Raw genomic sequence first — 113,042 nt, 5'->3', positions numbered from 1 at the left:
CCACGGCGTTGGCGGTGTGGCCCGAGGGAAATATATCGCCGCCGCGCCACATCTCGTTCGAGCCGATCACGGTCGCGTAGTGCGGTCCGAGACGGCCCATGCCGAGCTTGGCGGCGCCGACGGTGACGTTGAGCAGGAGCAGTGACGTACCGAGCGTCAGCAGCGGGCGGAGCGTGTGCTGCCGCCAGGAGCGCCAGCCCAGCCAGGCCGCGATCATCACGGCGGTCGGGCCGCGCTGGCCCAGAACCACGTAGTAGTCGAGGAACGCGTGAATCTCCGGCCACTGCTGATAAGGCCGGAAGAACATGACCTGCCAGTCGAAGCGGACCAGCCATGACGTCGTCCAGACCGCGACGACAATCGTCAGATAGAAGGCCAGAGTCGCGCCCAGGAGGACGACTCTGTGCCGGCTCATCCTCGGGACATCGAGGTGGGCCGGTCGTTCCGGCTCACGGTCCAGCCGGGCGAAGACCCGGTCCAGACGGGTCAGGTTTGGTTCGGTACGCACGCAATCGACGTTACAGCGAGTGAGCTGCGGGCCAGGCCGAATCCGTCGCTTTGTGATGACGATGTGATGTGGCATTGCTCTCAAGAGTGGCTCTAATACCCCGGATTCAGTAATCCAGTGACGCGCGCCGGGTAATTCGGCTGATCGTTTCCGATGACTGCTTATTGCCCCGGTCGAATTCCGTTCACCAGAAGCTGGTGCGCAATTTCCCGGACGCTCACCAATGATCTTGCGGCGGACGGGAGTTGATCACGCCTCCGTCGCGCCCCGTTCATGTCCCTGACCGGTCCCGGGCGCCTACGCAGAGGCAGCGGACGGTGACGTAGGGCCGACCGGCGTGGCGCACGCCACACCGGACGGGACGCCCCGTGAGAGGTCCGCCACCCACCACGGTCGGGGCGTCGCGTACGCTGGCCGCTCACTCGCCTAACGCTGCCGGGCCCGGAAGCCGTCCCCACTTCCGCGCCGAAGCCGCGGGAAGCCCCTCCCGCAGGACCGTCGCGTGCGAGCGACCAGCCGGGAGGTACCGCATGCCAGGGACGCCCACGGCCGCAGCGCGCCGACATCCGAGCGCCCCCCTCGCCGGACTCCTCGGCAAGTACCTGCCCGGCCGTTTCGGCACCGGCGCCGAACCCAGCCGCTGGCTCGTCCTCGTCGTCCTCTGCGTCAGCCTGCTGCTCGTCGCCGTCGACGCGACCGTGCTGCACGTCGCCGTCCCCGCCGTCACCGAGGACCTGCGGCCCAGCGGGATGGAACTCCTCTGGATCGTCGACGTCTACCCGCTGGTCTGCGCCTCGCTGCTGATCCTCTTCGGCACCCTCGGCGACCGCGTCGGCCGCCGCCGCGTCCTGCTCATCGGCTACGCCCTCTTCGGCGTCGCGTCCGCCGTGGCCGCCCTCGCCGACAACGCCCAGGTCCTGATCGCCGCCCGCGCCCTGCTCGGCGTCGGCGGCGCGATGATCATGCCCGCGACGCTGTCGATCCTGCGCCAGGTCTTCCCCGACCGGCGCGAACGCGCCCTCGCCATCGGCCTGTGGAGCGCCGTCGCCGCGGTCGGCGCGGCAGCGGGGCCACTGCTCGGCGGGTTCCTCCTGGAGCACTTCTGGTGGGGCTCCGTCTTCCTCGTCAACATCCCGCTGATGCTCGTCAGCCTCCCGGTCGGACGGCTGCTGCTGCCCGAGTCGACGGGGGACCGCGACGGCCCCTGGGACGTCGTCGGCGCGCTGATGGCCGCCGCCGGGCTCTTCGGCCTGGTCCTCGGCGTCAAACGGCTCGGCGGCGGCGAGACCGTCCTCGGCCCCCTGACCCTGCTGCCACTGTTCGGCGGCGCGGCCCTGCTGATCGCCTTCGTCCGCCGGCAGCGCGGACGCGCACGTCCACTCGTCGATCTGAAGATGTTCGCCCGGCCCGCGTTCAGCACCTCGGTCGGCTGCATCGTCCTCGCCATGCTCGCGCTGGTCGGCCTGGAGCTGATCGCCGCGCAGTACCTGCAACTGGTCCTCGGCCTCACCCCGCTGGAGACCGGCCTGCGGCTGCTGCCGCTCACCGTCGCCGCGATGGCCGCCGGGCTGCTCGGGGCGCGGATGCTGCAACGCTTCGGCCCGCGCACCATGGTCTCCCTCGGCTTCGTCCTCACCGCGATCGCCGTCCTGATGCTCACGCCGATGGGCGGCAGCGACAACACCGGGCTGCTCCTCGGGGGCTTCCTGCTTCTCGGCTTCGGCCTGGAGACCACCCTCTTCGGCGCGTACGAGTCGATGCTCAGCGAGGCCCCGCAGGACCAGGCGGGCGGCGCCGCCGCGATCGGCGAGACCTCCTACCAACTCGGCGCCGGTATCGGGATCGCCCTGCTCGGCAGCGTGATGAACGCCGCGTACACGCCCGGCGTCGCGTCCGTGCCCGGGGTCTCCCCGGGGGCGCGGGCGGCGGCCGGGCACTCGCTCGGTGAGGCGTACGAGGTGTCCGACCGGCTCGGGGGGCCGACCGGGGCGGCGCTCCGGCACGCGGCGCGCACGTCGTTCGTGCACGGGCTGCATGTGACCCTGCTCGTCAGTGCCGGGTTGCTGCTGCTCGGGGCTCTCGCCGCGCTGCGGCTGCCCCGGGTGATGGACTGCGCGGCGACCGACGCGGCCGACGCGAACCGTGGCTCGGGTGCCAAGGGCGCCAAGGGTGCCGAGGTGCCGCTGCCGCGAGGGGCTGCGGAGGCGCGAACCTCGGCCGTGGCCTCGCGGCCAGCTTGACCGGGGTTCGCTGCGCGGGGGCGGGGGGCGGTTTGGCACCGCCGGGCCAGGTCGTGGTGGTTGAGCGTCGTTGCGGCGGGGAGAAACAGGGGCCGGTTGTCGCGAGGGTGGGGGAATGTCGCTACCGTCGGGGTGCAAGCGTTGACTATCGCTGCTAGTTAAAGCTGGAGGCATCCGTGTCCGCGCCCCGTAAGTTGCCGTCCTTCGACGGTGCCGATCTGCTCGGGATCGATGATCTGCTCTCCGCCGAGGACCTCGCCGTGCGGGCCACCGTGCGGGACTGGGGCGCCGATCGTGTGCTGCCGTACATCGCCGAGTGGTACGAGTCGGGGGAACTGCCCGTCGTACGGGAGCTGGCGCGGGAGTTGGGTGCTCTCGGTGCGCTCGGGATGCCGCTCACCGGCTACGGCTGCGCGGGCGCCAGCGCGGTCCAGTACGGGCTCGCCTGTCTGGAGCTGGAGGCCGCCGACTCCGGTATCCGTTCGCTTGTCTCGGTCCAGGGTTCGCTCGCCATGTATGCCATCCATCGCTTCGGCTCCGAGGAACAGAAGGAGTGGTGGCTGCCGGGGATGGCCGCCGGCGAGATCATCGGCTGCTTCGGTCTTACCGAGCCCGACCACGGCTCCGATCCGGCGTCGATGCGTACGTACGCCAAGCGGGACGGCGGCGACTGGGTGCTGACCGGGCGCAAGATGTGGATCACCAACGGGTCCGTGGCCGGGATCGCCGTGGTGTGGGCGCAGACCGACGACGGGATCCGCGGCTTCCTGGTGCCCACCGACAGCGCGGGGTTCTCGGCGCCGGAGATCAAGCACAAGTGGTCACTGCGGGCGAGTGTCACCAGCGAACTCGTCCTGGACGAGGTGCGGCTGCCCGCCGATGCCGTGCTGCCGGAGGTGACCGGGCTGCGCGGGCCGCTGAGCTGTCTGTCGCACGCGCGCTACGGCATCGTCTGGGGCGCGATGGGCGCGGCCCGCGCCAGCTTCGACGCGGCCGTCACCTACGCGCGCACCAGGGAGCAGTTCGGTCGGCCCATCGGCGGCTTCCAGCTCACCCAGGCCAAGCTCGCCGACATGGCGGTCGAGCTGCACAAGGGAATCCTGCTCGCCCACCATCTCGGCCGCCGGATGGACGCGGGACGGCTCAGGCCCGAGCAGATCAGCTTCGGCAAGCTCAACAACGTCCGCGAGGCGATCGAGATCTGCCGCACCGCACGGACGATCCTGGGCGCCAACGGGATCTCACTGGAGTACCCCGTGATGCGGCATGCGACGAATCTCGAATCGGTGCTGACCTACGAGGGCACCGTCGAGATGCATCAGCTGGTGCTGGGCAAGGCGCTCACCGGTCTCGACGCCTTCCGGTGACGCCGGTGAGCGGCCTTGCTCAGCTCTGGTTGAAGAAACCGTCGGCGGGACGGCTCGCGGCCTCACCGCTGACGATCTCCGTGTGAGCGGGTGTCAGCAGGAAGACACGGGTGGCCACGCGCTCGATCGAGCCGCGCAGACCGAAGGTCAGGCCGGCCGCGAAGTCGACGACGCGCTTGGCGTCGGCGGCATCCATGGCCGTGAGGTTCACGATGACGGGAACACCGTCACGGAAGAGTTCACCGATCCCGCGGGCGTCCCGGAAGCTGTCCGGCGTGATCGTGCCGATCCGTCGGCCGGTCTCCACGGCGGACTCCGCCGCCACCTTCACGCGCGGGTCGGTCACCCAGGCTTCACCGGGGTTCTCGGCAGCGTCGTCTTCGTAACCGTCGTAGTAACGCTCGTCATCGTTGTTGTCGTCGACGAGGCCAAGCCAGGCACTCGCCTTGCGCACCGATCCCATGGACGCCTCCTCTCACAGCGGTCTTTTTGCTGGTTCCGCATCCCTATCGTCGTCCATGATGCTGATGACGCGCCAAGGGGATAGCCGCCGCGCGGGGTTTTCGTGACGGTACTGGTGCAGAGCAAAAGTGTTGAGGCTCCTTGTCTCCCAAGGGTCGTACCGGGCAACGCTGCTGACTGAGAGTGAAATATGATTTGTGGCGGCGTTCGGGTGACGACCGGGGCGTCAGGGTGAACGACGGGGTGGTCAGCATGCCCCGCACAACGGCTTTCGACGCACGGGGGACGTGGTCATGTTCGGAATCGTCAGGCCCTGTCGGCACCGGCTCGGCGAGCGGTTGGGCGCGGAATGGCTCGCCCACCTGTGCGGCCTGTGTCTCGCGCTGCGCGGCGACCACGGCCAGTTCGCGCGGCTCGTCACGAACTACGACGGGCTGCTCGTCTCGGTTCTGACGGAGGCTCAGGCGGATCGGGACGGCGCGGGACGGCGCACCGCGGGGCCCTGTCCGCTGCGCGGCATGCGCGGCGCTTCGGTCGCGCAGGGTGAGGGAGCGCGGCTCGCGGCGGCCGTCTCGCTCGTTCTGGCGTCGGCGAAGATGCGCGATCACATGCTGGACGGAGACGGGCTGTTGGCGCGCCGCCCGGTCGCGGTCGCGGCGCGCCGGGTGGCCGCGGCATGGGACAAAGCGGGCCACCGGACCGGCGCCGCCGTCGGATTCGACACCGCCGTGCTCGTCCACGCCGTCGACCGGCAGTCGGGGATCGAGACCCTCGCGGAGCCCGGCACACCCCTGTTGACGGTCACCGAGCCCACCGAGACGGCCACCGCCGCGGCCTTCGCGCACACCGCCGTGCTGGCCGGCCGACCGGGCAACCGTGGACCGCTCGCCGAGGCCGGACGGCTCTTCGGACGGCTCGCGCATCTCCTGGACGCCGTCGAGGACCAGGCCGCCGACGCCGCGTCGGGCGCCTGGAACCCGCTCACCGCCACCGGCACCGACCGCGTCGAGGCCCGTCGCCTCGCCGACGACGCGCTGCACGGGATACGGCTCGCGCTGCGCGACGCCGAGTTCACCGACGGGCGGCTCGCGCATGTCCTGCTCGCCCACGAGCTGCGCACCTCCGTGGACCGCGCCTTCGGTACGAGCACCTGCTCGCACCGGGCGCCCGAGGCGTACGGCCCGGCGCCCGGCGGACCGTACGCGCCCGGCGGTCCCACCGGTCCGCCGCCCTTCCCGCCCGAGCCGCCGCGCCGCGACCGGCGGGGACTGCTCGCGGGCTGCCTGGTGTGGGCGGGCCTCGCCTGTACGTGCCAGATGTGCTGCGGCACGTTCGAGGATCCGTGGAGCCGGGAGCGCAGGGAGGGGCTGTGCGGGCAGTGCGATTGCAGTGGGTGCGACGGTTGCTGCGACTGCTGTTCCTGCTGCGACGGGTGCGATGGATGTGACGGCTGCGACTGCGGGTGCAGTTGCTGACCCACCGTCAAGGTGCCTACGCCCAGCGGGAGTAGTGGGGGTTCAGGGGGTTGGTGCGGGGGGCTCAGAGGGGAGGGGAAAGCGGGGGTACGTGTGAAGGCTTGGGGAGAGAATCGGCGTCCGGAGAATGCGCGGCGCCCGGGGAATGCACGGCGAATCCCGTCACGGTCACGACGGGTTCGGGCAGTGCGGTGGGGTCAGTTCAACAGGACGCCGACCACACTCGACCGAAGTCGATGTGGGAGCGCCTGACCAGCCACTGCTGCGGATGCATGGGCCAAGTGGAACAGGCATCCCGTTCGGCGTCAACTGCCGTGAGACGCATCGCCCACAGTGTGGACAACCTTGACAGCGGGCGCGAAGGCCCCCTTAGTCTCACGTCACGGACCCGCTGCTGAGGGGCTCGGATCCGTGTTCGACGTGTGAAGGCAAGACCGTGCCGTTTCCCGTGCCCACGGAGCCTTCGCATGTCCTTGCAGCCACTCGCCTCTTGGCGTCCACTCACGTCTTGGCGTCCACCCGTCACGCGGCACCCGCTCACCGGGAGACCGTCCGGTGACGCGACCCCCGTATCCCGGTGCTCGGGGCGTGTCCGATGAGGCCCGTGCTGGTGATCGTGGGTGCCGGGCCGCGGGGGACCGGACTCCTGGAGCGGATCGCGGCCAACGCGCCCGCGCTGTACGCCGGTTCGGGCCTCGACATCCATCTGGTCGACCCGCACCCGCCCGGCGGCGGCCGGATCTGGCGGCAGGACCAGTCGCCGCTGCTGTGGATGAACTCCATGGCCGAGGACGTCACCATGTTCACCGACGACACCGTGCGGCTCGAAGGACCCGTCCGGCCGGGACCGACCCTGCACGAGTGGGCGGGCCTCGACGGGCAGACCTTCCCCGACCGGCGGCTCGGCGGCTCCTATCTGCGCTGGGTGTACGAGCGCGCGGTGGCCGCGCTGCCGCCCGGCGTCACCGTCCACCACCACGCCCGGCGCGCCCTCCGGGTCAGCGGACCCCGCGCGGGCCGTCAGCGGGTCTGGCTCGAAGGGCGCCCCGCACCGCTCCTCGCCGACCTCGTCGTCCTCGCCCTCGGCCATCTCGACGCCGAACCCGACACGGAACAGCGCCGGCTGACCGCGTACGCCGATCGGCACGGGCTCGTCCATCAGCCGCCCGGCTTCACCGCCGACACCGACCTGTCCTCGCTCGCCCCCGGGCAACCCGTTCTCGTCCGCGGCTTCGGCCTCGCCTTCGTCGACCTGATGGTTCTGCTCACCGAAGGCCGCGGCGGACACTACGAACAGGGACCAGGCGGCGCGCTGACCTACCACCCGTCCGGCCATGAACCCGTACTGCACGTCGGCTCGCGGCGCGGTGTGCCCTACCGCTCCAAGATCGGCTACGGCTTGGACGGTGAACGGCCGCCGCTGCCCCGGTTCTTCGGGCCCGCGGAGGTCGACGCGCTGCTCGCCCGGGACGGCGGCGTCGACTTCCGAAAGGACATCTGGCCACTCGTCGACAAAGAACTGGGCTTCGCGCACTACCACCGCCTCTTCGCCGCTCACCCCGAACGCACCACGGCCGCCTGGACCGAGTTCGAGGCGCGATACGCCGCCGCCCCACCCCTCGGCGCCGAACTCCGCGCCCTGGTCGCGTTCGCCGTTCCCGACCCCGCCGACCGGCTCGACCTCGCCGCGCTCGACCGGCCGCTCGACGGCATACGGTTCGCGCACCACGACGCGCTCCAGGACGGGCTGCGCGCCCATATCGCCCGGGACCTGACGCGCCGTCACGATCCCGCGTACAGCCCGGACCTGGGCGTCTTCCTCGGCCTGCTCTCCGTGTACGGGCAACTCGTCCGGCTCGGCGACATCGGCCCCTGGTGGCACGGTTTCTTCAGCTACCTCGCGTCCGGGCCGCCCGGACCCCGGCTGCGTCAACTCCTCGCCCTCTCCCGGGCGGGCGTCGTCCGCTTCCTCGGCGCCGATGTGACCGTCAGCGCCGAAGACGGCGTGTTCCGGGCCGCCGGGCCGTCCGTGCCCGGCGCCCAAGTCGAGGCCCGCGCGCTGGTCGAGGCACGGCTGCCGCACCCCACCGTCGAACACACCGGCGACCCGCTGCTGCGGGAGCTGTACGCCGAAGGGGCCGCCGCGACCCCCGAGGGACTGCTCGCCGTCGACCCCGGGGACGGCCGCGTCCTGGACCACACCGGGGCGCCGCATCCCCGCCGGTTCGCGCTCGGCCCGCACACCGACGCGCGCGGCTCGGGCGCCTTCACCCGGCCCCGTACCAACGGTCCCGCCTTCCGGCAGAACGACGCCACCGCGCGCGCGGTGCTCGCCTTTCTGCGCGACGTGTCCTGTCGCGCCGCCGCCTGACCGACGGCACACGCCGGCCCCCTTCCGATGCGGCCGGAGGACACCCGCCTTCCCCGCAGAGAGGTTTGTCGATATGAACGCATGCCGGCCCCGGGGGCTGGTGCACATCGCCGCCGGGGTGGACCTCGGCGGGGTGTACGACGCCGGTCCCTATGTCGATTTGACGCGGCTCGCCGAGCGGGGGGCGCTGGACTTCGTGACGCTCGGCGACTCCCTCGGCCGACCGGGGCCCGACGCGCTCGCCGTGCTGTCCCGGGCCGCCCCGGCGACCGCGCGGATCGGACTCGTACCGACCGTGACCACCACCCACGCCGATCCGCTCCATGTGCGGGCCGCCGTCGCCACCCTCGACCGGGTGAGCCGGGGCCGCGCGGGCTGGCGTATCGATGTGTCGACCGGTACGGGCGACGCCCGGCTGCTCGGGCACGGGTCCGCCGTACCGCTGGACCGGCTGTGGCGCGATGCCGGTGAAGTCGCCGACGCCTGCGCCCGGTTGTGGGACGGCGGGGATGGCAGGGACGGTGGGGACGGTGGAGGTGGCGGGGAGGATGCAGCCGGGATGCGCGATACGGCGACAGGTCGCTTCGTCGCTCCTGGCGAACCTCGCCTTGTCGACTTCGACGGCGGCGACTTCGACGGCGGCGACTTCGACGGTGACGTCTTCGCGGGTGACGCCTTCTCCGTGCCGGGCCCTTCGATCGTGCCCCGGCGCCCGCAGGGTCACCCGGTCACGGTGGTCGACGCCACCGACCCGCACGCCCGGGACACCGCAGCCCGGTACGCGGACGTGGCGCTGGTCGCCGCCCCGGGCCCGGACCGTGCCGCCGCCGTACGCGCCGAACTGCGCGCGGCGGCCGGCGCGTACGGGCGGGACCCCGACACGCTGCGGGTCTTCGCCGCCCTCGCCGTCGACCTCGGCGGCGGCGAGTACGCGGCCGAACCGGGCCACGGCGGTGGGGGACCGCGGCCGAGCCCGCGCGGGCCGCTCTACCGGGGCGGTCCCGTCGATCTCGCCGAACTGATCGCCGCCTGGCACGAGACCGGCGCCGCCGACGGCTTCCACCTCACGCCCGTCGAGCCGCGCCGGGACCTGGAACGGCTGGTCAACGGCACCGTGCCGCTGCTCCAGCACCGCGCCCTGTTCCGCTCGTTCTATCCGGGCGACACGCTCCGGGAACACCTGGGACTCGCGCGGCCCGCCCCCCGCTACACCCCGACGAGGGGTCACTGACGACCGTTGAACACCACCACCCTCCGGTCCGGTCCCCGGTCCCGTCCCATGTTCCGGACTGTCTAATTCCGGCCAAGCGCGGCCGGGGGGATGCCCTGTGGCGGTGGCCGGGTCCGTGGCGAGTGGGGGCGCGGGCGGCGTCTGTGTCCTTCGCGGGAGCCCTGGTCGGGGGCGGACCGTGCCACGTAAGCGGGGTAAACGGAACGTCAACCGGCCCGCTTTCGGAACCTCTTGGGCCGTCCGTGCGTCTTAGCCCCCCAGTGACGAGACAAGCCCCGGTGGTCCACGCAAAAGCGCAGGAAACCCCCCGGGGCTGCTCGGTGTACACGCGTAGACGGCCGAAAGGCGCCCTTGTGCCCGGTACCCGCGTCCCCGAATACTCCCGAGCAGCGCTTGTCAGGGACACGGCGTACCGGAATCCGGTGACACCAACTCCTGACTGCGCCTCACGGGCCCCGACCCCACGCGGGCCCCCGACTTCCCCATAGGAGGGAACGAGCAGTGAGGATCAAGCGCACCACCCCCCGCAACGGCATGTCGAGGCGGAACCGGCTGATCGCCGTCACCACCGGACTCGTGGCCGCCGCCGCGTTCGCCGTACCCTCGGCCAACGCGGAGACCGCGCGCACCTACGACGCCGTGACGCTCGCCAAGGCGAGCAACTCGGTGCTCGACTCGGATGTGGCGGGCACCGCCTGGACCGTCGACCCGGCCACGAACAGAGTCGTCGTCACCGCGGACAGCACTGTCTCGCAGGCGGAGATCAACAAGATCAAGAAGGCGGCCGGCAACAGTGCCGAAGCCATCACGATCAAGCACGTCAAGGGCGCCTTCAAACCGCTGATCTCCGGCGGTGACGCGATCTACGCGAGTAGCTGGCGTTGTTCGCTGGGCTTCAACGCCCACAGCGGCAGCACCTACTACTTCGTGACGGCCGGTCACTGCACCAACGGCGCGGGCACCTGGTGGTCGAACTCGGCGCACACCACCACCCTCGGCACCACGGCCGGATCCAGCTTCCCCACCAACGACTACGGTCTGGTGCGCTACACCAACACCGGGGTGAGCCACCCGAGCACGGTGGGCAGCCAGACCATCACGAGCGCGGCCACGCCGTCCGTGGGCACCACGGTCTACCGCCGCGGTTCCACCACCGGCACCCACAGCGGCCGGGTCACCGCCCTCAACGCCACCGTCAACTACGGCGGCGGCGACATCGTCTACGGCATGATCCAGACCACGGTCTGCGCCGAGCCCGGTGACTCCGGCGGTTCGCTCTACGCCGGCACCACGGCGTACGGTCTGACCTCCGGCGGCAGCGGCAACTGCACCTCCGGCGGCACGACCTTCTTCCAGCCGGTCACCGAGGCGCTGAACGCCTACGGCCTGACCATCGGCTGACCCTCGGCACCACCACCGCGAGCCCCCGCCCGGGTCAACCGGGCGGGGGTTCGTCATGCGTCCTGGGCAGATTCCGACGGAGACCCGAGGGGGGCCACATGGAGAACGACGCCCAACGCAGGGTGCGCCGCAGCCCGTTGCTGTTCACCGCACCGCTGGTTCTGCTTGTCGTGCTGACGCTGATACTGGTGTGGGAGACCGTCCGGTCCAATGTCACCGGCGACCTCGCGGACCACTGGCCCTGGCGGTTGCGGCTGATGGACATGGGCCCGCTGGGCAGCCTGATCGCGGTGGCCGCGGCGGCGGTCCTGGCCCGCGCGCAGTACGCGCGGACCGTACGACCCGCACTGGGCTGGCGGGCCTCCTGGGCGCTCGGTCCGCTCACCCCGCACAGCGCCGCCTGGACGGTGGGCATCCTCAACGGCGGGCAGCAGCACGCCGTGATCGAGCGGGTGGACTATCAGCTGGTCCTCGCGGGCGGTGACATCGGACCGTGGTACGAACATGCCCGGACGCTGGGGGAGTTGCGCGCGGTGGGCCTGGAGTTCGGCACCGACTTCCTCCTTGAGCTGTACGCCCCCGGATTCCCGCTCGCCGGCGGCAGCGGCAGCGTGCAGACCGGGCTGTTCACGCGCCGGTTCGTCGAGCGGGTCGACGCGCTGCGGATGCGGGTGCGTGTGGTGGACTCGGTGGGCGACAGTCATGAGCGCGTGATGGACCTCATGCGCGGGGCGAAGTAGGGCATTCCGGGCTCCCGTTGTTTCGGTTGTGACCGGTCCCTCCCTCTTCGGGTGGTACGGAGTTACCTTCGATGTACACGCCTGAAGCGTCGACTTGGGACCCTGGGGGCCGTCATGGTCGAGGAGTTGGTGACGGCGGGAATCGCCGTCCTGTCCGCCGGAACCGTTTACGCGATGTCGGCGGCCCATGTCGTCAAACAGTACGAGCGCGGGGTCGTCTTCCGGCTCGGCCGGCTCAAGTCCCAGGTGCGCGGCCCGGGGTTCACCATGGTCGTCCCTTTTGTCGACCGGCTGCGTAAGGTCAACATGCAGATCGTGACGATGCCGGTGCCCGCGCAGGAGGGCATCACGCGGGACAACGTGACGGTACGGGTCGACGCCGTCGTGTACTTCAAGGTGGTCGACGCGGCCGAGGCGATCGTACGGGTCGAGGACTACCGTTTCGCGGTCTCGCAGATGGCGCAGACCTCGCTGCGGTCGATCATCGGCAAGAGCGACCTGGACGATCTGCTGTCCAATCGGGAAAAGCTCAACCAGGGGCTGGAGTTGATGATCGACAGTCCGGCCATCGGCTGGGGTGTCCAGATCGACCGTGTCGAGATCAAGGACGTGTCCCTGCCGGAGACGATGAAGCGGTCGATGGCCCGGCAGGCCGAGGCCGACCGTGAGCGCCGGGCCCGGGTCATCAACGCCGACGCCGAACTCCAGGCGTCCAAGAAACTCGCCGAGGCCGCCGCCCAGATGTCCGAACAGCCCGCGGCACTCCAACTCCGGCTCCTCCAGACCGTCGTCGCGGTCGCCGCCGAGAAGAACTCGACACTGGTGCTGCCCTTCCCGGTCGAACTGCTGCGGTTCCTTGAGCGGGCGGCGCCGGCGGGTCCCCCTCAGGCGGTGGCGCCGGTGGCGCCGGTAGCTCCGGTGGCGGAGGCGCGTGGGGAGGGCGCACGGGAGGAGTCCGCGCCGTCGTCCCAGGAGACCGTCGAGACCCTGGCCCGTGCGGTCATGGAAGTCCTTGCCCGAGGAGCCGGTGGAGCCACGGAGGCCCGGGGGATCGAGGCGGGCGCGGCGGGCGACGTGGGCGAGGTGGCCTCCGAATCCGGTCCCGTAGAGGCGAAAACAAGACAGGACTAGTCCTCACAGACCGCCGACGAGCCGATTGCGGGCGGTGTTTGCAACGGGAACCGGTGGGGCGTGACCGGGGGCGCCCGTGGTGCGGGGAGCGCACGTCCGCGTTCGCGGGCGCGTCCTGAAGTCGACCTTGTGTGCTACCGGCCGGTATCGGAATAGTGGGCGCCGTCCACGGGTGTGGACGCCGATTTCGACTTTCTCGTAAGCATTATGACGGTCTGTCGGGTCCGTGCCCTACGCCTTCTGGTCCCGGTGACCCCCACACGAACCGGGACCGGCCCCCCACAGGAGGACGTGAATTGAAGCACCGACGTATACCCAGACGGCGGGCAGCCCTGGCAGGTGCGGGTATCGCCGCACTGGTCGCCGCGGGCGTCACCTTCCAGACTGCGAACGCGAGCACCGAGACCCCCGCGCCCACCCCCGAGATCCTCTCGGTGATGAAGGCCGGAAAGCTCGCATCGACCCTCGTCAAGGACCTCGGTACGGACGCCGCCGGCTCGTACTACGACGCCCAGGCCAAGAACCTGGTCGTCAACGTCCTCGACGAGACGTCCGCGAAGGCGGTCGAGGCGGTCGGCGCGCGGGCCAGGATCGTCGAGAACTCCCTCGCCGAACTGAAGAGCGCCCGCACCACGCTCAAGGACGAGGCGACCATCCCGGGTACCTCCTGGGCGGTCGACCCGGCCACCAACAAGGTCGTCGTCACGGCGGACCGTACGGTCAAGGACGCTCAGCTGAAGAAGCTGACGAGTGTCGTCAAGGACCTCGGCGGCACCGCCGAACTCAAGCGCAGCAAGGGGGAGTTCCAGCCCTACATCGCGGGCGGTGACGCCATCACCGGTGGCGGCGGGCGCTGCTCGCTCGGCTTCAACGTGGTCAAGGACGGTCAGCCGTTCTTCCTCACGGCCGGGCACTGCACCGAGTCGATCTCGACCTGGTCGGACTCCTCGGGGCAGCAGATCGGGCAGAACGCCGGCTCCAGCTTCCCGGACAACGACTACGGGATCGTCCAGTACACCGCGGACGTGGCGCACCCGAGCGAGGTCAACCTCTACAACGGCAGCACGCAGCAGATCACCCAGGCCGGCGACGCCACCGTCGGTATGCGGGTGACGCGCAGCGGCTCCACCACGCAGGTGCACGACGGGTCGGTCACCGGCCTGGACGCCACCGTCAACTACGGCAACGGCGACATCGTCAACGGGCTCATCCAGACCGATGTGTGCGCCGAGCCCGGCGACAGCGGTGGCTCGCTGTTCTCGGGCAGCACCGCGATTGGACTCACGTCCGGCGGCAGCGGTGACTGTACGTCGGGTGGGGAGACGTTCTTCCAGCCGGTACCGGAAGCGCTGGCCGCTTATGGAGCGGAGATCGGCTGACGGTTTGACCGGTTTCAACGGAAGGCCCGCCCCACGCTTCGCGCGGGGGGCGGGCCTTCCGCCGTCCGCTGCGCGGGGCTTGGCGAGGCTTGGCGTTTCGCCTGCCGACGGGGGTGTTCCGCTCGCGCGGGGCGTGCATGCGGCTGCCGCCGAGGCTTGGCGTTCCGCCTCGCCGGCGTGGGGGTCTCGTTCCGCTGCGCGGGGCGGTCGCTTCGCGGGGGCGGGGGCGGATTGGCACCGCCGGGATGCGCCGTGGGGGTTGAGCGCCGTTGCGGCGGATAGAGAATTTGGCGGTGTCGTGGTGGGCGGGGGGCAGGGCTTGGCGGCGTTGCGGCGGGCTGAAGAGGGTGGCGGAGTGGTGGGGGAGTGTCGTCGTCGTGGGCTGAGAGCGCGGTGGTGTCGGGGAAGACTCCTGGTGCTGGGGCTACGCGGGGAGTGGCTGCTCGGGGTGGGGTTCGGGGTCGTTGCGGTGGGATGTCAGGAGGGTCAGGGCTGTGCCTCCTAGTGCCCAGGCCGACAGGGTCAGGAGGGACGTGGTCAGGGCGTTGCCGTGGAAGTAGGCGATCGAGCGGGCCGACCAGGTGCCCGCGCCCGGGGGGAGTGCCGGGCCGATCGCGTGCCAGAACGGCGGCAGCATCGGCAGCGGGAAGGCGCCGCCCGCGCTCGGGTTGCCCGCGATCACCACGATCAGGATGGCCAGGCCGATCCCCACGATCCCGATGAGCCCCTGAAGGGCGAGCGTCGTCGCGCCCACCGCGAAGGTGATCAGGGCCCCGAGTCCCCACAGCGCCAGGACACTGCCGGGCAGCGCCCCGAGGATCGGCCCGACGATCACCGCGCCGCCGATCCCGCCGGCGACCGAGGCGAGCGCCATCGCCCCCAGCCGGATCACCGCGCGCTGCGGATTCGCCGGCCGCGCGCCCGCACTGATCGCCAGGATCGACGCGCACAGATAGCCGCCGACGCACCAGCCGACCACCAGATAGAAGGAGGTGAGGCCGTTGAAGTCCTGCGGCGACGCGGGTGCCACGTCCTCGGTCCGTACGGTACGGCCCTGCGCCGTCTCCACCTCCGTGGTCAGCCTGGTCAGCGTCGCGGAGAGTACGGTCCCACCGCCGGAGGCGACCAGCAGGGTGTCGGCGGACGCGGCCGGATCGACCACCAGGACGCCGTCGAGTTCGCGGTTCAGGATCTTCTGCCGCGCCTCTGCCGGATCCTTCACCGCGCGCGGGGCCAGCGGCATCCCGGCCAGCGCCCCCAACTGGTCGATCGTCTGCCCGAGCGCCTGCGGCGGCGCCACGACGCCGAACGGGATGTCCTTCGGCTTCGGGTGATGCAGGGCCCCGACGTAGGAGGCGATGAAGAGGAGTTGCAGGGCGACCGCACCCACGACCAGCAGAGCCGCCCGCGGCGTCACCGCGCTCTTCACCTCGTCCAGGAAACGCATGCCCTCACCGTCCGGCGTGTGCGGTGTTCACGCAGGCGGACTGGGCCGAACAGCGTACCCCTCGACGCCCGACCATCGACCCTCCGCCATCCCTCCGCTGCCCCTCCACCGACCCAGCCGCACTCGTACGAGTGTTCGAAAGTGGTCTATGGTGGAGAAGGGGAGGTCGAGAGCGGATCACTTCAGGAGCCAGGGAGGTGCGTGTGCCGGGGTTCACGCATCTGCGTACCGTTTCCGGATTCTCCCTGCGCTACGGCGCCTCGCACCCGGAGCGGCTGGCCGAGCGCGCCGCCGAGCGGGGTATGGACGCCCTCGCCCTCACCGACCGGAACACCCTCGCGGGCGCCGTCCGCTTCGCCAAGGCATGCGAGAAGGCGGGGATCCGCCCCCTGTTCGGCACGGAACTCGCGGTCGCCGAGCAGGAGCGCCCCCGCCCCGGGGCATCCGGTGTGCGGCGGCGCACACCGGTGCGGGGCGGCGCCTTCCTCGACGAGTCCACGCCCCGTGTCACCTTCCTCGCCCGCGCGGGCGCCACCGGCTGGGCCGAGCTGTGCCGTCTGGTCACCGCCGCGCACACCGCCGATGGCGACCCCCGGCTCTCCTGGTCCGCGCTCCCCGCCGAAGGGCTGACCGTCCTGCTCGGACCCGAGTCCGATGTGGGCCGCGCGCTCGCCGCGGGCCGCCCCGACCGCGCCGCGCGGCTCCTCGCGCCCTGGCGGGACGTCTACGGGGACGACCTGCGCCTCGAAGCCCTCTGGCACGGCCGCGCGGGCACCGGCCCCGGCTCCCTGCGCCTTGCCGCCCGTACCGTCGGCTTCGCCGCCGAACAGGGGGTGCGCCCGGTCCTCAGCAACGCCGTCCGGTACGCCGACCCGGGCATGGGCCCGATCGCGGACGTACTCGACGCGGCCCGCCGGCTGATACCGGTCGGCGCCCGGGGTGAGCTGGACAGCGGGGAGCGCTGGCTCAAGGACGCGGACCTGATGCTGCGCGGCGCCGAACGGATCGTGGAGGCCGCGGGCTTCCGCCGGGACACCGCGTACCGCCTGCTCGAACAGACCCGGGCCGTCGCCGCGGAGTGCCTGGTCGACCCCGAGGACGACCTCGGCATGAACATGCTGCACTTCCCCGAGCCGCATCTCGTCGGCGCCGGGCGCCGCACCGCGTCCCGGGTCCTCGCGTCCCGCGCGGCGGCGGGCATGGTGCTGCGCGGCTACGACCGCCGGCCCGACGCGCGTACGTACTGGGAACGGGTCCACCACGAGCTGGACATCATCGACCACCAGGGCTTCGCCTCGTACTTCCTCACCGTCGCCCAGGTCGTCGACGACGTACGCGCCATGGGCGTCCGGGTCGCCGCGCGCGGCTCCGGCGCGGGCTCGCTCGTCACCCATCTGCTCGGTATCGCCCATGCCGACCCGGTCGAGCAGAACCTCCTGATGGAACGTTTCCTCTCCAAGCGGCGGTTCGTGCTGCCCGATATCGACATCGATGTGGAGTCGGCCCGCCGGCACGATGTCTACCGCGCGATCATCGGCCGCTTCGGCACCGAGCGGGTCGCGACGGTCGCGATGCCCGAGACCTACCGGGTGCGGCACGCGATCCGGGACGTGGGCGCCGCGCTCTCGTTCGACCCGGCCGAGACCGACCGGATCGCCAAGTCCTTCCCGCACATCCGCGCCCGGGACGCCCGCGCCGCCCTGGACGAACTGCCGGAGCTGCGCGAACTGGCGAAGGAGCAGCGCAGACTCGCCGAACAGGGCCGGGCGGGCGGACGGTACGGGCGGTTCTGGGAGCTGGTCGAAGGGCTGGACGCACTGCCGCGCGGAGTCGCCATGCACCCGTGCGGGGTGCTGCTCTCGGACGCCTCGCTGCTCGCCCGTACCCCGGTCGTGCCGACCAGCGGCGAGGGGTTCCCGATGTCCCAGTTCGACAAGGACGACGTCGAGGACCTCGGGCTGCTCAAACTCGATGTGCTGGGTGTGCGGATGCAGTCGGCGATGGCGCACGCGGTCGCCGAGATCGAACGGGCCACGGGCGACCGCGTCGACCTGGACGACCCGGCGCGGGTACCGCCGGGCGACCCGGCGACGTACCGGATGATCCAGGAGGCGGACACGCTCGGGTGCTTCCAGATCGAGTCGCCGGGGCAGCGCGATCTTGTCGGGCGGCTTCAGCCCGCGACCTTCCAGGACCTGGTGGTCGACATCTCGCTGTTCCGGCCGGGGCCTGTCGCCGCCGACATGGTGCGGCCGTTCATCGAGGCACGGCACGGCCGGGCACCGGTCCGCTATCCGCACCCGGACCTGGAGGAACCGCTCAGGGAGACCTACGGTGTCGTGGTCTTCCACGAGCAGATCATCGACATCGTGGACATCATGACCGGCTGCGGACGCGGTGAGGCGGACCGGGTGCGCCGGGGTCTGTCCCACCCGGACGAACAGGGACGCATCCGCGTCTGGTTCGCCCAGAACGCCGCCGCGCGCGGGTACGACGCCGAGACGATCACCCGGACCTGGAAGATCGTCGAGGCGTTCGGCTCCTACGGCTTCTGCAAGGCGCACGCGGTGGCCTTCGCCGTGCCGACGTACCAGTCCGCGTGGCTGAAGGCCCATCATCCGGCCGCCTTCTACGCCGGGTTGCTCACGCACGACCCCGGGATGTACCCGAAGCGGCTGCTGCTCGCGGACGCCCGGCGGCACGGGGTGCCGATCCTGCCGCTGGACGTGAACCGGTCCGCGGTCGCTCACCGTATCGAACTGGTGTCCGAGAATGAGAGGGAATCGTGGGGGCTGCGGCTCGCGCTCAGTGATGTGCACGGCATCAGTGAGGCCGAGGCGGCGCGGATCGCCGACGGGCAGCCGTATGCCTCGCTCCTCGACTTCTGGGAGCGGGGGCGGCCGAGCAAACCGCTCGCGCAGCGGCTCGCGCAGGTCGGCGGGCTCGACGCGTTCGGCGGCAACCGCCGGGACCTCCAACTGCACCTCGCCGAACTGCGCCGGGGCGCGCGCGGCTCGTACGGGGCGCAGCTCCCGCTCGCCGACGGGCGGCGGACCGCGTCGGCCGGGCTGCCCGACCTGGACGACACCGAACGGCTCAGCGCCGAGCTGGGCGTTCTGTCCATGGACGCGTCCCGCCATCTGATGGACGATCACCGCGCCTTCCTGGACGAGCTGGGCGTGGTGTCCGCGCGGCGGCTGCGTGCGGCACGGCACGGCGACACGGTGTTGGTCGCGGGCGCCAAGGCGGCCACCCAGACCCCGCCGATCCGCTCCGGCAAGCGGGTCATCTTCACCACCCTGGACGACGGTACGGGCCTGGTCGACCTGGCCTTCTTCGACGACTCCCACGAGGCGTGCGCGCACACCGTCTTCCACGGCTGGCTGCTGCTGGTGCGCGGGGTGGTCCAGCGCCGGGGGCCGCGCAGCCTCAGCGTGGTCGGCTCCGCGGCCTGGAATCTCGCCGAGCTGATGGAGCTGCGGGCCGACGGCGGCCTCGACGCGGTGGCCCGACGGCTGGCGGAACCCGACGCCGCCTCCGATGAGCCCGCCTCCGACGAGCCCGGTTCCGGCGATTCCGGTTCCGGTGGTTCGGCCGGTGACCGGCGGATCCGGATGTCGACGGGGTACGAGATGCACCCGTGGGCGGATCTGCGCCCGGCGGGCGAGGGCGCCGAGGGCGGTCCGCGCGGGGAGAACCCGCTCGGCACCACCAGGAAACTGTGGCACCAGAGTCCGGGGAGCGCGGGATGACCATTCTCTTCGTACGGTTCCGGTTGTCCCCGGCGCGCGAGGCGCGGCTGCCGGAACTCCTCGCGCTGCTCGGGGAGTTCACCCCTGTTGTCGAGGCGGTGCCGCCCGATGCCGCGTTCGCCGATCTGCGGGGCGCGGAGCGGTACTTCGGGCGCGACCCCGTCGAACTGGCCCGGGTGATCCGGGTCCGGGCGCTGGCGCTGCACGGCGTCGAGTGCGTGATCGGGGCGGGCCCCGGTCCGATGCTGGCGCGGATGGCCGCGCGCGGCGGTGGGCCCGGGGTGACCCGGGTGGTGCCCGAAGAACCGGACGCCGTCACGGAGTTCCTCGCGGACCGTCCGGTCGGCGACCTCCCCGGGGTCGGCCCGGCGACCGCCCGCACCCTCTGCTCGTACGGCCTGGACACCGTCGGTCTGGTCGCCGCCGCGCCGCCGGCCACCCTGTACCGGCTGATCGGCGCCCGTGCGGGGCGGGAGTTGCGGGAGAAGGCGCGCGGTGTCGACCGCACCCAGGTGGTGCCGAACGCGGCGTCCCGGTCCCTGGCCGCCGACCGCTCCTTCGCCCAGGACGAGTTGGACCCCTTCCGGCACCGGCGCGCCCTGCTCTCGATCACCGAGGAGCTGGGGGTCCGGCTGCGGGCCGAGAAGCAGGTGTGCCGCTCGCTGACCCTCACCGTGCGGTACGCGGACCGGTCCACGACCCTGCGGACCCGGACACTGCCCGAGCCCACCGCCCATTCGGCGGCGCTCACCGACGCCGCGTACCGGATGTACCGGGCGCTCGGTCTGCAACGGGCCCGGGTACGCGGGGTCGCCCTGCGGGCCGAGGGGCTGGGGCCCGCCGAGCACGCGTCCCGGCAGCTCAGCTTCGACCCGGTGGACGAGAAGGCCCACCGGATCGAGGAGGCGGCGGACCGGATACGGGCGAAGTTCGGCCCGCACGCGGTGAAACCGGGTTCCCTCGCGGCCTAACGCGCCCACGGCGGGCTGATCACCGTGCCGCCCGCGAGGCGGGCGGTCAGGCCGTGGGACGTGGTGACCCAGGTAGTGGCCGGTTCGGGGGTCGGGTTCTCGACCGTGAGGGTGGCGCCCGGCGGGACGATCGCCGTGTCGCCCGCCGTGAGCGATTCGGTGTGGCCGTCGAGGGTGATCAGCAGGGAGCCGGTGAGCAGATGGAAGATCTCCTCCTTGCTGACGGTGTGCGCCGGCGCCTTCGTGCCGGCGGGGATCTCGCCCCGCCACGCGCACAACTCGGCACTGCCCGAAGCGGACGAGGCGTACGAGACGAAACGGGCGCCGTGCATCTCGTGGACGACGGCATCGGAGGAACGGACGACGGGCATGGTGGTCTCCCGACTGAGATGGCCAGGGTGAGATGGCCAGGGTGGGATAGCGAAGATGAGATGGTCAAGCTACTTGACTTTTCTGCTCCGATTTATAGTCAAGCAGCTTGACCGAAACGTCAAGGGTGTTCAATGCTCCCGTGCCCCACGACTCGCGGAACCCCGACGCCATGGCCCTGTCCGCCGCGCTGCTCGCCGCCGCCGGTGAGTTGACGCGCCGTATCCATGAGGGTGTTGTCGCGCGCGGCTTCGAGGGGCTGCGTCCGGTGCACGGGTTCGCCTTCGCGCGGCTCGCGCCCGAGGGTGCGACGGTCACCCAGCTCGCCGTTCACCTGGGGGTGACCAAGCAGGCCGCGAGCCAACTGGTCGACGAGATCGTGCGCAAGGGGTACGCGGAGCGCCGACCGCATCCCGATGACGCCCGTGCCCGGCTGATCGTGCTCACCGCCACCGGGTGGGCCTGCACCCGTGCCGCCGACGAGGCCGCCGCCGATGCGGTCGCGCCCTGGGTCGAACTGCTGGGGGAGCGTCAAGTGCGGGCGCTGCGTGACGGGTTGCTGCGTATCGCTCCGGACGGTCCCCTGCGACCCGTTTGGTGATGGTTCGTCACCTCGCCGGTGAGGGGCGCGAGTGCTGTCAATGGGTGCCGGAACTTTTTACTGACGCGTAACTTCACTCTTTTACTACTCGCCCGTAGCTTTGGCATGAGCACCCCCACTCCCGTGATCCGGATCACAGGGCCCCCCATCGCAACTCCCTTGAGCCGCAAGGAGATCGCTCGATGCTGCCCTGGAAGAAACGCCTGCTCAGATCGTTCGCCGCCGCCCTGATGCTGGGCGCGACGCTCACCGTCTCCGCCCACGCGGACGCGTCATCGGCCCCCAGCCGAGGCTGGAACGATTACACGTGCAAGCCGTCTGCCGCACACCCCCGCCCGGTCGTGCTCGTCCATGGAACGTTCGGCAACTCGCTCGACAACTGGCTGTCCCTCGCGCCCTATCTGGAGAAGCGCGGCTACTGCGTCTACTCGCTCGACTACGGCCAACTGCCCGGCGTGCCCTTCTTCCACGGCCTTGGTCCCATCGACAAGTCGGCCGAGCAGCTCAGTACCTTCGTCGACAAGGTGCTCTCCTCGACCGGCGCCGCGAAGGCGGACGTCGTCGGGCACTCGCAGGGCGGGATGATGCCGCGCCACTACCTCAAGTTCCTCGGCGGAGCCGCCAAGGTGAACGCGCTGGTCGGTCTCGCGCCCGACAACCACGGCACCACCCTGTCGGGGCTCACCGCGCTCCTGCCGTACTTCCCGGGGGTGAAGGACCTGCTCACCACGGCGACTCCGGGGCTCGCCGACCAGATCGCCGGCTCCGCCTTCCTGACCAAGCTGAACGCGGGCGGCGACACCGTCCCGGGCGTGCGCTACACCGTCATCGCGACCAAGTACGACGAGGTCGTCACGCCCTACCGCTCGCAGTTCCTCAGCGGGCCCGACGTACGCAACGTCCTGCTCCAGGACCTGTGCGCCGTCGACCTGTCCGAGCATGTGGCGATCGGCGTCCTCGACCGGATCGCCTTCCACGAGGTGGCGAACGCCCTTGACCCGGCGAACGCCACCCCGACGAACTGCGCCTCCGTGTTCAGCTAGCTCATGCGTCGGTACGCGCCCGGCGGCGTACCGAGGCGAACAGCGCCGCCGCGCCCAGCGCCAGTGCGGCGGCGCCGCCGACCGCGATCGATGTGGTGGCGCCGTCGCCACCGGTCTCCGCGAGGTTCTCGGTGGCGGCGGCGGGCCGCACGGCCGTGCCGTTCGCCTGAGGAGCGTTCGCCTCGGGAGCTTTCGCCTCCGAAGCGTTCGCATCGGACACCTTTGCCTCGGACACCTTTGCCTTGGACGCGTCCGCCGGGGCGCTCTCGTGGTCGCCGCCGTGGCCGTTGTGGTCCACCGTCGACTGCTCCGCGCCCTTCTCGATCTCCTGGTCGGTCGGCGCGGACGCGGCCGGGGCGGAACCCGATCCCGCGCCCCCGGTGTCCTGGCCGAAGACGACGTCCGAGCAGGTGTAGAACGCCTCGGGGGAGTCCGAGCGCTGCCAGATCGAGAAGATCAGATGCCGGCCCGAACGCGCGGGCACGTTCCCGTCGAAGACATAGGAGCCGCTCACCAGGCTCGGGTCGGTCACCTTCGTGAACGGCTGCGCCTCCAGGTCCGACCACTTCAGCGGCTTCGTCGGGTCGTAGCCCTGCTTGGTGATGTACAGCTCCCAGGTGCCGCGGTGCGGTGCCGTCGCCCGGTACCGGAAGGTGTGCGGGCCCGCCGTCAGCGCGGACGAGGGCCAGTCGGCGCGCGCCGCGTCCAGGCCCGCGTACTTCGACCGGTTCGCGCTGCACAGCTTGCCGTCCGGGATGATCTGCCGGTGCTGACCGGCCGCGCCCGCGATGTTCACCTCGTTCCAGTCGTACAGCGGCTGCGTGCCGCCCGCCGCGACCAGGGCCTTGCAGGCGGCCGAGTCGGGGCTCTCCGGACCCTCGGCGAAACACGCCGAGATCCGGCTCACCGGGTCCGTCATCGAACCGTGCGCCGCCGCGGGCGAGGCGGTCAGCGCGGTGAGGGCGAGCGGCGCGGCGGCGAAGGCGGCGACCACGGCCACCGCCTTGCGGAGCGGCGAGGCGGCGGTACGGGGGGTCCGTGCGGTCGGGTCGGTCGTGGCCGTCATCAGGGGGTCTCCTCAACCTGCGTGCGGGGGGACCCGGGAGGGGTGCGGACGTCCCGGGCGAGCAGCAAACTAGCCCGCCAGGAAGGCGATTTCGCCTGCTCGGAGCCGCTGGGGAAGATCCTTATGGCGCCGTTAAGGGAGACATCGGACTGCCCTCAGGTCCGCGCCCGCGACACTCCCGGGCGCCCTCAGGTCCGGCCCTGCACCCCGTGGTCGATCAGGTCCGGCCCCGCACCCCGTGGTCGATCCACCGGTACCGCCGCTCCGGGCGGCCCGTGCCCCCGTAGCGCAGGGTGACCTGCGCGCGGCCCGTCTCCGTGAAGTACTCCAGATAGCGCCGGGCGCTGACCCGGGACAGCGAACCGGCGCGTGCGCACTCCGTCGCGGACAGGCCCTCCGGGTGGGCGCGCAGGGTGCGTTCGACCAGGTCGGCGGTGGGCACGGCGAGTCCCTTGGGCAGATCGCGCGACCCGGCGGGGCGGCTGCCGAAGAGCTGGTCGACGTCCTCCTGCCGGGCCTCGCCCAGATCGTCGAGGCGGGCCCGCACCGCCGCCACATGCCGCAACTGCTCCTGGAGCGCGGCCCGTTCGAACGGCTTCATCAGATAGTGCAGCGCCCCCGCCCGCAGCGCGGCCCGCACCAGCTCCGCGTCCCGTGCCGCCGTGACGAACAGGACATCCACCGGCGCCCGCGCCGGATCCCGCTCCTCGGCCGCCCGCAACTCCCGCAGCACACCGATGCCGTCCATATCCGGCAGATACACATCGAGCAGCACCACATCGGGGCGGAGCCGTGCCACCGCGTTCAGCGCCTGAGCGCCACTGTGCGCCACGCCCACCACCGTGAACCCGTCCATCGCGGACACATACCGGCTGTGCAGCTTGGCGACCATGAAGTCGTCGTCCACGACCAGCACCTTCGTCACCGCCGCAGGCTAAGCGCGCGACCACAAGGACCACAACGTCCGTTGATTGCGGAAGCGAGACAGGTCGTTAACACCCGGGCAACATGTGGGCCACCTCACAGCTTGCACAACTCTTGATCTCTCCATTGGCTCCCCTTGACCGAACAGGTGGTGGCACACGTGCGCCTGCGCACTCCCCTCGCCCTGCTCGGGGCCGCCGTACTCGTCCTCGCGGGACCGCCGCTGCTCACCACGGGCAGCGGCGCCGAGACGGGCACGCAGATCCCCGGGCTGCGCATCATGGTCCCCAACTCCCCGGGCGGCGGATACGACATCACGGCCCGCACCGCCGCCAAGAACGCCGAGGACGCCGGACTCACCCACAACATCGAGGTGTTCAACCTGCCCGGAGCCGGCGGCACCGTCGGCCTGACCCGGCTCGTCGGCGAACACGGCAACGGCAAACTCGCGATGTCCATGGGCCTCGGTGTGGTCGGCGCCGTCCGCTCCAACCACGCGCCCAAGACCCTCGCCGACACCACCCCCATCGCCCGCCTCACCGAGGAACCCGATGTGGTCGTGGTCAGCAAGGACTCCCCGTACAAGGACATCCGGCAACTCGTCGACGCCTGGAAGGCGAACCCGGGCAAGCTGCCCGTCGGCGGCGGCTCCTCGCCCGGCGGCCCCGACCATCTCGCGCCGATGCTGATGGCGCGCGCCGCCGGGATCGCCCCGAAGGACGTCAACTACGTGCCGTTCGACGGCGGCGGTGAACTGCTCGCCTCGATCCTCGGCAACAAGATCGCCTTCGGGGTCTCCGGCGTCGGCGAGTACCTCGACCAGATCAAGTCGGGCGAACTGCGGCTGCTCGCCGTGACCGGGCCCGAACGCGTCGCAGGACTCGACGGGCCCACGCTCAAGGAGTCCGGCTACGACGTGGACTTCACCAACTGGCGCGGCATCGTCGCCCCGCCGGGACTCTCCGACGCCGAGCGCGCCAAACTCACCCGCCTTGTCGAGGAGTTGCACGACTCCGACGAGTGGCGGAAGTCCCTGGAGAAGAACGGCTGGCACGACGCCTTCCTCACCGGCGACGCCTTCGGGTCCTTCCTCGAAGCCCAGGACAAGCGCGTCGTCTCCGTACTGAAGGAGCTGGGACTTTGACCGCCCCCGAACCGGCCGCATCCGCCGAACCCCCCGAGCCTGCCGGATCCGCCGAACCGGCCGCATCCCCCGAGCCCGCCGGATCCGCCGGAGTCTCCGAATCCGCCGGCCCCTCCGCACCCGCCGAGGGAAAATCGCGCGTCGTCTGGCTGCGCGAGCACTCCGAACTCGGTGTCTGCGCCCTGCTCCTCGCGCTCGGCGTGCTCGTCCTCACCGACGCGCTCACCATGGACGTCGACCTCACCCAGCGCGGACCCGTCGGCCCCCGCACCGTCCCGCTCTTCGTCGGCGGCGCCCTGCTGGTCGTCGCCGTGCTGCTCGCCGTCGATGTGCTGCGCGGCGGACACGGCGAGGCCGAGGGCGGCGAGGACATCGACCTCGCCGAACCCGCCGACTGGCGTACCGTCCTGCTGCTCACCGGTGTCTTCCTCGCGACCGCCGTCCTCATCGACCCGCTCGGCTTCCCCATAGCGGGCGCCCTCCTCTTCTGGGGCGCGGCCTTCGCACTCGGCAGCCGCCGACTCGACCGCGACCCCCTGATCGCCGCCGTCCTCGCGCTCGTCACCTTCGTCGTCTTCGACCGACTGCTCGGCGTACCCCTGCCGGGCGGCCCGCTGATGGGAGTGCTGTAAATGAACTCCTTCTCCTCCCTCATCGACGGGTTCGGTACCGCGCTCACCCCGGTCAACCTGCTCTGGGCCGCCCTGGGCGTGCTGCTCGGTACCGCCATCGGGGTGCTGCCGGGCATCGGCCCCGCCATGGCCGTCGCACTGCTGCTGCCGGTGACCTACGGGCTCGACCCCACGGGCGCGTTCATCATGTTCGCCGGGATCTACTACGGCGCGATGTTCGGTGGATCCACCACCTCGATCCTGCTCAACACCCCCGGCGAGAGCGCCGCCGTCGTCGCCGCCATGGAGGGCAACCCCATGGCCAAGGCGGGGCGCGGCGCGCAGGCGCTCGCGGCAGCCGCCATCGGCCACTTCGCGGGGGGCATGATCGGCACGATCCTGCTCGTCGCGCTCGCCCCCACGGTCGCCGACCTCGCCGTCGACATCGGCGCGCCCGACTATCTCGCCATCATGGTGCTCGCCTTCATCGCGGTCACCTCCGTCCTCGGCTCATCCCGGATCCGCGGCGTCGCGTCGCTGCTCATCGGACTCACCATCGGGCTCGTCGGCCTCGACCAGATGACCGGCCAGCAGCGCCTCACCTTCGGCTCCCTCCAACTCGCCGACGGCATCGACGTGGTGATCGTCGCCGTCGGGCTCTTCGCGATCGGCGAGGCCCTGTGGGTCGCGGCGCATCTGCGGCGCACCACCGGCGAGGCCATCCCCGTCGGCGTGCCGTGGCTCGGCCGCGACGATGTGAAGCGCACCTGGAAGTCCTGGCTGCGTGGCCCGTTCATCGGCTTCCCGTTCGGCGCGATCCCCGCGGGTGGCGCCGAGATCCCGACCTTCCTGTCCTACGTCACCGAGAAGCGCCTCTCGAAGCACAAGGACCAGTGGGGCAAGGGCGCCATCGAGGGTGTCGCGGGCCCCGAGTCGGCGGCCTCCGCCTCCGCCGCCGGCACGCTCGTCTCGATGCTCACCCTCGGTCTGCCCACGACCGCCGTCGCCGCGGTGATGCTCGCCGCCTTCCAGCAGTACGGCATCCAGCCGGGACCGCTCCTCTTCGAACGGGAACCCGAGCTGGTGTGGGGCCTGATCGCCTCGCTGTTCGTCGGCATGGTGCTGCTGCTCGCCCTGAACCTGCCGCTGGCCCCGCTGTGGGCGAAGCTCCTGCGGATCCCGAGGCCGTATCTCTACGCGGGCATCCTGTTCTTCGCCGCGGTCGGCGCCTACGCGGTCGGCGGTGAGACGTTCGACCTGGTGATCCTGCTGGTCATCGGCCTGATCGGCTTCGGTATGCGCCGGTACGGGCTGCCCGTGCTGCCCGCCGTGATCGGGGTCATCCTCGGCCCGAGCGCCGAACAACAACTGCGGCGCGCCCTCCAGATCAGCGACGGCAGCGTGACGGGCCTCGTCAACACGCCCTTCTCGGTGACCGTGTACGGGGTGATCGTGCTGATCGTGGCGTGGCCGCTGCTGAAGAAGGCGCTGAGGAGGTTCCGTACCGTGAGGTCATGACCGCAGACGACCGCTCCGCGCGCGGGGACATCCGTATCGCCACCGCCGCCGATGTGCCCGCCGTGAAGGCGGTGACCGACGCCGCCTTCACGCCCTACATCGAGCGGATCGGTCTGGTGCCGGCCCCGATGGAGGCCGACCACGCGGCGAATGTCGCCCTGGGGCATGTGTATGTGACCGGGGAACCGGTGATCGGTCTGGTGGTCCTCGTCCCGTACGAGGACCACCTCTACCTCGACAGCATCGCCGTCCACCCGGACGGGCACGGCCGGGGCGTGGGCCGACGGCTGCTGCACTTCGTGGACGCCCGCGCGCGGGAACTCGGACTGCCCGAGGTGCGGCTGCTCACCAACGCGAAGATGTGGGAGAACCAGAAGATCTATCCGCGCTACGGCTACGAGCTGGTGGAGCGCCGCATGGAAGGTCCCTACGACCGCCTCCACTACCGCAAGAGGCTGTCGTAGGGCAGGTGGGTCAGCTTCCGGGGCAGTTTCCGGGTCCGCTTTTGGTCAGCTTTCGGGCCACCAGGTCCGCCGGATGTCCTCGCGGACTTCCGGACGTGCCCTGGCACGGTCGTCGTTTTCTTCCCGCTTCGCCCGCTCACGGCGGACGGCGGGCCTGATCGGCGTCTTCTGCACAGTCGTACGGCGCATACGGCCTCCTTGTGCTGACCGGGGTCGGTCCTCCCACGGAGGTGGACCCGTTGAGGGAGGGTTACTCATCACGAGGTCGTTGTCAGTGGCGGGTGTCACGATCGGGGTCATGACTTTCCTTCCCGAGAGCCTTGACGACGACACCACGCGAGCGAATCGACACGGTCCGTTCGGTGCCGGCTGGGAGCGCGCCGACTGGGACGCGGCGGCCGACGCCTTCGACGACGAGCCGGACCACGGCCTGCGGGACGCCACCGTGCGAGCCGCCTGGGCCGACCGGCTGCGCGGCTGGCTGCCCGGCGGGCCGTCCGATGTCCTGGACCTGGGCTGCGGTACCGGCAGCCTCAGCCTTCTCGCCGCCGAGCAGGGTCACCGCGTCACCGGGGTCGACCTCGCGCCGCGCATGGTGGAGCGGGCCCGCGCCAAGCTCGCCGCCGGGGCGCCCGGGTCCGGTGCGGAGATCCTGACCGGTGACGCGGCGGCGCCCCCGGTGGGGGAGCGCCGGTTCGATGTCGTCCTCGCCCGCCATGTGCTGTGGACCCTGCCCGACCCGGAGGCCACCCTGCGGCACTGGTGCTCCCTGCTGCGCCCCGGCGGCCGGCTCGTCCTGGTCGAGGGTGTGTGGGGCGACCTCAGCCCGGTCGGACTGCCCGCCCGGCGACTGACCGCGGCGCTCGGACCACTGGTCACCCGAGTGCACACCGAGGACCTGACGGGGGACGCGCGCCTGTGGGGCAAGGAGGTCACCGACGAGCGGTACGCGCTGGTGGGCACCCTCGCCGCCGCGTCGCCCCGGCACACCGAGGTCGTCGACGTCCATCTGCTGCTGCGCCGGGGCGACGAGATCCTGCTCGCCCGGCGCGCGGGCACGGGCTATGCCGACGGCCTGTTGCACGCGCCGTCCGGCCATGTCGAGGACGGCGAGGACGTCCGCGCGGCAATGATCCGCGAGGCCCGCGAGGAGATCGGCCTCGCCCTGACCCCCGACGATCTGCGGGTCGTACTCGTCATGCAGCACCGGGGCCCCGGCGGGCGCCCGCGCGTGGGCTGGTTCTTCGAGGCGACGTACGGAGCGGGCGGCGAGCCGTACAACGCGGAGCCGGACAAGTGCGCCGAACTGACATGGTCCGCGCTGGACACCCTCCCGGATGACATGGTCGCGTACTGCCGAGCGGGCCTGGAGTCCTACCGCAAGGGCGACCGTTTCGTACTCCACTGGCACACGGACGAGGACCCGATCACCTACGACACGACCACCGACCGCGCCGTGGCACTTCCGGAGACCCCGCCCCCGGGAGGTGTCCACCACGTCGAGCTGTGGGTGCCCGACCTGGCGTCCGCCGAGGCGTCCTGGCACTGGCTGCTGACCCGGCTCGGCCATGTTCCGTACCAGAGCTGGGAGCACGGGCGCAGTTGGCGGCGGGGCCCGAGTTATGTCGTGATCGAGCAGTCGCCCGCGCTCACCGGCGCCACACACGACCGGCTGAGCCCCGGGCTCAACCACTTCGCCCTGCACGCCGGCAGCAGAGCCGCCGTGGACGCGCTGGTGCGCGAGGCCCCGGAGCACGGTTGGACCCTGCTCTTCCCGGAGCGCCATCCGTACGCGGGCGGGGACGCGCACTACGCCGCCTATCTGACCGACCGGCAGGGGTACGAGGTGGAGGTCGTGGCGCGCTGACCTGCTCTGGGGGGCGGTCCGGACTTTCGGTCAGGATGCCGGGGCCGTCAGTTCGGTGAGGCCGGTCGTGCGGGCGAGGTGTTCCAGTTCGTTCAGGGCTCGGGTCGCTCGGGTGGCGGCTTCCGGGTCGGTTGTGGCCAGGTCGCTTGCCTCGAACTCCTCCTCGTCCAGGCGCAGTACGTGTGTTCCGTCCGCCGAGACCCACAGGTCCAGGTCCAGATCCTCCACGACCAGGTCGCCGCCGGACCGTACGGCGGGGCGGGTCACATCGCAGTACCAGCCCTTCAGCGTGCCGTCCGGCGCCCGGACCTCCTTGACGGCGTACCAGCGGCTGCGCCAGTAGTGCTCCGTGAACACGTCGCCCGGCTCGAAGCGGACGAAGCCGAAGTCCCGTACGCCGTCGGCCGCCCAGGGCGCGCGGACGCTCACGCGCTCACCGTCGTCCGCGAGGAGCCTGGCCGGGTAACGGATCTTCGTACGGCCCGCCTTGACCAGGACCACCCGCACCAGGTCGGCGCCGGTCGCGGGCGGTTCAGCCGAGGGTGCGGACATGACGTACCTCGGTCGCGCCGATCTCGTACCCGAACCATGTGTTGACCGCCAGCATCGGGGCGTTCTCCGCGTCGTTACCGGTGAACGCCTCCGTGAAACCGGCCGCGCGGGCGCGGTGCAGCGAGTCGTTCTTGACGAGCTTCGCCAGACCACGGCCCCGGTACGCCCGCGCCGTGCCGGTCATCCCCGTCGCATACCGGGTGCCGCCGTCCGTACGGGCCGCCGTGAACGCCACCGGTCGGCCGTCGACCACCGCGACCGTGGTCAGCTCGCGGTTCAGCAGGGGATGCTTCCAGGTCTCGTTCAGCCAGTGCTCGTAGTCCGTCAACTCCGCGTCGATGTCGCCCGGTTCGTCCGATGACGTCTCCGCGTCCAGCTCGAACAGGGGGCGCGGGTCGTCCGCGAAGTCGGCCGCCGTCCGCAGCTCCACGTCCGCCGGGGTCGGCAACGGCGAGGGCAGCGTGCCGGGCGCCAGGTCGAGCCGGAGGAAATGGGCCGAGCGGCTCGGGCGGTACCCGCGCTTCTCCGCGAACGCACGGTTCGCCGGCTCGTCGAACGCCCAGGAATACACCGTGTGAGCGCCCAGCTCCGCGAGGCGCTCCTCGGCGGTCCGCACGATCAGCGAACCCGCGCCCCGGCCACGCCGCTCGGGGTGCACATAGACGTTCGCGAAGCCCTGGCCCGGCTCGGGGCTGTCGTACGCGATGCCCATCTGGGCGGTGCCGATGATCTCGCCGTCCTGCTCGGCGACCAGCGGCCGGTAGTGGGCGTCGGGGTGGGCGTGGGCCACGTCGAAGCGCACCGACTCGGCGGTGGCCAGCATGAACGGTACGGCGGCCCGGCGGACCCGGGCGAAGCCCTCCGCGTCCGCGGAGTTCTCGGGCCGGATATCACGAACGATCACAGTCATGGGGCCGCACGCTACGGCTGACCCGGGCAGGAGTGCCTCCTATTTTCCGGTGGTGCGCGACAATCGGCGCGTGACCTTGCAGATCGACATCGATCACGGCGCCGGTGCCGCGCCCTACGAGCAGCTCCGCGCCCAGATCTCCGCGCAGGCCCGTTCCGGGGCGCTGCCCGTGGGCTACAAACTGCCGACCGTCCGAGGGCTCGCCGAGACCCTCGGGCTCGCCGCCAACACCGTCGCCAAGGCGTATCGGGCGCTGGAGGCGGACGGGGTGATCGAGACGCGGGGGCGCAACGGAACGGTTGTTGCTCCCGCGAGGGATGCCGCGGCCCGGGGGGCCGCGGCGGCGGCCCAGGCTTACGCGGACACTGTGCGGCGGCTGGGGCTCGCTGAGGTTGCCGCGTTGGCGGCTGTTCGGGATGCCCTGCGGGCGGCTTATGCGGATTGAGAGCTTTGTTGTTCGCGGCCGGGTGGGTTTGGCGCCGCCGGGCCACTTCGCTGTGGCTGAGCGTCGCTGCGGCGGAGAAGAGATTTCGGCTGCGCCGGGCTGTGCTCCGGGCGGGTGGCTCGGCACCGCCGGTTTGCTTCGTTGTGGCTGAGCGTCGTTGCGGCGGAGAAGAGATTTCGGCTGCGCCGGGCCAGCGCCCAGCGGGTGGGTTTGGCACCGCCGGTTCACGTCGTTGTGGTTGAGCGTCGCTGCGGCGGAGAAGAAACCCGGCTGCGCCAGGCGGGCCGAGCTCGGCTGCGCCGGGCGGGCTTGCGGCTTTGCCGGCGAGGGGCAATCGGCTGCGCCGAGACGGCAACCGGCTGCGTCGGAACGGCAGCGGCTGTACCTGGAGGGCTCGCTCCCTATAGGTACAAGCCCGCGTCCGTGTCGCCTCTGGGGTCCGGGACCGAGGTCGGGGTGGTGCCTCGGCGCAAGGCGTACAGCTCTGCCAAGGTGGCGCCCTCGCGGCCCACGCCCCGTTCCGTGCCGAGCCATGTCACCGCCTCGGAGCGGGTGAGGGGGCCGACCTCGATGCGGGCCAGGCAGCGGCCGGGGCGGACCACGGCGGGGTGCAGGCGTTCCAGGTCCTCGTTGGTCGTCACGCCGACCAGGACGTTGCGGCCCTGGCCCAGTAGGCCGTCCGTCAGGTTGAGGAGGCGGGAGAGCGCCTGGCCCGCCGTGTGTTTGGCCTCGCCCCGGATCAGTTCGTCGCAGTCCTCCAGCAGGAGCAGGCGCCAGCGGCCCTTCGCCGTGCCGTCGTCCTCGCCGATCGCGATGTCCATCAGATAGCCGACGTCGGAGAACAACCGCTCCGGGTCCAGGACGCAGTCCACCTGGCACCAGTCACGCCACGACCGAGCCAGCGTCCGCAGCGCCGATGTCTTGCCCGTACCCGGCGGTCCGTGCAGCAGCAGCAGCCGGCCCGCGATGTCCTCGGGCACCGTCTTCATCAGCCCGTCCATGGCGTCGGCGACCGGCGCGGTGTAGTTCTCCCGCACCTCCTCCCACGTACCCGCCGAGATCTGCCGGGTCGTCCGGTACGGGCCGCGCCGCGGCGACACGTACCAGAATCCCATCGTCACGTTGTCCGGCTGGGGTTCCGGTTCGTCCTGGGCGCCGTCCGTGGCCTGCTTCAGTACCTTCTCCGCGAGGTCCGCAGACGTCGCGGTCACGGTGACGTCGGCGCCCCGGTTCCAGCGCGAGACCAGCAGTGTCCAGCCGTCGCCCTCGGCAAGGGTCGCGCTGCGGTCGTCGTCCCGCGCGGACCGCAGCACGGACGCCCCGGGCGGCAGCAACGTGGCACCGGAACGCACCCGGTCGATGTTCGAACTGTGCGAGAACGGCTGCTCGCCCGTCGCGAAGCGGCCGAGGAACAGCGCGTCGACGACATCCGAGGGCGAGTCGCTGTCGTCGACGTTGAGCCGGATCGGCAGCGCGTCGTGTGGGTTCGCAGACATGCCGCCATGATCCGGCACACCGGGGCCCCGTGCATCCAGGTTTCCGTAGTGCGTCCGGTGCGTCCCGGAACCGAAGCGTCCCGTCGGAACCCGCCCCACCGGTCGGGACCGCCGATACGCTTGCCCTTGATGGCACGTCATGGGTGGAATTCGGGGGCACTGCGGTGGCGGCTCGCCGCGCTGCTCGGCGTCGGCATCGCGGTGCTGGCACTCGTCGTGACGATCAGCACACAATCGGGGAACCGCGGCAGCACCCGCGGCACCACACCCGACGGCGCCAAGGTGCACGGCACCCCGGCCGTCCCCAAGGGAAAGACCGCACCGGACGTCGGCTGGGGCTTCACACACACCCAGTACAGCGCCGACGACGGCTTGGACGCGGCCACGCGGCGCGCCGAGAAACTGCTCGCCGCCCGACCGCTCGCGCAGAACCAGCACATCATGGGCTGGGGCGCGGACAACCCCGAACCGGTCCAGGGGCGCTACGACTTCGACGCCCTCGACCGCCGGATGGACTTCGTCCGCGCCAGTGGCGGCACCCCGGTGATCACCCTGTGCTGCGCCCCCGACTGGATGAAGGGCGGCAAGCCGGGCGCCGACAACACCGACTGGAGCCAGTCGTCCCTGGAGACCGCGCCCTACCCCGAACACTTCCAGGACTTCGCCGATCTCGCCGCGACCGTCGCCCGCCGCTATCCGGACGTACGGCACTTCATCGTCTGGAACGAGTTCAAGGGTTTCTGGAACGACGCCGAGGGCCGCTGGGACCAGGAGGGGTACACCCGCCTCTACAACCTGGTCCACAAGGCGCTCAAGAAAGTCGACAAGGACATCATGGTGGGCGGCCCCTATCTGGTGATGGACAGCTTCGACCCGCGTCGACAGGACAACGCGTCGACCACCGTGAAGGGCCCCTGGGGCGTCATGGACCAACGGGTCATCGACGCCTTCACCTACTGGAACAAACACAAGACCGGCGCGGACTTCGTCGTCGTGGACGGCTCCAGCTACACCGTGGACGACGACCTCCTCCCCGACGAGTTCACCGCCACCGACAAGTTCACCGACGTCGGCCGCTGGGTGCGCGAGCAGATCGGTGAACTGCCGCTGTGGTGGGCCGAGTACTACGTCGAACCGGGCGACGCCGACGACAACCGCGACGACTGGTCCGAACCGCACCGCGTCGCCGTCCAGGCCGCAGGGCTGATCGCGATGGCCAAAGGCGGCGCCACCAGCGGCTTCTACTGGAACCCGCAGAACCGCGGCGCCGCGTGCGCCGGCTGTCTGTGGCGGTCCACGGAACTCGCCGACGGCGGCACGGCCCTGCCGATGCTCGGCCTGATCTCCCGCTTCGCCAAGGAGTTCCCCCCGGGCACCCGGTACGAGACGGTGCCCGTCGCCGACGACGACGTACCGAACGTGCGGGTCGTCGCCGACGACAAGGCCGTCCTCGTCGTCAACATTCGCGACCGCCCGATCAGCGCGAAGGTCGACGGGCGGCGCTTCGATCTCCAGGGCTACGAGGTGAAGTGGCTGAGCCGCTGACCCCCGGGTCCCGGTGTCGGATCACGCCATCGTCAGGAACCGTTGCACCAGTGACGCGAGGAGCAGGGCGAGCAGCGGGAGACTGAACCAGAACATGCTCTGGAGCCACCGGAGCCGGCGCACCCCGGGGCGGAGCGCCACGCGGAGGAACTCGCGGGTACCGAGCAGCACCATCAGGGTGACGGCGGCGAGGCCGCCGACGACCGACCAGGGCGTCCAGGTCACCTGCGGACCGATCGGCCCGGGGTCGGGCTCCGGGACCGGGCCGGCCGGTCGCTCGCGCAGCGCGTACATCGTCACATCCGCGTTGGTGAGGACCTTCGTCAGCTCGGGGCGGTCGTCGAGGCCGCGCAGCAGCCGGGACTTCCAGGTCGGGGCGTACCCGGCGTCGAGCTGGAGATACACGGCCTGGCTCTCGTTGATCATCAGATACGAGTTCGGGCCCGCGTCCCTCAGCGCCTTCACCAGGCTCGACACCAGGACCGGGTCGGTGGGCGCGAGTGTCGGCACATACTCGACGCGTTCCATGTCGCGGGTGCCCCACGGCATCGCCGGGGTGACATTGTCGAGGGTGTCGTCGCTCATCCACAGCACCCGTACTGTCGGCCGGTCGTGCGCGTACACGTACTCCATGGCCGCGACCTCGCCCGGTCTGATCCGTTCGAACGGCTCATTGCCCCAGCGCGCCACCAGGAAACCGCCCATCAGGAGCAGGCCCGTGAGCAGCGCGGCGAGCGGTGCCGGGCTGATCCGGTTCCGCGCGCGTTCGCCGGCGGTGACACCCGCGCGCGGGAACAGCGCCAGACCGGCGAGGAGCGCGGCGCCCGGCAGCGCGAACATGAAGACACGCAGGGCCATCTCCCCGCCGTACGACTGCATGCCGAAGCCGAGGAACGGTACGAAGGTGATGACCAGCAGGGAACGTTCGCCGTACTGGGCGCGGCGGCGGCGCCACCAGCCCAGGCAGGCCAGGGCCATCACGGTGCCGGCGAGCGCCACGCGCGCGTAGAGCACGAGTTTGTGCGTCGAACTGCCGCCCTCGATACGGCCGGACACCGACGACGACACATTGCCGCCGACCCCGCCGACCCCGCCGAACAGTTCCTGGAAGTGCCCCGACCAGTACGGCTCGGCGAGGAAGCCGATCCACGCGGCGACCATCACCGCGAACAGGACGGGCAGACCGCGCAGTTCGGAGCGGCCGACCAGGACGAGCGAGGCCAGCACACCAAGCATCACGAACGGTGTCAGCTGATGCGCCGGGACGGTCGCCGCGAACAGGGCGACCAGGACGAGCAGCAGCGTCGCCCGCTGGCCGCGCGTGGCCGGCTCGACCTCCAGCTCACCCGGCCTGCGCCGGGTCGCCAGGACCCGCGGCGCCCTGAACCACACCAACAGGATCGCCACGAAGGCGAGATACAGCAGATAGGTGAAGCCCTGCGGCGAGAAGTAGTCCTGGCCGACCCAGGAGCTGAGCACGAAGATCCACAGACCGGTCCAGGTGGCCCGCCAGCTCGCCCGCAGAGCCCGTACCAGGAGGAACAGCGGTCCCAGATACAGGAGTTGCACGGTCAGCGGCCACCAGCGGATGACCTCGGTCAGATCGCCGACCCCGCACGTCTTCGCGACGAACGCCGCCGCCGCGAAGAAGCCGGGCCAGCTCCAGCGCGCGTCCAGATCGGGTACCGCGGAGCCGGTCCGGTCGATGTAGTCGATGAACCCGAGGTGCTGGTACGCGGTGGCGAACCGGGGCTCTGTCTCCAGGACGGCGGGCAGCGCGTGCAGGGACACCACGGTCGCGAGAAGGGTGATCAGCAGCAGCGCCCTGTGCTGCCGGTTCAGCCACAGCAGCGACCCGAACACGACCACGAGCAGCGCGGCACCGGCGAGCGTGGGCAGCGGCAGCACGGAGACCAGGCCGAGCCCGCCCATCCGGTCCAGATCCCCCTCACCGAGCCGCAGCGCGGGCACCCAGTACAGCCCGAGCGCGAGGAGGAGCAGCCCGCCGAAGAGGAGGGGGACACCGGGGACGCCGGACACGAGGGCGCGGAGACGTGGGGTGCGGGGGGCCAGCGGTGCGGGTTCCGTATCGGGCTCGGGCTGGGGCTCGGGATCGCGCACCGGCACCGGCAGTGCGTCCGGTCCCAGGCGGACATCCGGTCGGCGTTCCTGATGGTCGATGTCGATGCCCACCGACAACTGCAGCGTGTCCGAGTCGAGCGAGTCCCGCAGCGCCCACGCCGGGTTCCGGCGCCGGGCCCGTACCCCCTCCGTCGCGAGATCCGCGAGGTCGCCGTCCGGGGCGGCCACCGACTCCCGCGCGGGCGCGGGCGGCGCCGTCCGTACGATCCGGTACAGCCTGGGCGCCGCGAGTGCCACGATCACCGCGAGGCTGGAGATCTCCGCGACCCCGGCGCCGGTCAGCCCCATCCGGGGCAGCAGCAGCAGTGTCAGACCGAGCACCAGCGCGCACAACAGGCCCTGGAGCCAGGCGAGTCCCGCCGTCCGGCTCTGCGCCCGCAGCACCGCGAAGTACGTCTCCATCACGACCCGTAGCACCGCGCCCACCGCGAACCACCGCAGCAGCGGGGTCGCCGCGTCGGCGTACGCGTCGCCGAACACGCCCAGGATGTACGGCGCCCCGATGAACAGCGCCCCGCACACCGGCAGCATGATCCGCGCCATCCGGCGCAGTGCGGCCCGCGTGTTGGCGGCCAGGCGCGCCGGGTCGTGGGAGCCCTCGACGGTCAGTGAGGCGCCCATGTTGATGGCGAGCAGATTGATCGTGCCGCCGATCGTGGTGGTGATGTAGAAGTACGCGTTGTCGGCGGAGCTGACCTGCGAGGCGACCAGGACCGGGACGAGGTAGACGACGGCGAGGGAGAACAGCGACCCGGTGTAGTCCCCGGCGAGGAAGCGGAGCGTCTCGCGCAGCGTCGGCGGCCGGGCCTGCTCGGACGTCGCCTTGACATGCCGGGGCACCAGGCGCCGGAACACCAGCCAGCCGAGCGGGATCACCGAGGTCGCGATGGCCACGACCCAGGAGACGAAGACGCCGGTCGTCGGGACGGCGACGGCGAACGCGACGAGCAGCGCCAGCTTCACCGCCGAGAACACGGTGTTGCCGACCGGCACCCACAGCGCGCTGCGCAGCCCGGTCAGCACCCCGTCCTGGAGGGTGAGCAGCGACCAGGCGACGACGGCCGCGATGAACCCGATCCCGTTCAGCGGCCCGTGCAGGAAGCGATACGACGGACCCCACATGTCGAGCGTCAGCAGGAACACCGCCGCCGCGACCGCGACGACCAGCGAACTGCCCGCGTACGTACGGAAGATGAACCGTCCGGTGGCGCGGCCGGCGATCGGGATGAAGCGGGCGAGCGCACCGGTGAGGGTCACCGCGGTGATCCCGGCGAGCAGCTTCATCGCGGCGATGGCGGCGGAGCCCTGGCCGACCGACTCCTCGCTGTAGTAGCGCGCGGCGGCCAGCCAGAACCCGAGTCCCAGGACGGCGCTGATACCGGTGTTGAGCATCAGCGCGTAGGCGTTGCGGAAGAGCTGGTTGCCGCCGCCCGGGGCGCCCTTGCGCAAGGGCGCGCTCGCGGTGGACGCCGCCTGGGCGGTCTTCGTGTCAGACACGGGTACGAATGGCCTTCCGGCGGACCTGGCGGGCTCTGCGGACCACGGCGTACCCCCGGGTGAGGGCGCGGTCCCTGGCAAACGTACGGGCGAGCGCCCGGCCCTCGACAAGCCGTGCGAACTCGGCGGCCCCGGTGGACCGCCGCACGGTGACCCGGCGCAGCGCGTACGGGCCCTGCTCGCGCCGGGCCAGACCGTTGCCGACGGCGAGTGCCTGCGCGAATCCGGCGTCCCTCACCAGTCGGCGCACCCGGCGGCTGGAGTAGCCGTACGGATAGGCGAACGAGGCCGGGCGGGTGCCGAGTTCGGCGGTGACGATCTCCCGGCAGCGGTCCAGTTCGGCCGGCAGCGCGGTGTCGCCGAGCTGGTCGAGCTGGGGGTGCGTATGGCTGTGGCCGCCGATCTCGGTGCCGGCGGCGGCGAGTTCGCGTACCTGGTCCCAGTCGAGCATGGTGTCGAGGCCGCCGCCCGTGTCGTGGGCGCCGCGCAGCCAGCCGGTCGCGACGAACACCGTGGACGTCAGGCCGTGCCGGACGAGGACGGGCAGGGCGTGCCGGTGCACGCCCTCGTACCCGTCGTCGAAGGTGATGAGGACCGGGCGGGGCGGCAGCGGGCCGCCGTCCCGCCAGATCCGGGCGAGTTCGGCGGTGGTGAGCGCGGTGTGCCCGCTCTCGCCGAGCAGCGCCATCTGTTCGGCGAACGCCTCGGGCGCGACGGACAGCGCGTGGGTCGCGTCGCTCGGACAGTGGGCGACCGAGTGGTACATCAGGATCGGAACGGCCGCCCCGGTCATGCCGGTTCCCCCTTCATGCCGGTTCCCCCCTCACACCGGTGCCTCCGTCCCGTCCCCGATCTCCCCGATCTTCGCGATCTCGGCGATCCGGAACGCCGTCCCCGACCCACGGGCCCGGTAGCTCCCGAGTGCGTACCCGCCGGCCGCCGCGAGCACTCCGGTGACGATCGCGCCCGCTCGCCCCGCGCCGCCCGGCCGGCCCAGGACCGCGTCCCGCAACCCCCGCGCGACCGAGGCGGGCAGCACCCGCGTGGTGTACCGGCGCTCCGACTCCAGGCCCTTGGCGGCGCCGACGCTCCGCGCCACCAGCGCCTTGGACAGGCCCTCCGCGTAGGTACGGGTACGGAAGTACGCGAACCGTTCGCGGCCCGCCGACACCCGGTGGTGGATGACGGCTCGGTCGTCGATGAGCAGGACGGCGTCCGGGCGGGCCCGGGTGAGCCGGATGCAGAGTTCCGTCTCCTCGCAGCCCAGGGGGCGCCGGTCGCCGTCGCGGCCGATGCCGGTCGCGAAACCGCCCACCGCGTCGAAGGCGGCGCGCCGGAAGGAGGCGTTGCCCCCGAGCACGTTCCTGACCCGTGTCCGCCCGGTGGGCAGCCCCCGGTAGGTGCAGCCCACGACCCAGTCGAACTCCTCGGGGAACCAGGCGGGCCGGCGCCCCGACGCCCAGATCGGCTCGGTCCGGCCGCCGACCGCCAGGACGCGCGGATCGTCGTACCCCTCGGTGAGACACCGCAGCCAGTGGCGCTCGGCGACGGCGTCGTCGTCGAGGAACGCGACGATCTCCCCGGCCGACGCGGCGATCCCGGTGTTGCGGCCGGCGGAGAGGCCGCGGGGCCCCGCGTTGGCGAGGACCCGCACCCCGTCCCTCACCCCGTCCGGCACCCGGCCCCGGTCACCGGTCCCCTTGTACTCCCGGGCCAGCCGGTCCAGGAGTGCCGGGTTGTGGTCGACCACGAGCAGGGTCTCCCGCGCGGGCAGCGACTGGGCCCGCACCGAGGCGACCGCCGCGAGGATGTCCTCCCAGCGGTCCTCGGTGTACGCGCAGATCACGACCGACACCGAACGGGTCGGGTGGGCGGAAGAGGTCAAGACGCCTCTCCCCGGGCGGTGTCGAGGGTGGGTCCGGTGACGCGCAGCCGCCGCGCCCGCCGGTTGGACCGCTCCTTGAGGATCACCTTGAGCACGCGCAGCCCGTCCCGCACGGCCCGCAGATTGCTCGCGCCATGGATCCGCAGATACTCGTGGCTCGGGATCTCCTGCACCTTCAGGCCCGCCGTGACGACCCGGATGTTCATCAGGGTCTCCACCTCGAAGCCGGTGCAGTCGAGGTCGATACGGTCCAGGCAGCGGCGCCAGAACGCGTTGTAGCCGTAGCACAGATCGGTGTAGCGGGCGCCGAACTTGGCGTTGACCACCGCGCACAGGGCGCGGTTGCCGAGCTTGCGGATCAGGGTCATGTCGCTGGTGCCGCCGCCGTTGGCGAAGCGGGAGCCCTTGGCGAAGTCGGCGCCCGAGACGAGGGCGGAGACATAGCTGACGATCTCGTTGCCGTCGGCCGAGCCGTCCGCGTCGACCATCACGATGATGTCGCCGGTGCACGCCTCGAATCCGGTGATCAGGGCATCACCCTTGCCCTTGCCCATTTGCCGTACGACTTTGACGTCCGGCCACAGGTCGCGTGCCACACGCACCGTGTCGTCCGTCGAATTCCCGTCGACGAGGACCACTTCGTGAATCCACGCGGGCAGGGTCTTGAACACGTACGGGAGATTCTCCGCCTCATTCATGGCGGGGATCACGACGCTCACGGGCGGGGTGATCGCCAGGTGTGAGGAAATAGGCCGGTACTCGACTTCGGCTAAGGGATCTTCGCCCGGCAGCGCCGGGCGCACAGCAGAACTCATGCGTTTGTTCCCTCTCGTCCGGTGGACCGCCCGCCCCTGGGCGGTCCCGATGAATGTCCGGTTCGAAAGGGGGGTTCTCACCCCAGGTCATGCGGTAATCGATCTCCGTACCAACCGCGGGTGAGCTGGTGAAGCTGTTGCGCGGCACGCGACTCGGCCCCCTGTGCGGTGACCGGGCACGGCACCCCCCTGGCGCGTCCCGTCCCGGAATTCGTCGCGCGGTCCTGAGCCCTCCCCTGGAGCCGCCTTGACGATTGTCCGATGCGGGTGGATGTATGACGGTATTGATGGTGGAGACTGTATGGCAAGACCTGGAACGATGGTCTGCCTTTCTGCGGTTTTGGCCCGCTTTCACAGGCTCATATGGATTCTTTAATTCCTGTTGTCGAACATGTCTAGCCCCTCGAACGGATTTTTCCTATCCGTTTGAGCAATTGATCGGCCGGTTCGAACAGTTCCGGCCGTGACAGCACCGCGTTGCGCAGCGCCCGGACCGGTGCGCGGCGCGCCCGGTGTCCGACCGCCACCGGGTGACGGCGCGTCACCCAGCCCTCGGACACGGTCAGTTCCCGTGTCCTGAGGGAGTCCTTGTATTCCTTCTGGCCGCGCCCCAGGTCGAGATAGGCGATGCCGTCGGCGGCGGCGCCCTCGGCCATCCGCAGATGCAGCACGAGCCCGGGGGAGTACTTGGCGAACGCCGGGTCGTACGCGGGGAACCAGCAGGCGAGCACCCGCTCCGAGCGCAGCCCCAGATGCGCGGCGACCGGCACCCGGCCCGCGTACAGCACGGACAGGATGCCCGCGAACTGCTGGGAGCGGGAGTGGAAGAGATGCCGGACCAGGCCGGTGATCCACTCGTGCGCGAAGCGGTCGCTGCGGCCGGTCCTGCGGTACTGCGCCGACTTCCACTCCATCAGGGTGCGCAGCACCTCGGGGTCCCGCTCGTCGTGGACGTAGCGCACCTCGCCGTGGTCGCGGGCGAGCCTGCGTTCCTTGGCGAGGGTGGTGCGGGTGAACTTCGGTGACCGCTCGCGGAGTCGGGCGAGATACGCCTCGTACCCCTCGTCGACGTCCATGACGGGGGACGGGAACGTCCCGGACACCCCGGCCGCGAACGGCGTCTGACCCTCCACCAGATGGTCGAACTCGAACAGGGCGAGCCCGCAGTCCCGCAGCAAATCCCGTGCGTCCCAGCGGAATCCGGGCCGGTGCACCAGGCCCTGGCTGTCCGAGACGCCGAGGCCGACGGCCCGGCCGACCCCGGTGGCGGTCCGCTGGTACGGGAAGAACGCCGCCGGTTCCCCGTTCTCGCGGACGACCGCGATCCGTACCCCGCGCCGATGGCGGCCGACCGCGAGCGTGAACTCGGGGGACAGGAAGGGATTCGCCAGCTCGGGTGAGCCGTTCAGATGCGCCTTGGACTGAAGGGCCGTCCAGGCCGCCCGGTCGGCGACGGTGAGGTCGCCGGGGCGGTACACGCTGATGTCCACGTCAGGAGGTCCGCCTTCGCGCCGTACGGCCGCGCAGCCGCCGTACCAGTACCAGCAGGAGTATGAGCGAGCTGAGGGCGGTGACGGCGGCGACCCCGCCGGTGGCCGACCACCGGTGGAAGGCGAGCATGGCCTGGGCCACCAGCATGTCGATCGCGACCGCTCCGGCGAGGGACGCGAGCAGCCGGCCCCACGGTTCCATGCCGTGCAGGGCCGCGCCGACGGCGGACGCGGGCGCGGCGAGCAGCAGGAACAGGGCACAGGGCCCGCGCAGCGGCGATTCGCCGGCGGTCAGGACGAGATACGCGCCGGCCCCCGCGACGGCGACGGCCACGCCCGCGAGCAACGGCAGGAGACCTGTGCCGTGTGGTGCTGGCTTGACAGCTATGGTCTGCATGGGCGACTTTGCCCCCCGAAGCGCCGGATGCCGGGCTTCAATGTCGCGCAGCGCCCGGTGGCCCGTCAAGACGCCGACGCCGCGCACGGGTGTTCCCCGGAGGCCACCGGGCCCCCGGGGAACTCACGTCCGTACAGGGCGTGTTGACGCTGCGTCGGACGTTAAGGGACGAGCCTCAGCAGCTTGTTGGGGGAGCCGGTGCCGGGGCCGGTGACGACCCCGTTGGTGGCGCCGTTCACCAGGGCCGTGGAGACCTGAGCGGGCGTCGCGGTGGTGTGACCCGCGAGGTAGACGGCGGCGGCGCCCGCGACGTGCGGGGTGGCCATCGAGGTGCCCGAGATGGTGTTCGTGGCGGTGTCGCTGGTGTTCCAGCCCGCCGTGATCGAGACACCGGGTGCGAACAGGTCGAGCGATGCGCCGAAGTTCGACCAACTGGCCTTGGCGTCGGTGTTGCTGGTGGCGCCGACCGTGATGGCCTCGGCGACCCGCGCGGGCGAGTACGAGGTGGCGTTGAGCCCGTTGTTGCCGGCCGCGACCGCGTAGGTCACGCCGCTGGCGATGGAGTTGCGCACCGCCGTGTCGAGGGTGGCGCTGGCGCCGCCGCCGAGCGACATGTTGGCGACCGAGGGACCGCTGTGGTTCCGGGTCACCCAGTCGATGCCCGCGATGACGCCGGCGGTGGTCCCGGAGCCGTTGTTGTCGAGCACACGGACGGCCACGATCCTGGCGCTCTTGGCGACGCCGTAGGTCCTCCCGGCGATCGTCGTGGCGACATGCGTGCCGTGGCCGTTGCCGTCCTGGGCGACGTTGTCACCGTCGACGGCGTCGTATCCGTTGGAGGCCCGGCCCGCGATCTCGGAGTGCGTGATCCGTACGCCGGTGTCGATGACGTACGCCGTCACACCGCTGCCCGCGGAGTCCGGGTAGGTGTAGGTGCCGGAGAGCGGAAGGGCGGCCTGGTCGATCCGGTCCAGGCCCCAGGGGGCGTTGTTCTGGGTGGCGTCGACCTGGACGCGCTGGTTCTGCTCGACGGAGGCCACCGCGGGGTCGGCGGCCAGTCTCCGGGCCTCGGTCGCCGTCAGGTTGGCCGCGTAGCCGTTGAGGGCGGTGCCGAAGGTCTTCTTCACCGTGCCGCCGTACTTCGATATCAGGCCCTTGGCCTGGGGCGTTGCCGCGCGCAGGCCCGCGCTCTTCTTGAGTGTCACGAGGTAGCTGCCGGCGATGGCGTCCGGCGATCCGGCGGCGAGCACCGTGCCCTCGGCGGGGGCCGCCTGGGCGGGCAGGGCGGTGACGGTGCCCAGCAGGCCGGCCGCGGTGGCCACGGAGATCGCGACCGCGAGGCGGGTCTTGGTGGAGGTGCGCTGGTGTGCCATGTAGAGGGGTCCTCCTCTAGGCGGGCGCGCCGTGGGGGGCGCGCTCTGTGGGGGGACGTGACGCGTGTTCGCGGCACGTTCACAAGCGGACCCGGATCGATGAGTTCCGTTCCGGGCATGCTCAGCAGAGTGGACGGTCTACGGGCGTAGCTCAAGAGTCTTGACGGTTTGTCACGCCCCTGACATGCGGCTGCAATCGAACACGGAACGAACGAGACGGGTGCGTCCAGGAAAGTCTTGGCATGAACACTTCCAGTCAACTGGGGTGCGTGGTACCACAGTTGTGGCAGAGATCCTGCTAAAGGGAGGTTCCATGAGACGTTTCCGAATTTCCGCCTACATGACCTCGCTCCTCCTCGCCGCCTCGTTCGCCCTCACCGGGGCGGCGACGGCGAACGCGTCCGAACAGGCCGCGCCCACCGGGTATGTGGCGCTCGGGGACTCGTATTCCTCGGGTGTCGGGGCCGGCGCGTACGACAGCTCCAGTGGCGACTGCAAGCGCACCAGCCGCGCCTATCCCGCCCTCTGGGCAGCCGCCCACTCACCCTCGACGTTCAACTTCACCGCTTGCTCAGGCGCTCGAACGGGTGATGTCCTGGCGAACCAGATGAGCCCCCTCGGCTCAGGCACCGGGCTCGTCAGCATCTCCGTCGGTGGCAACGACGCCGGATTCTCGGACGTCATGACGACCTGTGTGCTGCAGTCCGAAGCCACCTGCCTGGCCCGTATCAACACCGCGCGGACCTACGTCAGCAACACGCTGCCCGGCCTGCTCGACAACGTCTACTCGACGATCAGCGCCAAAGCCCCCGCCGCCCACGTGGTCGTGGTCGGCTACCCCCGCTTCTACAAGATCGGCGGCAGTTGCGTCGTCGGTCTCTCCGACACCGTCCGGTCCGCCATAAACTCGGCGGCCGACCTCCTCAACGACGTCACCGCGAAGCGCGCCGCCGACCACGGCTTCAGCTTCGGCAATGTGACGTCACGCTTCACCGGACACGAGATCTGCTCCGGTGACGCCTGGCTGCACAGCGTCAACTGGCTCAACATCGGCGAGTCGTACCACCCGACGGCCGCCGGCCACTCCGGTGGCTATCTCCCCGTGTTCACCTCGGCCGCCTGACCTCCCCACGAGGTCGGTCGTCACGAGTCCGGTGTGGAGGAGACCCCGCCCGTCGGGGTCTCCGTCCGGCAGGTCACCGAGAACGCCACCAGGTTCGACGTCGCCCGGACCGGACTCCGGACCTCCACGCCGATCGCGTTCTCGTACGTGGCGTCCGCCGTGTACGTCAGCTCGACATGCGTGACCTGCTTGGTCGTTCCGCCACCCGACGGGAACGACAGCGTCTTCCACCCCGGGTCCGACGGCTCGCCCGACCGGGTCACCCAGCGGTACTCGACGTCGACCGGGACCCGGCCCACCGTGAACGCCGCCGTGAAGGTGGGCGCCTCGGCCGCCGGCGCCGGGCAGGGCCCTGTGTACGTGGTGCGGGCCGCCGTGACGGTCACCCGGACGGACTGCGCCGGCGTGGTGTGCCCACCTCCGGCCGCCCCGCCCGTCTTCCCGCTGCCACTGCTCGCGCTCGCCCCGTCGCCCGTACTCGGGCTCGGGCTCTTCGCGCTCGCCTCTCCGGCCGAATCGCTCGCGGTGGGGGCGCCCGTATCGCTTGGGCTGCTGCTCGCACCGGTGTTGCCCTTGTCGCCTCCGTCGCCGCGAGTGGCCAGGGCGTAGCCGAGGCCACCGAGCGCGAGGGCCAGGACGGCCACGCCCGCCGTGACCGCGAGGGCGGTGCGGCGGGGGCGCCGGGCGTCCGGCTGCGGCGTCGGGTGCGGTGACGGAAGTGGGGGAGTGGGTGACGATCCCGGTCGCGATCCCTGACCCGATCGCGGCCCCGGTCCCGGTCCCATCGGGGCGATGACCGTGGGGAGTTGGGACGGGTCGGGCGACCCGGCGCCGGCACTTCGGGGCGCGGTGCCGCCCGCCGCGACGATCCGCAGCGCCCGCTCGGCCTCTCCGGCGGACATCCGGTCCACCGGATCCTTGCGCAGCAGCCCCTCGATCACCGGCGCCAACGGACCCGCCAGCCGGGACGGCGGCAACTCCTCGTCGACCACGGCCCGCAGGGTGTTGAGGGGCGTCGCCTGGCGGAACGGTGACTGGCCCTCCACCGTCGCGTACAGCAGCACGCCCAGCGACCACAGGTCGGACTCGGGGCCCGGACGGTGGCCCAACGCCCGCTCCGGGGCGAGGAATTCGGGTGAGCCGATCACCTCGCCCGTCATGGTGAGCGCCGAGGTGCCCTCGACCGTCGCGATCCCGAAGTCGGAGAGGACGACCCGGCCGTCATTCGCGATCAGGACATTGCCCGGCTTCACATCGCGATGCAGGACGCCCGCCTCGTGCGCCGCCCGGAGCGCGGCCAGGACCTCGGCGCCCACCTCGGCGGCACGGCGCGGGGACATCGGGCCCTCCGCGTCGAGCACGTCCGACAGGGAGAGCCCCCGGATCAATTCCATCACGATCCAGGGACGGCCGCCCTCGGCCGCCACGTCGTACACGGTGACCACACCGCGGTGCGCCACGCGGGCGGCGGCCCATGCCTCGCGCTCCAGACGCGCGTACAGCCGCTCGACATCGGACTGCGGCAGTCCGGCCGGGGCGCGGACCTCCTTGACGGCGACCTCGCGGTGCAGCACCTCGTCGAAGGCGCGCCACACGGTGCCCATGCCGCCCTCACCGAGCGGGGTCATCAGCCGGTAGCGATCCGCGATCAGCCGGGGACCGCCCGGTGGCTCGCTGCCGTGACTCCCGTCACCCTTGGCGTGGCCGTGGCCTTCACTGCTCGGGTCCTGCGTCACCGGCGGTCCCCATCTGCGACGGTGCGATCTCAGCACAAAACTAGCTCAATCCGGGCCGATTGCGGCCCTCTCTGCGGTCGTCCGGTGGCTCCCCTCGCGGCCACCGGCGACGAAGCGCAGGTCGTTCGATACGGACGAGATGGCCAGATCGTTGCGCTTCGGTGTCATCCGGTCATCCCGTGCGGCAATCTGTCCAACTCGCCCTGGATTCAGGTGGATTAGCACAGTGGTTGTCAACCCCCTTACCGGGAAGGTGAATCCTGCGGGCGGGATACACGAGTGTCACGAGGGGGCGATAGGGTTAACCTGCCCTGGGCCGGGTGCCCTCGTACGGGTGGGGAGTGACATGGAACAGATAACAGTGCGCAGCAGGGCTCGTGTCCCTGCGATCACCTGCGGGAGCAGTGCGACCAGCTCGCGCCTCGACCGCCATCTCGCGGTGCTCGGCGGTCCCGCCGTCCCTCAGCGTGAGACGGCGGAGGCGACGTCGCTGATGCGTGAACTCACGTCGCGTGACGTCGCGCACGACCGCAGCAGCAGGGGCGCGCGGGTGCGACGGGTGTCGCTCTTCGCACCGCTGCGCCGCCTGCGCCGCTCGCTCTTCGGCGGGCGCTGAGGCGCGGCGGACCGTCCCGGCGCGACGCCGCGCTCTTTGCGACCGTCATCCCCACGGCACGCGGCGCCGCCCCGGTACGGCCGAGCGAACCCCGGCCCCGACGACCCTTTTCCGGTGCACCCGCCCCCGGTCACACCACTCCCGGCACCACCGTGACCGGCGGCATCGCACCCGGCGGCACCCGACCCGGCCCTCCCCACCGAGTCACCCCTGACCGCCCGTCATTCACCCCTCCGCGTTCGCGTACCGCCGTACCGCGAGCGGTACGAACACCACGAGCAGCACCCCGCACCACGCGAGTGAGCCCGCCACCGGATGCGCCACCGGCCAGGCGGCGCCCTCCGGCACCGACGCGTTGCCGAACAGTTCCCGCGCCGCCGTCGACACCGCGCTGATCGGGTTCCACTCCGCGACCGCGCGCAGCCCGCTCGGCAGGTTGTCCGTCGGGATGTACGCGTTCGACAGCAGCGGCAGGATGAACGTCGCACCGCCGAGCTGTCCCGCCGCCTCCTCGCTGCGCGTCAACAGCCCGAGGAACACCCCGATCCAGCAGGTCGCCACCCGCAGCAGCAGCAACAGGCCCACGGCGCCGACCGCTTGGAGCGCGCCGCCCTCGATCCGCCAGCCCACCGCGAGACCCACCAGCATCAGCGGGACCAGACCGGCGGCCGTCAGCAGCAGATCGGACACCACCTGCCCCAGCGGCACCGCGGCCCGGCTCATCGGCAGGGTGCGGAACCGGTCCATGACGCCCCGGTGGGAGTCCTGGGCGGCCTGGAACATGCCCGACATCAGGCCGTTCGCCGCGGTCGCCACCAGCAGCCCCGGCACCAGGAACGACCGGTACTCCTGCCCCGGCACGGCAAGCGCGCTGCCGAACACATAGCCGAAGAACAGCAGCATCGTGATCGGCATGGTCTGGGTGAGGATCAGCAGCCCCGGGTTGTTCCGCACCCGCCGCAGATGCCGGCCGAGCACCGCCGCGCCGTCGTACGCGAGAGCCGTACCGCCGGTCGCGAGGCCCATGCCACCGGATCCCTCCGTGCGGCTCGCGCCGGCGGATCCCTCCGTGCGGCTCATGTCACCAGATTCCTTCGTGAGGCTCATGCCACCAGGTCCTTCCGGTCGGTCGCGCGTCCGGTCAGCCGGAGAAACGCGTCGTCGAGAGTCGGCGGGCGCAGGCTCGCGTCGAGCAACGGCACACCCGCCGCGTCCAGTTCACGCACCAGCCGGGGCAGCGTCAGCGTCGGATCGAGCGCGACGGCGCCCACCGTGTTCCGCTCCTGGTCCAGGACCGGTTCCGAGCCGGTCAACCGGTCCAGCACCCCGGCGGCGGAGGCCAGCGCGTCCGTGTGCGTGACGACCACCTCCGCGTACGCGCCGACGACCGCCTTCAGTTCGGCGGGGCTGCCCTGGTGCGCCACCCGGCCCCGGTCCACCAGGACGACGGTGTCCGCGAGCCGGTCCGCCTCCTCCAGGTACTGCGTCGTGAGCAGCACCGTCGTCCCGTCCGCCGCCAGGTCGCGCACCGCCCGCCAGATCTGGTTACGGCTCGCCGGGTCCAGGCCCGTCGTCGGCTCGTCCAGGAACAGCACCGCCGGTGGCGTGATCAGACTCGCGGCCAGATCGAGCCGCCGGCGCATCCCGCCCGACCAGCCGGTGACGGGACGGTCCGCCGCGTCGGCCAGGCCGAAGCGGTCGAGCAGGTCGTCGGCGCGGGCCCGGCCCGCCGCGCCCCGCACCCGGCGCAGCCGGGCGAACAGCCGCAGGTTCTCGCGGCCCGTGAGGTCACCGTCCACCGAGGCGTTCTGGCCGGTCACGCCGATGGCCGCGCGGACCGCGTGCGGCGCGCGCATCAGGTCGTGCCCCGCGACCCGGGCCGAGCCCGCGTCGGGCCGCAGCAGCGTCGCCAGGACGCGCACCGCCGTGGTCTTGCCCGCGCCGTTCGGCCCGAGCAGCCCGCAGACCGAGCCCTGGGCGACCGCGAGATCCAGTCCGCGCAGCGCGTGCACGGTCTCGCCCCGGGAATGGAATCGCTTCTCCAGACCCTCACTAAGTACAGCGTACGTAGTAGTCATGGACCGAGCATAGCCCACTACGTACGTTGTACGTAACTACGATGGTCGTGAGGTGATCGACAGATGTCAGGGCGCAGTGCCGTACCCGAAGTGATCTGGGCCCGCGCCGAGCGCGCGGGCCGGGGGCCCCGGCCCGCCTACAGCCGTGCCGACATCGCGGCGGCGGCCGTGCGGATCGCCGACGAGGGCGGGATCGACGCGGTGGCGATGCGCCGGGTCGCCGCCGAGCTGGGGTGCGGCACGATGTCGCTCTACAACTACGTGCCACGCAAGGAGGATCTGTACGAGCTGATGGTCGACGCCGTCAGCGCCGAGTACGACCTCGCGGAGCCGACCGGGGACTGGCGCGCCGATCTGGTCGGACTCGCCCACCAGATGCGTGCCCTGATGCACCGTCACCCCTGGATGCCCGGACTGATGTCACCCGTCTACGGGTTCAGCCCGCACGCCATGGACTTTCTGGAGCACTGTCTGACCTGCCTCGACCCGCTCGACGCCCCGTCGGGCACGAAGATGGTGCTGGTGGCCATGGTCACCGGCGTGGTGACGACGTATGTCTCCAACGAACTCGCCACGGTGGAGCGCGCCCGGTCCCTGCCCTGGTCCGAGGCCGCGGAGAACGCGGCGCGCGGCGCCTATCTGGGCAGCCGGCTGGCGACCGGCGCCTATCCGCGACTGGCCGCCGCCTTCGCCCAGGACGCGGGCTCCGCCGACGTGGACGCGGTCTTCGAAGGGATCGTGCACCGGGTCCTGGACGGGTTCGCGTAACCGGATCGCGTAGCGGAGGCTTCCAGGACGCCCCAGGACGCCTACAACAGGGCGAACTGGCCCTCCGGGCCCTCTTCCGGGTGGTCCAGGACCGAGGCAGGGCGGCGGGCCGAATCCGGGGGCGGGACAACACCCTCGCGGCGCAGGTCCGTTCGGGTCACCGGTGCCGCCGGGGTCGCCGACCGCGCGCGGTCGGGGCGGAGTTCGGCGAGCAGGGTCAGGACCGTGACGAGTTCCAGCAGGTCCGAGGTCCAGGGCTGCGGCCATGCCGCCGGGCGGATCGCTTCGAGGGTGCCCGGTTCGGCGGGCTCCACGCGCCGTGCGAACCACGCGTCGAGTACCCGTACCCCGCCCACCTGGAAGTCCCACGCGGCGGCGGGCACCGGCGCGATCCGGCCCTCGTCCAGGTGCAGGGCCTCCTCCTCGCGGTCGTAACGGAGTTCGAGGGGGCGTGCGGGCAGCGGAGCGCGGACGTACGGGCGTCGGCCGCCCGGCAGCTTCGGCCGCTCCCCGTCGCCCCGACGCATCAGCCGCAGCATCCGGTGCCCCGCCGCCGTGCCCCGGGCCCACTCGTCGGCGTCGCCCGTGAGCGGTACGGCACAGCCGTCGGGACCCGGCCGGGCGGCGGCCACGATCCAGGCCAGCAGATCGAGCGGCGCGGGAGAGTGGCCCAGACGCTCGCCCAGGTGGTCGATGAGGCCCGGTGCCAGATTCGGTTCGGCGGCGCCGGGACGCCGGTACAGCGGCCGGACGCGTCCGGTGCGGGGCGTCGGGGCGCGGCCAGGGGCCGGTTTCGGCTGCGGTGCGGCGAACGGCAGCAGCGACGACACGAGCAGCGCGGGACCGGTCGTGTCGGGGCCGCCCGGCTGCTCGACGGCGAAGACCTGGTGGGAGTCCGCGACCCGCCACAACTCGGGGCGTGCCGCGTCGATCAGCCGGTGATCGGGGATCAGCCACTGCTCGTCGAAGGGCCCGTACAGCACCCGCACCGGCTCGGGACAGGGTCCCGACTCACGGGCGATGCGCCCGGTTCCGGTGGCCTGGCCCGGCAGTTGGGCGACGGCGGAGTGCGGGGTACGGGACCGGGTCACCCCGAACAGCGCCTCACGGTCCGGCCCCTGGGCCTTGACGAGGGTGTCCCACCGGGCCTTGAGGGACGCGGGGTCGGGGGCGAGAGGCCAGCCCCGGCCAGGCCGTGGCGCTGCGACGGACCACGGCATGAGGTCCGCGAGCAGCGGTGCGTCGTCGTGCGTCACGCCCGGCATCGTACGACGACGTCACCGCCCACCGTAGAGCGCCATTGCCCCCGGCGGCACGGTGCCCTGAGAGCGGACCGATCTCCCCAGGGCACCGCTGCCACCCGGCCCGGAGTCGGTTCGACTCCCCGCCGCAGTGGCGCTCGGCCGCCGCGAACCGGCCCGGCGGTGCCGAACCCCCCGGCTGGGGGCGGCTTGGCACCGCCGGCACGCCCTGTCACCGCGGGCGCGGGTCACGCGCGTCCAACCCCGGTCACGCCGACCGCGTCGCTCAGTGGGCGTCCAGCGTCACCGTGAACGAGAAGCGGTCGCCGCGGTAGTGGATCTGGGCGACGTCCAGGGCTCGGCCGTCCTCGTCGTAGGTGATGCCGGTGTAGTGCAGGATCGGGCTCAGCAGCGGGACTTCGAGGAGGCGGGCCGTGTCCGGGTCGGCGAGGCGGGCCTCGACGGTGTCCGTGATCCGGCTGATCCGGACGCCCACGACATCCCGCAGGACCTTGGTCATCGGCCACCGTTCGAGATCCGCCGGGTCGACGCGCGCCGCGATCTCGGGGCGCACGATGTTCCGGGCGTGGTTGGTCGGTTCGCCGGTCTTCTCGTCACTGCGCAGCCGGTGGTACATCGCCACCTCGGTCAGGTCCGGGAAGTGCTCCGCGAGTTCGGACGGCACCGGCACCGTGCCCTGGTCGAGGAGCCGGGCGGTCATCCCCGACTGCTGTGCCACGATCGCGTCGACCGACCCGAGCAGCCGCACCGGCGCCCCGCGCCGCACGGCAGGTTCGATGAAGGTGCCCCGGCGCCGGTGCCGGGTGATCAGGCCCTCGTCCTCCAGCTCCTTCAGCGCCTGCCGCATCGTCAGCACGCTCACGCCGTAGTGCCCCGCCAACTGCTCCTCGGTGGGCAGCCGCAGCGGGGCCTCGGGCGAACGCCCCAGTATCGAGGCCCTCAGCGACTGCGACACCTGATACCACAGCGGCAGTTTTCGATTCAGGACGATCGAGTCCGGTGCGAAAGCGGTCACGACATCTCCCGGATCGGTTCCTCGGCGCGCCCTCACCCGGTACGCGCCCGGCGCACGCGCCCCCTGCGCTACGCGTTCCCGAAGTGGCGCTCCAGACCTTGCCACACATCGTCGTACCGCGGCTGGAGATGGTCCGCTCCGGCGGCCTGCGCGGTCGTGACCACCGGCCAGCGCGTCTCGAACATGAAGGCGAGTCCGTCGTCGATCTTCTGCGGACGCAGCTCGGCGGCGCTCGCCTTCTCGAAGGTGTCCCGGTCGGGACCGTGCGCCGACATCATGTTGTGCAGGGAACCGCCGCCCGGCACGAAGCCGCCCTTGCCCGCGGTCTTCGCGTCGTACGCGCCCTCGATCAGGCCCATGTACTCGCTCATCACATTCCGGTGGAAGTACGGCGGCCGGAAGGTGTCCTCGCCGACCAGCCATCGCGGCGCGAACACCACGAAGTCGGCGCCGGCCAGGCCAGGGGTGTCGGACGGCGACGTCAGGACCGTGAAGATCGACGGGTCCGGATGGTCGTAGCTGACCGAGCCGATGACGTTGAAGGTGCGCAGGTCGTACACGTACGGCGTGAGGTTGCCGTGCCAGGCGACCACGTCCAGCGGCGAGTGGTCGTAGGTCGCGGTCCAGAGGTTGCCGCAGAACTTGTTGACGACCTCGACCGGACCCTCGCTCTCCTCGTACGCGGCCACGGGCGCCCGGAAGTCACGGGCGTTCGCCAGACCGTTGGCGCCGATCGGGCCGCGCTCCGGGAGCTGGAACGGCTGCCCGTAGTTCTCGCAGACATAGCCGCGCGCCGCGTCACCCAGCAGCTCGACCCGGAACCGGACACCGCGCGGGATCAGCGCGACCTCGCCGGGGCGGACCGCCAGCAGGCCGAGTTCGGTGCGGAGCAGCAGCTCACCGCGCTCGGGCACGATCAGCAACTCGCCGTCGGCGTCGCTGAAGACGCGCTCCGTCATGGAGGCCGTCGCGTGGTAGAGGTGCACCGCCATGCCGGCGCGCTGCACCGCGTCGCCGTTCCCACCGAGCGTCCACAGGCCCGCCAGGAAGTCCGTACCGGCGCCCGGCTCGGGCAGCGGGTCCCAGCGCAGCCGGTTCGGGTCCGGCGTGGTCTCGGTGAAGGGCGCGGTGCGCAGCGCGCCGTTGTCCGTGCGGACGAACGCCGGGTGCGCCGCCGAGGGGCGGATCCGGTACAGCCACGAGCGGCGGTTCCGCTCCCGGGGCTCCGTGAACGCCGTACCGCTCAACTGCTCCGCGTAGAGCCCGAGCGGGGCGCGCTGCGGTGAGTTGCGGCCATGCGGAAGGGCTCCCGGGACGGCCTCGGTGCTGTGCTCGTTCCCGAACCCCGAGAGGTAGGTCAGGCCCTCGGCGGTCTTCCGCGCCGAGTCCTCCGGGATCTTCCGCGCACCGTCGCCGCTCATCGTTGCTCCCTCACCCCTCGCCAGCATTCCTATGCTTCACCATAGGATTCGGCTTTTCCTGGCGCAAGAGGAGCCGTCAAGGTGAGGGGTCCTCTACTCTCCCGGAATGGCGACACCTCGGCGATCTCGTACAGCGTTCGCGGTCCGCGCCCTGCTCGCGGGCATGTTGCTGACCGTGGCGGTCGCCTGTGGCGGCGGCGCGGACGGCCCCGCGGCGGCCGGACCCAGTCCTTCCGTGTCCACGGTCGGCAAGCTCCTCGACAGCACGGACGAGCAGGGGCGCCAGTACCGCGAGGTCGACGAGGACGAGGCGCCCGGCATCGGTCTCGCCGTACGCCCCGACGACTCCGACGACGGCTGGCGCGTCCGGCTCACGGTCCACCGGTTCCGGTTCGCGCCCCCGGGCACGGACTCCGTCGCGGTCCCCGGACGCGGCTATGTGCTGCTGTTCCTCGACGGCCGCCCGCTCGACCGGCTGCGCGGCCCCGACTTCCATCTGCCCGGTAGCCGCCTCTCCCGGGGTACACACGCCCTCACCGCACGGCTGTACGCGGACGACGGCACCGTATGGGCGGTCAAGGGCAAACCGATCGAGGGCACCGCCGACCTCACGGCCCAGCCCCGGGCGACCCGGTGAGGCACCTCGTTCCGTTCCGTGCGGAACGCCCTCCCTGAGCAACCCCCTCCGCTCCCGTGAGCAACCCCCTCCGCGTCCGTGAGGACCCCCGTCCCCTTCCGTGAAAGGCACCATGAAGACCGAGCCCGACGAGAACCCCCTGTCCGGTCCGGCCCCCGTCGGCGGCACAGGCGCCCGGGTCGCACCCCTGCGCCGCGCCCCCGTCCAGCGGCGCAGCGCCCAGCGGCTCAGTCGTATCCTCGACGCCTGCGCGGACCTGCTGGACGAGGTCGGTTTCGACGAGTTGAGCACCCGGTCCGTGGCACAGCGCGCGGGCGTCCCGATCGGGTCGGTGTACCGCTTCTTCGACAACAAGCGCGCGATGGCCGGCGCCCTCGCCGAACGCAACCTCCAGCACTACGCCGAGCGCGTCACCCAGCGGACGGCCACGATCCCCGCCGGGGACTGGCGCGGTGTGGTGGACGCCGTGCTCGACGAGTACCTGGCCATGAAACGGACCGTCGCCGGATTCGCGCTGGTCGACTTCGGCAACCAGATCCCCATCGGGGCGCCCGACGCGGCCCCCAACACCCGGGTCGCGGACCGCCTCGCGGAACTCCTGGCCGGGCACATCGGCCGCACGCCCGACCCGTCCCTGCGGCTCACCTTCCTGGTCGCCGTCGAGTCCGCCGACGCGCTGGTCCGGCTCGCGTTCCGGATGGACCCGGCAGGCGACGAACGGATCATCGAGGAGACGAGGGCACTGCTGCGGGCCTATGTGGCACGCACCCTCGACTGACGCCTCCCGCCGGTGACGCCCCCGCCAGGTCTCCCCTTCGTGCATACCGCTCGGTATGCTCGGAGGGCCGGCGCGACAGCGCTACCGCCGCACCCGGGAGTGCCCATGTCAGCAGCATCGGAAGCCGTCCGTACCGCGAAGACCCCTCGTACCGCGCCGCGTATCTGCCCCCTCTGCGAGGCCACCTGCGGGCTCACGCTCACCATCGAGGGCACCCGGGTCACCGGCGCGCGCGGGGACCGCGACGACGTGTTCAGCCAGGGCTTCATCTGTCCCAAGGGCGCGTCCTTCGGCGCCGTCGACAACGACCCGGACCGGCTGAGCCGCCCCCTGGTCCGCCGGGACGGCGCCCTGCGCGAGGCCACCTGGGACGAGGCGTTCGACGCGGTCGCCGCCGGACTGCGGGGCGTCGTGGACGCCCACGGACCGCACGCCGTCGGCGTCGTCCTCGGCAATCCCAACGTGCACACCATGGCGGGCGCCCTCTACCCGCCGCTGCTGCTCGCCGGCCTCGGCACCCGGAGCCTGTTCACGGCCAGCACGGTCGACCAGATGCCCAAACACGTCTCCAGCGGACTCCTCTTCGGCGACGCGCACGCCATCCCCGTACCGGACCTGGACCACACCGACCACCTGCTGCTCCTGGGCGCCAACCCGGTCGAGTCCAACGGCAGTCTGTGCACCGCCCCCGACTTCCCCGGCAAGCTCAAGGCGCTGCGCGCCCGGGGCGGCACCCTGACCGTGGTCGACCCGCGCCGCACCCGTACCGCCCGGCTCGCCGACCGCCATCTCGCGATCCGGCCCGGCACCGACGCGCTGCTGCTCGCGGCCATGACGCAGGTCCTTTTCGAGGAGAAACTCACCGACCTCGGCGCCCTCACCGACCAGGTGCAGGGTATCGACGAACTACGCGCAGCCGTACGGGAGTTCACCCCCGAGGCGGTCACCGGCGCCTGCGAGGTGTCGGCCGACACCATCCGGGAGCTGGCCCGGGAACTGGCCGCCGCGCCGACCGCCGCCGTGTACGGCCGGATCGGCAGCAGCACCGTCTCCTTCGGCACCCTCGCGAGCTGGCTGGTCGACGTCCTGAACATCCTCACCGGCAATCTCGACCGCCCCGGCGGCGCCCTGTTCCCGCAGTCGGCGACGGACAAGCCGCCCCGGCCCGCGGGACCCGGCAAGGGCTTCGCACTCGGCCGCTGGTGCTCCCGGGCCGGCGGCCACCCCGAGGCCAAGGGCGAACTGCCGCTCGCCGCCCTCGCCGAGGAGATCGACACCCCGGGCCGGGGCGGACCCGGCGCCCTCACCGAAGGCCCGATCCGCGCCGTGATCTCCATCGCCGCCAACCCGGTCCTGTCCGCACCGGACGGCGACCGCCTCGACCGGGCCCTGGAATCCCTCGACTTCATGGTCAGCGTCGACCCGTACCTGAACGAGACCTCGCGCCACGCGCATGTGGTGCTGCCCCCGCCGCCGCCGTCCCGCAGCGCGCACTACGACTTCGCGTTCAACATGTTCGCGGTGCGCAACCAGGCCCGCTACACCCCCGCCGCCGTCCCTCTCGACCCGGGCGCGATGGACGAGACCGAGATCCACGCCCGGCTGATCCTCGCCGCGTCCGGCCTGCACGGCGCCGATCCGTCCGCCGTGGACGCCCTCGCCGTCGACAGCACGCTCGGCAAGGCCGTCGCCGACCCGCACGGACCAGTCCACGGCCGCGACCCGAAGGAACTCGCCGCACTGCTCACCGGCGGGACGGGGCCCGAGCGGCGCCTCGACATGATGCTGCGCCTGGGCCCGTACGGCGACGGCTTCCGCGCCAGGACCGGCGGGCTCACCCTGGACCGGCTCCTCGCGCATCCGCACGGTGTGGACCTCGGCCCGCTGCGGCCCCGGCTGCCACAGCCGCTGAAGACCCGCAGCGGCCGGATCGAGCTGCTGCCCGCGCCGCTCGCGGACGACCTGCCCCGGCTGGCCCGCGCCCTGCACGACCGGCCCGGCGGACTCGTCCTCGTCGGCCGCCGGCATCTGCGCTCCAACAACAGCTGGATGCACAACGTCCCGACCCTGATGGGCGGTTCGAACCGCTGCACCCTCCAGATCCACCCCGCCGACGCCGACCGGCTCGGCGTCACTGACGGCGCCCCGGTCCGCATCAAGGGCGCCGGGGGAGAGGTCGAGGCCCCCGCCGAGGTCACCGCGTCGGTACGGCCCGGGGTCGTGAGTCTGCCGCACGGCTGGGGCCACCACCGTCCAGGAACCCGGCTGCGGGTCGCCGCCGCCGACCCCGGGGTCAACGTCAACCAGCTGCTCGACGGCACCCTCCTGGACCCCCTGTCGGGCACCGCCGTCCTCAACGGAATCCCCGTCGACATCACCGCCGTGGTCGTCGCAACCCTGTGACCTGGAGTTTTGCGCTTATTGCTCGCGTGTCAACATCTTGTTAACGATGAGATGCGGGCCCTAACGTCTCGCTCACCGCCGGCACTGGTGGGAGTTCAAGGGCGAACGTTAGGTATCCACTCATGCTGACCATCCTCGGCTTCGCCATGATCGCGACCTTCCTGGTCCTGATCATGATGAAGAAGGTGTCGCCGATCGCGGCGCTGGTTCTGATCCCCGCTCTGTTCTGCGTGTTCGTGGGGAAGGGGGCGCACCTCGGCGACTACGTCATCGACGGCATCGGCTCGCTCGCGCCCACCGCCGCGATGCTCATGTTCGCGATCGTCTACTTCGGCGTGATGATCGACGTGGGGCTCTTCGACCCGATCGTGCGGCTCATCCTCCGCTTCGCCAAGGCGGACCCGGTCAGGATCGTCGTCGGCACGGCCGTGCTCGCCGCGATCGTCTCGCTCGACGGCGACGGCTCGACCACCTTCATGATCACCGTCTCGGCGATGTATCCGCTGTACAAGCGCCTGAAGATGAGCCTGGTCGTGATGACCGGTGTCGCCGCCACCGCCAACGGCGTGATGAACACCCTTCCGTGGGGCGGTCCCACGGCCCGCGCGGCCACCGCGCTGAAGCTCGACGCCAGCGACATCTTCGTCCCGATGATCCCCGCGCTCGCCGTCGGCCTCCTCGCCGTCTTCGCCCTCTCGTACGTCCTCGGCCGCCGGGAGCGCACGCGCCTCGGGTATCTGTCCCTGGACGAGATCATCGAGACCGACACCGTGACGGCGGGCGCCGACGACAGCGAGAAGGTGCTGGTCGGCGCGGGCGGCAAGGGTGCCGCCCGTGGCAAGGGCGGCGCGGCCCGTACCGGTGGGGTCGGCGGTGGGACAGACGCCGACGACGCCGACGCGGCAGGCGCACAGACCCCGGACGACGCCGACGACGACGCCGACCGGAACTTCGCCGTCCTCGACCCGAACCGCGCCACCCTGCGCCCCAAGCTGTACTGGTTCAACGCGCTCCTCACGGTGACCCTGCTCACCGCGATGATCATGGAGTGGCTGCCGATCCCGGTGCTGTTCATCCTCGGCGCCGCCCTCGCGCTGACGGTCAACTTCCCCCACATGCCGGACCAGAAGGCCCGGATCGCCGCGCACGCCGAGAACGTCCTCAACGTCTCCGGCATGGTCTTCGCCGCCGCCGTCTTCACCGGCGTCCTGACGGGCACCGGCATGGTCGACCACATGGCCAAGGCCGTCGTCTCCGGCATCCCGGACTGGATGGGCCCGCACATGGCCCTCGCGACCGGTGTGCTGTCGATCCCGTTCACGTACTTCATGTCCAACGACGGCTTCTACTTCGGCATCCTGCCGGTGCTCGCCGAGGCCGGCGGCGCCCACGGTGTCTCCTCGCTGGAGATCGCCCGCGCGTCCCTGATCGGCCAGCCGCTGCACATGTCGAGCCCGCTGGTGCCCGCCGTCTACGTCCTCGTGGGCATGGCGAAGGTCGAGTTCGGCGACCACACCAGGTTCACCGTCAAATGGGCCGCGCTCACCTCGCTGGTGGTGCTCGGCGCCGGATTCCTCTTCGGCATCCTCTGAGCCATGAATCCTCCGTCTCGTACAGACGGCACGACAGACGGTCCAACGAACGGCCCAACGGACAGCTCAACAGACGGCATATCAGGGCCCGGTGGGAACCGGCGCTGGCTGCTGCGCCTCGTCATCGCCTTCAGCTTCGCGCAGGGGGCGGTGTCGATGGCGCGGCCCGCCGTCTCCTACCGGGCCCTGTCCCTCGGCGCGGACGAACGCGCCATCGGCGTCATCGCCGGTGTGTACGCGCTGCTCCCGCTGTTCGCCGCCGTCCCGTTGGGCCGCCGTACCGACCACGGGCGGTGCGCGCCGCTGCTGCCCGTCGGTGTCGTCCTGATCTCCGGCGGCTGCGCGCTCAGCGGTACGGCCCACTCGCTGCCCGCACTCGCCGCATGGAGCGGGCTGATGGGGCTCGGGCACCTCAGCTTCGTGATCGGCGCCCAGTCGATCGTCGCCCGGCAGTCCGCGCCCGCCGAACAGGACCGCAATTTCGGCCACTTCACGATCGGCGCCTCGCTCGGACAGTTGGTCGGACCCGTCGCGGCCGGTCTGGTCATCTCCGAACGCGCGGGCGCCATGGCCCCCACCAGCGCCCTCGCGCTGCTGGCCTCGGCCGGGGTCTGCGCGATGGCGTTCACCTCGCTGTGGCGCATCGAGCACCGGACACCGGCCGGTCCACGCGCTCCGGACAGCGACCACGACCGGGTCCCCGTCCTGCGTATCCTGCGTGCCCGGGGCGTGCCCGGGGGCATCTTCATCAGCCTCGCCGTGCTGTCGGCCACCGACATCCTCACCGCGTACCTCCCGGTCGTCGGCGAGCACCGGGGCATCACCCCGGCCGTCGTGGGGCTGCTGCTCAGTCTGCGGGCCGCCGCGACCGTCGCCTGCCGACTGGCGATGACCCCGATGATCCGGCTCCTCGGCCGTACCGCCCTGTTGGTGACGACCTGTCTGCTCGCGGGCGTGCTCTGTGTCGGCATCGCGCTGCCGGTGCCCGTGTGGGCGCTCGCCCTCATGCTCGCGGTGCTCGGCTTCTGCCTCGGCGTCGGGCAGCCGCTGTCCATGACGACCGTCGTCCGCGCCGCCCCCGCCGAAGCCCGCTCCACCGCCCTCGCGCTGCGCCTCACCGGCAACCGGCTCGGGCAGGTCGCCGCCCCCGCGTCGGCCGGTCTTGTGGCGGGCGTCGCCGGGACGGCCGCGCCCTTCGCCATGCTCGGGGCGCTGCTGCTCGCCGCCGCGGGCCTCGGCATACGGTCCGGCCGGGTGGGGCAGGAACCCCCTTCACCCGCCGGAACGCGCCAAGCTCCGCCGACAGCGCCGGGGGCCCCTGGCGCCCCGGAAACTAACAGCGCTAGTTTGGGGGTGCACGCGCGTCGCACGTCCGGGAGGAATCGCCATGAAGCCCCATGACGGCATGTACATCGACGGCGCGTGGCGCCCCGCGGCGGGCACCGACACGATCACGGTCGTGAACCCCGCCGACGAGAAGGTGATCGGCGAGGTCCCGGCCGGTAACGCGCTGGACGTCGACACCGCCGTACGGGCCGCCCGCGCCGCCTTCCCCGGCTGGGCCGCGACTCCTCCCGCCGAGCGCGCGGCCCGCCTCGCGGCGCTGCGGGACGCGCTCGTCGCCCGCCAGGAGGAGATCGCCGAGACGGTCACGGCGGAACTGGGCTCACCCCCGGCGTTCTCGCGCGCCGTGCACGCGGGCGTCCCCGTCCTGGTCGCCGGTTCCTACGCGGACCTCGCCGCGACGTACCCCTTCGAGGAGCGGGTCGGCAGCTCGACCGTGTTCCTCGAACCGGTCGGTGTGGTCGGCGCGATCACGCCCTGGAACTATCCGCTGCACCAGATCGTCGCGAAGGTCGCACCCGCGCTCGCGGCCGGCTGCACGGTCGTCCTGAAGCCCGCCGAGGACACCCCGCTCACCGCCCAGCTCTTCGCCGAGGCCGTCCACGAGGCGGGCGTACCGGCCGGTGTCTTCAACCTTGTCACGGGGCTCGGCCCGGTCGCCGGGCAGGCACTCGCCGAGCACCCGGGCGTCGACCTCGTCTCCTTCACCGGCTCCACCGCCGTCGGCCGCCGGATCGGCGCCACGGCGGGCGCGGCCGTCAAGCGGGTCGCCCTCGAACTCGGCGGCAAGTCCGCGAACGTCGTCCTGCCGAGCGCCGACCTGGCCAAGGCGGTCAACGTCGGCGTGGCGAACGTGATGTCCAACTCCGGCCAGACATGCAGCGCCTGGACCCGCATGCTGATCCACCGGGACCGGTACGAGGAGGCCGTCGAACTCGCCGCGACGGCCGCCGCGAAGTACGGCGACCGGATCGGCCCCGTCGTCAACGCCCGGCAGCACGAACGGGTACGCGGCTACATCCGTACCGGTGTCGCGGAGGGCGCGCGCCTGGTCGCGGGCGGCCCCGACGCGCCCCGCGAGCACGGCTACTACGTCAGCCCCACTGTCTTCGCCGATGTCACCCCCGACATGACGATCGCCCAGGAGGAGATCTTCGGCCCGGTCCTGTCGGTCCTCGCCTACGACGACGAGGACGACGCCCTGCGCATCGCCAACGGCACCGTCTACGGCCTCGCGGGCGCCGTCTGGGCCGCCGACGACGCCGAGGCCGTCGCCTTCGCGCGGCGCATGGACACCGGGCAGGTCGACATCAACGGCGGGCGCTTCAACCCGCTGGCGCCGTTCGGCGGTTACAAGCAGTCCGGCGTGGGACGGGAACTCGGCGCGCACGGTCTGAGCGAATACCTTCAGACGAAGTCGCTCCAGTTCTGAACCCGAATGTGCACTACTGAGCCCACTTGTTCCCTCAAGGAGTACGTGACCGTGGTCCGCGCCGCCGTTCTGCCCGCCGTCGGATCTCCGCTGGAGATCACGGAGATCGACCTGCCCGAACCGGGCCCCGGCCGGGTCAGGGTCCGGCTCGCCGCCGCCGGCGTGTGCCACTCCGACCTCTCCCTGACGAACGGCACCCTGCGCGTACCGGTCCCCGCCGTCCTCGGCCACGAGGGCGCCGGAACCGTCGTCGCCGTCGGCGAGGGCGTCACCCATGTCGCGCCCGGCGACGGCGTCGTCCTCAACTGGGCACCCTCCTGCGGCAGTTGCCCCGCCTGCGCGCGCGGCGAAGTCTGGCTGTGCGCCGACGCCCTCACCGGTACGGGCACCGTTTACGCCACCACGGCCGGCGGCACGGACCTGTATCCCGGCCTGAACGTCGCCGCGTTCGCCGAGGAGACCGTCGTCGCCGCCTCCTGCGTCCTGCCCGTACCCGACGGCGTCCCGCTCACCGACGCGGCCCTCCTCGGCTGCGCCGTCCTCACCGGATACGGCGCCGTGCACCACGCGGCACAGGTCCGCGAGGGCGAGTCGGTCGCCGTGTTCGGGGTCGGCGGTGTCGGTCTCGCGGCGCTCCAGGCGGCCCGGATCGCGGGCGCGTCCACCGTCGTCGCGGTGGACGTCACACCGGAGAAGGAGAGTCTGGCCCGGCGGGCCGGTGCCACCGAGTACGTCGTCGCGTCACCGACCACGGCGAAGGAGATCCGCGCGCTGACCGGCGGCCAGGGAGCCGATGTCGCCGTCGAGTGCGTGGGGCGCGCGACGACCATCCGTACCGCCTGGGACTCCACCCGGCGCGGCGGCAGGACCACGGTCGTCGGCATCGGCGGCAAGGACCAGCAGGTCACCTTCAACGCCCTGGAGATCTTCCACTGGGGCCGCACCCTCTCCGGCTGTGTCTACGGCAACAGCGACCCGGAGAAGGACCTCCCGGTACTGGCGGATCACATCAGGGCGGGCCGCCTGGATCTGAGCGCGCTGGTGACGGAACACATCGGGTTGGAGGACATTCCGAGGGCGTTCGAGAACATGCTGGCGGGGAGGGGCGGGCGGGCCTTGGTGGTGTTCGACTGACGGACCGGATTCTCAGCCCGCCCGGGACCTGGACACCGCCACACCGGCAAGACACAACAGGCCCCCGCCGAGCGTGAGCACCTCCGGCACCTCGTCCAGCGCCACCCACGACATCAGCACCACCACCGCGGGCACCGCGTACGTCGTGGCACCCATCCGGCTCGCCGTGGTCCTGGCCAGCGCGTACGCCCAGGTCGTGAACGCGAGGGCGGTCGGGAACACGCCCAGGTAGACCATGTTGAGGGTCGCGGACAAGGGGGCGTCGGCGGCGTCCCGTACCAACTGCCCCGCGAACGGCAGACACGCGACCGCGCCCACCAGACAGCCGAACGTCGTCACTTGCAGAGCACTTCCGTGGCCCAGGGCGGGCTTCTGCGCCACCACCCCGCACGCGTAACCGACCGCCGCGAGCAGGCACAGCGCGACCCCGAGTACGGACGAGCCGCCGGAGCCCGACATCGAGATCCCGACGAGGATCGCGCCCGCGAACGACACCCCCATGCCGGCCAGCAGCCTCGGCGGCAGCGGGGCGCCGAGGAAGCGGGAGGCGAGCAGCGCCATCAGGATCGGGCCGATGTTCACCAGGAGCGCGGCCGTGCCCGCCTCGACCTCCTGCTCGCCCCAGTTGAGGGCGACCATGTAGAACCCGAACCAGAGCAGGCCGGAGACCGCGATCCCCGGCCAGGCCGCGCGCGGCGGCCACCCCTCCCGGCGTATCAGGCAGAGCGCGCCGAGTGCCAGGGCCCCGGCGAGCAGCCGCCCGAGCGCGAGGGCACCGGGCGCGTACGCCTCGCCCGCGCTGCGGATCGCCACGAACGCGGAGGCCCACAGCACGACGGTGACGGCGGCGGCACCGGCGGCAAGACGCCGGGAGCGCCGGCTCGACGCGGGTGCGGCGGTGGGAGTCGCGGTGGGCGCCGAGTCGGGTGCCGTGTCGGGTTCCGGTTCGATCCGGGGTGCGGGGTCGGTCATGGCCCCGAGGCTATGACCTGGACGCTTCGGCGGTCACCGCAATATCGCGGGGCCCGTGACGCACGGCTCCGGCGCTCGGTCACGCCAGGTCCGGTGGGGCGATGTCCAGCAGGTCCCGCAGCGCGGTCCGCCCGGTGTCGGTCACCCGCACGGCCCGCTCCGACCCGATCCGTACGCACCAGCCCGCCGTCAGGGCGTGCCGGCACAGGGCGGCGCCCGCGACCCCGGCGAGATGCGGCCGGCGTTCCGTCCAGTCCAGGCAGGCACGGGCCAGGGGCCGCCGCCCGCCGTGCTCCAGGGCGATCCCGGTGTCCGCGAACCACCGCACCCCGGCGTCGGTCAGCGCGAACCCGTTGTCCTGCCGCAGCAGTTCCCGATGGGTCAGCGCGTCCGTGAGGGCGATACCGAGCCGCCCGGCCAGATGGTCGTAGCAGGTCCGGCCCCGTGCCATCGCGCTAACCGCCCCTGCGGCGCCCAGGGACCGGGGTCGCTCGGCGGGGGTCACAGGACCGGCCTGCGCCGCGAGGTCCTCGACCAACTGTGCGACCCGGTCGTCGGCGAGCCGTACGTACCGGTGGCGGCCCTGCCGTTCCTCGGTGAGCAGCCCGCCCGCGACCAGTTTGCCCAGGTGCTCGCTCGCGGTGGACGCGGCGACCCCGGTGTACCGGGCCAGTTCACCGGCCGTCCACGCCCGCCCGTCGAGCAGCGCCAGCACACACGCGGCGCGTGTCTCGTCGGCGAGCAGCCCGGCGAGGGCGGCCAGCCGGGGCGCCCCCGACGCACCGTTCCCGAAGGTCCTTCTCGCAGTCATGTGTCCCAGCATGCGTCCGGAAACCTTCGGCGGTCACCGAACTGTCGTCGAATCGTTCCCGCACCCCGTGGACGGCGTGTCACACCGCCCGTGACGTCATGTCCTCGTACTGCCGCGTGAGCCCGTCCAGAAGGGCGGTCAGGCCGGTCTCGAAGGCCCGTTCGTCGATCTTCTGCTGGCGCTCGGCGAGCAGATGGGCCTGGCCGAGATGCGGGTAGTCGGCCGGGTCGTACGCCGTCTCGTCGTCCACGAAGCCGCCCGCGAAGGAGCCGAGCGCCGACCCCATCACGAAGTACCGCATCAGCGCGCCGATCGAGGTGGCCTGCGCGGCCGGCCAGCCCGCATCGACCATCGCGCCGAACACCGCGTCCGCGAGCCGCAGCGCCGAAGGCCGGCGGCCGGGCCCGTGGGCGAGCAGCGGTACGACGTTGGGGTGTTCGGTGAGTGCCGCGCGGTACGACACGGCCCAGTCGTGCAGCGCGGTACGCCAGTCCCGGCCGTCCTCGAACATCGACAGGTCGACCCGCGCGCTCACCGAGTCGGCGACCGCCTCCAGGATCTGGTCCTTGGTCCGGAAGTGGTTGTACAGCGAGGGACCGCTCACGCCGAGTTCCGCCGCGAGCCGCCGGGTCGACAGCGCCGCGAGCCCTTCCGCGTCCACCAGCGCACAGGCCGTGTCCACGATGAGGGCTCGGCTGAGGAGGGGTTTGCGGGGTCGGGCCATGCCGAACATAGTAGGGCTACCGAAGGTAAACTAGCGGTGGTAGTTTACGCTTTTCCGGCCCGCGACGACGAGGAGTCCCGCCCGTGAACCTGGAGCTGAGCGAGGAGCAGACCGCCGTCCGGGACCTGGCCGAGGACTTCGTCGCGCGCGAGATCACCCCGTACGCCGCCGAGTGGGACCGGGTGGAGTCGGTGGACCGTTCGATCGTCAGGAAGCTCGGCGATGTCGGCTTCCTCGGGCTGACCGTGGACGAGGAGTACGGCGGCTCGGGCGGCGACCATCTCGCGTACTGCCTGGTGACCGAGGAGTTGGGGCGCGGCGACTCGTCCGTGCGCGGCATCGTCTCCGTCTCGCTCGGCCTGGTCGCCAAGAGCATCGCGCACTGGGGCGGCGAGGAGCAGAAGCGGCGGTGGCTGCCGGGGCTGACCTCCGGCGAACTGCTCGGCTGCTTCGGCCTCACCGAACCGGGCACCGGATCCGACGCGGGCCATCTGACCACGCGCGCGGTCCGCGACGGCGGCGACTACGTGGTGTCCGGCACCAAGATGTTCATCACCAACGGCACCTGGGCCGATGTCGTCCTGGTCTTCGCCCGCACCGGTGACGAGCCGGGGCACCAGGGGATCTCCGCGTTCCTGGTGCCCACCGACAGCCCCGGCCTGACCCGCCGCGCCCTGCACGGCAAGCTCGGTCTGCGCGGGCAGGCGACCGCCGAAATGGTCTTCGAGGACGTCCGTGTGCCGGCCGCCGCGCTGCTCGGACCCGAGGGCAAGGGGTTCTCGGTGGCCATGTCCGCGCTGGCCAAGGGGCGGATGTCGGTGGCGGCCGGTTGCGTGGGCATCGGCCGGGCCGCGCTGGACGCCGCCGTGCGGTACGCGACCGAGCGCGAGCAGTTCGGCCGGACCCTCGCCCATCACCAGCTCGTCCAGGAACTGATCAGCGACATCGCCGTGGACATCGACGCGGCCCGGCTCCTCACCTGGCGCGTGGCCGATCTGGTGGACCGGGGCGAACCCTTCGCCACCGCGTCCTCGAAGGCCAAGCTCTTCGCCTCCGAGGCCGCCGTGCGCGCCGCGAACAACGCCCTCCAGGTCTTCGGCGGCTACGGCTACATCGACGAGTACCCGGCGGGCAAACTGCTGCGCGACGCCCGCGTCATGACCCTCTACGAGGGCACCAGCCAGATCCAGAAACTCCTCATCGGCCGCGCACTGACGGGCGTATCGGCGTTCTGACCTCCGGCGCCGCTTGTGCGCGTCACCCGAGTACCCGCGCGTACCCCGGCTGAGTACGGCGACGGATGTGACGGTGGTCGGCGCCGCCGATCCTGGGCGCATGAGTGAGCCAGCGGTCAAGCAGCAGTCCACGGCGGCCTTCTACGGACAGGCCGTCGCGTCCTTCGCGGTCGCCCTCGGAGCCACCGCGGCCGGGATCTTCAACCTGGACACGGACGCCTGGGTCCGGGCCTTCCTCGGGATCGCCGTGCTGTACCTCGTGACCTCCTGCTTCACCCTCGCCAAGGTCATCAGGGACCGGCAGGAGGCCGGTGAACTGGTCAGCCGGGTCGACCAGGCCCGAGTGGAACACCTGCTCGTCAGGCATGATCCCTTCCAGAAGGATGGGCGCCCGCCCACGAGCTAAGCGCTTGCTCAGCTTCGGGGGTATGGTGGCACCTCCGAACAGGCGGAGAGGAGCGCGCATGACTGCGGCGCAGGAGACCGGTGGCGAGACGCAGCCGTGGGGCGAGGTCAGCCCGGACGCGGCCAGGCGACTGCTCGTGGCCGCCGTGGACGCCTTCGCCGAGCGGGGGTACCACGCGACGACGACCCGGGACATCGCGGGCCGCGCGGGGATGAGCCCCGCCGCGCTCTACATCCACTACAAGACCAAGGAAGAGCTGCTCCACCGCATCAGCAGGATCGGCCACGACAAGGCCCTCGACATCCTGCGGACAGCGGCCGACCGCGAGGGCACCGCCGCCGAACGGCTCGCCGACGCCGTGCGCTCCTTCGTCCGCTGGCACGCCGAGCAGAGCACCACCGCGCGGGTCGTCCAGTACGAGCTGGAGGCGCTCGGACCCGAGGCCCGCGCGGAGATCGTCGCGCTGCGCCGCCGTACCGACGCCGTCGTCAGGGAACTCATCGACGACGGCGTGCGGGCCGGGGAGTTCGACGTACCCGACGCCCCCGGCACCACGGTGGCCGTCCTGTCGCTCTGCATCGACGTGGCCCGCTGGTTCAACATCGCGGGCCGGCGCACCGCTGACGAGGTCGGCGTGTTGTACGCGGACCTGGTCCTGCGGATGGTCGGCTACGACGGAGACGCGGCGTCCGTCCTGGCGGAGACGTAGCGCGGTGCCGGCTCAGAAGTAGTAGCGGGAGACCGATTCGGCGACGCACACCGGCTTCTCGCCGCCCTCGCGTTCGACCGTCACCGCCGCCGTGACCTGGACGCCGCCGCCCGCCTCCGTGACCTCGGCGAGTACGGCGGTGGCGCGCAGCCGTGAGCCGACCGGTACGGGGGAGGGGAAGCGGACCTTGTTGGTGCCGTAGTTGATGCCCATCTTCATGCCCTCGACCCGCATGATCTGCGGGACCAGTGTGGGCAGCAGCGACAGCGTGAGATAGCCGTGCGCGATGGTCCTGCCGAAGGGGCCGGCCGCCGCCCTCTCCGGGTCGACATGGATCCACTGGTGGTCGCCCGTCGCGTCCGCGAACAGATCGATCCGCTTCTGGTCGATCTCCAGCCAGTCGCTGTGGCCCAACTGCTCGCCGACCGCGGCCCGCAGCTCGTCGGCGGACGTGAAGATCCTCGGCTCTGCCATGTCCCTGGTCTCCCCTGCCTCATTGTCTAAGCGCTTGCTCAGCATGGTCGGGTACGGGGGCGATGTCAACGGACGCCCCGCGAGGGCGGTGCGCGGGGTGGGTAGGGTGCGAAGGGTGCCTCAGATCCCGGAGAAGATCCACGAGCTGACCGTCGGACAACTGTCCGCCCGGAGCGGTGTCGCGGTGTCCGCCCTGCACTTCTACGAGTCCAAGGGGCTGATCCGCAGCCGCAGGACCTCGGGGAACCAGCGGCGCTATCACCGGGACACGTTGCGGAGGGTCGCCTTCGTGCGGGCGGCGCAGCGGGTGGGGATTCCCCTCGCCACGATTCGTGACGCGCTGGCGGAGTTGCCGGAGGAGCGGACACCCACGCGGGCGGACTGGGCGCGGTTGTCCGAGACTTGGCGCTCGGAACTGGACGAGCGGATCAAGCAGTTGGGCAGGCTGAGGGACCACCTCACCGACTGCATCGGCTGCGGCTGCCTGTCCCTGGAGAACTGTGTGCTCTCCAACCCGAACGACACCTTCGGCGAAACCCAGTCCGGATCCCGCCTCTTGCCGAGAAGCCTCCGGGAGCCGTCCCGACCGGAGCCGGGCCGCACCCCGTCCCCCACACCGCCGAACCCTCGGTGCGACGGCTGAGCACCGCCGTGGCGGAAACACGTCTGCCCGCGACGGGAACCACGACGGTGCGGGTCCGGCGGCACCGGTGACGGGGGATGCGGTCTCGCCTCCGCACCCCTTCGGGTCACCGGGTCAACGGGTCACGCCGACAGCGGGAGCAGTACGCCGTCGCGCCGCACTCGCTGGAGTGTCGCGGGGGTCAGGACCGGGCGCGGCACCACGATGCCGCACGTCCGGCACACGGGACCCGAGTCCGGGTCGGCCTTGACGATCAGATCGGAGCGCGTGCACACGGGGCACACATCCCTGGGCTCACGCTCCAGCGCCGTGATCAGCCGCCGCAGCACATCCGCGAGCGCCCCCGACGGATGCACCTGGGGATCGTCGCACCAGGCGACACCGAAGCCGCCCCAGGTCAGCCGGTGCCAGTCGTCCACGCTCCCGGGACTGCGCAGCCCGTCATGCTTCTCGCGCCGCCTGCGCTCCGCGAACTGCGCCTCGTACGCGAGCCAGACCGCCCGCGCCGCTTCCAACTCGTCCAGCGCGGCCACCAGCCGCGCCGGGTCGGGCGACCGGTCCTCGGGGTCGAACCCCGCCCGGGAGCAGAGATGGTCCCAGGTCGCCCGATGCCCGTAAGGGGCAAACCTCTCCAGGCACTTACGCAGTGAATACCGCCGTAGCGCCAGATCGTTGCGCGGATCGCGCACCTGTCTCGCGAGACTCCGGAATCCGGCCATCTCCCAGCACCTCCGTCACCCGTACCTCTGTCACTCACCTGTACGTGGCGATCCGCGTACGCGTTCGCGGGCCGTCGCCGTACGGACGTTGACGAATAGACGTATGAGCCCGCGATTCGGCTCCCGTGGATCGGGGGCACCCGCACCAGTTGGCCGGAAATGACCGCCGAGGCGCCGGTCACCCCGAAAGTCGGCCGAAGGTCGCCCGGCCGTCACCCCGTAAAAAGTTGACGCATGTTCATCTTCACGGCCCGACCTACCGGCGGTAACCTCCGGCTCACCAATGTCGGGAGGAGCAGGAATGCCACCGCGCACGCCCAGAAACACCCTCGGCACCACCCCCCACGGACCCCACAGTCCCCGCGGCCCCCTCCGCCGTACGGTCCGCGGCGCCGTGCGGTCCCTCGCCGCCACCGTCGTGTTCGTCCTGGGCGCGGGGCTGCTGTCCCCGGCGTCCCAGGCGACGGCCGCGGCCCCGCCGCCGAACGACGACTACTGCCTCGGCCAGTGCTCGGACATCCTGCCGCCCGGGGCCAACGGCAACGCCACCCTCGTAGAGATACTCGGCCACCAGATATTCGGCACCCAACCGGCCCATGCCGACGACCAGTTGGGTCCCTACGACGCCCTGTCCTCCGGGTATGCGTCCCTCACCGACGACTCGCTGAGCACGTACTTCAACGACGCCTCCTTCGGTGTCCCCTCCGGTCAGGTCGCCTCCGTCACCCGCCCCCGCGACGATGTCACGATCACCCGGGACAAGAAGTACGGCATCCCCCACATCAAGGGCACCACGCGCTACGGCACCGAGTTCGGCGCGGGCTACGCGGCCGGGCAGGACCGGATGTGGCTGATCGACCTGTTCCGGCACATCGGGCGCGGCGAGTTGACCTCCTTCGCGGGGGGCGCCCTCGCCAACCAGGGCCTTGAGCAGGAGTTCTGGCCCCAGGCCCCGTACACCGAGCTGGACCTCCAGCGGCAGGTCGACTACCTCAGGGAGCGGTCCGGGGCGCGCGGTGAGCAGGCCATGGCGGACGCCCAGGCGTACATCGACGGCCTCAACGCCTATCGCGTCCAGTCCAAGAACGGCCGGTACTTCCCCGGCGAGTACGTCCTCACCGGCAAGATCGACTCGATCACCAATGTCGGCGAGATCCAGCCCTTCAAGATCACCGACATGATCGCGCTCGCCTCGGTCGTCGGCGGTCTGTTCGGCAACGGCGGCGGGGGAGAGGTCGACGCCGCGCTGTCCCTGCTCAAGTCCCAGGAGAAATACGGCGTCCAGGAGGGCACCCGGATCTGGGAGTCGTTCCGCCAGCGCAACGACCCCGAGACCGTGCTGACGATCAACGACGGCACCGCCTTCCCGTACGCGGAGAAGCCGGCCAGCGCGCGCGGCACGGCGCTGCCGGATCCGGGTTCGGTGGAGAAGGAACAGTTGGTGTACGACCGCACGGGATCGGCGAGGTCCGCCGCCGCGGCCACCCCGACGGCCTCCGGTAAGTCACTGCCGAAGACGCCCGTCAAGACGTCCAGTGCCCTCAAGCGCGCACAGGGCATCTTCGACGACGGGGTACTGCCCGCCGACATGTTCAGCGGCGGCGCCGCCAAGAAGGGCATGTCCAACGCCCTGCTCGTGTCCGGGAAGAACACCGCCAGCGGCCATCCCGTCGCCGTGTTCGGCCCGCAGACCGGGTACTTCGCACCCCAACTGCTCATGATGCAGGAGCTTCAGGGCCCCGGTATCAGCGCGCACGGTGTCTCGTTCGCCGGCGTCGGCATGTACATCCAGCTCGGCCGGGGCCAGGACTACGCCTGGTCGGCGACCTCCGCCGGACAGGACATCACCGACACCTACGCCGTCCCGCTCTGCGAGCCCAACGGCTCGGCGCCCACCAAGCAGTCGACCCACTACCTCTACCGGGGCACCTGCACACCGATGGAGAAGCTGGAGAAGAGCAACGCCTGGAAGCCGTCCGTCGCCGACTCCACGGCCGCCGGCTCGTACCGGATGCAGGTCTTCCGAACCCAGTACGGCGTGGTGACCCACCGCGCGACCGTCGACGGCAAACCCGTCGCGTACGCCTCGCTGCGCTCCACCTACCGGCACGAGGCCGACTCCATCATCGGCTTCCAGATGCTGAACGACCCCGGCGTCGTGAAGGACGCCCCCTCGTTCGCCGAGGCGACTCAGCACATCAGCTACGCCTTCAACTGGTTCTACGCGGACTCACGCGACATCGCCTACTACAACAGCGGTGCCAACCCGGTGCGCGCGGCGGACGTCGACCCGACGTTCCCGGTGAAGGCCGAACAGACCTACGAATGGCGCGACTTCGACCCCACCGACAACACCTCGGCGCAGACCCCGCCCGCCGAACACCCCCAGTCGGTCAACCAGGACTACTACATCTCCTGGAACAACAAACAGGCCGAGCGGTACAGCGCCGCCAACCCCAGCCTGGGCGCCGTGCACCGCGGCAACCTCCTCGACGGCCGGGTGAAGAAGCTCGTCGCGGCCGGCGGTGTCACCCGGGCCTCGCTGACCCAGGCGATGGCGGAGGCCGCCGTCACCGATCTGCGCGCGGAACAGGTCCTGCCCGAGATCCTCAAGGTGCTGCGCAGCAAACCGATCGACGACCCCGCGCTCACCAAGGCCGTCCAGCAACTGGAGGCATGGCGTACGGCGGGCTCCCAGCGCAAGGAGACATCGGCCGGCTCGCACACCTACGCCCACTCCGACGCGATCCGCATCCTGGACGCCTGGTGGCCGAAGTTGGTCGAGGCCGAGTTCAAACCGGGCCTCGGGCAAGGGCTGTGGGACGCGCTGACCGCGCAGCTCGGCATCGACGAGTCCCCGTCGGCGGGCCACGGCCCCACCGGCGCGCACGCGGGCTCCGCCTTCCAGTACGGCTGGTGGGGCTATGTCGACAAGGACCTGCGGTCGGTGCTCGGACAGACCGTGAAGGGCCCGCTGGGCCGTACGTACTGCGGTGACGGCGATCTCGGCGCCTGCCGGGACGCGCTCCTGAGCACCCTCAAGACGGCGGCGGCCGTGCCCGCGGCCACGGTCTACCCCGGCGACGCGAGCTGCTCGGCGGGCGACCAGTGGTGCTCCGACGCGATCGTGCAGCGCGCGCTCGGCGGCATCACGCACCGCGCGATCCAGTGGCAGAACCGGCCCACGTACCAGCAGGTCGTGGAGTTCCCCTCGCACCGCTGAGGTGACGCCCGACCGGTGACCCGTCCCACGGGTCACCGGTTTCGGGCGGCCGGGGTCAGTGGTAGGCGAGGTACTTCTTGCGGGTGGCGCGGAAGGCGGCGAGTTCGCCCTGCCAGGCGGCGACCACCTCGTCCGTACCGGCTCCCGCGTCGATCATCGTGCGGACCTGGGTCGACCCCGTCAGTTTGTCGATCCAGTTGTCCGAGCGCCACGCGAAGCCGCTCCACACCTGCTTCGCCGTGACCAGCAGCGCGATCCCGGTCCGTACCGGGTCGAACGCCGCCCGGTCCGCCAGATGGAGCTGCACCCCGCCGACCGTCTTGCCCTGGAACTTGGAGAACGTCGGCGCGAAGTACGCCTCACGGAAGTGCACGCCGGGCAGGGCGAGTTCGTTCACGGCGGCGGCCCACCGCTGGTCGATGCCCTCCGCGCCGAGCAGTTCGAAGGGCCGGGTCGTGCCGCGCCCCTCGGAGAGATTGGTGCCCTCGAACAGACAGGTGCCGGAGTAGACGAGCGCCGTGTCGGTCGTCGGCATGTTCGGGCTCGGCGGCACCCACGGCAGCCCCGACGCCTCGTAGAAGTCGGACCGCTTCCAGCCGCTCATCAGAACGGTGTCGAGGCGTACGGGCTTCGCCAGGAACTCGTGGTTGAACAGCCGCGCCAGCTCGGCCACCGTCATTCCGTGGGCCTGGGAGATCGGCTGCCGCCCGACGAAGGTCGCGAACTCCTTGTGCAGCACCGGGCCGTAGGCGCCCCGACCGGTCACCGGATTGGGGCGGTCCAGGACCACGAACCGCTTGCCGGCGAGCTGCGCGGCCTCCATGCAGTCGAACAGGGTCCAGATGTACGTGTAGAACCGGGCGCCGACGTCCTGGATGTCGAAGACGACCGTGTCCACGCCCGACGCCGTGAAGATGTCGGCGAGCGGCTGTCCGCTCTTCAGATACGTGTCGTAGACGGGCAGTCCGGTCGCCGGATCGTCGTACCGGCCCTCCGAGCCGCCCGCCTGGGCCGTCCCCCGGAACCCGTGCTCGGGCCCGAACACCGCCACCAGGTCGACCCGGTCGTCGGCGTGCATCACGTCCACGAGGTGCCGGACGTCCCGGGTGACGCCGGTCGGATTGGTGACGACGCCGACCTTGTCACCGGCGAGGACGGCGTAGCCGCCCGCGACCAGCCGTTCGAAACCGGTCCTGAGGCGGTGCGCCGAGCCTTCACCGGACGCCGCGGCGGCCGGGACCGTCGCCGCCGCGGTGGCCAGGGTGGTGGCGGCCAGCAGGCGCCGTCTGGACAGATGCATGGGCAGACCTCCGAAAGATCGCGGATCTGACATGAACACGGAACGCTAGCGCGGGCTGTGCGGTGACGGAACCAGGCGCGGGGCGCTGCCGCCCCGCGATCACCCGCCTGCCACGGCCGTCGCGGCCGGGGTCCCGGCTGCGCCGGAGGCCACCGCTGCGCCCGCGTCGGTCGGTTCGGCACCGCCGGTCAGCGCCGCGGGGCGACTCGCCGTCGCGGCGGAGAAGATTTCCGGCTCCGCCGGCGGGGTGCGTCGCTGCGCTTGTCGGGGTCGGTTGGTTCGGCACTCCCCGTCGCGACGGGGAAGACTTCCGGCTCCGCCGGGGGGATGCTTCGCTGCGCTCGCCCGCGCCGGCCGGTTCGGCACCGCCGGTCAGCGCCGCGGGGCGACTCGCCGTCGCGGCGGAGAAGAAATCCGGCTGCGCCGGAGGCCATCGCTGCGCGCGCCGAGGTGGGTTGGTTTGGTGCCCCTGATCAATGTCGTGGGGTGATTCGTTGTTGCGGCGGAGAGGATTTCCGGCTGCGTCGGTGGGGTGCTTCGCTGCTGGGCCGACTCGCCGTCGCAGCGGAGACACGTTCCGGCTCCGCCGGGCAGTGCGGCTTCGTCGCCGGGAGCAGGGGGATCGCGACTGCGTCAGCTCTCCCCCCCACCCGGCCGATGCAGCCGGACATCTTCTCTTCTCCGCCGCCGACGCAGCCGAACCAATCGACCCGGGCGACCGCAGCGAAGGGCCCTGGCGCAGCAGGCAGCACCTCCCACCCCGGCGAGCACGCCGGTGACCGTCCGGCTCGGGCGAGCGCAGCGCAGGGTTTCGTTGGGGTGACCGACTGCTTAGTCTGTTGGTGGGTTCGAGTTGAGGGAGAGTGTTCGTGGAGAGTCTGCGTGGGGTGGGTGTTGTCGTCACTGGTGCCGGGAGCGGGATCGGGGCGGCGCTTGCTCGGCGGTTTGCCGGGGTGGGGGCGCGGGTTGTTGTCAATGATCTGGATGTTGGCAAAGCCGAGGCGGTGGCCGGTGAGTGTGGCGGCATCGCGGTGCCGGGGGATGCCTCGGGGATCGTGGCCGAGGCTCGGGACGCGCTCGGCGGCACCGTCGATGTGTACTGCGCCAACGCGGGGCTCGGCTCGGGCGGTACCGAGAGCGCCGACGAAGCCGTGTGGGACGCGGCCTGGGACGTCAACGTGATGGCACATGTCCGCGCGGCACGCGCCCTGTTGCCCGAGTGGCTGGAGCGCGGCAGCGGCCGGTTCGTCTCCACCGTCTCGGCCGCCGGACTGCTCACCATGATCGGCGCGGCGCCCTACAGCGTCACCAAACACGGCGCGTACGCCTTCGCCGAGTGGCTGTCGCTGACCTACCGGCACCGCGGCCTCAAGGTCCACGCGATCTGCCCGCAGGGCGTCCGTACCGACATGCTCACGGCGACCGGTTCGGCGGGCGACCTGGTCCTCGTGCCCACCGCGATCGCACCGGAGGCCGTAGCCGAGGCCCTGTTCGCGGGCATCGAGGAGGACCGCTTCCTGATCCTGCCGCACCCCGAGGTCGCCGCGTACTACCGGGTGCGCGCCACCGAGCCCGACACCTGGCTCACCGGCATGAACCACCTCCAGCAGAAGTGGGAGGGGATGCCCCGCTGACCCGATTCCGCTCGACCACGAGAACCTGTCGGACTTGCCGAGAACGAGCAGTGAGAAGATCCTCCGGCAGGAGCGACGACGCGTGACGACGGAAGGCGGGTGGCCGAAGTGCCCAGGACGACGGACGGCGACGGGGTACCCGTACCGCAGCGGCTGCTGGCGGCTGCCACCCGCCTCTTCGCCGGGCAGGGCTACGACCGCACCTCGGTCCAGGAGATCGTCGAGGCGGCCGGCGTCACCAAAGGCGCGCTCTACCACTACTTCGGCTCCAAGGAGGATCTCCTCCAGGAGATCTACGCACGGATGCTGCGCCTCCAACAGGACCGCCTCGACGGCTTCGCCGAGGCCGAGGCGCCGGTCGAGCGGCGGCTGCGGGACGCGGCGGCGGACGTCGTCGTCACGACCATCGAGAACCTGGACGACGCGGCGATCTTCCAGCGGTCCATGCACCAACTGAGCCCCGAGAAGAACAAGCAGGTACGCGCCGAGCGGCGCCGCTACCACGAGCGGTTCCGGGCCCTGGTCGAGGAGGGGCAGGCGGCCGGTGTCTTCTCCACCGCCACGCCCGCCGACCTCGTCGTCGACTACCACTTCGGCTCGGTGCACCACCTGCCGACCTGGTACCGCGCGGACGGCCCGCTCACCCCGCAGGAGATCGCCGACCACCTCGCCGACCTGCTGCTGCGCGCACTGCGCCCGTAACGCGCGCTCACCCGTCAGCCCGTCAGCCCGTCAGCCCGTCACCTCGGACAGGTACGGCTTCAACTCCCGCCGCGCCAGCGAACGTTGGTGCACCTCGTCCGGGCCGTCCGCGAGCCGCAGTGTCCGCGCCCCGGCCCACAGCTCCGCCAGCGGGAAGTCCTGGCTGACCCCGCCCGCACCGTGCAACTGCACCGCCCGGTCGAGGATGTCGACCACCGTCCTCGGCGTCGCGATCTTGATCGCCTGGATCTCGGTGTGCGCGCCCTTGTTGCCGACCGTGTCCATCAGCCAGGCCGTCTTCAGCACCAGGAGCCGCAGTTGCTCCACGGCGACCCGCGCGTCCGCGATCCACTCCTGTACGACGCCCTGCTGGGCCAGCGACTTGCCGAACGCGGTACGCGCCACGGCCCGCCGGCACATCAGCTCGATCGCCCGCTCGGCGACCCCGATCAGCCGCATGCAGTGGTGGATACGGCCGGGGCCGAGCCGGGCCTGCGAGATCGCGAAGCCGCCGCCCTCCTCGCCGATCAGGTTCGTCACCGGTACCCGCACCCGGTCGAACACGACCTCCGCGTGCCCGCCGTGCCCGTGGTCCTCGTACCCGTACACCCGCATCGCGCGCCGCACCTCGACGCCCGGGGTGTCCCGGGGGACCAGGACCATCGACTGCTGACGGCGGATGTCCGGCCCGTCCGGGTCGGTCTTGCCCATCACGATGAAGATCTCGCAACGCGGGTTCATCGCGCCGGAGATGTACCACTTGCGGCCCGAGATGACGTACGCGTCGCCGTCCCGCTCGATCCGGGTGGTGATGTTGGTCGCGTCGGACGAGGCCACCTCGGGCTCCGTCATCGCGAACGCCGACCGGATCTCACCGTCGAGCAGCGGACGCAGCCACTGCTTACGCTGCGCCTCGGTGCCGAACTGGGCCAGCACCTCCATGTTGCCGGTGTCCGGGGCCGCGCAGTTCAGGGCGGTCGGGGCGAGGTCGGGCGAGCGGCCGGAGATCTCGGCGAGCGGCGCGTACTGAAGGTTGGTCAGACCGGCGCCGTGCTCCGGGTCCGGCAGGAACAGGTTCCACAGCCCCTGCCTGCGGGCCTCGGCCTTCAACTCCTCCACGACCGCCGGGGTGTCCCAGGGCGAGGCGAGCCGGGCGCGCTGCTCCCGAGCGACCTCCTCGGCCGGGTAGACGTAGGCGTCCATGAACGCGAGGAGCCGGCCGCGCAGTTCCTCGGTCCGGGCGTCGAATGCGAAGTCCATGGGGGATCAGCCCTCCTGAAGGGTGGTCAGGCCGTGATCGATGAAGACGGGCACCAGGGGGCCCATCCGGTCGAAGCCCGCGCCGACGGTCTGGCCCAGGGTGTAGCGGTAGTGGATGCCTTCGAGGATCACGGCGAGCTTGAACCACGCGAACGCCGTGTACCAGGACACCGCCGACACATCGCGCCCCGAGCGCTCCGCGTACCGCTCGATCAGCTCGGCGGGGGACGGGTGTCCGGGGGCGGAGGCGGTGGTGCTGATCGGGGAGTCCGGAACCTCAAGGCGGGCGCTGTACATCGCCAGCAGGCCCAGGTCGGTGAGCGGATCGCCGAGCGTCGACATCTCCCAGTCGAGCACCGCCTTGATCCGGTCGCCGTCGCCGATCAGGACGTTGTCGAGGCGGTAGTCGCCGTGCACGACCGTCGGCGCGGGGGAGTGCGGCAGGGCGCGGCCGAGCGCCGCGTGCAGCTCGTCGATACCGGGCAGCTCGCGGTCGCGCGACGCGTCGAGCTGCTTGCCCCAGCGGCGCAGCTGCCGGTCGAGGAAGCCCTCGGGGCGCCCGAAGTCCGCGAGTCCGACGGCCGCCGGATCCACCGCGTGCAGGTCGACCAGCGTGTCCACCAGGGCGAGTACGGCGGCCCTGGTCCGCTCGGCGCCCAGCGGGGCCAACTGGCCGGAGGTCCGGTAGGGCGTGCCGTCCACGAACTCCATCACGTAGAACGGCGCCCCGAGCACGTCCTCGTCCTCGCAGAGCAGCAGCGGCTCCGGTACGGGGACGGCCGTGGGGTGCAGTGCCTCGATCACGCGGTGTTCGCGCCGCATGTCGTGCGCGGTGGCCAGGACATGGCCGAGCGGGGGGCGGCGCACGACCCAGCGCGCGGTGCCGTCGGTGACGGCGTAGGTGAGGTTCGACCGCCCGCCCTCGATCAGACGTCCCGTCAGCGGACCGCCGAGCAGGCCCGGCCGGGCGCGGTCCAGATGGTCCCGCAGCCGATCGAGGTCGAGCCCCGGTGGGTGGCCCGGTGGCTGGCCTGTGGGCATACGTCACTCCCTCGCGTGTGAACTTAAGTCAACATCATGCCGACCAGTCGGTATGCACGTCCAGGGGGCAAGTCCGGAGGGCAGGTCCAGGGGCAAAGAGAACCGCCGTACCAAGGCAGGGTAAGTGCCCTGTCGAGGTACGGCGGTTCTGCGGGTGGACCGTGCGGGTCTAGTGGTCGTCCCAGTGGCCGTTGTGCGCGGCGTGCCGATGGCCCTCGTGGACGTAGTCGACGTGGTCCCCGTGGCGCACGGAGGTGTGCCCGCACCCCTCCCCGTGCTGATGCTCGTGCCCCGCGTGCGCGACGTGTCCCGACGGCTCGCACTCGTCCCAGTGCTCCGCGTGCCTGCGGTGCAGATGGCCGTCGTGGGCGTAGTCGACATGGTCCCCGTGCGGGACCTCGGGGTGGCCGCAGTCCGGGCCGTGGGTGTGCTCGTGGACGGGGTGCTCATGGTGGAGGGTGCTCATGAAGCTCACCTTCGGGGTACGGGATCCGGTGCCGGCGCGGACACGGACGCGACGATTCCGGTCCCGGCGCGGGCACGGTGACCCGCACAGCGTAGCCCGTAATGCCCCTTCTGTACGTGTATGCGAAACTCGTTGATATTTCTACGGACTTCCCCGAGGGGCGCAGTGCATGAAGGCCATCAGCTACCGCCGGTACGGCGGCCCCGAGGTCATGGAGTACGGCGATGTCCGCGACCCGAAGGTCGGCCCGGACTCCGTGCTGGTCAAGGTGCGCGCCGCGGCCGTGAACCCGGTCGACCTGAAGTGCCGCGAGGGTCGCCTTGACGCCCTGCTCGACCCGGTGTTCCCGGTGATTCCGGGCTGGGACGTCGCCGGCGTGGTCGTTCAACCGGGCGTGTCGATCACCGAGTTCGCGGTCGGTGACGAGGTCGTCGGATACGTCCGCGAGGACATGCTGTCGCGCGGCACCTTCGCCGAGTACGTCGCCGCCCCCGTCCGCACCCTCGCCCGCAAGCCCCGCAACCTCAGCTTCGAGGAGGCCGCCGGGCTGCCCCTGGCCGGACTCACGGCCTACCAGGTCGTCGTCGGCGCGCTCGGCGTCAAGGAGGGCGAGACGGTCCTCGTGCACGCGGCGGCGGGCGGCGTCGGCTCGACGGCCGTCCAGCTCGCCCGGCACGCCGGCGCCCGAGTCATCGGCACCGCGAGCGAGCACAACCACGGCTATCTGCGGGAACTCGGCGCCGATCCGGTGACGTACGGGGACGGCGCGGCCGATCGGGTGAGGGCGCTCGCCCCGGACGGGCTCGACGCCGTCTTCGACACGATCGGCGGCGAGACCCTCCGCTGGTCGGCGGAGCTCCTCGCGCCGGAGGGGCGCCTCGCGTCGATCGCCGACCACCATGTACTCGGCCTCGGCGGCCGGTACGTCTACTGCCGCCCCGACCCGCACGACCTCGCCCGGCTGTCCGACCTCGCCGAGCAGGGCGTGCTCACGGTCCATGTCGCGGAGACGTTCCCGCTGGAGCGGGCGGCCGACGCACACCGCCGCAGCGCCGAGGGCCACACCCGGGGCAAGCTGGTCGTGACGGTCGACTGGGCCGACTGAGCCACCGCGGCCCCCTTCGCGCTCAGAACACGACCGCCGCCGCGCACACCGCCAGCGCCACCGTGCAGACGGCCGCCGTCGCCGCGTACCGGGGGCTCAGCCGGGGCGGGCGGCCCTGGGCGCCGGCCAGCGCGACGATCCGCCGGTGTGCCACGGCCAGGAAGGCCAGCCACAGCAGTACGCACAGCCCGCTCGCCACCGCGCCCAACGCGGTCGTCCTGTCGTGCGCGGCGGCCCTCGCCGCCAGCACCGTGGCCACGGTCGCGGCCAACGTCGTACGCCGCCACGCGAGCCGGGTCCTTTCGGGCTGGAGTCCCGGGTCCCGTTCCGGCGCGGTCATCCCGCCCAGCCCGCCAGGACGACCAGGACCATCGCGAGCGCGACCACCGCGACGGCGATGCCGAGCAGTACGGGGAAGCGGGACACCGGCAGGTCCTCGCCGCGCCGCATCGCGCGCTCGCAGCGCACCCAGTGGTTGATCGCGCGCAGCGAGCACAGGACGCCCGCCCCGAGCAGGGACAGGGAAAGGCCGACGCGCCAGCCCCAGCGCAGGTCCGGCAGGAACTGGTCCACGGCGAAACCGCCGCCGATCAGCGCGAGTGCGGTACGCAGCCAGGCGAGGAAGGTGCGCTCGTTGGCCAGCGAGAAGCGGTAGTCGGGCGTGTCGCCCTCCTCCGCGATGCGCTGGGGCGCGAACCAGAGCCGCACGGACTGCCTGAAGTCGATCACGCGCGCACCCTACCCGCGGCCTTCCGGGCGGATCGCCTTCCACCGCTGGTACGCGGCGAGGCCGTCCGGCACCCATGGCCACTCGGTGAGCCGGTGCTCCACCTCGTCGTCGGTGAGGAAGGCGTGCCAGGCGACCTCCTCGACCTGCGGGCTGACGGGCCCCTCGCACCGGACCTCGTACACGGACGACCACCAGCTCTGCCCGCCGTCGCCCTCGTACAGGAACTTGAACAGATACGTGGGCCGGGGCAGCCCCGTGACGCCCAGCTCCTCCTCCGCCTCACGCAGCGCCGCGTCGTCGTACGCCTCCCCGGCACCGACGACCCCTCCGACGAACATGTCGTACATCGAGGGAAACACCAGCTTGGTCCCGGTCCGCCGATGCACGAACACCCGCCCCTGGGCGTCCCGCACCCGAACGAACACACACCGATGCCGCAACCCCCGCGCATACACCTCCCCACGCGCCGCCCGCCCCACCACCCGATCTTCCCCGTCAACAACATCAAGCACTTCATCCTGAGCACCCATGGCCTCATACAACCAGCCCGGCCCAAGTTTCCCGAAGCAACCGGTTCCCCTGGCAGGGGCACCGCAGTCGGGCCTGTTGGCCGGTCAGCCCGCCGTCAGGACAATCTCTCGCGGCTCAGTCCCGCGTCCTCCTCGATCGGCTCGGGCGGTGCGGGGCCCCGGGGCATGGCCGGGTGCATGCCCAGCAGGACGATGCCCGCGACGATCGCCGCGAGGCCCGTGGCCTGCCAGGCGAGGGCGCCGGCGTCCATGCGGAGCTGGTCCCCGAGGAATCCGACCCCGCACACGATTCCGGCGAGCGGCTGCGCGGCGGTAAGGGCGGGCAGCGACATCCGCAGCGGCGCCGTCTCGAACGCGCTCTGCACCAGGACCAGGCCGGTCACACCGAGCACCAGCACCCCGTACGGCTGCCAGGAGACGATCAGCGAGGCCAGGCCGCCCTCCGAGAAGCGCTGCCCGCTCACCCGGGTCAGGGCGTCCTGCACCCCGTAGAGCAGGCCCGCCGCCAGGGCGAGGAGGACCGGACCCGCGCTCAGGCGTGACCGTTTCGCGAAGGTGGTGAGCAGCAGCGCGAGCCCAAGCATGATCCCGATGATCAGCCAGTGCCGCAGCGGATCCGACACCGCGGCCCCGCCATGCGGCTGACCCGCCACGATGAACGCCGTGACACCCCCGGCGAGCAGCACGAGCCCGGCCCACCCCTGCCGGCCGAGCGGCTGCTTCGTCTGGTGCCGCGACAGGGCGAGCGCGAACAGCAGATTCGTGGCGAGCAGCGGTTCGACCAGCGACACCTGACCGTGCCCGAGCGCCAGCGCGCCCAGGACCATCCCGCACACCATGAGCCCGATCCCGCCCAGCCACCGCGGCACCTTCACCAGGTCGAGGAGCAGTCTCGGCGAGAGGAAGTCACTCAGCGGCGCCTGCTGCGCGACGTTCTGCTGGAGCACGAAACCGAAGCCGAGACAGCAGGCCGCACAGACGGCGAGGGTGAGAACGAGAACCGACACGCTGGGCACCTCATGACACCAGGACTCACGACGGGCCGGGGGACAGGTACTCGGTATGACGACGACAGCCCCGGACACACAACGACACGATGAGTCCCCGTCACCGCGAGGTTGACGCCGGTCACCGTCTCCCGAAGGATCTGACTCACCAGTAACCCCAGTATCCCACCGGAGGACGGGTCTCCGCCGGTGGACTTACGCGAGAAGAGGGACGGCACATGGCGTTCGACGCTGATGTGATCGTGATCGGTGCGGGGCTCGCGGGGCTCGCGGCGACCGCCGAACTCGTCGACGCGGGCCGCAAGGTCATCCTTCTCGACCAGGAGCCCGAACAGTCCATCGGCGGACAGGCGCACTGGTCGTTCGGGGGCCTCTTCTTCGTCGACTCGCCCGAACAGCGCCGTATGCGGATCAAGGACAGCCATGAGCTGGCCCTCCAGGACTGGATGGGCACGGCCGCCTTCGACCGTGACGAGGACCACTGGCCCCGTAAGTGGGCCGAGGCGTACGTCGACTTCGCCGCGGGCGAGAAGCGGGCCTGGCTGCACGGGCAGGGCGTGCGCTTCTTCCCCGTCGTCGGCTGGGCCGAACGGGGCGGCTACGACGCCACAGGGCACGGCAACTCCGTCCCCCGCTTCCACATCACGTGGGGCACCGGACCCGGCCTGGTCGCCCCCTTCGAGCGCCGGGTCAGGGACGGCGTCGCCCGGGGCCTGGTCCAGCTCAGGTTCCGCCACCGCGTCACCGGCCTCAGCCGCACCGGCGGCACCGTCGACACGGTGACCGGCGAGATCCTCCAGCCGTCGGGTGTGGAGCGCGGCAAGCCCAGCAGCCGCGCCGTCACCGGCTCCTTCGAACTGAGCGCTCAGGCCGTGATCGTCACGTCCGGCGGTATCGGCGGCAACCACGACCTGGTCCGCGCGCGCTGGCCCGAACGCCTCGGCAGCCCGCCGGAACGGATGGTCGCGGGCGTCCCCGCGCATGTCGACGGGCTGATGCTCGGCATCACCGAGGCGGCCGGCGCCCACCTCATCAACGGCGACCGCATGTGGCACTACACCGAGGGCCTGCACAACTGGAACCCGATCTGGGACAACCACGGCATCCGCATCCTGCCCGGACCGTCCTCGATCTGGCTCGACGCCCGGGGCGACCGGCTGCCCGTACCGCTGTTCCCCGGCTTCGACACCCTCGGCACCCTCGACCACATCATGAAGACCGGGTACGACTACACCTGGTTCGTGCTCAACCAGCGGATCATCGGCAAGGAGTTCACGCTCAGCGGCTCCGAGCAGAACCCCGACCTGACCGGCAAGTCCGTGCGCGGGGTCATCGACCGGGCCCGCGCCGACGTGCCGGCGCCGGTCAAGGCGTTCATGGAACACGGTGTCGACTTCGTCGTCGAACGGGACCTCGGCGCCCTGGTCCGCGGGATGAACGCGCTCACCAAGGACGCCCTCATCGACGAGGCCGCGCTGCGCCGCACCCTGACCGCGCGCGACCGCGAGGTGACGAACCCGTTCACCAAGGACCTCCAGGTCATGGCGGTCCGCTCCACCCGTAAATTCCTCGGCGACCGGCTCATCCGCACCGCGGCCCCGCACCGCGTCCTCGACCCGAAGGCGGGACCCCTGGTCGCCGTGCGCCTCAACATCCTCACCCGCAAGTCACTCGGCGGCCTGGAGACCGACCTGTCGTCGCGCGTACTCACCGAGAGCGGTGAACCGCTGGGCGGTGTCTACGCGGCCGGGGAGGCGGCGGGCTTCGGTGGTGGCGGCGTCCACGGCTACCGCTCCCTGGAGGGGACCTTCCTCGGCGGCTGTCTGTTCTCCGGACGTACGGCGGGCCGAGCGGCGGCGAAGGCCGTCGGCTGAGCAGGCGGAATCCCCGGAAGTCCAAGCGGCGCGCGGAGGTCGTTCACGGAAATCTCACGCGCGTTCCCATAAATTTCCCCAAGCGTGGGAACAAGAGCGCACCGATCGGACAACTCGCCCACGCGCCCCACCGGTTGACACGAGTCCGTCATCCGGCGGCCCTTGACGTGTGGTGTGCCCGACCGATGTGATGTGGGCGATCATTTTCGCGCATGAGCCGCGTCGGGGAGGAAGTCCCGCGGTGACCCCACCTCCGCCCCCTCCACCTCCGCCGCCACCTCGCCTTGGCCGTTCGCGCAAGCGCGGAGCGCCGGTCTTCGACGCCGCACTCGACGACGCCGCACTGGCCACCGCACGCACCGCGCTCGCCCAGGGCCGGTGGAACGTCGTGCGCTCCCTCCTCGTCGACACCGGCGACGACTGGGACCGCCGGGGCCACCGGGTCACCGGACTCGCCCAGGAGGCCACGACCGCCGCGTGGGCCGGCGACTGGCGGCTCGCCGAACCCGAGTCCGCGGACGCCGCCGTCCTGCTTGCCTGCGCCACGGTCCACCGCGCGCTGAACGGCAAGGACCGCCCCGACGCGGCCCGTTCGGCCTGCCGCTCCGCCGCCGCGCTCGTCCCCGCCGACCCGACGCCCTGGCTCGGCCTGCTGATGCTGGAACGTCGCCTCGGCACCGAGGAGGACGTCGTCCAGCTCTTCGACGAGGTCCGCCACCGGCACCCCGACCACCACCACGCCCACCATCTGATGGTCGCCCGGCTCGCCGAGCGCCGGGCCGACGCCGGCCAGGACCCGATGCACGAGGTCTACGACTTCGCGGCCTGGGCCGCCGAACAGGCGCCCGCCGACTCGCCGTTGGCGATACTGCCGGTCGTCGCACACGCCGAGCGCTACCGCGTGCTCGCCGCCGCCGGTGCCGAGTCCGCCGACCCCGTCGCCTCCGAGCACTGGGTCGGCCGGCGCGCCCGGCAGGTCATGAAGGCCGCCTTCGACTGGTGGCTGGAGTGGGAGCGCGACGACCACCCGCGCAACCGCGTCGACCTCAACTTCCTTGCCCACGCGAAGTTCTGCGGAGGCAGACCCGCCGAGGCCGCGGCGCTGTTCCATCGCATCGGACCGCATGCGACCACGGCGCCCTGGTCCTATCCGGACCGGGACCCGGCCGAGGCGTTCCGCGCCGCGCGCAGCGCCGCGCTCGGCACCGCCTGACCGCCCACCGGGCACCCACGGACGCACCAAGCAACACCGCACGGCACGGACCCAGCACGGACCACCCGACCCCGTACGTGAAAGGACAACCCCGCCATGACGACGGGCAGTTCGAGCACCAGTGACGCAAGACCCGCGACCGGCCCGGAAGCCGGCGGGATCAGTACCTTCAAGGGCCAGGACCGCGCGCTGCGCGCCGACCGGCTCGGCACGGCGGGCCTCCTCCTGTCGGTGCTCGCCGCGACCGGACCGCTCATGGTCGTCGCCGGTGTCATGCCCACCACATTCGGGGTGATGGGCATCGTCGGCCAGCCGCTGATCTTCGTGATCCTCGGTGTCGTCCTGGCCCTCTTCAGCTTCGGCTACGCGGAGATGAGCCGGCACGTCCACAACGCCGGCGCCTTCTACGCGTACATCTCCCGGGGTCTGGGCGGCACGGCGGGCGCGGGTGCCGCACTGGTCGCCCTCGTCGCGTACAGCGCCCTGCACATCGGTATCTACGGCATCCTCGGCTTCGAGGTCTCCGGCCTCTTCGCCACCTATCTGGAGATCGACCTCGCCTGGTGGATACCGGCCCTGGTCGCCCTCGCCGCCGTCGGAGTGCTGGCCTGGCTGAAGATCGACGTCAACGCGCGCGTGCTCGGTGTGCTGCTGCTGATCGAGGTGGCGCTCGTCGTCATCTTCGATGTCGTGGCCGTCGCCGACCCGGCGAAGGAGGGCCTGTCGCTGCACGCGTTCAACCCGGAGACCCTGACCGGCGCGGGCGTCGGCACCGCCCTGTGCTTCTGCGTCGCGGCCTTCCTCGGCTTTGAACAGGCCCCCGTCTACGCGGAGGAGACGAGCCGTCCGCAGGTCGTCGTGGCCCGTGTGATGTTCCTCGCCGTCGGCTTCGTCGCCGTCTTCTTCGCGGTGAGCAGCTGGGCCCTGACGGTGGCCGCCGGACCGAACGGGATCGTGCCCGCCGCGCAGGAGCAGAGCGCCGGGCTGCTGTTCGGTCTGACCGAGAGTCGTCTCGGCGCCACCTTCACGGACGTCCTGCACGTCCTCTTCGTCACCGGCATGTTCGCCGCGGTGCTCAGCTTCCACAACGTCGTCGCCCGCTACACCTTCGCGATGGGCCGCGAAGGGCTGCTGCCGGCCACCTTCGGCCGTACCAACAGCGCCAGCGGCGCCCCCGGCACCGGTTCGCTGCTCCAGACCGTGATCTCGGCCGTGGTGATCATCGCCTTCGCGGTGACCGACGACAAGCCGGTCGGGGACCCGACGGCGCCGGTGCTGCACCTGTTCACCTGGATGGGCAACGTCGGCGCGTTCGGCGTGATCCTGCTGATGGCCGCCGCCTCACTCGCGGTGATCGTCTTCTTCGTCCGGCGCGGCGCCGCCCGCGCGCAGGCATGGCGCCTCACCGCGTCGGCCGTCGCCGGGATCGCGCTCCTGGTCATCGCCGGCTACACCGTCAAGGACTTCGACGTCCTCGTCGGCTCGGGCCCCGACTCCGCCCTCAACTGGCTGCTGCCCGGCATCATCGTGCTCGCCGCCGTCGCCGGTCTGTTCCTGGGCGCGGTACTGAAGTCCAGAAAGCCCGAGGCACACGCCCGGATCGGCCTCGGCAACGAGGCGTTCCAACTGGAGAAGGCCGCCGAGGAGAACGCCTGACATCGGCCGACGAGCACCCGCGGTCCCCCTCGTACGGGCGCGCCGCGGGTGCTCGCGTCATGAGGTGACCACCGGCCTTGTCACGTCTCCCGCCTCTACTACCAGGCGAACGCCTCGGGCGCCGGGCCCGGTCCCGGGAAGATCTCGTCCAGGGAGGCGAGCAGTTCCTCGGACAGCTCCAGGTCCACCGCGCGCAGCGCCGACGCCAAGTGCTCCTCGGTACGCGGCCCGACGATGGGACCGGTGATCCCCGGCCGGGTCAGCAGCCACGCCAGCGCCACCTCGCCGGGCTCCAGACCGTGCTTCTCCAGCAGATCCTCGTACGCCTGTACGCGGGCCCGGACCGCCGGGTCGGCGAGCCCGGCGGCCGAGCGGCCCCCCTTCGTCCGCGAGCCGCTGTTCTCACGCTCCTTGCGCAACGCGCCGCCCAGCAGACCCTGATGGAGCGGTGACCAGGGGACGACGCCGAGGCCGTACTCCTCGGCTGCCGGAATCACGTCCATCTCGGCGCGCCGCTCGGCCAGGTTGTACAGGCACTGTTCCGAGACCAGTCCGACGCGGCCGGTCCGGGCGGCGATCTCGTTGGCGCGCGCGATCTGGTACCCGGCGAAGTTGCTCGAACCGGCGTAGAGGATCTTCCCCTGCCGGATCAGGACGTCGATCGCCTGCCAGATCTCCTCGAAGGGGGTGGCCCGGTCGACGTGGTGGAACTGATAGAGGTCGATGTGGTCCGTACCGAGCCGTTTCAGGCTGGCGTCCACCGCGCGGCGGATGTTGAGCGCGCTGAGCCGGTCGTGGTTGGGCCACGACTGCTCGTTCCACGGCTTGCCGTCATTGGTCATGTTCCCGTAGACCTTGGTGGCCAGTACGACCTTGTCACGACGGCCCCCGCCCTGGGCGAGCCAGGACCCGATGACCTTCTCCGTCAGTCCCTTGTCCCCTTCGATGCCGTAAATGTTGGCGGTGTCGAAGAAGTTGATACCCGCGTCCAGTGCGGCATCCATGATCCGGTGACTGTCCGCCTCACCGGTCTCGCCCCCGAAATTCATGGTGCCGAGCACCAGCCGACTGACCTTGACCCCGGTACGCCCGAGTTGCGTGAACTTCATGACACCCCAGCCAACGTCTTCGAGCGCACTCGTGGCAATAGACCGGATCCACGGCGGGGGTCCGCCGTACCACCCATCCTTCGCGTACCGCTGCGCGGGGCTTGGGCGGGGGTGCCGGGTCGGTCGTCTTCGCCTGCGGCGGGCTTGTCGCTGCGCGGGGCTTGAGGGGGCGTGCCGGGTCAGTTGTCTTCGCCTGCGGCGGGCTTGCCGCTGCGCGGGGCTTGAGGCGGGGGTGCCGGGCCGGTCGTCTTCGGCTGCGGCGGGCGTACCGCTGCGCGGGGCTTGAGGGGGCGTGCCGGGTCGGTCGTCTTCGCCTGCGGCGGGCCTGGACGTGCGCTGGTGCGGGGTGTGACCGGGTTGTCGGCGGGGGCGCCGTGCCGCGCGTTCATCGCGTCTGCGGCGGGAGCGGGGCTTCACCGGGGTGATGACCGGCGTCGCGGCCAGGGTGCCTCTTTCGCCTGCGGCGGCCTTGGGTCAGTCCTTCCTCGGTCCTTTCTCAGTCCGCGAAGTCCAGGAGGACCTTGCAGGACCTGGAGCGGTCCGCTGCCGAGGTGAAGGCGTGGGGGGCATCCGCCAGGGGGGTCACCTCGCTGATCAGGGCGTCGAAGTGAGGGGCCGTCGCCAGGAGGGTCAGGGCCTCGTCGAATTCGGTGTCGAAACGGAAGGCACCGCGGAGTTCGATCTCGCGGCTCACCACCAGGTTGCCCGCGAAGGGGCTCCCGCCCGGGGGCAGCATGCCGAGCTGGACCACGACGCCGCCCCGCCGCACCCGGCGCAGACAGGTGTCGAGCCCGGCGGCCACGCCCGACGCCTCGATCGCCGCGTCCACCTCGTCCGGCCACCCGGCATCGTCCGGATCGTCCGCCCGTACGAGGGTGTCGGCGCCCGCGAGGCCCGCGTACCGGAGGGCTTCCGGCAGGAGGTCCGTCGCGGTGACCCGCGCCGCGCCCGCCGCCTTCGCCGCCGCGACGACGAGGCAGCCGATCGGCCCCGCACCCGTCACCAGGACATGACGGCCCGTCACCTCACCTGCCCTGCGCACCGCGTGCAGCGCCACCGACAGCGGCTCCGCCAACGCGGCCCGCCGCAGCGGCAGTCCGGCGGGCAACGCCCGTAGCTGACCGGCCGGGACGACGATCTCGGCCGCGAACCCGCCCTGGACGTGCGGCATACGGGCCGCGCTGCCCAGATAACGGGTGTCCCGGCAGACCTGCCGCCGCCCGTCCAGGCACTCGGGGCACACCCCGCAGGGCGTCGCCGGATGCACGGCCACCTCGGTACCCGGCACGGGACCGCTCGCCCCGTCGCCGTACGCCCCGTCCCCGTACGCCACGACCGTTCCGACGACCTCGTGCCCGAGCACCATCGGCTCCCGCAGCCGGAAGTCGCCGACGCCGCCGTGCCGCCAGTAATGCAGATCGGAACCGCACACCCCGCCGTAGCGGACGGCGACCAGCGCCTGTCCGGGGCCCGGCTCGGGCCGGGCGCGTTCCTCCACACGCAGATCGCCCGCGCCATGGATCACACAAGCACGCACCATAGCCTCGTCTCCCGTGCTCACAGCACCTCCGGTACTCACAGCACGCTCGTCATGCCGCCGTCGACGTACAACACCTGACCGCTCACGAAGTCCGCGGCCGGCGACGCGAGGAACAGCACCCCGCCGACCAGGTCCTCGGTACGGCCCCAGCGCCCGGCGGGGGTGCGGCGGCGCACCCAGTCGCTGAACTCCGCGTCCTCGACGAGCGGCCGGGTCAGCTCGGTCTCGATATAGCCGGGACCGAGCCCGTTGACCTGTACACCTCGCGGACCCCAGTCGGCGCACATACCCTTGGTGAGCATCTTCAGGGCGCCCTTGGTGGCGGCGTACGGCGCGATGCCCGGCCGTGCCACCTCGCTCTGGAGCGAGCAGATGTTGACGATCTTCCCGTGGCCCCGCTCGGTCATGAACCGCGCCGCCTCACGGCCCACCAGGAACGCACTGGTGAGGTTCGTGTCCAGGATCCGGTGCCAGTCGGCGTCCCCGAACTCCAGGAGCGGGGCGCGCAGTTGCATACCCGCGTTGTTGACGAGGATGTCGAGCGGGCCCACCCGCTCCTCGACGTCGGCGATCCCGGCGGCGACCGCAGGGCCGTCGGTGACGTCGAACGCCGCCGTGTGGATCGCGCCGGGGGCCGTCCCCTTCAGTTCGGAGGCGGCGGCCGTGAGCGTGTCCCGGTCGCGTCCGTTGAGGACGACCGTGCAGCCGGCCTCGGCGAGTCCGCGCGCCAACGCGAACCCGATGCCCCGGCTCGACCCGGTCACCAGCGCCGTACGCCCGGAGATGTCGAAGAGCGGATGTGCCGTCATGACTCGTTCACTTCTCACATTCTGCGCGGGACATACGGAGCATGCGGGAGATGTGGGGTGTCTAGATCACCAACGAGAGCAACAGGACGATGCCCCCCGCGACCACCGAGATCAGCGTCTCCATGACCGACCAGGTCTTGATCGTCTGGCCGACGCTCATCCCGAAGTACTCCTTGACCAGCCAGAAACCGGCGTCGTTGACATGGCTGAAGAACAGCGAGCCCGCGCCGATCGCCAGCACCAGGAGCGCGAGGTGCGTGCTCGACATGTCGGCGGCCAGCGGTGCCACCAGACCGGCGGCGGACACCGTCGCGACCGTCGCGGAACCGGTCGCGAGCCGGATCACCACGGCGATCAGCCACGCGAGCAACAGCGCCGGAATCGACCAGTCCTTGGATATCTCCAGGACCATCTGGCCCACACCCGAGTCGATCAGCGTGCCCTTGAAACCGCCACCGGCACCGACGATCAGCAGCACACCGGCGATCGGCGCGAGTGACTTCTCGACCGTCGTGGACAGCCGCCCCTTGGTGAACCCGGCCGCCCGGCCCAGCGTGAACATGCCCACGATGACCGCGGCGAGCAGCGCGATCAGCGGCGAGCCGATCACGTCGAACACCCGCTGCACCATGTTCGTGGGGTCGTCCACGATGATGTCCACGAGCGCCTTGGCGAGCATCAGGACGACGGGCAGCAGCACCGTGAACACGGTCGCGCCGAAGCCGGGACGCTTCTCCAGGTCCTCGGACGGCCGCTGCGGAATCATCTTCTCGGGCGCCGGTACGTCGACCCAGCGGGCCGCGAACTTCGAGAACAGCGGGCCCGCGATGATCACGGTCGGGATCGCGACCAGCACACCGAGCGCCAGCGTCAGACCGAGGTTCGCCTGGACCGCGTCGATCGCGACGAGCGGGCCGGGGTGCGGCGGAATCAGACCGTGCATCACGGACAGACCGGCGAGCGCCGGGATACCGATGCGCATCAGTGAGTAGTTGCCGCGCTTGGCGACCATCAGCACGACCGGGATCAGCAGCACGATGCCGACCTCGAAGAACAGCGGCAGACCGATCACGGAGGCGATCAGGACCATCGCCCACGGCATACCGCGCCCGCTCGCACGGGCGAGGATCGTGTCGACTATCTGGTCGGCGCCACCGGAGTCGGCGAGCAGCTTGCCGAGGATCGCGCCGAGGGCGATCAGCACGCCCACGCCCGCGACCGTGCTGCCGAGGCCGGCGCTGAAGCTGGCGATCACCTTGTCGAGCGGCGCCCCGGCGAAAGCGCCGAGCGCGAGCGAGCCGATGGTCAGCGCCAAAAACGCGTGGACCTTGAACTTGGTGATGAGCAGGACGATGACGGCGATGCCCGCGAGGACGGCGATCCCGAGCTGGGCGTGGCCCGCGGAGGTGATCGGCGCGACGGGGTCCGCTGCCAGCATCTCGACGCTGAGACTGGTCACGGTTCTTCCTTGGGAGGTGGTGGGGAAAGGGACAGGGATATGCGGGGGGTGGCGGTGGAGCGGGTGGTGCCGTGGAGCGGGGTGGGAGTGCGGTGGAGCGAGGTGGTGCCGTAAAGGTCGTGCGGTGGGTCAGGTGGTTTCGGTGGTACGGGGACGGGTGTCGGCGTGCGGCGGGGTTACCGGACGGTGAGTCCGCGTAGCGCGGTGACGGCCCGTTCAGCGATCTCCTCGGGAGCGCCCGACACATCGACGGCCACCCCCGTCTCGTCCGGAGCCAGCGGCTGGAGCGCGGCGAACTGGGAGTCCAGGAGCGCCGTTGGCATGAAGTGGCCCTGGCGGTGCGCCATCCGGTCCTCGATGAGCTGCCGGTCACCCGTGAGATGGACGAAGACAAGACCGGGTGCGGCGGCCCGCAGCCGGTCCCGATAGCTCCGCTTGAGCGCGGAGCTGCTGACCACACCGCCGAGTCCGGCCCGGCCGTGCGCCCAGGCGCCGATGGCGTCGAGCCACGGCAGCCGGTCGTCGTCGGTGAGCGGGGTCCCGGCGGTCATCTTGGCGATGTTCGCCGGGGGGTGGAAGTCGTCGCCCTCGGCGTACGGAACGCCGAGCGCCGTCGCGAGCAGGGGACCGATCGTCGTCTTGCCGGTGCCCGCCACGCCCATGACCACGACGACATGGGACGGAAGCCCTGCCTGCCCTTCCGTCCGCACGCCGTCCATCACGTCGTCCCTCACGCCTTCCACCAGGTCCTCGCCGTCTTCGTCTGTCTTCGTCGACATCGATGTGTCACGTGCATGAAACCCATAAGGTCTGACTAATTCAAGAGTGTGTGACATAAAAGTCTGACTTTTTGTTGGGCGGTCCGCCTCGTACGCTGAGCGCCATGACCACATCGGCCCGGGGGCTGCACGCGCACGTACTGGAGACCCTCGGTCCCGCCATCGCCGCCGGTGAGTACCCGCCGGGAAGCGTCCTACGCACCGACGAGTTGGCCCAGCGGTTCGAGGTGTCGCGCTCGGTGATGCGGGAGGCCGTGCGGGTCCTGGAGTCGATGCACCTGGTCGAGTCCCGCCGCCGCGTCGGCGTCACCGTCCGTCCCACGCGAGAGTGGAACGTCTACGATCCGCAGGTCATCCGCTGGCGGCTGGCCGGCGCCGACCGGCCACGGCAACTGCGCTCCCTCACGGTGCTGCGGTCCGCGGTCGAACCGGTGGCCGCGGGCCTCGCCGCACGGCACGCCACCGCCGAACAGTGCGCGGAACTCACCGAGTGCGCGATCGGTCTGGTCGCCACCTCACGCGGGCAGCAGTTGGAGGCGTATCTCGTCCACGACATCGCCTTCCACCGCGTGATCCTGAACGCGTCCGGCAACGAGATGTTCGCCCGCCTCGGCGATGTCGTCGCGGAGGTCCTGGCGGGCCGTACCCACCATCAGGTGATGTTCGAGGACCCGGACCCGGCCGCCGTCACCCTGCATGTACAGGTCGCGGAGGCGGTACGCGAGGGGGACGCGGCCCGAGCGGAGGAGCTGACCCGGGAGATCGCGGTGGGCGCCCTTCAGGAACTGGACATTTTGGCCCCCTGACGCGAGCCGGGCGGCTTGACGCGAGCTGGGCTGCCTGATGCGAGCCGAGTGGCCTGACGCGAGCCGGGTGGCCCGAGTCGGGCCGGTTTCCTACTCGGCGAACTCCCCGTCGACGTACACCCACGCCCCGTCCACCCGCTCGAACCGGCTCCGCTCGTGCAGCGCCCCGGGCCGTCCGCCCTCGGTGTACGAGGCCCGGAAGGTCACCGTGCCGGTGCGGTGGAACGCCGATCCGTCCCGCGTGTCGAGGATCTCAAGCCCTGACCACCGCAGCGCGAGGTCGAAAGCCACGCCCGCCGGGCGGGTGTCCGGGTGCCAGGTCCGCAGCAGATACGGCTCGTCCCGCACGACGAACGCGCAGTACCGCGACCGCATCAGCGCCTCGGCGGTACCCGCCGCCGCCTCCCCCCGATGGAACCGCCCACAGCACGCCTCGTACTCCTGCGGCAGTCCGCAGGGGCAGGCGCCGGTGGGCACGGGGGCGGTGGAGGACGCTGGGCGCGGACGGGAGCGGGGGCGGGGGGTGCGTCGGGACATGGGTCCATTGTGACTACCGTTCGGTCGCCCCCGAAACGTCCGGATCCTAGGGTTTCCGGAGGGACGGCTCCACAAGGACGGCACCGGTGCGACAGGAGGCGGGAACCATGACCGCGTACGACGACTTCGTGGCGCTGCATCGCCACGGCACCCCGCTGCTGCTCCCCAACGCCTGGGACCACGCGTCCGCCGCCGCCCTCGCCGCGCGCGGCTTCCCCGCGGTCGGCACCACGAGCCTGGGTGTCGCCGCGGCGGCGGGGCTGCCCGACGGTCACGCGGTGACCCGTGACGCGGCCCTCGCCCTGGCTGCCCGGCTGGGTGGGGAAGGTTTCCTCGTCTCCGTCGACGCCGAGGGCGGCTTCAGTGACGATCCCGCCGAAGTGGCCGATCTGGCACGGAAGTTGGCCGACGCCGGGGCGGTCGGCGTCAACCTGGAGGACGGGCGCGGCGACGGCACCCTGGCACCGCCCGATTCGCACGCCGCGAAGATCGCGGCGGTGAAGGCGGCGGTGCCCGGCCTGTTCGTCAACGCCCGTACGGACACGCATTGGTTGGGCCTCCGTCACTCCGAGACCACCGCGCGCCTGACGTCCTATCAGGAGGCGGGCGCGGATGGCGTGTTCGTCCCGGGACTTTCAGGGGCCGCCGAGATCGCCGCCCAAGTGGCGGCCGTCGATGTCCCGTTGAACATCCTCTACTCGCCGCAGGGGCCCACGTTCGCCGAACTGGCCGCCCTCGGCGTACGTCGCGTCAGCCTCGGCTCGCTGCTCTACCGCAGGGCGCTGGGCGAGGCGGTGGCGTCGGCGGTGGCGATCCGCGAGGGACGGCCCCTCACGCCCCTGACACCGGGCACACCGACGTACGACGAGGTACAGGCGCTGAGCTGAGGAGCGTCACGGTTCCACATGCTCGGTGAGCCAGGTGAGGGCGGTCGCGGCGCGGTCGAGGACGGAGATGTGCCCGTCGGACGCGCTCACCCGCAGTTCCGCCGAGGCACACCGGTCGGCCAGCCACCGCGCGTGCGCGACGGGCGCGATCCGGTCCTGCGCGCCGTGCAGCAACAGCACGGGAGCCGTTACCTGCCCGGGGTCGAATCCCCAGGGTGCGACATAGGCGAGGTCGTCATCGATGAGCCCGCCGGGCCCGGATGCGAGCGCCGGACCCACGACCTTCTCGAACCAGGACCACACACCGTCGAGGGCGGCGTGATCGGCGGGCGTGAACATCTCGGGGTCGAACTCGGCGGAAGCCTCGTATGCCTCCTTGGCCTCCCGACCCGCCACGGCGGCCCGCAGCCCCGCCACACCCGACGCCGACATACCGGCGAACCAGTCGAGCCCTTCGGCGTCGAACGGCGCGAGCCCCGCCACCGAGACCACGCCGGTGACCCGCTCGGGCAGCAGCGCGGCGCAGCCCAGGGCATGCGGCCCGCCACCGGAGTGCCCCATCACGGCGAACCGCTCGATCCCCAACGCATCGGCTACGAGGGCGACATCACCGGCCACGGACGCGACATCCCGTCCGGACCGCGCGCTGGAACCGCCGTAACCGGGCCTGTCGTACGAGACCCAGCGGATCCCGAGCCGGGAGGAGGCAGGGAACAGCGGTGCGGGGGGTGCGCCGATGTTGGGCGTCCCGTGATGCCAGAACACGACGGTCCCGTCACCACCGCTGTCATAGAAGCGCCCCCGCCGCCCGCCCCCCAATTCCACATCGCCCTCACGCACACCCACACGATCACCTCACACCCGGAATCTCCCGACCACGCAGGGCCGGCCGCACTGCCAACAGAGAACCTACTGGCCACACGGCCGCCGCGCCCCGCTCACGCGGGGACCAAGGACCGCGCGGGTCCATCTTCCCGGGCTGCCACGGACCATCCCCGCTTGCGCGGGGAACACACCTGGCTCACCGCCGCCCAACACGGCGAAACCGGACCATCCCCGTCTCCACGGGGGAGCACACTCGCCGCCCTCCCTAGCCCCCGGTCTTGATGAGTGGTGCGTCCCGGGTGAACTCCCTGAACCCGACGCTGTAGTACAGCCCGCGTGCCCCGGGATGTCCCGGTGCGCCCAGACACGCGACCGTCATGTGCTGAGCCCCGGCCGCCCGCGCCAGACGCATCCCGTGCAGCAGCATCGCCCTGCCCAGCCCGAGTCGCCGGTAGTCCGGATGCGTTCCGACCGGCTCGAATTCGGCGGTTCTGTTCGCCTCATCGAGCCACATGATCGTCGATGCGGCCATCGTGCCGTCCGGTGCCTCCACCAGGACGTGCAGGTCGCCGCGGTACGGCGGTGTCCGCCGGACACCCTCGTAGCCTTCGGCCGTATAGGTCGTTGACGGACCCCAGGCGTCCACATGGGCCTGGACCACGGCCCGCGGCCCGGCCTCGTCGGCGGTCCGGAATCGAAACCCGGCCGGCAGTACCGGCTGTTCCACATCCCTGAGATCCCGCTCATTGAGTTGTGTCCAGGAGCCGGTGTCGCCGAGCGAGTCAGGATCGGTCACATAGCCGTGCGCCGCCCATCGCTTCAGGGTGAACTCATGGGCGGCCTGCGGTATCACCGTACGCTCGGCACCGACCGCCACAGCGTCGTACCAGTCGATCACCTCGTCCAGTAGCTCGCTGTGGTCGGGATGGACCTGATGGGCCAGATAGGCGCCGGTCACGTCCCTCACCGACCCGTCGTTCCGCTTCACCTGGTGTGGCAGTTGGGCCCAGCCCCACGCGACCAGATCGTCACCGGAGAACCACAGGCGACGCAGCCAGCTCTCGCCTTCGCCCGCGTGCCCTTTGCCCCAGTTCCAGGCCAGCTCTCCGAATGACGCGTCGCTGTTCACCAGGTCGGGACGGACGGCGGTCACCCGCTGTGCCAGACCCTGCATGAGCTGCACGTCCGCGGCGGTCAGAAGCTGGGAGTCATCGGAGTCGTCCATGGTGCGCCACTGTGCCAGGGCTCCGCGAGGCCATCGAACCATTTTCCCGGGGCGAGGATCGAAGCCGACGGCTCCGCCGCGCCTGGTGCCTCGGCTCTTGCCGTGGGCACGCTGGTTCTTCGGTCCGCTTCATCCGGTGTGGTGGGTCAGCCCGGAGGGCATGTCCGGGAAGTCCCTGGGCCTACCCTGAAAACGCACGCGCGGCCTGTCTCCGTCGCTGTCGGGATGCCAGCCTCGGTGGGCGATCTCTTTCAGCCATCGAGTGCAGGCAAGGAATCCGCATGAGGGAAATGACACGCCGGTCGATGCTCGCCGCGGCTGGGACGGCGGGGCTTCTACTCACCACAGCGGGGACGGCGAAGGCGGACGACGGCCGCCTTTCCGGTGCCGCTCCGCTGGCTGGGACCGGGCCTAAGACCGTGAGGCTACGGAATGACCGGGTACGGCTCACATTGCCGGGCCCAACCGGCCCTTGGCGGATCGGAACCACCTCCCTGCATCTGATCGACCACTCACGTCGGGACCCGTGGACTTCACCGTCTTCACCCTCTTCACCTTCTTCGTCACGCGAACTGATGATCAGCATCTGGTATCCGACCTCAAGCCACCACGGCTGCCGACGCGCTCCCTGGCTCCCGCCGGCGGCGACGGAACTGTTCAGGCAACAGGTCGGCCAGGAACTCCAGACGCCCATGGACAACGTCGACTTCCCCCTGACCCACGCCTATGAAGGCGCGCCTGTAAAGGAACGCCGGCACGGCCATCCCGTGGTGCTGTTCTCGCCGGGCTACGGCGCGATGCGCGAACTGTGCACCGCACTGGTCCAGGACCTCGCCAGTCAGGGTTTCGTGGTCGTCACCCTTGACCACACCTACGAAGCCTCGATCGTGGAGTTCCCGGGCGGCCGACTGGAGTTGACTCGGCAACCGTCCAAGGCGACCGACGAAGACTTCGCGACGGCCCTGCGAGTCCGTCAGGACGACACCGGATTCGTACTGGACGAACTGGCGCTGCTGAACGCCGGAAGAAACGTCGACGCCGAGCGACGCCAGTTGCCCCACGGTCTGCGAGGCTCCCTCGATCTGTCCCGGATCGGCATGTTCGGGCATTCGCTCGGCGGTGCCACGGCCGCGGAGACGATGGCGCGGGATCGCCGCATCCTCGCCGGCGTCGATCTGGACGGCAGCATCGACGGGACCGTAGCGGCCACCGGTCTTGACCGACCCTTCCTACTGATGAGCAACGCCGACCACGGACGCCACAACGACCCGTCTTGGGCAGAGTTCTGGTCACAGCTGCGCGGCTGGCGCCTTGAACTGCGACTACGGCGCTCCGGACACCAGACCTACACGGATCTGTCCCCGCTGGTGCAACAGCTGGAACGGGCGCTCCCGTTGCCACCCGAAGTGGTCGCCGCCCTGACCCACGACATCGGAACGATCAACGCCGACCAAGCCGTCACCGCCCAACGCGCCTACCTGAACGCCTTCTTCGACCTGCACCTACTCGACCGCGACTGCCGCCTGCTGTCCAAACCGTCCCCGCGCTACCCCGACATCGAGTTCGTACCCTGACGGGGTCTCGACGACTCACATCCGCGTACGAAGCAACCACGTACCGGAGCCCGGTAAACGCCCAGTCCCGCCGCAGTCGGCGACGGCCAGTCGACCGGATCCGAACCATCCCTGCTCGCGCGGGGAACACGGTCTCGGCGCCGCGAACGGGATCGTTGCGTTCGGACCACCCCCGCTCGCGCGGGGAACACTCTTCCTGACCTGCGTTGCTGTAGGAGCTTTGCGACTCCTTGACCTGCCCCGCTGCTCACTCCGCGAAAGCGGTCCCGGGTCATGGGGAACCCATGATGCCCCTGCCTTCCGCTCACCGTCGAACGTCCTCCTCGTTCCCCGGTTCCCACACCGCGCCGTCGTGTGCGAACAGCACTCGGCGTGGGTCGAGCGCAGCGATCCGTTCCATCCATGGGCGATAACTCGGCAGCGGTGGCTCGACGTCCTCGCGCGCGGCCCGGTGGGCCAGGTGATCCCACCCGAACTCCGAGGCGAAGTCATGCGCTTGCCCGGCGAGGACGATGACCGTGCCGTCCCTTTGCCGCAGTGACAGTGACTGGTGACCTTCCGTGTGTCCCGGGGTCGGAATGATCCGTACGCCCGGCCAGATCTCCGTCTCACCGGCGAGTTCCTCGTACACCGCGCCGGGAAAGTCGACCAGTCCGTCGACCGTGTAGCCGCCCCGCCGTGCCGTGGCGAGTTCCGTCTCCTGGACCAGGATCGGCTTGCCGGCCAGCAGAGGGTTGCCCCCGCAGTGGTCGAAGTGCAGGTGGCAATTCACCAGTACGGAGATGTCGGTGAGCCTCACCCCCGCCATCGACAGGGCGTCCTCCAACTCCCGCCGCCTCGGGCGATAGTGCGCCTCGGTCTCCGTGTCCGCCGCTCCGATTCCCGTATCGAAGAGGAGGAGTCCCCGGTCGTGTCGTACCAAGTACGCGAAGACCGGTTCGACCCTCGGCTCGGGACCTCCCGTCTCCGAAGCCGGCCGTACGAAGTACCCCATGTCCAGCCGCCGTACCGCTCTTTCGCCCATGCCACCATCCTGAGCGGACCCCCGTCCGCCCGTCCATCGCCTCTGCCGACGGCAGAAGCCGCCCGTACCCTCCCCGTTCACCTCCGAGCCACTCCCCGATCGCCCGTGCGTGGCACCGTCCGGAGCGGCGGTGCCCGATCACGGGGCCGCCATCGGTGTGAGCGGGAGGGACATCATGATGAGACGTTCGGCGGCGTGGATCCTCGCGGGCGGGGTCGCCGCCACGGCCCTGACGGTCGGTACGGGACCGGCCCAGGCCCGTGACTGCGGCACCGCGGGGACATCGGCGGCGTACCGCTGCGCCGAGCCGGGTGACCTGATCGACGTCACCCTGGGCGAACTGCACCCCACCCAGTCGGTACTGGGCTACGACGAGGTGTACTACAAGCTCGGCCGCTACCGCTCCGACAAGGACGCGGCGGCCGGCGGCTTCAACAAGCGGTTCGACGACTGGTGCGAGGCGAACGGTCAAGGAGAGACCGCAACAGCCCAACCGCAGGCTCGACTTGATGATCCGTCAAGCTTCACCTGTACAACCCCCGTTGGTGAGGAGACGCCTGAGACCGTCGCCCCTATGAAGACCGCCGTCATCGGTCCCGGCGGCGCACTCTATCTGACGGACGGTCACCACACCCTCAGCTCCTTCCTGGAGAGCCCGGACGGCGGCGCCTCCCTGCACGTACGCCTCCGCGTCACCGACAACTTCTCGCGCCTGTCCACCGCCGAGTTCTGGAAGACGATGGAGGCGCAGAAGAAGGTCTGGCTGCGCGACGAGAAGGACCGGCCGATCACGGTGGGCCAACTCCCGGACCGGCTGGGGCTCGCCAACTTCCACGACGACCCGTACCGCAGCCTCGTCTACTTCACCCGCGACATCGGTTACGCGACACCGAACGACCCCTCCGAGTTCCTGGAGTACTACTGGGGCGAATGGCTGCGCGGCAGCGTCGATCTCGGTACGAGCGACCTCACCGCGTTCCCGGGCTACCTCGACCTGGTCAAGAAGACCTCCCGGGCCATGGTCGCGCTCGACGCCCAGGACCCCGTCGCCGGCGGCAAGACCGCGGCCGACCTCGGCAAGCTGGCCGAGTGGAACGCCGGGAAGAAGGAGACCTCCGGCGAGTTCGCCAAGCTGAGCAAGCCGATCACGGACCCGAAGCCGGGCAAGCTCGCCTATGCCCTCGACTTCAAGGCCGACGTCCCATCGACTCCCGCCTGCACGACCACGGTCACCGGCACCCGCTCCGGCCCGCTGACCGTCGACAAGGGGGTGACCTGCCTCGACCGCGCCCTCGTCAACGGCCCGGTCACCGTACGGGCCGGCGCCTCGCTGGTGAGCAACGGCAGTACTCTCAAGGGCCCGTTGAGCGCGGTCGGCGCGCGCACGCTCCAGCTGTGCGGTACGCGGGTCAACGGACCCGTCTCCGTCACCGCTTCCACCGGTCCCGTCCGGCTCGGCGGCATCGGCTGCACCGCGAACACCCTCGCCGCCCCGGTCGCCCTGGTCGGCAACGGCGGAGGCGTCCAGCTCTCCGGCAACACCATCGGCGGCCCGCTGGCGTGCGTCGGTAACCAGCCCGCGCCGGTCGACGCGGGCAGGCCGAACCAGGTACGCAGCGTCAAGTCGGGCCAGTGCACGGCCCTTTAGTGCTTCTTCAGTGATCAGCGGCGGTGGCGGAGAAGGCCGCGAAGAGAGTGTCGATCCTCAGACGCAGCGAGGCCGAACCCGCCCCGTCCACCACGACGGACACCTCGTCGGTGCCGACCAGTCGGACGAGCGCCTCCTCGGAGTATGTGGCGCGTTCGTCGTCGTAGGGAGTCGTGTCGGTCACGGTGCGAGGGTTCCACGCGGGTCCGCGACGGTGCACCTGGGTTTATGGCCCTACCGGGATGATGGGCGTATGCGTATTCGTATCGACGCCGTCGACCTTCCCGGTGGCACCTTCCAGGACCCGTACGACGCCGCCGCCCCGGTCCTCGGCGCCGTCCATGTCGCCGTACAATGCCGTGACCGCCCGGCCGAACTGCTCGATCCGCAGCCAGGCGACGCCGCGTCCGCGACCTGGACCTTCCCGTGCACCACGACCGCCTCGCCCACCGGAACCGATGTGAAGGGCCCGTACGTCCAGGGTCGGCCGGGCGGCCGGTTCATCTACCTGTCGTGGGGCACGGTCGACGCGTCGGGCTTCGCGATGTTCCGCCGCGCCAAGGTCATGCTGAACGGGGTCCCCGCCGACGTACTCGCCGCCGCCGCGCGGGACGGTCTCCTGGTCGGCCGCCTCGGCCTGACCGACGCCCACGGCACCCCGCTGTGCGCCCGCGTCCTGCCGCCGCACATCACCTGGACCGCCGAACCGGGCGACGCGGCCTAGATGGCCGGGTACCGGGCGGTCGAGCGGGCCTTGGCCGCGGCTCGTTTGGTGTAGGCGATCGCCGCCACCACGCACACGATCGGCAGCACCCAGTTGAGCAGCAGGCTCGTCCCCCAGGTTCTCGTCCCGTCCGACGCGAGGCGGCCCTCGAACAGGGAGCCGACCGCCGTGGCGAGTATGGCCACGCCCCAGACGGTGCTGATCCGTCTGTTCACCGACCGGAACCTCGGCGATTCCCAGTACTCGGGCGGCACCGACTCCCGCGCGTACTGCTCGGTGAACGGCACGACGAGTACGGAGCCGAGCATCACCAGGGCCAGTGCCAGCGTCGCCGCTCCGCGTCCGTAGTAGCCGACGTTGTCCCGTAGTACCGGTCCGCCCGCGAACGCCGCGACGGCCAGGGCCACGAAGGTCACGACACCGGCCGCGTCGATGACTTTGACGCCGGAATCCCTGCTTCTGATGATCAGCCAGATGGCCAGTATCGCGGCCAGCAGCGCCGCGTACCCGACCGAGTTCGCCCCGTGCTGCACGAGCAGGCTGAACACTATCCAGGGGATGAAGCTGATCAGCACCTTCTTTGCGTTCATCGCGGGACCTCGATGCCATGAAGGGTGCCGGAGGCTTGTCCACCGCAGGGAAATCCACTCCCCGACCAGGCTAACTTCGTTCCGCCTGAGCCGCCCGTTCGGATGGTGTCGACCTTGAACAAGCGCCGCTAGGCTTCCTGTTGCTCAATCGAGAGCCATGTCGAGAGCTATACCTCTCGCTATATCGAGAGGTATAGCGAGAGTCACAGAGCACTGGCGACGTGTCCGATGGGGGACAGTGCTCCGCTCTCGACAAGAATTACGTACGACGAGTCTCCAATCGTCGCGGAGCCTCAGCAGGCCATCGCAAGCGCGGTGGTCGGGCTGAGGCTGCCCGTCGACAGGTCGACCACCTTCGTGAAGGGGATCGACTGTTGAGGCCGACTTTTCCTGTTCAGGTACTTCTCGTGCTCCTGTCCTTCGTGTCGTCGCTGTTGATCGCGGTGGTGGCCGGTGTGCTGTCGTGTCAGACGGGGGCGCGGGTGGCCGGTGCGGTGCTGTACGGCGGCGGCGCGTTCATCGGCTGGATGACACTGTGTCTCGCGGTGCTGACTGCGCTCGGTCTGCTCGGGGTTCGCGGAGAGGCCAGGCCCCCGAGCCCTCCCGGCGACTGAGAGTCACCTGACGGTCGTCCGTGTCACGTCGTGTCATGCCGTGTCACGCCTTGGCCCGTAGGTGCTCGCGCGCCCATGCCTCGAAGCCGGTGACCGGGATGCCGAGGGTCCTCGCGTACTGCGGGCGGGCCGGCTGGCCGACGACGTTCACCCACTCGTGCGAGGCGCCCATCGGCGGCATTCCGGCGGCGGTGGCCTCCTCCACGGTCATGTCCGGCGCGGACAGCGGCGTGCCCAGAGCGCGGGAGAGGACCTCGGCGATCTCCGTCATGGACAGATAGTCGCTCGCCAGCTCCAGTTCGACCCCGTCGAACCGGTTCGGTGCGGTGATGGCCGCGGCGGCTGCCCGGCCGATGTCGTCCACCGCGACGAGGGACAGCCGGGTCCCGGGGTTCAGGACGCTCACCAGGCCGCCTTCAACGCCGCGTGGGAACAGGAACGCCATCGACGGGAGGAAGTTCTCCATGAAGAAGCCCGGCTTCAGGAGCGTCCAGTGCGGGAAGCCGGCCGCGCGGACCCGGTCCTGGATCGCGGCCTTGGCGCCCAGGGTCGGCTGCATGGAAGCCCAGCGGCCCTCGGCCCAGCCGGGGGTTTCGGTGTGCTGCCCGGCGCCGGAGACGGAGGTGTGCACGAACTGCGGCACTCCGGCGGCCCGCGCGCCCTCGATGAGGTTGACACCCTGGGCCACCTCCCCTTCGAAGTCGACGTCGCGCCCGTCCCGGGACATGGCGGGCATCTGTACGGAGAAGACGGCGCGGGCGCCCTCGGCCGCCCTGGTCACGGAGTCACGGTCGTGGAGATCGCCGGTGACCAGTTCGGCGCCGAGCGCCTCGACGGCCTTGGCCCGGTCGGTCGCCGGGTCGCGCACCAGGGCCCGGACGGGAACGCCCGCCGCGAGCAGGGCACGGGCGGTGGCCCCGCCCTGCCTGCCGGTGGCGCCGGTGACCAGGACGGGTGCGGAATCTGTGGACATGGTGCTGCTCCTCGGGTCGCTCGGGTCGCGCGGGTCGCTCTCTGACTAAACGGCGGGGCCCACCGTTTAGTGGGCGCTACGATATGGCGGACCCCGCCATTTAGTAAACCCGGAGATGACGTGATGCCCGACAACCAGCGCGCGGACGCCCGGCGTAACTACGCGCGGATCCTCGCCGTCGCCGAGGAGGAGGTCGCCGCGCACGGCGCCGACGCCTCCCTGGAACAGATCGCCCGCACCGCGGGGGTCGGCTCGGCGACCGTGCGTCGGCACTTCCCCACCCGCCGCGCACTGTTGGAGGCGGTCTCCCACAAACGGATCGAAGCCCTGAGCGTCCGCGCCCACGACCTGACCGGTAAGGGCGACAGCCGGAGCGCGCTACTGGAGTGGCTGAGTGACGTCGTCGCCTACTGTGTCGCCGCACGGGGGCTGGCAGCCGCGCTGGTCTACGACGGGGCCGCACCCGAATCGGTCCACGAGAACGCCTGCTCGGCGAGGCTGGAAGAGGCGGGCCACCCCTTGCTGCGCGACGCCGTGCGGGACGGCGCGGTGCCGGCGGGCGTCACCGTCGCCGACCTGATCACGCTGGCCGTCGGCATCGTCCTCGCGACGGAACAGCACCCGGACCCCGCCGCCGCGGCGGAACGGCTCTTCCGACTGGCGGTGGCGGGACTGAGCCCACAGATCTGACCCGAGCCGACCCGAACTGTCACGGTCCGGCGGGAGAACCCTGTGGCATGGCCGGGAACTTCATCGCACTGCCGTAGTCGCCGAACCCGACGGATCGCACGTCGCCGAGTACGACGTGTTCCTGAAAACGAAGGAGGCGTCACGGCGAACGAACTCCTCAAGCGCATCAGGGTCTTCCACGCTCCGCCCGGTCCCTGAACGGTAGATTCCGAACTCCACCGAGAACCCCGGAGAACGCAGCCGGCGCTACCCGTGTCGGGCTATACGCACCCCGCCGGCAAGGTCGCCCCCGTGGTGCACAGGTGACGGAGGGCTGTTGCGAGGGAATGGCAGTCGAACAGGGCCGAATGCTCCGCGCCGGGCGCCGGTTTGGGTAGGGAGAGTACTTGCCAGAGGCGGCCCACATTGACCGGGGCCGTTACGGGGGCGATCGTGTTCAGCCATGGTCTGATATTCAGGAACTTGGCGTCGAGAAATCCGTGCTTGACTTCTTCGCCGCGGGCCCGTGCCCAGCCCACGTTCTCCCCGAGAACTACCATGTCGTTTCCGTAGGAGAGTACGGACTGTCCCCGACAGAATCCCAGGAAATCGCCCAGTGCCTCCGCCGGTGCGACGCCTTCCCGGTCCACCGTCTCCTGCTCGATGCCGGTGAGTTCGGTGAAGTAGGGGGAGAGTTCCGGATTGACCAAGGGGCGGACCAGCGCTTCGTACTCCTCGACGACGGTGAAGTCCTCGCTGAGACGTAAGGCGCCGATCTGTACGATCTCGCGCAGTTGTCCCGGCGCCGACCAGTCCCGCTCCAGCGCTCCCGACCACGACGTGAATTCAAGGTCGAATACAACGAAGGTCGACACGGCGGTATCTCCTTGCGTGGATCTCGGCTTGCCGTCCGGGAGTCTACCGCTCGCCGTCACGTCACCCGTGAGGCTCCCCGTAAGCCTGAATTCGCGTCGCTTTTCAGGGCGTTGCCGAACTCTCGCCGCCCCACCCTTTCCTTAAGGGAAAGCGCACGCCTTGTTTGCGCCCGCGGCACCCTGCGGCCCTCGCCAAGTGGCCTACACCACACCCCCCTTCCGGAACTCATCCTCCTACTTGGCCGACTGGTCCGGTGTCCGCTCTCCCCGCTCTCCCCGCTCTCCCCAGTGTCCCCAATATCCCCAGTAGTCCCAGGAGAACCCCTATGTCTGTCCTGCGTCCGCTGGTGCTGCGTCTGCACTTCTACGCGGGTGTGTTCGTCGCACCGTTCCTCCTGGTCGCCGCGGTGACCGGACTGCTGTACGCCGGCTCGTTCCAGGCCGAGAAGTTCGTGTACGCCGATCAGTTGCGGGTCCCGGTCGGCGCGGAGCGACTGCCGGTGTCCGAGCAGATCGCAGCCGCCCGTGAGGCCCGTCCGGAGGGCACGATCAGCGCGATACGTCCCTCGCCCGAACCGGGCGCGACCACCCGGGTCCTGCTCACCGGCGTCCCCGGAGTCGCCGAAGGCCACACGCTGGCGGTCTTCGTCGACCCGTACACCGGGAACGTCCTTGGTGCGCTGGAGAGTTACGGCTCCACCGGGGCGCTGCCGCTGCGTACCTGGATCGACGAGTTGCACCGCGATCTGCACCTGGGCGAGTCCGGCCGCCTCTACAGCGAGTTCGCCGCGAGTTGGCTCGGGGTGATCACCGCCGGCGGTCTGGTGCTGTGGTTCAGTCGCCGCCGGGCACGCCGTACCGTGCGCGGAAGCAGCGGCCGGCGTCGGAGCCTGGCGCTGCACGGCACTGTGGGCGCCTGGGCGGCGGCCGGGCTGCTCTTCCTCTCCGCGACCGGACTGACCTGGTCCACCTACGCGGGCGCGAACATCGACGACCTGCGGACGGCGCTCGGCCACAGCACCCCGTCGGTGTCGGCGACCCTGCCCGGAACCTCCGCCCCGTCCTCGGACGGCGACCACGGCGACCACGGGACGACCGGCGGCGCCACCAACGACGGAGACACAGACACCGGCACCCGTACCCGTACCGGCACCGACGTGGACGCCGTCCTCAACGCCGCCCGTGGCGAAGGGCTTTCCGACCCCGTCGAGATCGTCCCACCCGCCGATTCCTCCTCCGCCTACGTCGTCCGGCAGATCCAGCGGAGCTGGCCCGAGAAGCAGGACTCCGTCGCCGTCGCCGTGGACCCCGGCAGCGGTGATGCCACGGTCACCGACACGCTGCGCTTCGCGGACTACCCGGTCCTGGCCAAGCTGACCCGCTGGGGCATCGACGCCCACACCGGGAACCTCTTCGGCCTCGCCAACCAGATCGCCCTGGCCCTGCTCGCTCTCGCGCTGATCTTCCTCATCCTCTGGGGCTACCGCATGTGGTGGCAGCGCGGACGCGGCGCCGCCTTCGGGCGTCCCGTGCCCCGGGGCGCGTGGAGTCGCGTACCCCCATACGTCCTGGTGCCCTGCGCCGCCGGAGTCGCCGTACTCGGATATTTCGTACCGCTCCTCGGCATACCGTTGGCCGTCTTCCTGACCGTGGACGTGATCCTCGGCGAGATCGCCCACCGGCGGGGCAGACGCGCGGACACCTTGACACCGCAGGCGAGTTGAGGTCGGGGCGAGGGGGTGGCCGCACCCGCTCGCCGCAGACCTGGTCAGCCGGCGGGCCGCTTCCCCCAGACGAAGACCTGGTCAGCCAACAGGCCGCTTCCCCCAGACGAAGACCTCGGTACCGGGCTGGAGTTCCGAGAAGCGGTCTGTCGGGGAGACCTCGCGCAGCAGTCGGCGCAGGTCTGTCTCGAAGGCGCCGCGCTCCGTGCCGAACAGATGCGGGGCCGACGACGACAGCGAGAACACCCCCGCGACGACATCGTCAGCGGTGCGTTCCAGCGGCTGCCCGCCGGGTACGACCAGGCGCCGGGGGCCGGAGAATCCCGCGCGGGTGAGTACCTCTGCCTCGCCGCCGGGCGTGCCGTGCGGCAGCACCCCGCGCCCGGCGCGCCGGACGGGGCCCAGATAGCGCCTGACAAGCCCGTCGATCGCCGCGTAGGGCACCGCCGTGTACGGGAGTTCGTCTGCGGCCCGGCGTACCGCCGTCAACTGCTCCGCGTTCATGTGCTCCGCTTTCAGGTCCGAGACATGCACCAGCACCCCGCCCGGCCGGAGCATGTCCCGTACGGTCGCCGCCACCAGATCGCGGTCCATCCAGTGGAAGGACTGACCGAAGGTCGCCACGGTGAACGTCCCCAGCCCGGCGGGCAGTTCCTCCGCCCGGACCCGTACCCACCGCGCCTTCCCGGTGGCTCCCACCTCGGCGGCTCCCCGCGCGGCCTCTTCGAGCATCCCGCCGTCCGGGTCGACGCCGACCACCTCACGGAACAGGGGCGCCAGCGCGAGTGTCAGCGTTCCCGGTCCGCACCCCACGTCGAGCAGCCGCCCTCGACGGTTGAGCCGCAGGGCCTGGGCGAGTACGTTCACGAGGCCGGGGGCGTACGGGAGTCTGCCGCGCCGGTAGTAGGGGGCCGCGCCCGAGAACAGGGTGTCGTCCCAGTTCCAGTCGCCGATCACGGCTGGGGGCGGCGGAGCCGTGCGGCGAGGAAGCTCGGCTCGTTGCCCAGCTTCTCGTACCGGGCCTCGTCGACCTCCCGCAGTCGGGCCAGCGGGCGGGGCTCGACCAGGCGTTCCAGCGCGAAGCCGGCCGACAGCCACTCGGTCACGAGGGTTTCCAGGGTCAGGCGCTGGTAGCGGATGCTCAACGACGGGTCGGGGAGCGGGTGGTCGACCCAGCTCTCGTCGAAGTAGGAATTGCCGTGGTGGAGCCACTCGGCCGTGGGGTGGGTCGTCGACAGCACGAGCCGTCCGCCGGGCCGCAGGACGCGCAGCAGCTCGGAGAGCAACTGCTCCCGTGCCGTGAGGTGGTGGTGGACGAGCGCGCACACGGCCACGTCGAAGCAGGCGTCACCGGCGAAGTCGAGCGGTTTCTCCAGGTCGTGCGCGCGCAACTCGGCCCGGTCGCCCACCCGTTCACGCGCGTGCCCCAGCAGCGTCGTGCTCCCCTCGATACCCGTGACGACGGCTCCCCGCTCCAGCAACGCCTCGGTGTAGTGCCCGGCCCCACATCCGACGTCCAGCACCCGTGCCCCCGTGACATCACCCACCAGGTCCAACACGGCGGGCCGGTCGGTGAAGGCGTTGTAGGGGCTGGTGCCGGCCATCTGGGCGAAGTGGTCGCCGACCTTGCCGTGGTACGCGTTCCCGGAAGACATCACGCCAGCATCCAGGCTTCCCGCCGCAACGGCCAGGGCACCGGGTCACCGGGTCACCGGTTCCCCGCATTGCGCAGCCGGGCGAACGACGTGTCCAGGCCCCGCTTCAGGATCCGCGACACCGGTTGCTCCACGAAGCGGTGGACCAGCCAACTCGCGATCAGGAAGGCGGCGATCACGGTCGCGACAAGGAGCCGGGCGTCCATGGAGTCCCGGAAGTGGTGGATCAGCGTCGTACCGGCCACGTAGTGCATCAGATACAGCGGATACGTCAGAGCACCGGCGGTGACGAGCCACTTCCAGCGGACGCGGTCGGTGAGCCCGATCGCGATCGCCACCATGACCAGCAGGAACCCGGTGAAGATGAGTACGCTGCCGCGCCAGCCCGAGACGTGCTCGACCTGGTCGATACGGTGCCCCAACTCCAGTTGCCCCATCAGCCACGCCATGCCGAGGATGCCCCACAACAGCAGGTCCTGGCCGAACCGGTGCATGAGGTAGAGCGCGAGCCCGGCGATGAAGTACCAGGCGCCGGACGGGTTGGCGACCAGCGTCAGCAACTGGAAGTCCGACACCGGCGCGAGCATCGCTGCGGCACCCCACACACAGCAGAACACGACGACCTTCCGGTACGTCAGCCCCGTGGCGACGACCAGCATGAACAGCAGGTAGAACCGCAGCTCCGACCAGAGGGTCCAGTACACGCCGTCGACGTTCGCCACACCCGAACCGGACTGCAGCATCGTGAAGTTGAGCAGGATCTCGCGCAGCGGTTGCCGCTCCCACACGCCGGGCAGCGCCACCAGGACAGCCGTGGTGAGGACGATGGCGAACCAGTAGGCCGGGTAGAGGCGGATCACCCGCGAGACGAAGAACTGCCGTGGGGTGCGGCCCCAGCACGACATGCAGATCACGAAGCCGCTGATCACGAAGAAGATCTCGACGCCGATCCAGCCGTAGCTGGCGAACCGGAACACGTTCGGCATGATGTCGGACACCGGCCGGTCCCAGATCACGTTGCCCGGCTGGTCGACCCGGCTCGTGCCGGCGTAATGGTGCACGGCCACCATCAGCGCGGCGATCAGACGGATGCCGTCGATGGCGTACAGCCGGCTTCCCTCGCGTCCGCGGACGGCGGTGTGCCGTGCCGTCGTCCGCGCGGTCCGCGGCGGCTGCTCGGGTCCGGCGAGTGGCGGCAGCGGCTGCCGTGCAGCGCCCACCACCCGCCTCGGTATCGGTATCGCTTTCAGCGCACCACCGTCCGTGCCGCGCCCCGGCACACGCATCCGACACCTCCAAGGAGAGAAACCGCTTCCACGCGGCAAACAGGACAGCCGACGCTACGGGCAGCCTCAACCGCCCCAGAGGGACAAGACGGCAGCATTCAGCACACTTCCGGTGCACAGTTGCGCCAAGCATCTCCGTCGGGACGGACAGTGTTCGCCGAGATTTCGCTTGACGGTCTTGCGGTCACTTGTGCAACCCCCGTGGGGCCACTCGTGGAGGGTCATCGCTGGGTTGCCGCTGGGTCACCATCAGGTTCCCCAGTCACCGAAAAGTGCGTTCTTCCACGTCAGCGGTCACTCTCTTATGGTTTCCGAGTAACTACGAGAGACCGGGGTGCCCACCCGGTCCGGTGACAAGGAGACGTACAGCATGGCCATCACCCTGGTGAATCCCGCCGGACTGCCGGAGATCGACGCCTACCGGCAGGTGTCCGTCGCGACCGGCTCGAAGCTCGTCTTCGTCGCCGGGCAGGTCGCCTGGAACGCCGACGGGGTCACGGTCGGCGAAGGCGATCTCGCCGCCCAGGTCGAACAGTGCTACCTCAATGTCGGCACCGCCCTGGCCGGGGTCGGAGCCTCCTTCGACGACGTGGCGAAACTGACCGTCCACGTCGTCGACTGGACCCCCGACAAGATGCCCCAGTTCCTGGCGGGGCTCGCTCGGGCGTCAGTGAAGCTGGGGATCACCCCGGTCCCGCCGGCGACGCTGCTGGGTGTCGCTGCACTGGACGTACCGGAGCATCTGGTCGAGGTCGAGGCCACGGCGATGATCGACTGATCCGGGGCGATGCGCGACGGATCTGACCGATCTGACGGTGCGCGTCCGGGCCGCTCGCCCCCTCGCCCTCGTCCTCGCCCTAGCTCTCGCCCCTCAGCACCCGCCGCAGTGTCTCGGCGAACTCCTTGGGCTGACCCATGAAGCCGCCGTGGTCTCCGGGGAACTGAGCCGGCTCAGTACCGAGCCGCTGGGCCAGCGCGAGGGAGGTCCGGTAGGTGACGAGGCCGGACGATTCGGCACCGATACCGACGACGACGCGGGCCGGGCCGGTCGTCAGTGCGGGGAAGTCGGGCAGGTAGCGGGCGGTGCCGCGCAGTTCATGGAGGAAGAAGCGGGCGCTGTTGGCGAGGTCCTGTTCCGAGGGCTCGCCCTGCGGCGGAGTGTGGGCACCGCCGTCCCCGTCACTGTCCCCGTCCCCGTCCCCGCCCCCGACGTCGAACCCGGCATTCGCCATGAACGCCCCCCACGCCGCCCCCACCCCGTCCCGGCGGAAAGTCGCGATGATGCCCTCGGTCGCGGCCCGCTGCTCG

At 71.1% G+C, this 113,042-nt stretch carries 103 protein-coding genes (2 of these 103 running past the window's edge); 50 read left to right on the top strand and 53 right to left on the bottom strand.

The genetic code is table 11. The annotated features are described in order from the left end of the window. Nucleotides 1–508, bottom strand: the 5' end (the start) of a protein-coding gene (locus ACFVT5_RS36780; RefSeq protein ID WP_389897343.1) for a phosphatase PAP2 family protein. It extends 518 nt beyond the left edge of the window; only the first 508 of its 1,026 coding nucleotides appear in the window; the start codon lies at nt 506–508; its stop codon lies beyond the left edge, outside the window. 530 nt (nt 509–1,038) lie between these two features. Between ACFVT5_RS36780 and ACFVT5_RS36775 the strand changes: the two genes are divergently transcribed. Together ACFVT5_RS36775 and ACFVT5_RS36770 are read left to right on the top strand one after the other, a co-directional pair. After that, a complete protein-coding gene (locus tag ACFVT5_RS36775; RefSeq protein WP_389897340.1) occupies nt 1,039–2,748 on the top strand; it encodes an MFS transporter in 1,710 nt (569 codons plus the stop codon). 176 nt (nt 2,749–2,924) lie between these two features. Beyond that, nucleotides 2,925–4,115: an acyl-CoA dehydrogenase family protein gene (locus tag ACFVT5_RS36770; RefSeq protein ID WP_389897338.1), complete on the top strand. Its 1,191-nt coding sequence runs from the start codon at nt 2,925–2,927 to the stop codon at nt 4,113–4,115. Between the two features lie 19 nt (nt 4,116–4,134). Here the strand turns inward: ACFVT5_RS36770 and ACFVT5_RS36765 are convergent, their stop codons facing one another. After that, entirely contained in the window at nt 4,135–4,578 is a 444-nt protein-coding gene (locus tag ACFVT5_RS36765; RefSeq protein WP_389897337.1) for a cell division protein SepF, read from the bottom strand. A 292-nt stretch (nt 4,579–4,870) separates the two neighbouring features. On the opposite strand from ACFVT5_RS36765, the gene ACFVT5_RS36760 reads away from it, so the two are divergent. From ACFVT5_RS36760 to ACFVT5_RS36730, 7 genes are all read left to right on the top strand, one after another. After that, nucleotides 4,871–6,052, top strand: coding sequence for a DUF5685 family protein (locus tag ACFVT5_RS36760; RefSeq protein ID WP_389897335.1), 1,182 nt, complete (start codon nt 4,871–4,873; stop codon nt 6,050–6,052). A gap of 595 nt (nt 6,053–6,647) precedes the next feature. Beyond that, on the top strand, nt 6,648–8,423 hold the full coding sequence (locus ACFVT5_RS36755) for an FAD/NAD(P)-binding protein (protein WP_389897333.1): 1,776 nt from the start codon (nt 6,648–6,650) through the stop codon (nt 8,421–8,423). A 73-nt stretch (nt 8,424–8,496) separates the two neighbouring features. Further along, nucleotides 8,497–9,654 carry an LLM class flavin-dependent oxidoreductase gene (locus ACFVT5_RS36750; RefSeq protein WP_389897330.1) on the top strand — a complete coding sequence of 386 codons (1,158 nt, stop codon included), beginning with the start codon at nt 8,497–8,499 and terminating at the stop codon, nt 9,652–9,654. Nucleotides 9,655–10,155: 501 nt separating this feature from the next. After that, on the top strand, nt 10,156–11,055 hold the full coding sequence (locus tag ACFVT5_RS36745) for a S1 family peptidase (protein WP_389897327.1): 900 nt from the start codon (nt 10,156–10,158) through the stop codon (nt 11,053–11,055). Nucleotides 11,056–11,153: 98 nt separating this feature from the next. Then, a complete protein-coding gene (locus tag ACFVT5_RS36740; RefSeq protein ID WP_389897325.1) occupies nt 11,154–11,795 on the top strand; it encodes a hypothetical protein in 642 nt (213 codons plus the stop codon). Between the two features lie 114 nt (nt 11,796–11,909). Next, entirely contained in the window at nt 11,910–12,926 is a 1,017-nt protein-coding gene (locus ACFVT5_RS36735; protein WP_389897322.1) for a slipin family protein, read from the top strand. Nucleotides 12,927–13,222: 296 nt separating this feature from the next. Beyond that, nucleotides 13,223–14,305 carry a S1 family peptidase gene (locus ACFVT5_RS36730; RefSeq protein ID WP_389897320.1) on the top strand — a complete coding sequence of 361 codons (1,083 nt, stop codon included), beginning with the start codon at nt 13,223–13,225 and terminating at the stop codon, nt 14,303–14,305. A 424-nt stretch (nt 14,306–14,729) separates the two neighbouring features. On the opposite strand, the gene ACFVT5_RS36725 is transcribed toward ACFVT5_RS36730, so the two are convergent. After that, entirely contained in the window at nt 14,730–15,752 is a 1,023-nt protein-coding gene (locus tag ACFVT5_RS36725; RefSeq protein ID WP_389897318.1) for a DUF3533 domain-containing protein, read from the bottom strand. 203 nt (nt 15,753–15,955) lie between these two features. Between ACFVT5_RS36725 and ACFVT5_RS36720 the strand changes: the two genes are divergently transcribed. Continuing rightward, complete coding sequence (locus ACFVT5_RS36720; protein WP_389897316.1) at nt 15,956–19,504, top strand: DNA polymerase III subunit alpha; 3,549 nt, start codon at nt 15,956–15,958, stop codon at nt 19,502–19,504. Beyond that, nucleotides 19,501–20,475: a hypothetical protein gene (locus ACFVT5_RS36715; protein ID WP_389897314.1), complete on the top strand. Its 975-nt coding sequence runs from the start codon at nt 19,501–19,503 to the stop codon at nt 20,473–20,475. Before ACFVT5_RS36720 ends, ACFVT5_RS36715 begins: the two co-directional genes overlap by 4 nt. On the opposite strand, the gene ACFVT5_RS36710 is transcribed toward ACFVT5_RS36715, so the two are convergent. After that, the gene (locus ACFVT5_RS36710; protein WP_389897312.1) at nt 20,472–20,846 is read right to left on the bottom strand and encodes a cupin domain-containing protein; all 375 of its coding nucleotides are present in this window, start codon (nt 20,844–20,846) and stop codon (nt 20,472–20,474) included. The two genes, ACFVT5_RS36715 and ACFVT5_RS36710, sit on opposite strands and share 4 nt — an antisense overlap. A gap of 170 nt (nt 20,847–21,016) precedes the next feature. On the opposite strand from ACFVT5_RS36710, the gene ACFVT5_RS36705 reads away from it, so the two are divergent. After that, nucleotides 21,017–21,445 (top strand): MarR family winged helix-turn-helix transcriptional regulator, encoded by a 429-nt coding sequence (locus tag ACFVT5_RS36705; RefSeq protein WP_389897453.1) that lies wholly within the window; start codon nt 21,017–21,019, stop codon nt 21,443–21,445. Between the two features lie 182 nt (nt 21,446–21,627). Further along, nucleotides 21,628–22,488 (top strand): lipase family alpha/beta hydrolase, encoded by an 861-nt coding sequence (locus tag ACFVT5_RS36700; RefSeq protein WP_389897310.1) that lies wholly within the window; start codon nt 21,628–21,630, stop codon nt 22,486–22,488. A 1-nt stretch (nt 22,489) separates the two neighbouring features. Here the strand turns inward: ACFVT5_RS36700 and ACFVT5_RS36695 are convergent, their stop codons facing one another. Both ACFVT5_RS36695 and ACFVT5_RS36690 read right to left on the bottom strand, forming a co-directional pair. Next, nucleotides 22,490–23,554: a lytic polysaccharide monooxygenase gene (locus ACFVT5_RS36695; protein WP_389897307.1), complete on the bottom strand. Its 1,065-nt coding sequence runs from the start codon at nt 23,552–23,554 to the stop codon at nt 22,490–22,492. Between the two features lie 217 nt (nt 23,555–23,771). Next, nucleotides 23,772–24,479, bottom strand: a complete 708-nt coding sequence (locus ACFVT5_RS36690; protein ID WP_389897305.1) for a response regulator — start codon at nt 24,477–24,479, stop codon at nt 23,772–23,774. 159 nt (nt 24,480–24,638) lie between these two features. Between ACFVT5_RS36690 and ACFVT5_RS36685 the strand changes: the two genes are divergently transcribed. From ACFVT5_RS36685 to ACFVT5_RS36670, 4 genes are all read left to right on the top strand, one after another. Continuing rightward, nucleotides 24,639–25,622: a Bug family tripartite tricarboxylate transporter substrate binding protein gene (locus tag ACFVT5_RS36685; protein WP_389897303.1), complete on the top strand. Its 984-nt coding sequence runs from the start codon at nt 24,639–24,641 to the stop codon at nt 25,620–25,622. Nucleotides 25,623–25,771: 149 nt separating this feature from the next. Next, complete coding sequence (locus tag ACFVT5_RS36680) at nt 25,772–26,254, top strand: tripartite tricarboxylate transporter TctB family protein (protein WP_389897451.1); 483 nt, start codon at nt 25,772–25,774, stop codon at nt 26,252–26,254. Continuing rightward, entirely contained in the window at nt 26,255–27,751 is a 1,497-nt protein-coding gene (locus tag ACFVT5_RS36675) for a tripartite tricarboxylate transporter permease (protein WP_389897301.1), read from the top strand. After that, a complete protein-coding gene (locus tag ACFVT5_RS36670; protein WP_389897299.1) occupies nt 27,748–28,215 on the top strand; it encodes a GNAT family N-acetyltransferase in 468 nt (155 codons plus the stop codon). Before ACFVT5_RS36675 ends, ACFVT5_RS36670 begins: the two co-directional genes overlap by 4 nt. 45 nt (nt 28,216–28,260) lie before the next feature. On the opposite strand, the gene ACFVT5_RS36665 is transcribed toward ACFVT5_RS36670, so the two are convergent. Continuing rightward, nucleotides 28,261–28,404: a hypothetical protein gene (locus tag ACFVT5_RS36665; RefSeq protein ID WP_389897296.1), complete on the bottom strand. Its 144-nt coding sequence runs from the start codon at nt 28,402–28,404 to the stop codon at nt 28,261–28,263. A gap of 109 nt (nt 28,405–28,513) precedes the next feature. Here ACFVT5_RS36665 and ACFVT5_RS36660 point away from each other — a divergent pair, with 109 nt between their 5' ends. Next, entirely contained in the window at nt 28,514–30,082 is a 1,569-nt protein-coding gene (locus ACFVT5_RS36660; RefSeq protein WP_389897294.1) for a trifunctional class I SAM-dependent methyltransferase/NUDIX hydrolase/VOC family protein, read from the top strand. A gap of 30 nt (nt 30,083–30,112) precedes the next feature. Here the strand turns inward: ACFVT5_RS36660 and ACFVT5_RS36655 are convergent, their stop codons facing one another. Together ACFVT5_RS36655 and ACFVT5_RS36650 are read right to left on the bottom strand one after the other, a co-directional pair. Continuing rightward, a complete protein-coding gene (locus ACFVT5_RS36655; protein ID WP_389897291.1) occupies nt 30,113–30,634 on the bottom strand; it encodes a DUF402 domain-containing protein in 522 nt (173 codons plus the stop codon). Beyond that, nucleotides 30,615–31,544, bottom strand: coding sequence for a GNAT family N-acetyltransferase (locus tag ACFVT5_RS36650; RefSeq protein WP_389897289.1), 930 nt, complete (start codon nt 31,542–31,544; stop codon nt 30,615–30,617). Before ACFVT5_RS36650 ends, ACFVT5_RS36655 begins: the two co-directional genes overlap by 20 nt. Nucleotides 31,545–31,614: 70 nt before the next feature. Here ACFVT5_RS36650 and ACFVT5_RS36645 point away from each other — a divergent pair, with 70 nt between their 5' ends. Continuing rightward, nucleotides 31,615–31,989: a GntR family transcriptional regulator gene (locus tag ACFVT5_RS36645; protein WP_389897287.1), complete on the top strand. Its 375-nt coding sequence runs from the start codon at nt 31,615–31,617 to the stop codon at nt 31,987–31,989. Between the two features lie 401 nt (nt 31,990–32,390). Here the strand turns inward: ACFVT5_RS36645 and ACFVT5_RS36640 are convergent, their stop codons facing one another. After that, nucleotides 32,391–33,485 (bottom strand): DUF5925 domain-containing protein, encoded by a 1,095-nt coding sequence (locus ACFVT5_RS36640; protein WP_389897285.1) that lies wholly within the window; start codon nt 33,483–33,485, stop codon nt 32,391–32,393. A 129-nt stretch (nt 33,486–33,614) separates the two neighbouring features. Between ACFVT5_RS36640 and ACFVT5_RS36635 the strand changes: the two genes are divergently transcribed. Next, nucleotides 33,615–35,030 carry a xylan 1,4-beta-xylosidase gene (locus ACFVT5_RS36635; RefSeq protein ID WP_389897282.1) on the top strand — a complete coding sequence of 472 codons (1,416 nt, stop codon included), beginning with the start codon at nt 33,615–33,617 and terminating at the stop codon, nt 35,028–35,030. A gap of 21 nt (nt 35,031–35,051) precedes the next feature. On the opposite strand, the gene ACFVT5_RS36630 is transcribed toward ACFVT5_RS36635, so the two are convergent. The 7 genes from ACFVT5_RS36630 to ACFVT5_RS36600 form a co-directional block, all read right to left on the bottom strand. Next, a complete protein-coding gene (locus ACFVT5_RS36630) occupies nt 35,052–38,669 on the bottom strand; it encodes a lipopolysaccharide biosynthesis protein (RefSeq protein WP_389897280.1) in 3,618 nt (1,205 codons plus the stop codon). Then, nucleotides 38,662–39,462, bottom strand: coding sequence for a polysaccharide deacetylase family protein (locus tag ACFVT5_RS36625; RefSeq protein ID WP_389897278.1), 801 nt, complete (start codon nt 39,460–39,462; stop codon nt 38,662–38,664). Before ACFVT5_RS36625 ends, ACFVT5_RS36630 begins: the two co-directional genes overlap by 8 nt. Before the next feature lie 30 nt (nt 39,463–39,492). Continuing rightward, nucleotides 39,493–40,554 carry a glycosyltransferase family 2 protein gene (locus ACFVT5_RS36620; protein WP_389897276.1) on the bottom strand — a complete coding sequence of 354 codons (1,062 nt, stop codon included), beginning with the start codon at nt 40,552–40,554 and terminating at the stop codon, nt 39,493–39,495. Beyond that, the gene (locus ACFVT5_RS36615) at nt 40,551–41,369 is read right to left on the bottom strand and encodes a glycosyltransferase family 2 protein (protein ID WP_389897274.1); all 819 of its coding nucleotides are present in this window, start codon (nt 41,367–41,369) and stop codon (nt 40,551–40,553) included. Before ACFVT5_RS36615 ends, ACFVT5_RS36620 begins: the two co-directional genes overlap by 4 nt. 395 nt (nt 41,370–41,764) lie before the next feature. Further along, nucleotides 41,765–42,859, bottom strand: a complete 1,095-nt coding sequence (locus tag ACFVT5_RS36610; protein ID WP_389897271.1) for a GNAT family N-acetyltransferase — start codon at nt 42,857–42,859, stop codon at nt 41,765–41,767. Between the two features lies 1 nt (nt 42,860). Beyond that, the gene (locus ACFVT5_RS36605; protein WP_389897269.1) at nt 42,861–43,256 is read right to left on the bottom strand and encodes a hypothetical protein; all 396 of its coding nucleotides are present in this window, start codon (nt 43,254–43,256) and stop codon (nt 42,861–42,863) included. Nucleotides 43,257–43,417: 161 nt separating this feature from the next. Then, nucleotides 43,418–44,629: a S8 family peptidase gene (locus tag ACFVT5_RS36600; RefSeq protein ID WP_389897267.1), complete on the bottom strand. Its 1,212-nt coding sequence runs from the start codon at nt 44,627–44,629 to the stop codon at nt 43,418–43,420. A gap of 313 nt (nt 44,630–44,942) precedes the next feature. Here ACFVT5_RS36600 and ACFVT5_RS36595 point away from each other — a divergent pair, with 313 nt between their 5' ends. Further along, on the top strand, nt 44,943–45,752 hold the full coding sequence (locus ACFVT5_RS36595; RefSeq protein WP_389897265.1) for a GDSL-type esterase/lipase family protein: 810 nt from the start codon (nt 44,943–44,945) through the stop codon (nt 45,750–45,752). Nucleotides 45,753–45,772: 20 nt separating this feature from the next. Here ACFVT5_RS36595 and ACFVT5_RS36590 read toward each other — a convergent pair whose 3' ends face one another. Then, complete coding sequence (locus tag ACFVT5_RS36590; protein ID WP_389897449.1) at nt 45,773–47,380, bottom strand: serine/threonine-protein kinase; 1,608 nt, start codon at nt 47,378–47,380, stop codon at nt 45,773–45,775. A 454-nt stretch (nt 47,381–47,834) separates the two neighbouring features. Here ACFVT5_RS36590 and ACFVT5_RS36585 point away from each other — a divergent pair, with 454 nt between their 5' ends. Beyond that, the gene (locus ACFVT5_RS36585) at nt 47,835–48,104 is read left to right on the top strand and encodes a hypothetical protein (protein WP_389897263.1); all 270 of its coding nucleotides are present in this window, start codon (nt 47,835–47,837) and stop codon (nt 48,102–48,104) included. A 225-nt stretch (nt 48,105–48,329) separates the two neighbouring features. On the opposite strand, the gene ACFVT5_RS36580 is transcribed toward ACFVT5_RS36585, so the two are convergent. Both ACFVT5_RS36580 and ACFVT5_RS36575 read right to left on the bottom strand, forming a co-directional pair. Next, entirely contained in the window at nt 48,330–49,130 is an 801-nt protein-coding gene (locus tag ACFVT5_RS36580) for an ABC transporter permease (protein ID WP_389897446.1), read from the bottom strand. 77 nt (nt 49,131–49,207) lie between these two features. Next, nucleotides 49,208–50,182, bottom strand: a complete 975-nt coding sequence (locus tag ACFVT5_RS36575; RefSeq protein WP_389897261.1) for an ATP-binding cassette domain-containing protein — start codon at nt 50,180–50,182, stop codon at nt 49,208–49,210. Between the two features lie 63 nt (nt 50,183–50,245). Here ACFVT5_RS36575 and ACFVT5_RS36570 point away from each other — a divergent pair, with 63 nt between their 5' ends. Next, entirely contained in the window at nt 50,246–50,950 is a 705-nt protein-coding gene (locus tag ACFVT5_RS36570) for a TetR/AcrR family transcriptional regulator (protein ID WP_389897259.1), read from the top strand. Nucleotides 50,951–50,991: 41 nt separating this feature from the next. Here the strand turns inward: ACFVT5_RS36570 and ACFVT5_RS36565 are convergent, their stop codons facing one another. From ACFVT5_RS36565 to hmgA, 3 genes are all read right to left on the bottom strand, one after another. Next, complete coding sequence (locus ACFVT5_RS36565; RefSeq protein ID WP_389897257.1) at nt 50,992–52,215, bottom strand: type ISP restriction/modification enzyme; 1,224 nt, start codon at nt 52,213–52,215, stop codon at nt 50,992–50,994. Between the two features lie 262 nt (nt 52,216–52,477). Continuing rightward, nucleotides 52,478–53,227: a GntR family transcriptional regulator gene (locus tag ACFVT5_RS36560; RefSeq protein ID WP_389897254.1), complete on the bottom strand. Its 750-nt coding sequence runs from the start codon at nt 53,225–53,227 to the stop codon at nt 52,478–52,480. A gap of 68 nt (nt 53,228–53,295) precedes the next feature. After that, nucleotides 53,296–54,648, bottom strand: a complete 1,353-nt coding sequence (gene hmgA / locus ACFVT5_RS36555; RefSeq protein ID WP_389897252.1) for a homogentisate 1,2-dioxygenase — start codon at nt 54,646–54,648, stop codon at nt 53,296–53,298. Between the two features lie 106 nt (nt 54,649–54,754). Here hmgA and ACFVT5_RS36550 point away from each other — a divergent pair, with 106 nt between their 5' ends. The 7 genes from ACFVT5_RS36550 to ACFVT5_RS36520 all read left to right on the top strand — a co-directional run bounded on the left by ACFVT5_RS36550 (nt 54,755) and on the right by ACFVT5_RS36520 (nt 63,968). Next, on the top strand, nt 54,755–55,285 hold the full coding sequence (locus ACFVT5_RS36550; RefSeq protein ID WP_389897250.1) for a hypothetical protein: 531 nt from the start codon (nt 54,755–54,757) through the stop codon (nt 55,283–55,285). A 112-nt stretch (nt 55,286–55,397) separates the two neighbouring features. Further along, nucleotides 55,398–56,063, top strand: coding sequence for a TetR family transcriptional regulator (locus ACFVT5_RS36545; protein ID WP_389897248.1), 666 nt, complete (start codon nt 55,398–55,400; stop codon nt 56,061–56,063). Between the two features lie 105 nt (nt 56,064–56,168). After that, on the top strand, nt 56,169–58,466 hold the full coding sequence (locus ACFVT5_RS36540) for a molybdopterin oxidoreductase family protein (RefSeq protein WP_389897246.1): 2,298 nt from the start codon (nt 56,169–56,171) through the stop codon (nt 58,464–58,466). A gap of 122 nt (nt 58,467–58,588) precedes the next feature. After that, the gene (locus ACFVT5_RS36535) at nt 58,589–60,058 is read left to right on the top strand and encodes a CitMHS family transporter (RefSeq protein WP_389897244.1); all 1,470 of its coding nucleotides are present in this window, start codon (nt 58,589–58,591) and stop codon (nt 60,056–60,058) included. Nucleotides 60,059–60,061: 3 nt separating this feature from the next. Beyond that, on the top strand, nt 60,062–61,459 hold the full coding sequence (locus ACFVT5_RS36530; protein WP_389897241.1) for an MFS transporter: 1,398 nt from the start codon (nt 60,062–60,064) through the stop codon (nt 61,457–61,459). After that, nucleotides 61,446–62,834: an aldehyde dehydrogenase family protein gene (locus ACFVT5_RS36525; RefSeq protein ID WP_389897239.1), complete on the top strand. Its 1,389-nt coding sequence runs from the start codon at nt 61,446–61,448 to the stop codon at nt 62,832–62,834. The genes ACFVT5_RS36530 and ACFVT5_RS36525 overlap by 14 nt, the downstream gene beginning before the upstream one ends. Before the next feature lie 51 nt (nt 62,835–62,885). Then, entirely contained in the window at nt 62,886–63,968 is a 1,083-nt protein-coding gene (locus ACFVT5_RS36520) for a Zn-dependent alcohol dehydrogenase (protein WP_389897444.1), read from the top strand. A 12-nt stretch (nt 63,969–63,980) separates the two neighbouring features. Here ACFVT5_RS36520 and ACFVT5_RS36515 read toward each other — a convergent pair whose 3' ends face one another. The 3 genes from ACFVT5_RS36515 to ACFVT5_RS36505 form a co-directional block, all read right to left on the bottom strand. Further along, nucleotides 63,981–64,940 (bottom strand): DMT family transporter, encoded by a 960-nt coding sequence (locus tag ACFVT5_RS36515; RefSeq protein WP_389897237.1) that lies wholly within the window; start codon nt 64,938–64,940, stop codon nt 63,981–63,983. Between the two features lie 79 nt (nt 64,941–65,019). After that, nucleotides 65,020–65,763 carry an ArsR/SmtB family transcription factor gene (locus ACFVT5_RS36510; RefSeq protein WP_389897234.1) on the bottom strand — a complete coding sequence of 248 codons (744 nt, stop codon included), beginning with the start codon at nt 65,761–65,763 and terminating at the stop codon, nt 65,020–65,022. Nucleotides 65,764–65,830: 67 nt separating this feature from the next. Continuing rightward, entirely contained in the window at nt 65,831–66,475 is a 645-nt protein-coding gene (locus tag ACFVT5_RS36505; protein WP_389897232.1) for a TetR/AcrR family transcriptional regulator, read from the bottom strand. Between the two features lie 83 nt (nt 66,476–66,558). On the opposite strand from ACFVT5_RS36505, the gene ACFVT5_RS36500 reads away from it, so the two are divergent. The 3 genes from ACFVT5_RS36500 to ACFVT5_RS36490 all read left to right on the top strand — a co-directional run bounded on the left by ACFVT5_RS36500 (nt 66,559) and on the right by ACFVT5_RS36490 (nt 68,825). Beyond that, on the top strand, nt 66,559–67,710 hold the full coding sequence (locus ACFVT5_RS36500) for an acyl-CoA dehydrogenase family protein (RefSeq protein WP_389897229.1): 1,152 nt from the start codon (nt 66,559–66,561) through the stop codon (nt 67,708–67,710). Nucleotides 67,711–67,810: 100 nt separating this feature from the next. Then, nucleotides 67,811–68,116, top strand: coding sequence for a YiaA/YiaB family inner membrane protein (locus ACFVT5_RS36495; RefSeq protein WP_389897228.1), 306 nt, complete (start codon nt 67,811–67,813; stop codon nt 68,114–68,116). 58 nt (nt 68,117–68,174) lie between these two features. Further along, the gene (locus ACFVT5_RS36490) at nt 68,175–68,825 is read left to right on the top strand and encodes a TetR/AcrR family transcriptional regulator (protein WP_389897225.1); all 651 of its coding nucleotides are present in this window, start codon (nt 68,175–68,177) and stop codon (nt 68,823–68,825) included. A gap of 12 nt (nt 68,826–68,837) precedes the next feature. Here ACFVT5_RS36490 and ACFVT5_RS36485 read toward each other — a convergent pair whose 3' ends face one another. Continuing rightward, nucleotides 68,838–69,299 (bottom strand): MaoC family dehydratase, encoded by a 462-nt coding sequence (locus ACFVT5_RS36485; protein WP_389897222.1) that lies wholly within the window; start codon nt 69,297–69,299, stop codon nt 68,838–68,840. A 115-nt stretch (nt 69,300–69,414) separates the two neighbouring features. Here ACFVT5_RS36485 and soxR point away from each other — a divergent pair, with 115 nt between their 5' ends. Then, nucleotides 69,415–69,942: a redox-sensitive transcriptional activator SoxR gene (gene soxR, locus ACFVT5_RS36480; RefSeq protein WP_389897220.1), complete on the top strand. Its 528-nt coding sequence runs from the start codon at nt 69,415–69,417 to the stop codon at nt 69,940–69,942. Nucleotides 69,943–70,064: 122 nt separating this feature from the next. Here soxR and ACFVT5_RS36475 read toward each other — a convergent pair whose 3' ends face one another. Beyond that, a complete protein-coding gene (locus ACFVT5_RS36475) occupies nt 70,065–70,661 on the bottom strand; it encodes a hypothetical protein (RefSeq protein ID WP_389897218.1) in 597 nt (198 codons plus the stop codon). A gap of 301 nt (nt 70,662–70,962) precedes the next feature. Between ACFVT5_RS36475 and ACFVT5_RS36470 the strand changes: the two genes are divergently transcribed. Beyond that, nucleotides 70,963–73,884 carry a penicillin acylase family protein gene (locus ACFVT5_RS36470; protein WP_389897216.1) on the top strand — a complete coding sequence of 974 codons (2,922 nt, stop codon included), beginning with the start codon at nt 70,963–70,965 and terminating at the stop codon, nt 73,882–73,884. A 55-nt stretch (nt 73,885–73,939) separates the two neighbouring features. Here ACFVT5_RS36470 and ACFVT5_RS36465 read toward each other — a convergent pair whose 3' ends face one another. Next, nucleotides 73,940–75,184 carry an exo-beta-N-acetylmuramidase NamZ domain-containing protein gene (locus ACFVT5_RS36465; protein WP_389897213.1) on the bottom strand — a complete coding sequence of 415 codons (1,245 nt, stop codon included), beginning with the start codon at nt 75,182–75,184 and terminating at the stop codon, nt 73,940–73,942. Between the two features lie 869 nt (nt 75,185–76,053). Between ACFVT5_RS36465 and ACFVT5_RS36460 the strand changes: the two genes are divergently transcribed. Next, nucleotides 76,054–76,818 (top strand): SDR family oxidoreductase, encoded by a 765-nt coding sequence (locus ACFVT5_RS36460; RefSeq protein ID WP_389897210.1) that lies wholly within the window; start codon nt 76,054–76,056, stop codon nt 76,816–76,818. A gap of 108 nt (nt 76,819–76,926) precedes the next feature. Beyond that, nucleotides 76,927–77,520, top strand: a complete 594-nt coding sequence (locus ACFVT5_RS36455) for a TetR/AcrR family transcriptional regulator (RefSeq protein WP_389897208.1) — start codon at nt 76,927–76,929, stop codon at nt 77,518–77,520. A gap of 30 nt (nt 77,521–77,550) precedes the next feature. Here the strand turns inward: ACFVT5_RS36455 and ACFVT5_RS36450 are convergent, their stop codons facing one another. From ACFVT5_RS36450 to ACFVT5_RS36440, 3 genes are all read right to left on the bottom strand, one after another. Next, entirely contained in the window at nt 77,551–78,780 is a 1,230-nt protein-coding gene (locus ACFVT5_RS36450; protein WP_389897206.1) for an acyl-CoA dehydrogenase family protein, read from the bottom strand. A 6-nt stretch (nt 78,781–78,786) separates the two neighbouring features. Then, on the bottom strand, nt 78,787–79,821 hold the full coding sequence (locus tag ACFVT5_RS36445) for a phosphotransferase family protein (RefSeq protein WP_389897203.1): 1,035 nt from the start codon (nt 79,819–79,821) through the stop codon (nt 78,787–78,789). 169 nt (nt 79,822–79,990) lie between these two features. Next, a complete protein-coding gene (locus tag ACFVT5_RS36440; protein ID WP_389897200.1) occupies nt 79,991–80,287 on the bottom strand; it encodes a hypothetical protein in 297 nt (98 codons plus the stop codon). 169 nt (nt 80,288–80,456) lie between these two features. On the opposite strand from ACFVT5_RS36440, the gene ACFVT5_RS36435 reads away from it, so the two are divergent. Further along, nucleotides 80,457–81,392 carry an NADP-dependent oxidoreductase gene (locus ACFVT5_RS36435; RefSeq protein ID WP_389897197.1) on the top strand — a complete coding sequence of 312 codons (936 nt, stop codon included), beginning with the start codon at nt 80,457–80,459 and terminating at the stop codon, nt 81,390–81,392. A 22-nt stretch (nt 81,393–81,414) separates the two neighbouring features. Here the strand turns inward: ACFVT5_RS36435 and ACFVT5_RS36430 are convergent, their stop codons facing one another. The 4 genes from ACFVT5_RS36430 to ACFVT5_RS36415 form a co-directional block, all read right to left on the bottom strand. Continuing rightward, entirely contained in the window at nt 81,415–81,732 is a 318-nt protein-coding gene (locus ACFVT5_RS36430; RefSeq protein WP_389897194.1) for a DUF202 domain-containing protein, read from the bottom strand. Then, on the bottom strand, nt 81,729–82,121 hold the full coding sequence (locus tag ACFVT5_RS36425; protein WP_389897192.1) for a YidH family protein: 393 nt from the start codon (nt 82,119–82,121) through the stop codon (nt 81,729–81,731). Before ACFVT5_RS36425 ends, ACFVT5_RS36430 begins: the two co-directional genes overlap by 4 nt. 9 nt (nt 82,122–82,130) lie before the next feature. Continuing rightward, nucleotides 82,131–82,652 carry an NUDIX hydrolase gene (locus ACFVT5_RS36420; protein WP_389897189.1) on the bottom strand — a complete coding sequence of 174 codons (522 nt, stop codon included), beginning with the start codon at nt 82,650–82,652 and terminating at the stop codon, nt 82,131–82,133. Between the two features lie 95 nt (nt 82,653–82,747). Continuing rightward, the gene (locus ACFVT5_RS36415) at nt 82,748–83,659 is read right to left on the bottom strand and encodes a DMT family transporter (protein ID WP_389897187.1); all 912 of its coding nucleotides are present in this window, start codon (nt 83,657–83,659) and stop codon (nt 82,748–82,750) included. A 218-nt stretch (nt 83,660–83,877) separates the two neighbouring features. On the opposite strand from ACFVT5_RS36415, the gene ACFVT5_RS36410 reads away from it, so the two are divergent. From ACFVT5_RS36410 to ACFVT5_RS36400, 3 genes are all read left to right on the top strand, one after another. After that, nucleotides 83,878–85,533, top strand: coding sequence for an FAD-binding dehydrogenase (locus tag ACFVT5_RS36410; RefSeq protein WP_389897185.1), 1,656 nt, complete (start codon nt 83,878–83,880; stop codon nt 85,531–85,533). A gap of 241 nt (nt 85,534–85,774) precedes the next feature. Then, on the top strand, nt 85,775–86,746 hold the full coding sequence (locus ACFVT5_RS36405) for a hypothetical protein (RefSeq protein WP_389897182.1): 972 nt from the start codon (nt 85,775–85,777) through the stop codon (nt 86,744–86,746). A 96-nt stretch (nt 86,747–86,842) separates the two neighbouring features. After that, entirely contained in the window at nt 86,843–88,402 is a 1,560-nt protein-coding gene (locus ACFVT5_RS36400; protein ID WP_389897180.1) for an APC family permease, read from the top strand. Nucleotides 88,403–88,500: 98 nt separating this feature from the next. Here ACFVT5_RS36400 and ACFVT5_RS36395 read toward each other — a convergent pair whose 3' ends face one another. The 5 genes from ACFVT5_RS36395 to ACFVT5_RS36375 all read right to left on the bottom strand — a co-directional run bounded on the left by ACFVT5_RS36395 (nt 88,501) and on the right by ACFVT5_RS36375 (nt 94,038). Continuing rightward, nucleotides 88,501–89,511: an aldo/keto reductase gene (locus tag ACFVT5_RS36395; protein WP_389897177.1), complete on the bottom strand. Its 1,011-nt coding sequence runs from the start codon at nt 89,509–89,511 to the stop codon at nt 88,501–88,503. A gap of 496 nt (nt 89,512–90,007) precedes the next feature. Then, nucleotides 90,008–91,051 carry an L-idonate 5-dehydrogenase gene (locus tag ACFVT5_RS36390; protein ID WP_389897175.1) on the bottom strand — a complete coding sequence of 348 codons (1,044 nt, stop codon included), beginning with the start codon at nt 91,049–91,051 and terminating at the stop codon, nt 90,008–90,010. A 35-nt stretch (nt 91,052–91,086) separates the two neighbouring features. After that, on the bottom strand, nt 91,087–91,860 hold the full coding sequence (locus ACFVT5_RS36385; RefSeq protein WP_389897173.1) for an SDR family oxidoreductase: 774 nt from the start codon (nt 91,858–91,860) through the stop codon (nt 91,087–91,089). Nucleotides 91,861–91,921: 61 nt separating this feature from the next. Beyond that, nucleotides 91,922–93,319, bottom strand: coding sequence for a gluconate:H+ symporter (locus ACFVT5_RS36380; protein WP_389897170.1), 1,398 nt, complete (start codon nt 93,317–93,319; stop codon nt 91,922–91,924). A 176-nt stretch (nt 93,320–93,495) separates the two neighbouring features. After that, nucleotides 93,496–94,038: a gluconokinase gene (locus tag ACFVT5_RS36375; RefSeq protein ID WP_389897443.1), complete on the bottom strand. Its 543-nt coding sequence runs from the start codon at nt 94,036–94,038 to the stop codon at nt 93,496–93,498. Nucleotides 94,039–94,202: 164 nt separating this feature from the next. Here ACFVT5_RS36375 and ACFVT5_RS36370 point away from each other — a divergent pair, with 164 nt between their 5' ends. Further along, nucleotides 94,203–94,904 carry a FadR/GntR family transcriptional regulator gene (locus tag ACFVT5_RS36370; protein ID WP_389897168.1) on the top strand — a complete coding sequence of 234 codons (702 nt, stop codon included), beginning with the start codon at nt 94,203–94,205 and terminating at the stop codon, nt 94,902–94,904. 90 nt (nt 94,905–94,994) lie between these two features. Here the strand turns inward: ACFVT5_RS36370 and ACFVT5_RS36365 are convergent, their stop codons facing one another. Next, nucleotides 94,995–95,441 carry a YchJ family protein gene (locus ACFVT5_RS36365; RefSeq protein WP_389897166.1) on the bottom strand — a complete coding sequence of 149 codons (447 nt, stop codon included), beginning with the start codon at nt 95,439–95,441 and terminating at the stop codon, nt 94,995–94,997. Nucleotides 95,442–95,548: 107 nt separating this feature from the next. Between ACFVT5_RS36365 and ACFVT5_RS36360 the strand changes: the two genes are divergently transcribed. After that, nucleotides 95,549–96,328: an isocitrate lyase/phosphoenolpyruvate mutase family protein gene (locus tag ACFVT5_RS36360; protein ID WP_389897164.1), complete on the top strand. Its 780-nt coding sequence runs from the start codon at nt 95,549–95,551 to the stop codon at nt 96,326–96,328. Between the two features lie 6 nt (nt 96,329–96,334). Here ACFVT5_RS36360 and ACFVT5_RS36355 read toward each other — a convergent pair whose 3' ends face one another. Both ACFVT5_RS36355 and ACFVT5_RS36350 read right to left on the bottom strand, forming a co-directional pair. Continuing rightward, nucleotides 96,335–97,174: an alpha/beta fold hydrolase gene (locus tag ACFVT5_RS36355; protein ID WP_389897162.1), complete on the bottom strand. Its 840-nt coding sequence runs from the start codon at nt 97,172–97,174 to the stop codon at nt 96,335–96,337. Nucleotides 97,175–97,418: 244 nt separating this feature from the next. Further along, nucleotides 97,419–98,378, bottom strand: a complete 960-nt coding sequence (locus ACFVT5_RS36350) for a GNAT family N-acetyltransferase (protein WP_389897160.1) — start codon at nt 98,376–98,378, stop codon at nt 97,419–97,421. Between the two features lie 575 nt (nt 98,379–98,953). Between ACFVT5_RS36350 and ACFVT5_RS36345 the strand changes: the two genes are divergently transcribed. Beyond that, nucleotides 98,954–99,952, top strand: coding sequence for an alpha/beta hydrolase family protein (locus ACFVT5_RS36345; protein ID WP_389897159.1), 999 nt, complete (start codon nt 98,954–98,956; stop codon nt 99,950–99,952). A gap of 304 nt (nt 99,953–100,256) precedes the next feature. On the opposite strand, the gene ACFVT5_RS36340 is transcribed toward ACFVT5_RS36345, so the two are convergent. Further along, a complete protein-coding gene (locus tag ACFVT5_RS36340) occupies nt 100,257–100,976 on the bottom strand; it encodes an N-acyl homoserine lactonase family protein (protein ID WP_389897157.1) in 720 nt (239 codons plus the stop codon). 178 nt (nt 100,977–101,154) lie between these two features. On the opposite strand from ACFVT5_RS36340, the gene ACFVT5_RS36335 reads away from it, so the two are divergent. After that, the gene (locus ACFVT5_RS36335) at nt 101,155–102,624 is read left to right on the top strand and encodes a ParB/Srx family N-terminal domain-containing protein (RefSeq protein WP_389897440.1); all 1,470 of its coding nucleotides are present in this window, start codon (nt 101,155–101,157) and stop codon (nt 102,622–102,624) included. Nucleotides 102,625–102,631: 7 nt separating this feature from the next. On the opposite strand, the gene ACFVT5_RS36330 is transcribed toward ACFVT5_RS36335, so the two are convergent. After that, the gene (locus ACFVT5_RS36330; protein WP_389897155.1) at nt 102,632–102,808 is read right to left on the bottom strand and encodes a hypothetical protein; all 177 of its coding nucleotides are present in this window, start codon (nt 102,806–102,808) and stop codon (nt 102,632–102,634) included. A gap of 69 nt (nt 102,809–102,877) precedes the next feature. On the opposite strand from ACFVT5_RS36330, the gene ACFVT5_RS36325 reads away from it, so the two are divergent. Beyond that, nucleotides 102,878–103,348, top strand: coding sequence for a DUF5990 family protein (locus tag ACFVT5_RS36325; protein ID WP_389897153.1), 471 nt, complete (start codon nt 102,878–102,880; stop codon nt 103,346–103,348). Here the strand turns inward: ACFVT5_RS36325 and ACFVT5_RS36320 are convergent. Further along, on the bottom strand, nt 103,345–103,938 hold the full coding sequence (locus tag ACFVT5_RS36320) for a hypothetical protein (protein WP_389897151.1): 594 nt from the start codon (nt 103,936–103,938) through the stop codon (nt 103,345–103,347). The two genes, ACFVT5_RS36325 and ACFVT5_RS36320, sit on opposite strands and share 4 nt — an antisense overlap. Nucleotides 103,939–104,345: 407 nt before the next feature. On the opposite strand from ACFVT5_RS36320, the gene ACFVT5_RS36315 reads away from it, so the two are divergent. Next, a complete protein-coding gene (locus tag ACFVT5_RS36315; protein ID WP_389897148.1) occupies nt 104,346–104,552 on the top strand; it encodes a hypothetical protein in 207 nt (68 codons plus the stop codon). A gap of 43 nt (nt 104,553–104,595) precedes the next feature. Here the strand turns inward: ACFVT5_RS36315 and ACFVT5_RS36310 are convergent, their stop codons facing one another. Continuing rightward, the gene (locus ACFVT5_RS36310) at nt 104,596–105,525 is read right to left on the bottom strand and encodes an NmrA/HSCARG family protein (protein ID WP_389897146.1); all 930 of its coding nucleotides are present in this window, start codon (nt 105,523–105,525) and stop codon (nt 104,596–104,598) included. Nucleotides 105,526–105,648: 123 nt separating this feature from the next. Here ACFVT5_RS36310 and ACFVT5_RS36305 point away from each other — a divergent pair, with 123 nt between their 5' ends. After that, entirely contained in the window at nt 105,649–106,215 is a 567-nt protein-coding gene (locus tag ACFVT5_RS36305; RefSeq protein WP_389897143.1) for a TetR/AcrR family transcriptional regulator, read from the top strand. A 260-nt stretch (nt 106,216–106,475) separates the two neighbouring features. Here ACFVT5_RS36305 and ACFVT5_RS36300 read toward each other — a convergent pair whose 3' ends face one another. Continuing rightward, the gene (locus tag ACFVT5_RS36300) at nt 106,476–107,069 is read right to left on the bottom strand and encodes an exonuclease domain-containing protein (RefSeq protein WP_389897141.1); all 594 of its coding nucleotides are present in this window, start codon (nt 107,067–107,069) and stop codon (nt 106,476–106,478) included. 326 nt (nt 107,070–107,395) lie between these two features. On the opposite strand from ACFVT5_RS36300, the gene ACFVT5_RS36295 reads away from it, so the two are divergent. Next, nucleotides 107,396–108,793: a PepSY-associated TM helix domain-containing protein gene (locus tag ACFVT5_RS36295; RefSeq protein ID WP_389897139.1), complete on the top strand. Its 1,398-nt coding sequence runs from the start codon at nt 107,396–107,398 to the stop codon at nt 108,791–108,793. 81 nt (nt 108,794–108,874) lie between these two features. Here ACFVT5_RS36295 and ACFVT5_RS36290 read toward each other — a convergent pair whose 3' ends face one another. Genes ACFVT5_RS36290 through ACFVT5_RS36280 form a run of 3 tightly spaced genes read right to left on the bottom strand, consistent with a single transcriptional unit; the run spans nt 108,875 to nt 111,734 of the window. Further along, on the bottom strand, nt 108,875–109,750 hold the full coding sequence (locus tag ACFVT5_RS36290) for a class I SAM-dependent methyltransferase (protein WP_389897137.1): 876 nt from the start codon (nt 109,748–109,750) through the stop codon (nt 108,875–108,877). Next, nucleotides 109,747–110,448, bottom strand: coding sequence for a methyltransferase domain-containing protein (locus ACFVT5_RS36285; RefSeq protein ID WP_389897135.1), 702 nt, complete (start codon nt 110,446–110,448; stop codon nt 109,747–109,749). Before ACFVT5_RS36285 ends, ACFVT5_RS36290 begins: the two co-directional genes overlap by 4 nt. Nucleotides 110,449–110,501: 53 nt before the next feature. Further along, nucleotides 110,502–111,734: an acyltransferase family protein gene (locus ACFVT5_RS36280; protein ID WP_389897132.1), complete on the bottom strand. Its 1,233-nt coding sequence runs from the start codon at nt 111,732–111,734 to the stop codon at nt 110,502–110,504. A gap of 370 nt (nt 111,735–112,104) precedes the next feature. Between ACFVT5_RS36280 and ACFVT5_RS36275 the strand changes: the two genes are divergently transcribed. Next, nucleotides 112,105–112,512, top strand: coding sequence for a RidA family protein (locus ACFVT5_RS36275; protein ID WP_389897130.1), 408 nt, complete (start codon nt 112,105–112,107; stop codon nt 112,510–112,512). A gap of 79 nt (nt 112,513–112,591) precedes the next feature. Here the strand turns inward: ACFVT5_RS36275 and ACFVT5_RS36270 are convergent, their stop codons facing one another. Beyond that, a protein-coding gene (locus ACFVT5_RS36270) for an alpha/beta fold hydrolase (RefSeq protein WP_389897127.1) crosses the window boundary here: on the bottom strand, nt 112,592–113,042 show its 3' portion. It continues 392 nt past the right edge of the window; 451 of the gene's 843 nt are visible here — the last part of the coding sequence; the start codon falls outside the window, past its right edge; it ends in the stop codon at nt 112,592–112,594.

The sequence above is a fragment of the Streptomyces sp. NPDC058001 genome (assembly GCF_042886315.1).
GTDB lineage: Bacteria > Actinomycetota > Actinomycetes > Streptomycetales > Streptomycetaceae > Streptomyces.
This window is presented reverse-complemented; position numbering and strand designations above follow the sequence as displayed.

Coding starts and splice junctions, on each gene's coding strand:
- ACFVT5_RS36420 (WP_389897189.1), bottom strand. CDS start 82,652: ATGGGTGCTCAGGATGAAGTGCTTGATGTTGTTGACGGGGAAGATCGG.
- ACFVT5_RS36540 (WP_389897246.1), top strand. CDS start 56,169: ATGTCAGCAGCATCGGAAGCCGTCCGTACCGCGAAGACCCCTCGTACC.
- ACFVT5_RS36440 (WP_389897200.1), bottom strand. CDS start 80,287: ATGAGCACCCTCCACCATGAGCACCCCGTCCACGAGCACACCCACGGC.
- ACFVT5_RS36285 (WP_389897135.1), bottom strand. CDS start 110,448: ATGTCTTCCGGGAACGCGTACCACGGCAAGGTCGGCGACCACTTCGCC.
- ACFVT5_RS36710 (WP_389897312.1), bottom strand. CDS start 20,846: ATGCCCGTCGTCCGTTCCTCCGATGCCGTCGTCCACGAGATGCACGGC.
- ACFVT5_RS36495 (WP_389897228.1), top strand. CDS start 67,811: ATGAGTGAGCCAGCGGTCAAGCAGCAGTCCACGGCGGCCTTCTACGGA.
- ACFVT5_RS36760 (WP_389897335.1), top strand. CDS start 4,871: ATGTTCGGAATCGTCAGGCCCTGTCGGCACCGGCTCGGCGAGCGGTTG.
- ACFVT5_RS36275 (WP_389897130.1), top strand. CDS start 112,105: ATGGCCATCACCCTGGTGAATCCCGCCGGACTGCCGGAGATCGACGCC.
- ACFVT5_RS36605 (WP_389897269.1), bottom strand. CDS start 43,256: ATGCAGACCATAGCTGTCAAGCCAGCACCACACGGCACAGGTCTCCTG.
- ACFVT5_RS36510 (WP_389897234.1), bottom strand. CDS start 65,763: ATGCTGGGACACATGACTGCGAGAAGGACCTTCGGGAACGGTGCGTCG.
- ACFVT5_RS36650 (WP_389897289.1), bottom strand. CDS start 31,544: ATGACTGTGATCGTTCGTGATATCCGGCCCGAGAACTCCGCGGACGCG.
- ACFVT5_RS36565 (WP_389897257.1), bottom strand. CDS start 52,215: ATGCCGGGCGTGACGCACGACGACGCACCGCTGCTCGCGGACCTCATG.
- ACFVT5_RS36325 (WP_389897153.1), top strand. CDS start 102,878: ATGCGTATTCGTATCGACGCCGTCGACCTTCCCGGTGGCACCTTCCAG.
- ACFVT5_RS36470 (WP_389897216.1), top strand. CDS start 70,963: ATGCCACCGCGCACGCCCAGAAACACCCTCGGCACCACCCCCCACGGA.
- ACFVT5_RS36485 (WP_389897222.1), bottom strand. CDS start 69,299: ATGGCAGAGCCGAGGATCTTCACGTCCGCCGACGAGCTGCGGGCCGCG.
- ACFVT5_RS36310 (WP_389897146.1), bottom strand. CDS start 105,525: ATGTCCACAGATTCCGCACCCGTCCTGGTCACCGGCGCCACCGGCAGG.
- ACFVT5_RS36370 (WP_389897168.1), top strand. CDS start 94,203: ATGACCACATCGGCCCGGGGGCTGCACGCGCACGTACTGGAGACCCTC.
- ACFVT5_RS36755 (WP_389897333.1), top strand. CDS start 6,648: ATGAGGCCCGTGCTGGTGATCGTGGGTGCCGGGCCGCGGGGGACCGGA.
- ACFVT5_RS36305 (WP_389897143.1), top strand. CDS start 105,649: ATGCCCGACAACCAGCGCGCGGACGCCCGGCGTAACTACGCGCGGATC.
- ACFVT5_RS36450 (WP_389897206.1), bottom strand. CDS start 78,780: ATGGACTTCGCATTCGACGCCCGGACCGAGGAACTGCGCGGCCGGCTC.
- ACFVT5_RS36280 (WP_389897132.1), bottom strand. CDS start 111,734: ATGCGTGTGCCGGGGCGCGGCACGGACGGTGGTGCGCTGAAAGCGATA.
- ACFVT5_RS36390 (WP_389897175.1), bottom strand. CDS start 91,051: ATGGTGCGTGCTTGTGTGATCCATGGCGCGGGCGATCTGCGTGTGGAG.
- ACFVT5_RS36660 (WP_389897294.1), top strand. CDS start 28,514: ATGACTTTCCTTCCCGAGAGCCTTGACGACGACACCACGCGAGCGAAT.
- ACFVT5_RS36410 (WP_389897185.1), top strand. CDS start 83,878: ATGGCGTTCGACGCTGATGTGATCGTGATCGGTGCGGGGCTCGCGGGG.
- ACFVT5_RS36655 (WP_389897291.1), bottom strand. CDS start 30,634: ATGTCCGCACCCTCGGCTGAACCGCCCGCGACCGGCGCCGACCTGGTG.
- ACFVT5_RS36615 (WP_389897274.1), bottom strand. CDS start 41,369: ATGAGTTCTGCTGTGCGCCCGGCGCTGCCGGGCGAAGATCCCTTAGCC.
- ACFVT5_RS36675 (WP_389897301.1), top strand. CDS start 26,255: ATGAACTCCTTCTCCTCCCTCATCGACGGGTTCGGTACCGCGCTCACC.
- ACFVT5_RS36570 (WP_389897259.1), top strand. CDS start 50,246: ATGTCAGGGCGCAGTGCCGTACCCGAAGTGATCTGGGCCCGCGCCGAG.
- ACFVT5_RS36585 (WP_389897263.1), top strand. CDS start 47,835: ATGGAACAGATAACAGTGCGCAGCAGGGCTCGTGTCCCTGCGATCACC.
- hmgA (WP_389897252.1), bottom strand. CDS start 54,648: ATGAGCGGCGACGGTGCGCGGAAGATCCCGGAGGACTCGGCGCGGAAG.
- ACFVT5_RS36590 (WP_389897449.1), bottom strand. CDS start 47,380: ATGACCCCGCTCGGTGAGGGCGGCATGGGCACCGTGTGGCGCGCCTTC.
- ACFVT5_RS36600 (WP_389897267.1), bottom strand. CDS start 44,629: ATGGCACACCAGCGCACCTCCACCAAGACCCGCCTCGCGGTCGCGATC.
- ACFVT5_RS36505 (WP_389897232.1), bottom strand. CDS start 66,475: ATGGCCCGACCCCGCAAACCCCTCCTCAGCCGAGCCCTCATCGTGGAC.
- ACFVT5_RS36400 (WP_389897180.1), top strand. CDS start 86,843: ATGACGACGGGCAGTTCGAGCACCAGTGACGCAAGACCCGCGACCGGC.
- ACFVT5_RS36295 (WP_389897139.1), top strand. CDS start 107,396: ATGTCTGTCCTGCGTCCGCTGGTGCTGCGTCTGCACTTCTACGCGGGT.
- ACFVT5_RS36740 (WP_389897325.1), top strand. CDS start 11,154: ATGGAGAACGACGCCCAACGCAGGGTGCGCCGCAGCCCGTTGCTGTTC.
- ACFVT5_RS36575 (WP_389897261.1), bottom strand. CDS start 50,182: ATGACTACTACGTACGCTGTACTTAGTGAGGGTCTGGAGAAGCGATTC.
- ACFVT5_RS36705 (WP_389897453.1), top strand. CDS start 21,017: ATGGCCCTGTCCGCCGCGCTGCTCGCCGCCGCCGGTGAGTTGACGCGC.
- ACFVT5_RS36775 (WP_389897340.1), top strand. CDS start 1,039: ATGCCAGGGACGCCCACGGCCGCAGCGCGCCGACATCCGAGCGCCCCC.
- ACFVT5_RS36515 (WP_389897237.1), bottom strand. CDS start 64,940: ATGACCGACCCCGCACCCCGGATCGAACCGGAACCCGACACGGCACCC.
- ACFVT5_RS36475 (WP_389897218.1), bottom strand. CDS start 70,661: ATGGCCGGATTCCGGAGTCTCGCGAGACAGGTGCGCGATCCGCGCAAC.
- ACFVT5_RS36340 (WP_389897157.1), bottom strand. CDS start 100,976: ATGGGCGAAAGAGCGGTACGGCGGCTGGACATGGGGTACTTCGTACGG.
- ACFVT5_RS36535 (WP_389897244.1), top strand. CDS start 58,589: ATGCTGACCATCCTCGGCTTCGCCATGATCGCGACCTTCCTGGTCCTG.
- ACFVT5_RS36360 (WP_389897164.1), top strand. CDS start 95,549: ATGACCGCGTACGACGACTTCGTGGCGCTGCATCGCCACGGCACCCCG.
- ACFVT5_RS36350 (WP_389897160.1), bottom strand. CDS start 98,378: ATGGACGACTCCGATGACTCCCAGCTTCTGACCGCCGCGGACGTGCAG.
- ACFVT5_RS36625 (WP_389897278.1), bottom strand. CDS start 39,462: ATGACCGGGGCGGCCGTTCCGATCCTGATGTACCACTCGGTCGCCCAC.
- ACFVT5_RS36530 (WP_389897241.1), top strand. CDS start 60,062: ATGAATCCTCCGTCTCGTACAGACGGCACGACAGACGGTCCAACGAAC.
- ACFVT5_RS36735 (WP_389897322.1), top strand. CDS start 11,910: ATGGTCGAGGAGTTGGTGACGGCGGGAATCGCCGTCCTGTCCGCCGGA.
- ACFVT5_RS36545 (WP_389897248.1), top strand. CDS start 55,398: ATGAAGACCGAGCCCGACGAGAACCCCCTGTCCGGTCCGGCCCCCGTC.
- ACFVT5_RS36430 (WP_389897194.1), bottom strand. CDS start 81,732: ATGACCGCGCCGGAACGGGACCCGGGACTCCAGCCCGAAAGGACCCGG.
- ACFVT5_RS36445 (WP_389897203.1), bottom strand. CDS start 79,821: ATGCCCACAGGCCAGCCACCGGGCCACCCACCGGGGCTCGACCTCGAT.
- ACFVT5_RS36375 (WP_389897443.1), bottom strand. CDS start 94,038: ATGGACGGCGTGCGGACGGAAGGGCAGGCAGGGCTTCCGTCCCATGTC.
- ACFVT5_RS36595 (WP_389897265.1), top strand. CDS start 44,943: ATGAGACGTTTCCGAATTTCCGCCTACATGACCTCGCTCCTCCTCGCC.
- ACFVT5_RS36525 (WP_389897239.1), top strand. CDS start 61,446: ATGAAGCCCCATGACGGCATGTACATCGACGGCGCGTGGCGCCCCGCG.
- ACFVT5_RS36465 (WP_389897213.1), bottom strand. CDS start 75,184: ATGCATCTGTCCAGACGGCGCCTGCTGGCCGCCACCACCCTGGCCACC.
- ACFVT5_RS36765 (WP_389897337.1), bottom strand. CDS start 4,578: ATGGGATCGGTGCGCAAGGCGAGTGCCTGGCTTGGCCTCGTCGACGAC.
- ACFVT5_RS36395 (WP_389897177.1), bottom strand. CDS start 89,511: ATGAAGTTCACGCAACTCGGGCGTACCGGGGTCAAGGTCAGTCGGCTG.
- ACFVT5_RS36345 (WP_389897159.1), top strand. CDS start 98,954: ATGATCAGCATCTGGTATCCGACCTCAAGCCACCACGGCTGCCGACGC.
- ACFVT5_RS36335 (WP_389897440.1), top strand. CDS start 101,155: ATGAGACGTTCGGCGGCGTGGATCCTCGCGGGCGGGGTCGCCGCCACG.
- ACFVT5_RS36490 (WP_389897225.1), top strand. CDS start 68,175: ATGACTGCGGCGCAGGAGACCGGTGGCGAGACGCAGCCGTGGGGCGAG.
- ACFVT5_RS36320 (WP_389897151.1), bottom strand. CDS start 103,938: ATGAACGCAAAGAAGGTGCTGATCAGCTTCATCCCCTGGATAGTGTTC.
- ACFVT5_RS36665 (WP_389897296.1), bottom strand. CDS start 28,404: ATGCGCCGTACGACTGTGCAGAAGACGCCGATCAGGCCCGCCGTCCGC.
- ACFVT5_RS36365 (WP_389897166.1), bottom strand. CDS start 95,441: ATGTCCCGACGCACCCCCCGCCCCCGCTCCCGTCCGCGCCCAGCGTCC.
- ACFVT5_RS36715 (WP_389897314.1), top strand. CDS start 19,501: ATGACCATTCTCTTCGTACGGTTCCGGTTGTCCCCGGCGCGCGAGGCG.
- ACFVT5_RS36700 (WP_389897310.1), top strand. CDS start 21,628: ATGCTGCCCTGGAAGAAACGCCTGCTCAGATCGTTCGCCGCCGCCCTG.
- ACFVT5_RS36670 (WP_389897299.1), top strand. CDS start 27,748: ATGACCGCAGACGACCGCTCCGCGCGCGGGGACATCCGTATCGCCACC.
- ACFVT5_RS36695 (WP_389897307.1), bottom strand. CDS start 23,554: ATGACGGCCACGACCGACCCGACCGCACGGACCCCCCGTACCGCCGCC.
- ACFVT5_RS36550 (WP_389897250.1), top strand. CDS start 54,755: ATGGCGACACCTCGGCGATCTCGTACAGCGTTCGCGGTCCGCGCCCTG.
- ACFVT5_RS36640 (WP_389897285.1), bottom strand. CDS start 33,485: ATGTCTGCGAACCCACACGACGCGCTGCCGATCCGGCTCAACGTCGAC.
- ACFVT5_RS36725 (WP_389897318.1), bottom strand. CDS start 15,752: ATGCGTTTCCTGGACGAGGTGAAGAGCGCGGTGACGCCGCGGGCGGCT.
- ACFVT5_RS36635 (WP_389897282.1), top strand. CDS start 33,615: ATGGCACGTCATGGGTGGAATTCGGGGGCACTGCGGTGGCGGCTCGCC.
- ACFVT5_RS36750 (WP_389897330.1), top strand. CDS start 8,497: ATGAACGCATGCCGGCCCCGGGGGCTGGTGCACATCGCCGCCGGGGTG.
- ACFVT5_RS36580 (WP_389897446.1), bottom strand. CDS start 49,130: ATGGGCCTCGCGACCGGCGGTACGGCTCTCGCGTACGACGGCGCGGCG.
- ACFVT5_RS36385 (WP_389897173.1), bottom strand. CDS start 91,860: ATGACGGCACATCCGCTCTTCGACATCTCCGGGCGTACGGCGCTGGTG.
- ACFVT5_RS36435 (WP_389897197.1), top strand. CDS start 80,457: ATGAAGGCCATCAGCTACCGCCGGTACGGCGGCCCCGAGGTCATGGAG.